Origin of the sequence: Kaistia granuli DSM 23481 (assembly GCF_000380505.1) — a bacterium.
Lineage (GTDB): Bacteria > Pseudomonadota > Alphaproteobacteria > Rhizobiales > Kaistiaceae > Kaistia > Kaistia granuli.
On sequence record NZ_AQYH01000017.1, the window covers coordinates 1 to 98,119 of the forward strand.

Below are 98,119 nucleotides of genomic sequence, written 5' to 3' on the forward strand. Positions count from 1 at the left end.
TGTCGAAGCTATGAAGGTTGTTCATCCGGGCCGGTGCTGAGAGGCTGGGGTTGCGACGCTCCAACGTCTGGCACCGGAGGCCCCGGATGAACGTGCACGAGAATGCGCGACTGACGCCTGTTGGTCGAGCCCTGATGGTCGATCGTATCGAACGTGGCGGCTGGTCGATGGCCAAGGCGGCGGAGGCCTTCGGGGTCTCGCGGCGCACGGTCGGCAAGTGGTTGGATCGGCATCGGCAGGGTGGGGCCCGAAGGTTTCACGACCGGAGTTCGGCGCCTCGTCGATGCCCGAGCAAGACCTCGGCGGAGATCGTCGAGCAAATCCAGTTGCTGCGGCGCCGGCGGATGACGGGGCCGGCCATCGCCAGGGCCCTGGACATGGCCCGCTCGACGGTGGGGTTGATCCTGCGCCGGCTGGGCTTGGGCAAACTATCCGCCCTGGATCCGAAGATCCCGGTGGTCCGTTACGAGCGCGGTGCGCCCGGCGAGATGATTCACCTGGACATCAAGAAGCTGGGCCGGTTCCATGTCGAGGGCCATCGCATCACCAACGACCGCCGCCTGGGCCGATCGAGGAAGGCCGGCTGGGACTTCCTGCATGTCTGCGTCGATGACGCCTCGCGCCTGGCCTACACCGAAATCTTGCCGTCGGAAGGCCAGCAGGACACGACCGCCTTTCTTGAACGCGCCGTCGCCTGGCTCCTCCGCCACGGCGTGACGGTCCAGCGGGTGATGACCGACAACGGCTCGGCCTATCGCTCCAAGCTCTTCGCCAAGGCCCTGCTGGCCGCCGGGGCCAGACACGTCCGCACGCGCCCCTACACGCCGCGCACCAACGGCAAGGCCGAGCGCTTCATCCAGACCAGCCTGCGCGAATGGGCCTACGGCCGCGCCTACACCTGCTCCGAGGAGCGCGCCCGCGCCATCGGCCCATGGACCGACAGCTACAACCGTGAACGACCCCACTCAGCCATCCAAGGTCTCACGCCTTGGCAGCGTGTGAACAACCTGCTTGGAAACGACACCTAGCGCCGCGGCGTGAGTCGGCTCAGGAAGCCGCCGAGATCATCGGTCAGATGGTCGATATGCGCCGCGTTGGCGGCGGTCTCCCAGGCCTCGACGGGAACCGAATCGGTGCCATGCGGCACGACGAGCACGGTTGCCATGCCCAGAGATTTCGGAACTTCCAGATTGCGCGGCAGGTCCTCGAACATCACCGCCGTGAGGGGATCGATGTCGTTCTGGCCGAGAAAGCGGCGATAGGTGTCGGGATGCGGCTTGGGCAGGAAGTCGGCGCGGATGATGTCGAAGATGTCGTCGAAAGGATCGCCGAAGCCGATCCTCGCCAATATCCGCTCGGCATGGCTGCGCGAACCATTGGTCAGGATGAATCGGCGACCGGGCAGGCGCTCGATCGCCGTGACCAGGGCGGGATCCGGCTCGAGCGGCGAATGGTCGATATCATGCACGAAATCGAGGAAGGCGTCCGGAACGATGCCATGCTCGACGATCAGCCCGCGCAACGTCGTGCCGTGGCGCCGATAGAAATCGGCCCGCACGAGCGAGGCTTCTTCGGCGGATATCGACAGGCAACGCTGCAGATAGAGCTGGATGCGGTCGCTGACCTGTCCGAACAGGCCAGTGTGGCTCGAATAGAGCGTGTCGTCGAGGTCGAAGACCCAGGACCGGATGTCGGCGAACCGGTCCGGGACCGGCGCCGCCGACAGCGGCTTCGGGATCGCGTCCGGCATCAGCGCTTGATGAGCGTGCCGGCGCCGCGCTCGGTGAAGAGTTCCAGCAGCACGGCATGCGGCGTCTTGCCGTCGAGGATGACGACACCCTCGACACCGCGATCGAGCGCCTCGATGCAGGTCTCGACCTTCGGGATCATGCCGCCGGAGATCGTGCCGTCGGCGATCATGGCGCGGGCCTCGGCGACGGACAGTTCCTTGATCAGCTGCTTGTTGCGGTCGAGCACGCCCGGAACGTCGGTCAGAAACAGCAGCCGGCTGGCATCGAGCGCGCCGGCGATGGCACCGGCGAAGGTGTCGGCGTTGACGTTGTAGGTCTCGCCATCCTCGCCGGCGCAGACGGGCGCCAGCACGGGGATGATCTCGGACTTGGCCAGCACTTCCAGAACTTCGGTTCGGACCCGCGTCGGCTCGCCCACGAAGCCGAGGTCGACGACCTTCTCTATGTTCGAATCGGGGTCGACGACGGTGCGCGTCAGCCGCCGCACCGTGACCATGTTGCCGTCCTTGCCGGTCAGGCCGATGGCGCGGCCGCCCGCCTCGGTGATCGTCTGCACGATCTCCTTGTTGATCGAGCCGGCGAGCACCATCTCGACGACCTCGACGGTCGCCTTGTCGGTGATCCGCATGCCGGCTGCCCATTCGGACTTGATGCCGAGGCGGTTCAGCATGGCGTTGATCTGCGGGCCGCCGCCATGCACGACGACGGGATTGATGCCGGCGAGCTTCAGCAGCGTGATGTCTTCGGCGAAGGCCTTGCCGAGCTCTTCCGAGCCCATAGCATTGCCGCCGAACTTGACCACGACGGTCTTCTCGTCATAGCGCAGCATGTAGGGCAGCGCAGTGGCGATCAATCGTGCGGTCAGCACGGGGTCGGTGCTGTCCTCTAGCCGCATATCCATCCTCAAATCTCCGCTCCGCTCAAGGCAGCGCTCTATAGCGATTCTGCGATGGCGGAACAATGACGGCGATCGGCTCGCCCGGAGCGAGCGCCCGAGAGCGACGTCAGGTCGCCAGCTGGGCGATCTCGGCGCGCAGCAGATCCATGCCCTCGCCGGTCTCCGAAGAGGTGGCGATGACGACCGGATAGGCGGCCGGCCGTCTGGCGATCGCCGCTTCCGTCGCCGCCTTGACGCGGGCGAGCTCGCCGGTCTTCAGCTTGTCGACCTTGGTGAGGACGATCTGGTACGACACCGCCGTCTCGTCGAGCAGGTCGAGCGTCAGCTTGTCGTTCGCCTTGAGGCCGTGGCGCGAATCGATCAGCACATAGACGCGGCGCAGGCTGACCCGGCCCCGCAGATAGTCCTTGATCAGCCGGTTCCAGGCATCGACCAGCTTCTTCGGCGCCTCGGCATAGCCGTAGCCCGGCATGTCGACGATCGACAGGCCGCTATTGGAGGTGAAGAAGTTCAGCTCCTGCGTCCGGCCCGGCGTGTTCGACGTGCGCGCCAGGCCGATGCGGTTGGTCAGCGCGTTGATCAGCGACGACTTGCCGACATTGGAACGTCCGGAAAACGCGATCTCGGCAACCCCGATCGGCGGCAGGTGCGCGATCGAGGGGACGCTCATCACGAAGTCCCAGGACTTGGCGAAGAAGAGGCGACCCCGTTCGAGGCGGTCGATCTCTTCCGGATCAATTTCGGGCATGGCTGCGCCTTTTTACGAGCCTCAGCTCTTTGCCTTGGTGGGTTCGGACGGCTTGCCGTCGTCCTTCGGCTTCTTCTTGAAGGTCGACATGATGTTGCCGAGCAGGTTCACGTCGACGCCCTGGCGGCGCATGATCACCCACTGCTGAGCGATCGAGAGCGTGTTGTTCCAGGCCCAGTAGATCACCAGGCCGGCCGGGAACGTGCCGAGCATGAAGGTGAAGATCACCGGCATCCAGTTGAAGATCACCTGCTGCGCCGGGTCGGCGGGGGCCGGGTTGAGGCGCATCTGTACCCACATCGTCACGCCCATGATCAGCGGCCAGATGCCGATCATCAGCATGGCCGGCGGCGACCACGGGATCAGGCCGAACAGGTTGAAGATCGAGGTCGGATCCGGCGCCGAAAGGTCGCGGATCCAGCCGAAGAACGGCGCATGCCGCATCTCGATGGTGACGAAGATGACCTTGTAGAGCGAGAAGAAGACCGGGATCTGGATCAGCACCGGCCAGCAGCCGGCGAGCGGATTGATCTTTTCCTTCTTGTAGAGCGCCATCAGCTCCTGCTGCTGCTTCACCTTGTCGTCGGCGAAGCGCTCGCGCAGGGCCGCCATTTCCGGCTGCACCTTCTTCATCGCGCTCATCGACTTGTACGACTTGTTGGCGAGCGGGAAGAACACGGCCTTGACGACGACAGTGACCAGCAGGATGGCGACGCCGAAATTACCGAACAGCCGGTAGAACCAGTCCATCAGATAGAACAGCGGCTTGGTGAAGAAATAGAACATGCCCCAGTCGATCAGCAGGTCGAACCGGTCGATGTTGAGGTTCGTCTGATAGTTCTGGATGACGTTGACCTGCTTGGCGCCGGCGAACATCAGCCCTTCGGCTGTGGCGGTACCTCCAGGGGCGACCGTGATCGGGGCGCTCTTGAAATCGGTCTGATAGAGCTGATTGAGCGGCGTCGTGCCCGGGACGAAGGCGAACGAGGCGTCGAAGGTCTTGCCGGTGCGGGGAATGACGGCGGCGGCCCAGTACTTGTCGGTGATGCCGAGCCAGCCGGTCCCGATGCCCTCGAAGGTTGAAGGGCCGTCGTTGCGCAGAGCCTTGTAGGTGAATTCCTGCAGGCCCTTTTCGCCGAGAACGCCGAGCGGGCCTTCATGCAAGATGTAGTAGCCGGCGACATGTGGCTCGCCCAGGCGCGTGACGCGGCCATAGGGAGCCAGCGTCACGGCGGTGCCCGTCGCGTTGGCGACCTCGTCCTTAACCGTGAACATGAATTCGCGATCGACCGAGATGGTGCGGGTGAAGGTGAGACCAGCGCCATTGTCCCAAGTCAGCGTCACCGGAGTCTCGACCGTCAACTTTGCGTCGGCGGGAGCCGTCCACAGCGTGTCGGGGCCGGGTGCCGAAATGCCGGCAGGCGCCACCCAGCCGAACTCACCGAAGAAGCCGTCCGGCCCGTTCGAGGGGGACAGCAGGATGATGGTCGGGCTGTTCGGGTCGACCGTCTCGCGGAAGCCGTCGAGATGCAAATCGTCGAGGCGGCCGCCCTTCAGGTTGATCGAGCCCGTGACCGACGGCGTATCGATGGGAACGCGCGGCGAGGTGAGCAGGGCTTCGGCACGGGTCAGGATGGCACCTGGCGCCGGCTGGGCCGGGGTGCCCGGCGTCACGGTCGCCCCGGGGGCGGCGGCGTCGGCCGCGGCGTCAGGGCCCGTCTGCTGCTGCGTCTGCGCAACCTGGCGAGTCTGTTCGAGCTTCGGCCCAGCGACGAAATACTGCCATCCGAAGACCACCGCCACAGAGAGGACGACGGCTAGGATCAGATTGCGGTTGTCGGTCATCGTTCACGTCTTTCGGGTGAGGTCGCTTGGCCCGGCTGCCGGGCTGGTTCCTTGCCGCGTTCATGCTGTCGCGGACCGGATGTAGGGCGCTTCAGCGCGTCGAAGCCGGAGATAAGGTCGGACACGAGAAGATCGAAGGGCTGCGACAGAGCGGCGCGGCGGCCGATCAGGACATAGTCCGTGCCGGCGACGGCATGCTCGCCGGTTGCGCGGATCGCCTCGCGCAGACGGCGTCGGATCCGGTTGCGCTCGGGCGAGTTGCCCATCTTCTTCGTAACCGTGTAGCCGATGCGCGCCGCGCGGTCGGGCGACTCGGTGCCCGGATCGCGCTTTTGCAACACAAAACCGCGCCGGGAGGCGCGAGCCCCTCCGGCGACGGCGAGAAATTCGGCGCGTTTCTTGAGACGATCCATGGTCTTCATCTGATCCATGGGAAGCCTTTCCGGGCGCCGGCCGGCTGTCCCTCTGCCGAATTAGGCAGTGAGCTTCTTGCGGCCCTGGGCGCGGCGAGCCGCGATGACCTTGCGGCCGCCGACAGTTGCCATACGGGCGCGGAAGCCGTGGCGGCGGCTGCGAACGAGCTTGCTAGGTTGATACGTGCGCTTCATGCGTCGTCACCGCGCGGGGCGGCCCCTCGAATTCAATGTTTATCGTTCGGATGAGCGAGCCTTCCCGGCGGCGTTAATCCACATGTCCAAGGCCGAGGCCCAGACATGACAGGAAGCGTGCTCTCGTGAGCCCGGCTTATACGGACTAGGTCCACCCAAGTCAACGCGAGTCCGGCAGGTCTCTGAACACGGGACTTGGGACCGGTCGGGCATGGAATGCCACCGCGCGTGTCCCGGTGGCTCGAGGCGGCCTGGCGCCGATCGGCACGGGCCCGTTTGACGGGACGAACGGGCAGGGCGCATCATGCGTTGGTCGTCGGCCATGAGGGAACGCCGATTGAACGATAGCAATGTGACGAGTCTCGACGCGAATAGCGGGCAATCCGGCATCATCGAGCAAGCCGCCGTGCCGGATGTCGTGCCCGCGCGCCCGAGCCGCCACGCCTTCGGCCTATCGCTCAAGCTGATCCTTCTGACGGCCGTCTTCGTCATGGTGAGCGAAGTGGCGGCCTTCATTCCCTCCATTTCCGGATATCGGGTCAGCTTTCTGGAAGAGCGTCTGGCGACGGCCGAGGCGGCGAGCGTCCTGCTCGGCTCCTCGGCGTGGAGCGACGTGCCGCGCACGGTGCAGGACCAATTGCTCGCCTCCGTCGGCGCCACGGCGATCGTGCTGAGGACCGGGGATGTGACGCGCCTGCTGGCAACCGTCGAGATGCCGCCAACGGTCGACGAGGTCGCCGACCTGCGCGAGGCGGACATGATCGGGTCCGCCGCCGCCGCCTTGTCCACCCTGTTCGCCGCAGAGCCACGGACGCTGCGGGTGATCGGGCCGGAAAAGAACGGCCGCAGCCTCGAGCTGGTGATCAGCGACCGGCCCCTGCGGGAGGCAATGCTGAGTTTCGCCACCACCATGCTGGTGATCTCCGCCGTGATCTCGATCCTCACGGCCCTGTTCATCTACATCAGTCTGCAGCGCATGCTGATCCGACCAATGCGGCGCCTGGCCCAAGCCATGGTGCGCTATTCGGAAGACCCGGAGGACAAGGAGCGCATCATCCTGCCAAGCGGCCGGTCGGACGAGATCGGTATCGCCGAGGACAAGCTGGCTGCGATGCAGATTCACCTGACCGAGACGCTGGCGCAGAAGCGCCATCTCGCCGATCTGGGGCTCGCCGTATCGAAGGTCAACCACGATCTGCGCAACCTGCTGGCCTCGGTGCAGCTTTTTTCCGACCGCATCGCGGCGTTGCCGGATCCGGCGGTGCAGCGGTTCGCTCCCAAGCTGATCGCCACCATCGGCCGAGCCATCGACTATTGCCAGACGACGCTGGCCTATGGCCGCGCCCGCGAGCGGGATCCGCAGCGACGGCTGGTTGCCCTGACGCGAATCTCGCACGATGTCGCCGAGGTGCTCGGCCTCGACCAGCATCCGAGCATCCGCTTCGAGAGCCGCATCGAGCCAGGCTTCGAGGTGGATGCCGATCCGGATCAATTGTTCCGTGTCATTCTCAACCTATGCCGCAACGCTGTGCAGGCGCTGGAGAGCGAGTCGGATCCATCTGTCGTGCGCCGGCTGTGGATCGAGGCGTTCCGTGAGGGTTCGGTGGTCACGATCCGCATCTGCGACACCGGGCCTGGCGTTTCGGCCAAGGCGCGCGAGCATCTGTTCCAGGCGTTCCAGGGCGGCGTTCGGTCGGGCGGGACGGGGCTGGGCCTAGCCATCGCAGCCGAGATTATCCGCGCTCATGGCGGCACGATTCTGCTGGTCGACCATGACGGGCCAGGGGCTGCGTTTGAAATCTCTGTGCCGGATCGGCCGATCGCGTTCGATCTCGCGGCGCGAGCCAGGGTCGGCTAGGAGAAAGAAGCAATGTCCACAGGGACCTCGAAATCGAGGCTTGCAATCGGCAGAATGAGGCTGTAGCAATCCCCTCGTCGACGGCCTCAAGGGTCGGCGCGGCTCCCCGGGGTTTTGCCCGAGGCAGTCGAAATCGGCAGGCGCCCGTAGCTCAGCTGGATAGAGCACCAGACTACGAATCTGGGGGTCAGGAGTTCGAATCTCTTCGGGCGCGCCATTTCCTTAAAGAAAATCAACGACTTGCCGAAACGCCCTTGCGGGGCGTTTTTTGACGTTCTGGCTCAGGGGGCCGATATTGCTGAGTGGTAGGGTTGGTGGAATTGCAGGAGGCACCCCGGTGACGGGGCTTAGTCGCTAAGCAGAACCTGAGCCATGGCCCCGGCGCCAAGTCCGTGATCAGCGCTGCCAAACTGTTCGGCGCCACATCGTGACTGATGAACGGCTGCCCTTCTGCGTCAGGCAGTAGGCAGGAGGAGGGTTCATGGTTGAACCAGCCAGGTCGCAGGATCTTGTAGTCGAGATCGGCTGCCTCGATGACGGCTGCAGAGTCTCGGGAGGGTTCCAGAACGCTCCCCTGGCACCTCGCCGCATAGCCATGGAGCTGATGAAGATCAACCGTTTGAGGCGAGCTTCCTTCATGGCGTCCAGGATGGCGCGGGCCTACCGTTCCATGTCGCCTGCCAACTTGGCATAAACGACATCCTGCCCTGCATGGCGCTGGTGAGGCAGGCTTTCATAGAGCATGTCGCTCTCGAAACGCCTGTCGAATGGCTGCGAATTTATGGGCTCCCAAATTATCCATCCCGGTGTCGCCGGGCCGCAGCACTGGGGCGGTTGTTGAAGCCCATAGGCGCGAAGGCACGCGCCGCTGATTTGACCGTCCAGGACGCAAGGGGTGCGGAGTGGGTCGCGGTGCAACGCGCCCAGGAGGTCCGCGGGGCAAAGCCCCCAGCCTTTGCCCTTCGGACCCCGGCCACCCATCCACCGTTGTCGTATGGCCGGCTGGGGTCTGTTCGGCTTCCCTCACTGCATCGGGCGTGCGATGGCGCCGGGGCGGGGCTGGATCGACAGATCCTCGTCCTTCAGGTCCGTCTCGAGACTTTGCAGGATCGGGCAATGGGGGCGGTGATCGCCCAGGCAGGCGTTGACCAGCATGGTGAGCGTGCGGGCCATGTCCTGGAGACCCTTGATCTTCTTTTCCAGTCCGTCGATGTGGCCCTGCGCCAGGCGCTTGACCTCGGCGCTCTGCCGGGTGTCGTCCCGCCACAGGCCGAGGAGATCGCTGATCTCGGCGACGGAAAATCCGAAATCGCGCGCGCGGCGGACGAAGCGCAGCATATGGACGTCGGTGTTCGAATAGTCGCGGTAGCCGGAGGACTTGCGGTCGGCAGCTGGAATGAGCCCGGTCTGCTCGTAGTAGCGGATCATTTTGGCGGACACGCCCGATGCTTTGGATGCCTGTCCAATATTCATCCATGTTCTCCCTGGAATGACGCGGCAGCCGGTCCGGATCGGGACCGGCTGCCGCGGTTTGTCAGTTCGCCACCTTGAACGCGCGCAACCGCAGCGCATTGCCGAGCACGAAGACGCTCGACAGCGCCATGGCGCCCGCCGCGAAGACCGGCGACAGCAGGATGCCGTAGGCCGGATAGAGCAGGCCGGCCGCGACCGGGATCAGCGCCGTGTTGTAGGCAAACGCCCAGAACAGGTTCTGCCGGATGTTGCCGATCGTCGCCTTCGACAGGGCGATCGCGTTCGGAACGCCCTGCAGGCTGCCGGACATCAGGACCACGTCCGCCGCCTCGATGGCGATGTCGGTACCGGTGCCGATGGCGAGACCCACATCCGCCTCGGCCAGCGCCGGGGCGTCGTTGATGCCGTCGCCGACGAAGACGACCTTGCCGTACTTCGCCCGGAGGCGGCGAACCGCGTCGACCTTGCCATCCGGCAGGACTTCCGCGACGACCTCGTCGATCCCCAGCCGGGCCGCGATGGCCTTGGCCGTGCGGGCATTGTCGCCGGTGATCATCGCGACGTTGAGGCCGAGAGCGTGCAGGGCCTTGATGGCCGCGGGCGTCGGGGCCTTGATCGGGTCGGCCACGGCGATGATTGCCGCGAGCCGGCCGTCGATCGCCGCATAGAGGGGCGACTTGCCCTCATTGCCCAGACGCTCGGCAACTCCAGCGAACGCCGCCACGTCATGGCCGAGCTCGACCATGTAGCGGTCTGCCCCGACCTCGACGCGCTTGCCGTCGGCCGTGGCCCTGACGCCGAAGCCCGTCACCGATTCGAAGTCCGACACGGCCGGCAGCGCGGTGCCTTCGGCCACGGCGGCGTCGACGATCGCGCCGGCGATCGGGTGTTCCGACTTGGCCTCGACGGCAGCCACAAGGCCCAGGACGGTCGACCGCTCGAATCCGGCCGCCAGTTCGAGATCGGTCAGGGTCGGCTTGCCCTCGGTCAGCGTACCGGTCTTGTCGAGCGCCACGACCTTGGCGTCCTTCAGCAGCTGCAGCGCTTCGCCCTTGCGGAAGAGCACGCCGAGTTCGGCGCCGCGGCCGGTGCCGACCATGATGGAGGTTGGCGTCGCTAGCCCCATGGCGCACGGGCAGGCGATGATCAGGACGGCGACGGCATTGACCAGCGCGAAGGTGAGCGCCGGCGACGGGCCGAAGGCGAGCCAGGCGGCGAAGGTCAGCGCCGCGACGACGAACACCGCCGGGACGAACCACATGGTCACGCGGTCGACCAGCGCCTGGATCGGCAGCTTGGAGCCCTGGGCTTCCTCGACCATGCGGATGATCTGCGACAGGACCGTATTGCCGCCGACTGCCGTCGCGCGGAACGAGAACGCGCCCTTCTGGTTGACGGTGCCGCCGACGACCTCGCTGCCGACCGACTTGGAAACCGGGATCGGCTCGCCGGTGATCATCGATTCGTCGACATAGCTTGAGCCGTCGATCACCTCGCCATCGACGGGCAGGCGCTCGCCGGGGCGAACCTCGACGATGTCGCCGGAGACGACCGAGCCGATCGGCAGATCGACCGTCTTGCCGTCCCGGCGGACGCGCGCCGTCTTGGCCTGCAGGCCGGCCAGGCGCTTGATCGCTTCCGATGTCCGGCCCTTGGCCCGGGCTTCGAGCAGGCGGCCGAGCAGGATCAGCGTCACGATGACGGCGGCGGCTTCATAATAGACGTTGATCGTTCCAGGCGGCAGGAAGCCGGGTGCGAAGGTCGCGACCAGCGAATAGCCATAGGCAGCCAGCGAACCGACGGCCACCAGCGAGTTCATGTCGGGGGCGAGACGCCAGAGGGCCGGCAGCCCCTTCCTGTAGAAGCGAATGCCCGGAACGAAGAGCACGAGCGTCGTCAGCGCGAACTGGATGTACCAGCTCCACTGCATGCCGATCGTCGAATCGATAAGGCCGTGCACGCCCGGAATGAGGTGCGAACCCATCTCGATGAGAAAGATCGGCGTGGTCAGCACGGCCGCGATGGTGAAGTCGCGGGCCAGTTCGCGGCGTTCCGCTTCCTTCTTCTCGGCGCGCTCGGCGTTCTCGTCCTCGCCGCCTTGGCTGGCCGCCGCGCCGATCACCTGCGCCTCGTAGCCGGCCTCGCCGATCGCCGCGATCAGCGCAGCCGCGTCGGCGGTTCCGTGGATCGTGGCGCGCTCCGTCGCCAGATTGACGACCGCTCCGGTCACGCCGGGAACCGCCTTCAGCGCGCGCTCGACACGGCCGACGCAGGACGCGCAGGTCATGCCCTCGATCGCGATCTCCGCAGGACCGGCCCCGGTCGTGAGCGCCGGCACGGAATAGCCGGCGTCCTCGATCGTCTGGACCAACTCGGCGCGGGCAACGGCCGCGCTGGTGGTTATGCTCGCACGCTCGGTCGCCAAATTGACCGATACGGTCTCGACGCCAGGGACGGCCTTCAGGGCTCTTTCGATCCGGCCGACGCAGGACGCGCAGGTCATGCCCTCGATGGGTAGCGATATCGTGCCGGTCAGGTCTGTTGCTCGAACGGGGGCATTCATTGCCGCCTCCTTCATCGTTCCGAAATTCAAGTTCGGACGGAAGGTGGGGCTTCCAGCCATGGGAAGGTCAAGGGCCGAAAAATGATTTCTGCAGCGCTTGACCTTCCCATGGCTGGAAACCCCAGCTTGAGCGTCATGAGACCCAGATCAAGGAGATTTCTCATGGAACTCAGAATCGAGAACATGACCTGCGGCGGCTGCGCCAAGACCGTCACCAGGGCGATCCAGTCCGTCGATCCCGACGCAGGGATCGAGACCAATCCAGCCGCGCGCCTGGTCCGGGTCGAGACAACGGCGACCTCGGCGGCGCTGCAAAGGGCTCTCGCGGAAGCCGGCTATCCGGCAACCGCGATCGGAACGGGAGCGATGGCATGAGCAAGCCCGTCCCGATTTTCATCACCATCAGACCCGGTCGCGCGATTGCAGGGAGCCGGATGTCATGATGGACGCGATCGCCAACACGTCCAGGAGCCTGCCGGTCGACCTGAACTCGCCGGCTGGCCGGTCGCTGCCTGCCTCGCGGCACTATCGTCGGGCGCGCCAGGATCGCGGCGTCGAAACGCGCACGAAACTGCTGCTGGCCGCGCTCGATGTCTTCGGGCGCTATGGCTTCGAGGGCGCGGCGACGCGAGAGATCGCCAAGCGCGCCGGCGCCAATCTCGCCGCCATCGTCTATCACTTCGGCAGCAAGGACGTGCTGCACCGGGCTGTCGCCGAACATGTCGTCGAGCAGATGGATGCGCGTATCGGCGGCAGCCTCGACCAGGCGGCGGAAGCTCTGGCCGGATCGGTCGACCGCCCGACGGCGCGCCGGCTGCTGCAGCGGATCGTCGACGCTCATATCGATGCCATGCTGGGCGAGGCCGAGGCCGAACTCTGGGGCCGTTTCATCCTGCGCGAGCAGATGGAGCCCTCCGCCTCCTTCGACGTCATCGACGACTTCATGCTGCGGTGTCAGAGCACGACGACGGAGCTGGTGGCGTTCCTTCGGGACCTCGATCCGCAATCGGACGAGGCGATGCTCCGCTCGTTCGCGATTTCCGGTCAGTTCGCCATCTTCTGCGTCTCCCGCCCCATGGTGGAGCAGAAGCTCGGACGCGATTCTCTGCTCGGCGAAGACCACGCAGATATCCGTCGCGTCGTCGCCGAGCACATCGACCTCCTGGTCGGAGAGACCCTGACAAGCCAGCCACGCGATGCGGACAGGCCATGCGGGCCGGCAAAGCAACTCAAGTCATAGTCGACCGGCCCAGCCGTTCGCAGTCAAACGACCGAGAGGAAGACGATCCATGTATCGGCGCACTTTTCTGGCGGGCCTTTCGGGCCTCGCCGTTGCCGGGCCCGTGGCTGCCCAGATGAAGCATGATATGGGCGGGATGAGCGGCGGCCACGGCCAGCACGCCATGCCCGCGACGGACGCCAATCCCGTCCTGCCGGAAGGCCAGCCGCTGAAGGCGCTGCCGCGCCTGTCCAACCGATCGGCCGTGCCCGGCCTGTTCCAGGCGGAGCTGGTGGCCGAGCCAGGCGTCGTGCGGTTCGCCGAAGGGCTCGACACGCCAGTGCTTCTCTATAACGGCAGCACGCCCGTGATCGAGGCCAACGAAGGCGACAAGATCGAGATCCGCTTCCGGAACGGGATTCCGGGCGAGCCTACGACGATCCATTGGCATGGCATGCCGGTGCCCGCCGACCAGGATGGCAATCCGACCGACCCCGTGGCGTCGGGTAGCGAGCGCCTCTATGCGTTCAATCTGCCGGAAGGCAGCGCCGCACCTTACTGGTTTCATCCTCATCCGCACGGATTGACTGCCGAGCAGGTCTATCGCGGCCTCGCCGGCATCTTCCTGGTCAAACCGAAGGACGATCCCATCCCGCCGGAATATGGCGACACGATCCTCCTGCTCAGCGATCTCAGGATCGCCGCGGACGGGACGATGCCGGAAAGCACGATGGCCGATCTCATGAACGGCCGCGTGGGCGATCACGTGCTCGTCAACGGCCAGAAGAACCCCGCCATGGCCGTGGGTCTTGGCGAAAAGCGCCGCCTGCGTCTCTTCAATGCGACGAACGCGCGTTTCCTGAGGCTTCGGTTCGAGAACGCCAGCGTGACCGTCGTCGGAACGGATGGCGGGCTGATTGAAGCGCCCGTCGCCGTCGACGAGCTCCTGCTCACGCCGGCCGAACGGGTTGAGCTGATTGTTTCCTTCGACAAGCCGGGTGCGGCTAGGCTCACCACGCTCGACTATGAGCGCGGCTGGATGGGGCCGGACAAGCCGGCCGAGGCCGGAATGGTACTCTTGACGGCGAACGTAGCCGACCAGGCGGTGGCGGCGATTCCGCCCCTGCCGGCAAGGCTACGCGCCATCGAAACGCTCGGGAATCCGGTTGTCACGCGCCGGTTCGTGCTGACGGAATCGATGGGCGGCATGGATCATGGCGACATGGCGATGAACGGCATGGATCACTCCGGCATGTCCATGTCTTCCAGCGGAATGGACATGAGGTTCCTGATCAATGGCGCCAGCTTCGACATGAACCGCGTCGACGAAGTCTCGAGGGTCGGACAGGTCGAGCTTTGGGAAATCGTCAACGAGGCGGACATGGACCATCCGTTCCATGTGCATGGGACGCAGTTCCAGATTACCGAGCACGAGAAGGACGGGAATATCTCCCCGCCCGCCTATCGCGCGTGGAAGGATACCGTGAACGTCGCGGCCGGCGAGACGGTCCGCATCCTGCTGCGCCAGGATCTGCCGGGACCGCGCATGTATCACTGCCATATCCTCGAGCACGAACAGCTCGGCATGATGGGAACGGTCGACGTTCAGGCCTAGAGTCGGTCCATGAATGAAAAAGCCCGCCGCGAAGAGTTCGCGGCGGGCTTTTCATTGGAGCGGGGAGCGGCAGGGTCCTCTCGTCGATGACGGCATCATGCGACCGCAACCGGCGTCGGCAGTTCCTCGGGAGTGAAGAACACGTCGGCGTGCAGGTCCTCCTGGCGCAGGCCCAGCGCGAGCGCCATCGCCATGGCTGCGTCCACCATCGGCGGCGGGCCGGCGACATAGGCCTTCCATCCGTCGAGGTCGGAAAGATCCTCCGCCACGGCTTGGGTGACGAAGCCGCTCCGATACCGCGCGGACTGCGCCGCGGACAGCACGGGCACGAAGGCGAGATTGGGGTGCTGCCTGCCGAGGGCCTGGAAATGCTCGACGAGATAGAGATCGCGCTCGCTCCGGGCGCCGAAATAGACATGGATCGGCTGCTTCATGCCGAGGGCGAGAGCCGTTTCCACGATGGACTGGATCGGCGCCAGCCCTGAGCCGCCGGCGATGCACAGGATCGGGCCGGCATGATGCTGGCGCAGCGAGGAAGAGCCGAGGGGGAATTCGAGCGTAACCCTGTCACCGAACTTCAACGTGCCGTGCACCTGTTCCGAGGTGAGCCCTCCCGGGACACGGCGGATGTGGAATTCGAGGCCGTCATCGCCGGATCGGTTGGCCATCGAATAGCTGCGGGCGGGAACTCCCTGGAAGCCGACCTGCGCATATTGCCCGGCGGCGAACAGCAACGGAGCCCCGTCCTCGGGCGTGATCCGAACCAATTTGATGTCGTGGGTGAGATCACCAAGGTAGGTCACTCTGCCGTCGAGACGTCGTGGAGGCTGGACCTCCTCGTCGTCGCTGCCGAGCCAAGCGACGGCCGCGTCCGTCTGGGGAAGGGCCCGGCACGCCAGGATCAGGCCGCCGGCCTTTTCCTGGTCGGTGAGGGCGAAGCGCGAATGCGGGAGCAGATTGACCTCGCCCTCGATCAGCCGGGACTTGCAGGAACCGCAACGTCCGGACCGGCAACCATGCGGGTAGGGAATGCCGGCCGCGAGGGCAGCATCCAGAATGGTCTGTCCGCTTTGGACTGCAAGGCTGGTCCGGGCCTGCCGGATATCGACAAATGTGGCGGTCATGCTGCCGGTTCCTTACCGGTCCTGCGCCAGCCGGAGCACCTGGATCAGGCCCGGCTTCTGGCTCTGGAATGTTCCGTAGAAGACTTCGGAACCGACCAGGGTGATGGGCGCCACCCTCACACCCGTGCGCGCCTTGGCCTCCTCGGCGATCCGCGGGTCGGTGAGATCGCGTTCCTCGTAGGCGACACCCAACTGGTCGAGCCAACGCTTGAGCGCATGGCAATCCGGGCAGGTCGGGGTCGTGTACAGGAGAATTTGCGGTGCGCTGGCATCCGTCATGGTGTTGCCTTTCGGTGAGTTCGACATGGTTTCGCTCGCGTCGATCGGCCTGAGAGCGGCCGGCTAGCGGAACCTTGTCGTCACGGTGCGGCTTCCAGCGCTTGCAAGGTCAAGTGCCGTCGTCGCACGGCAGAGGACTTGTGGAGGTGCGACGCAGCCTCGGGGAAATGCGCGCTAGCCGCGACCGGCTTGCGCATTGTGATCCCTCGCTCTTCCGCTAGATTGGGCCCGATAAATCCATATGGACTGCGCCTCGTCCCGAACGCCGACGAGCTTCGTTCCCAGCACAGGTAGTTCGGGCAGATGACGTCTCGCAAACCGACGGCCAAGGTCGAGAAACAAAATGAAGGCGCAGGGCCGGCGCGTGCCGCGGCGCCCGACGCGCTCTTGAGCCATGCCTCGCTGTCGCAGAACGAGATCACGATCTTGGCGGAAACGTTCCGCCTACTCGGTGATCCGTCCCGGCTGCGGATTCTGCTGAGCTGCGTGGCGGGGCCGATATCGGTCGGCGATATTGCCGAGAGGCTGGAGCTGTCGCCGTCCCTCGTCAGCCATCATCTGCGGCTGTTGCGGGGAGCGCGTCTCGTCAGCGGCGTGCGCCAGGCCAAGCAGATCTTCTACGAAATCGCCGACCAGCACGTCAGCCAGGTGCTGCAGGACATGGCGATGCACATCGCGGAAGATCACGCGGACGAGTGAGCCGGCTCGTTTGGCGCGCTTCTTGAGTGAAATTCACCACGTATCCAAAGACGAATTTCCTCGCCTCGAAACAACGGCATTGAAGTAAAGCCGGCGGTTGGTCGCCGCATAGCAAGATGACCGCGCAAAAGACCGCCTTCGACAGAGTTTCGGAGGGGCCTTGACCCTTCCATCGTTGGAAACCCCACCTTCGCGAAAGAATCGACTGTCGCCGCAGGCCACGGGCCTGGAAGGTTTCCCAACGAAGGTAAAAGAGATGAGTAGAAAAGCCGCCACCCTGCTTCTAGCCGGCGTGGCCGTTGCCGGGGGCACGTTTGCCTTCGTCAAAAGCGACGAGGCAGGTTCCTATGCCAGCCGCCTGCTGGCGTTCGTATCGTTGACGGTCGCGCCCGAAGCGGCTGCGCAGTCGAGTGAAATGCCCCTGCCACAGGTTCCGGTCGCCGAGGTCGTCACGCGCGCCGTTGCGCGCTCGGTGGAGTTCACAGGCCATCTCGAGGCGACCAAGGTCATCGAGCTTCGACCGCGTGTTGGCGGCGCCATCGATGCCGTCAGCGTTCCCGAAGGCGGTCTCGTGCGCCCCGGCCAGCTCCTGTTCCAGATCGACCCCAGGCCATTCGAGGTCGCGCTGGATGCCGCCAAGGCCCAGTTGCAGCAGGCGGTGGTTCTCTTCGATCAGGCCGAGATCGATTTCGGGCGTATCGAGACGCTGGCTCCGAATGGCACGGTGTCGCGCAAGACCTATGACGATGCGCGGACCGCGCATCGTCAGCGGCAGGCGCAGATCGAAATCGCGAAGGCGGCCCTGGCCGCCGCCGAGCTTGATCTCTCCTTCACGCGCGTCACCGCGCCGATCGGCGGGCGGGTCGACCGGGTTCTGGTCTCGGAAGGCAATCTGGTCGCCGGCGGCAATGCCGGAGCCGCGACCCTTCTCACCACCATCGTCACGACCGACCCCCTCTATGCCTATTTCGATATCGACGAGGCCACCTATCTCGACTTCGTCGCGCGGGCTCGGGCGGGCGAAAGCGGCAAGGATGCCGGCAGGCTGCCGGTGCAGGTGGGGCTGATGACCGATGCCGGCTTCCCGCATGCCGGCGAATTCGATTTCCTCAGCAACCGCGTCGACCGGAGCACGGGAACGATCCGCGCCCGGGCCATCGTGAGCAACTCGGATGGTCGGCTGGCGCCCGGCCTGTTTGCGCGGGCGAACCTCGTCACCGCCGAGCCGGCCCAGACCGTGCTCATCGACGACCAGGCGATCGGCACCGATCAGGGGCGCCGCTACGTGCTGGTGCTCGGGGCCGGGGACAAGGCCGAATACCGTCCGGTCGAGCTCGGACCGATGGTCGACGGTCTGAGAGTGGTCACGGCCGGCCTCGCTCCGGGTGAGAAGATCATCGTGAAGGGGCTGGTGCGTCCGGGCATGCAGGTGTCTCCACAGCTGATTTCGATGCTTCCGGGCCATTCCGCCGATGGCGGTCGGTCCGCGGCGGCAGCTCAGGAGGCGCGGCGATGAATATTCCGCGCTTCTTCGTCGACCGCCCGATCTTCGCGGTCGTTCTTTCCGTCCTGATGCTGATCGCCGGCGGTCTCACGCTTCTGAAACTGCCGTTGAGCGAGTATCCGCAGGTCACCCCGCCGACCGTTCAGGTAACCGCAAGCTATCCCGGCGCCAATCCCGAGGTGATCGCCGAAACGGTTGCCGCGCCGCTCGAGCAGGCGATCAACGGCGTCGAGAACATGCTCTATATGAGCTCGCAGGCGGCGACCGACGGGCGCATGACGCTGACGGTCGCTTTCCAGCAGGGCACCGATCCGGACATGGCGCAGATCCAGGTGCAGAACCGCGTCTCGCGGGTGCTCCCGCGTCTGCCGCAGGAAGTGCAGCGCATCGGCGTCGTGACGCAGAAGACCTCGCCCGACATCCTGATGGTTGTGCATCTGGTCTCGCCCGATGATCGCTATGATCCCCTCTATCTCTCGAACTTCGCCCTCCTGCAGGTGCGCGACCAGCTGGCGCGTCTGCCCGGCGTCGGAGACGTGCTGGTCTGGGGAGCCGGCGAATATTCGATGCGGATCTGGCTCGATCCGGCCAAGGTGGCGGCGCGCGGCCTGACCGCCTCCGACGTGGTGGCGGCCATTCAGGAGCAGAACGTCCAGGTGGCGGCCGGCTCGGTCGGCCAGCAGCCGGAAGCCTCGGCGGCGCTCCAGGTCACGGTCAACACGCTCGGCCGGCTTTCGAACGAGGAGCAGTTCGGCGAAATCGTCGTCAAGACGGGCGCCGACGGCCAGGTCACCCGTCTGCGGGATGTCGCCCGCATCGAACTCGGTGCTGATTCCTATGCGCTGCGCAGCCTGCTCGACGGCAAGCCGGCGCTGGCGATCCAGATCATCCAGAGCCCCGGCGCCAACGCGCTAGACGTTTCGAGCGCCATTCGCGGCGCCATGGAGGAACTGAAGCAGGGTTTCCCGGAGGGCATCGAATATCGCATCGCCTACGACCCGACCGTCTTCGTCAAGGCTTCCCTGGCGGCCGTGGTGGTCACGCTGCTCGAAGCCATCGCGCTGGTCGTCCTCGTGGTGGTGATCTTCCTTCAGACCTGGCGCGCTTCGATCATCCCGCTGGTCGCGGTGCCGGTCTCGTTGGTCGGCACGTTCGCCCTCATGTACCTGTTCGGCTTTTCGCTGAACACGCTGTCGCTGTTCGGGCTCGTGCTTTCGATCGGCATCGTGGTCGATGACGCCATCGTCGTCGTCGAGAACGTCGAGCGTCACATCGCGCTCGGCGAGACGCCGAAGGAGGCGGCGCGCAAGGCCATGGACGAGGTGACCGGGCCGATCATCGCCATCACCTCGGTCCTGTCGGCGGTGTTCATTCCCTCGGCCTTCCTGTCCGGCCTGCAGGGCGAGTTCTACCGGCAGTTCGCCCTCACGATCGCCATCTCGACCATCCTCTCGGCGATCAATTCGCTTACGCTTTCTCCCGCGCTCGCCGCCGTGCTCCTGAAGCCGCACCATGACAATGTGAAGCGCGACCGGCTGACGATCGTCATCGACACCCTGTTCGGCTGGTTCTTCCGGCGGTTCAACCGCTTCTTCGACAGCGCCTCGAATGCCTATGTCTGGACGGTGCGGCGCGCCGTCCGTTTCAGCGCGATCGTCCTACTCGGCTATGCCGGTCTGGTCGGCATGACATGGATGGGGTTCCAGATGGTGCCCACCGGGTTCGTGCCGGCCCAGGACAAGTATTATCTCGTCGGCATTGCCCAGCTGCCGACCGGCGCGTCGCTGGATCGCACCGAGGCGGTCGTCAAGACGATGTCGGAGATCGCGCTCGCTGAACCGGGCGTGGAAAGCGTCGTTGCCTTTCCGGGCCTTTCGGTCAACGGCATGGTCAATATCCCCAACGCCGCCGTGATGTTCACGATGCTCAAGCCCTTTGACGAGCGCAAGGATCCTTCCCTGTCCGCCTTCGCCATCGCCGGTCGCCTGATGGGCAAATTCAGCCAGATCCCCGATGGCTTCGCCGGCATCTTTCCGCCGCCGCCTGTTCCGGGCCTCGGCTCGACCGGCGGCTTCAAGATCCAGATCGAGGATCGGGCGGGGCTTGGCTTCGAGGCGCTCGCTGAGGCGCAGGGCGCCATCCTGGCCAAGGCGATGCAGACGCCGGAACTGGCGGGCATGCTCGCGAGCTTCCAGGTGAACGCGCCGCAGGTGCAGGTGGATATCGACCGGGTCAAGGCCAAGTCGCAGGGCGTGCCGCTCAACACGATCTTCGAGACGCTGCAGGTCAATCTCGGCTCGCTCTACGCCAACGACTTCAATCGGTTCGGCCGTACCTACCGCGTGATGGTCCAGGCGGATGCGCCGTTCCGCATGCAGCCGGAGGACATCGGCCGGCTGAAGGTGCGCAACGCGGCGGGGGAAATGATCCCGCTGTCGGCCTTGCTGACCATCGAGAACAGCTCGGGGCCGGATCGCGTCATGCACTATAACGGCTTCCCGTCAGCCGATATCAGCGGTAGCCCGGCGGCCGGGTACTCGTTCGGGCAAGCGACCGCGGCGATCGAGCGGATCGCGTCGGAAACCCTGCCGCCCGGCATGGCCTTCGAGTGGACGGAGCTCGCCTATCAGGAGAAGCAAGCCGGCAACACGGCGCTGTACGTCTTCCCGCTGTCGGTACTGCTCGCGTTTCTCATTCTCGCGGCGCAGTACAACAGTTGGTCCCTGCCGTTCGCCGTGTTGCTGATTGCTCCGATGGCGTTGCTTTCGGCGATCGCGGGCGTCTGGTTTACCGGGGGCGACAACAACATCTTCACGCAGATCGGCTTCGTCGTGCTTGTCGGGCTCGCCGCCAAGAATGCGATCCTGATCGTCGAGTTCGCCCGAGCGAAGGAAGAGGAAGGCATCGACCCCCTGAACGCCGTGCTGGAAGCAGCCCGGCTCCGCCTGCGGCCGATCCTGATGACCTCGCTCGCCTTCATCGCCGGCGTCGTCCCGCTTGTGTTGGCGACCGGGGCCGGCGCCGAGATGCGGCATGTCATGGGGATTGCCGTGTTCGCCGGCATGCTCGGCGTCACGCTGTTCGGCCTCGTGCTGACGCCGGTGTTCTACGTCCTGGTGCGCCGCAGGGCGGTCGCCCGTCAGACGCGGCGAGACAGCGCCGCGGCGCTGGAATCGCGCGTTTAGGCCGGGGCTGAAAGCGGGTGCAGTCGGGACGATCCGCCCGACCCGACTGCACCCGGATATGGAACATGGCGCAGAGATTTCCAGTTCGTCCCACCCGTGAGGTTTCGGTGCGGCGCTTCCAACTAGATCCATCCTCGGTTTCTGTATTTCCGGGACTTGACCTTGCAACGATAGGAAACCCCATCTGTCTTGGAGGCAAACAGAAGGAGGCCTCCATGTTTTTCTTCACGGTTCCCAACATGACCTGCGGCGGTTGCGCCAAATCGGTCACCCGGGCGCTGCAGAGCGTCGATGCCGACGCAAGGATCGAGACCGATCCGCCGACGCGTGAAGTCCGCGTCCAGACTTCGGCGAACGAAGCGGCGCTCCGCGCGGTTCTGTCCGAAGCCGGCTATCCGGTCGAGGACAAGACGGCTGCCGCCTGAGGCATTTCGTTCCTGCCAACGCAAGCTGCGCGGTGATGCAGGCGGTGGCAGCGACGGTGCCGCTGGCGATCCAGGCAAACAGGGCAGCCCCCTCCGGCTGCCCTGTTTGTTTATGCCGGCCATTCGGGTCGTCATGATGAATTGACAAATAAACATATGAACAGATATTCAATTGTTAGAAACAAACGATTGGATCCACCATGGCGACCCGCCCGCACTCCCACAGCGACCATCATGGTCACGATCACGCCGAGGGGCACGATCATGACCACTCCCACGTTCCGGTGGTCACCAAGGACAATGAGCGCAAGATCCTCATTTCCTTCCTGATCATCTTCTCGTTCATGTTCGTCGAAGCCGTCGGCGGATATGTCTCCGGCTCGCTCGCCCTGCTTGCCGATGCTGGGCACATGCTGACCGACGCGATTGCGCTCGGCCTCGCCTATGTCGCCTTCCGCATTGGAAGGTGGGCTGCGGACGAGCGACGCAGCTTTGGCTATGCCCGTTTCGAAGTGATCGCGGGGCTCGTCAACGCGCTCACCCTGTTCGGCATCGTCGGGTGGATCTTCTACGAAGCGGTCGGACGGTTCCGCGATCCGCAACCGGTCCTGGCCGGATCGATGTTCGTGGTCGCCCTCATCGGCATGCTCGTGAACCTCTTCGTCCTCTGGTTCCTGACCCGCGGCGATTCCGAACATGTGAACGTCAAGGGAGCGGTGCTGCATGTGATGGGCGATCTGCTCGGCTCGGTCGGCGCGATCGTCGCCGCGGTCGGGATCTGGTACACGGGCTGGACCCCGATCGATCCAATCCTCTCGGTGTTCGTGTCGCTGCTGATCCTGCGCAGCGCCTGGAGCCTTCTCAAGAACGCGCTGCACATCCTGCTGGAAGGCGCTCCCGCCAAGGCCGGTAGTTCCGAGATCTCCGAATATCTTCGGAAGGCCGTTCCGGGCGTCCGGAGCGTCAGCCACGTCCACGTCTGGTCGCTGACTTCCGGCCGCGTGCTAGCAACGCTGCAGGTGCGTCCGATGGACGGGGCCGATGTGCGCCATGTCATCAAGCCGGTCGAGCACGAACTGAAAACGACGTTCGGCATCGAGCACCCGACGATCGGCATCGACTGGGAAGGCGACGCCCGTTGCAGCCTGGAGGAGCCTGGCAATGCAACAGCATCCCACGCAGGTCACTCGCATTGACTGACTGCGATTCGGAAATTCAGAAAAGGTGCAAATCTGAGCGAGATATTGCGACTGTTGACCCAAGACGGTCCGAGGCTCGCGTCTGATATTCCGAGACACGGGAGCTGTCACGATCGCTTATGAACCACCATCCGCGCGGCGATGACTATCGGATCGCCCCGCTTCCATGTCGGACCGCAACTATGTCAGTGAGGTCCTCGCTGGAGCCGTCGTAGGACTGCTGGCGGGGACTTTATCGTGCGACGGACGTTCAGGGGAAGAACGTAGACTCTCGTGCTAGCGCCGGCGGTTGTGCGTGACGAGGGCCTCGGTCTGGCCCTCAAGGTCGCTGGCCAGGAAGTAGATTTCAAAAGGGGAGCGTTTCTTAAGGGGGCTGGTGCCAGCGCTCGATCTTGCTGTGGACCTGGATACGGTTCGCGAGTTCGCCTTCAGTGTCGCTGGAACCAATGCGTTAAGGTCACCGAATTCAAGTACTACGATCGCCCGCGCGACCTGTCTCTCGGGCTGCCGCACTGATTTGACAGCCAAGATTGCCAGCCCGAAACAGCGTTCGGAGTCGGATTTTTGACGGCTTCTGGCTCAGACATTGGGAGATCTGAAGTCGAAGTATCACGATGCCTATCCTGCGGCGCACGAGCGGCGCATTCTGGCTGACCAGTCTATCGCGGCCTCCTGCTGTCTAGGTGGCTCTCGTCCGGATTTCGGAGCATCCGTTTTCTGCCGAAGCTGGGATCAGCTACGGTCAGGCTGAAAATGACAGCCGGATCAGCTGGCTGTTCATCACGGCCTGCTGCCATTCAACGGCTCTGCCGCCGGATAGACGCCCCAGCGCGGAAACGTCGAGCAACGGTGCGTTGTGAGGACACGCGAGCAAGGCGGCCTCGTCATCCCTGGGCATGCGCGCGCCGACCGTGGTCGAGACGCGATGGAGATCACCCAACCCCTCTTCACGCAGCAGGGGGGTGAAGGCCCCTTTGCGCGACAGACGGTTTTCGAAGTCGGGAATGAGATCGAATGGAAAATAGCGCGTGGTGAGGATGAAGGGCACCTCGCCTCCGAGGATCACGGTCGTATGCCGAAGCACGAGGGTGCCTTCCGGCAATTCCAGCTTTTCTGCGACCTCCGCGACGGCGGCCTCGACGAGGCTCTCGATCACGCGCGATGAGCTGTCCACGCCGAGGCGGTCGAGCACGTCGCGGAACCGCGACACGGCATCGATCTCGTAGACGATGCCGTTCTCCATGACATAGCTGCCGCGTCCATTGACGATGCGGATGAGGCCGTCCTGCGACAGGGCCAGATAGGCGCGCCGTACCGTGTTGCGGCTGACGCCGTTGCTGGCCGAAAGCTCATGCTCCGTCGGCAGCCGTTGTCCCGGCGCGTATCGGCGGCTGCGAATGCCGTCCCTGAGCTCGACGTAGAGCGCCTCCCATTGCGACTTCATGCGTGTCCCTGTCCGTTGCTGACGCGCTCGAGGACTAGGGCCGCGGAGCGCAACACTCGACAGCTGTACCTACAGCTGTCATGCGCCTTACACAATCCGGCCCTATCCAGAAGGGGCAACGGAAAAACGGATCGCGGTCCGCACAGCGTCGACAACAACGGCATACCGATTGAACATTCTGTAGCAATCACGCATTCGCCGGGGCCACCCGCCGCCCCGCGAAACCCGCATCACAAATTCAGGCAACGGATCGAAACCGGCAAATCGCGGCCGGTGAGCGACGGCTGCCGCCCCCAAACCGGAGATGAACATGAACCGCAGAAATCTCTTCCGCTCCACCATCGCCGCGGCGGCGCTGCTGGCCATGCCGGCCGCCGCCATGGCCGACGTCAACCGGATCGACGTCTACATCACCGGTGATTCCAACATCATCAATTTCTGGAACAACATCATCAAGCCGGCCTATGAGAAGGCCAATCCGCAATACACGCTCAACGTGGTCAGCGCGCGCAACAACATCGCGCCGATCGTCGACCGCGCCCTTGCCGCGCTCGGCAGCGACGTCGATCCCCAGGTCGACATCTTCGACGAGAACGATCCGAACCTGCCGAAGGGCGCCATCGAGAAGGGCCTCTGGGTCGACTTCACCAAGGCCGGCCTCGCCAATTACGGCAAGCTCAACCCGGTCACGCTCGAAACCGACTATGGCCTGCCGTATCGCGGCACGCAGGTCGTCCTCGCCTACGACACCACCAAGCTGAAGCCGGAAGACGCGCCGAAGACCTGGGCCGAGCTAGTCGCATGGATGAAGGCCAATCCGGGCCAGTTCACCCACAACCGTCCCGACACGGGCGGTTCGGGCGGCAATTTCGTCCGCCGCGCGATCCACGAGGCCAACGGCCGCGATCCGTCGCTCTTCCGCATCGACAACTATGTCGCCGGCGAGAGCGACGAACGGCTCGCCAAGGGCTTCGAACTCCTGAAGGAGATCGCGCCCTATACCTATGGCCCCGGCTCCTACTCCGGCGACAACATGCAGTCGATCCAGCTGCTCGCGCAGGGCGTGGTCACGATGGTGCCGGTCTGGTCCGACATGGCGCTGGACGCCGTCAACAAGGGCGTCCTGCCCGAGACCACCGGCTTCACGCAGCTGACCGATCTCGCCTTCGCCGGCGGCTTCGCCGACATGACCGTTCCGACCAATGCCGGCAACCTCGAGGCGACGATGAAGCTCGCCGACATCGTTCTGTCGCCGGAAGTCCAGACCAAGGTCGTCACCGAGATCGGCGCTTTCCCGGCGATCTCGTGGGAACACCTGCCGCAGGATCTCGCCGCGAAATACGCCGCGATGCAGCCTGCCTCGATCCCGACCTTCCCGGGCGGCCCCTGGGTTTCGGCGATCAGCGACGGCTGGTTCCGCACAGTCGCGCCCCATGTCACGCGCTGAGGCAACAAGACAGGACACGAAGGGGAGGAGGCCGATCGGCCTCCTCCTCGTCGCCGTGCCCGTATTCCTGGTGCTGTCGCTGATCGTCTGGCCGGTGGCGCTGTCGGTGTTCGACACGCTCACCGTCGAGACGCCGTCCGGCGTCACGCTGAGCCTCGATGCCTATCGCTTCTTCTTTTCCGACAGCTTCAGCCTGCGCAATCTCTGGATGACCGTCCAGGTGGCCGCGATCTGCACCGCGCTGCTGCTCGCGATCAGCCTGCCCATCGCCCTCTACCTGCGCTTTTCCACGTCCAGGCTGACCGGATACATCCAGGCGCTGGCGCTGTTCCCGCTGTTCGTGCCTTCGATCCTGCTCGCCTACGCGCTGATCCGCACGCTCGGGCCGAACGGAACCGTCGACATCCTGCTCAGCGCCGTCGGCCTGCCGAAACTGGCGTCTCCCTATCTGACGATCTGGGGTCCGATCATCGGGCTCGTCTGGGACAATCTCCCCCTGACTTTGCTGATCGTGCTGGCCGGTCTCGGCAACGTGTCGCGCGCCTCGATCGACGCCGCGCGCGATGTCGGCGCCAACCGCGTCCAGTTGCTCCGGTACATCATCCTGCCGCGCATCCGCAGTACGCTGCTCGTCGCCGCGTCCTTCGTCATTCTCGGCCTCTTCTCCGCGTTCACGCTGCCCTACCTGCTGGGCCCGGCGGTTCCGGAGATGATGGGACCGTTCATGCGCCGCACGATCATCGATGTCGACGATCCGCTGCAGGCCCGCACGCAGGCCGTCGTCACCTTCCTGATCTGCGCGGCCTTCGCCTATTTCTACGTGCGCTCGATCGCGCGCACCCGCCGGGAGCAATCGTCATGAGCATGCCCGCACTTCGCAGGGCGGGCCCGGCCAGCCTCGGCCTCTCCCGCCTCCGCGCCAACGGGGCCGGGATCACCATTGCCGCCCTGCTTTCGCTCTTCATCCTCACGCCGCTCGTCAACGTCGCGATCTGGGCCTTCACCGAGATATGGCGCTACCCCGCGGTCATTCCGCAGAAGTTCGGCTTCCGCTTCTGGGGCGATGTGCTCTCGCGCGGCGACGTGCACCTGGCGATGACGACCTCGCTGTCTTTGGCGGCGATCGTGACGGCTCTGTCGGCGCTGATCTGCCTGCCCGCCTCCTACGCTTTCGCGCGCATGGACTTTCCCGGTCGCAACCTCTTCTTCATGTCGTTCCTGACCGTCTACGCCTTTCCAAAGTTCGGCCTCTACATCACCATCGCCACGATCTTCCTGGGTCTTGGCCTGATCGGCAATTTCTGGGGCGTGGTGCTGATCCAGCTCGTCTCGACGCTGATGTTCATGGTGTGGATCCCCGTCTCCGCGTTCCAGAACGTCGACCGGCGGCAGGAGGAGGCCGCGCGTGACGCCGGGGCTTCGCCGCTGCGCGTGTTCTGGTCGATCACGCTGCCCCAGGTGCTTCCCGCCATCTCGGCGGCCGTGCTGCTCACCTTCGTCAACACCTTCTACGAGACCGAGGTTGCCTGGCTGATCGGCGCGCCCGAAGTGCGCACCGTGCCGCTGCTGATGGTCCGCTTCATCAACTCCGAGCTGGTGGTCCAGTACGGCGCGGTGCTGTCGCTACTACTGTGGGTGCCGTCCTTCGTCCTGCTCATGCTGGTCCGCCGCTTCCTGGGCGCGCAGGCGCTCGGCCGCGCGCTCGGAGCCTAAAATTCGAGGAGCCTGTTAAATGGCCACACTGGAAATCAAGAATCTGAGCCGGCTCTTCGGCAACACTTGCGCGGTGGACGACCTGTCCCTGACGATCGGCGATGGCGAACTCGTCTGCCTGCTCGGACCGTCGGGTTCCGGCAAATCGACGGTGCTGCGGATGATCGGCGGCTTCGAGGAACCGACCGCGGGGGCGATCCTGATCGACGGACAGGACGTGACGCGCGTGCCGCCGGAGCGGCGGCCGACCGGAATGGTGTTTCAGAGCCATGCGCTGTGGACACATATGAACGTCTTCGCCAACGTCGCCTTCGGCCTGAAGCTGCGTCGTCTCCCGAAGGACGAGATCCGCAGGCGGGTGAACGGGTCCCTCGCGACGGTGGGCCTGGAAGGTTACGGCGAAAGGAAGACGAGCCAGCTGTCGGGCGGGCAGCAGCAGCGCGTGGCGCTGGCGCGCTCGTTGGTTCTGGAACCGAAAATTCTGCTGCTGGATGAGCCGTTCGCCAGCCTTGACCAGCATCTGCGGGAGCGGCTGCGCGAGGAAGTGCGCGAAATCCAGCGTCGGGTCGGGATCACCATGATCTTCGTCACGCACGGGCAGGACGAGGCGCTCGCCATCGCCGACCGGATCGCCGTGATGCGCGACGGCAGACTGGAGCAGCTGAGCCGGCCCGACAGGCTCTACCGCCAGCCGCAGACCGAATTCGTCGCCGGCTTCGTCGGCCAGATGAACTTGCTGCAGGGCGCAATTCGCTCGAATGTGATGTCCGTCGCCGGGATCGACCTGCCGGTCGCGCTCGCCGACGGCCCGGCGACGCTGGCGCTACGGCCGGAGGACATCGCTCTCGAAAAGCGAGGCGACGATGGCGGCGCCGACGTGATGCGCGTCACCGATTTCGGCACGCATCTGTCGATCGAGGTCCGCACCCGGTGCCGGCAGAGGCTCAAGATCATGGCGCCGCCCGGGACAGGCTGGTCCGCCGGCATGCGCGCCACGCTCAGCGCGCGCAAGTTCTCGGTCTACCGCGACGGGAAGCTCTGCTTCATGCCGCAGCCCTGCGACGTGCGGCCCGCCGCCGCTGCCTGACGACAAGACCTTTGCGTCGCCGGCTTGCCGGCGATCCGCCCCCGACCATCTGAATGTCGACCCCTCCCAGGGCATCGCCCCTTTCGCGGCCCATACCGATCGGACTTTCCGCAATGCCTCTTCTTTCCGCCACCGAGCCGACACTGCATCCGGGCGCGATCTCGCACAATTCGACCTATGGCGCCTATTGCGAGATCGGACAGGGCTCGCGCATCCTCAACTCGGATTTCGGCGCCTACGCCTATTGCGACCAGTACGCCGACATCGCCAACACCACCGTCGGGAAATTCGCCAACATCGCCGCCATGACGCGGATCGGCCCGACGGACCACCCGTTCACCCATGCGGCCCAGCACCATTTCCTCTACCGCTCCGCCAGCTATTGGGAGGACGTCGCGGACGATGCCGATTTCTTCGCCGCCCGCGCCGCCCGCCGCACGGTGCTGGGGCCGGACTGCTGGATCGGGCATGGTGCGATCATCAAGCCGGACGTGGCGGTCGGCGCGGGGGCGATCGTCGCGGCGGGCGCGGTCGTCACCAAGGACGTTGCCCCGTTCGCGATCGTGGGCGGCGTCAGCGCGACGCTGATCCGATATCGATTCGAACCGGATGTGATCGATCGATTGCTGGCGCTTTGCTGGTGGGACTGGAGCCACGACAAGCTGCGTGAGGTGCTGCCAGACTTCCGAGCCATGCCGGTTGAGACGTTTCTCGACAAATACCATTCCGTAGCGACAAGCTGACATCGTATCGGGGGCCTGCACCTTGCAGATCGCATGAGTCCGAGGACGAATAGACGGCACTTCGTGGCTGACGCTGCCAGCGGATCCAGGTGGACACGCTCGGAAAGCGGAATGGTGGGTCTGGCCGCCGCTGGACCGCGGTTCCCTCGGTCCGATCTTCAGATCCTCAACCTTCGCCCGCTTCCGCCATTTCGAAACCGTCTTCGGATTGATGCCATGCTTCCGGCTCGGCTGCGCGAGTGAAGCTTGCGATCGCTGTATTGCTGCCCTGACGGCGTGCGTGGTTGTGGCGCTGCCGTGACGAACTTGTCCGATAGCGCCTCCTTCCAATCCTTCGAGTGGGCGGTCTGCTTGATGGTTTTCTGGGAGCTCGTGCCGCTGGGTGGTATATCGAACGCGGCGCAGACCTTTCGGTAGCCGCATGCAGCACCTTCCGAGCCGTCTCGCTGGCCGCCTCAGATCAGAACGTGATCCCGAGATTGGCCTTGAAGCCATGTTGCTGCGCCTCGGATGCCACCTGGCCGCTATAGAACAGGCCCAGCGTCGCCGATGACGAAAGGGCGAGATCGAGGCCGGCTTCGATCAGGGCGCTGTCTTTGGCGATCGGCACGCCGGCTATGGTGAAAGCGTCGGACCCGGCGAAGGCCAAAGTCGACAGCGGCACCGTGTCGCCGAACGCGTGTTGCCAGCCGAGTGCACCACGCACGGTAGCGTTCATTGTTCCGAGCGTGAAAACAGTCGATGCCCGCAGTCCAAGCGAAGTAAACGTGGTGCTGGAGGACTGGTCCTCCGCCGACAGCCCCGCGGCACCGCCCAGCTCGGTGAATCCGTCGGTGTTCAGGTTCACATAGGCGAGATTGGCGAATGGCTCATACGACGCCTGCGCGGTGTCGATCCGGTAGCCGAGCTCACCAAAGGCCTGCACCGTGCCCGCATCGTAGTCGGCCTTGAGCGGGTCGGCGAAACCGGGGAAGGCGACCGAGCGGCTGGTGTCGAGGTCGTGCCATGTATAGGCAAGGCCGGAACGGAATCCGAGCGCGCCCCACTGCGTGCCCGCATAGACTCCGAGACTGTAGTTGTCGCTCGAACCCGAGGCGTTGCGATCGTCGGCGTCGAAGCTGGTGCGGCTGTAGCCGGCGATCGCGCCAAGTCGCCAGTTGTCGAAGGCGGCCGTGTCAGCGCCCACCAGGAAGCCGCCGGTCGAACGATCGAGACGCGCGGCATTGCCGTCGCCATCCGTGTGCCCCCAGGCGCCAAAGCCCTGACCCCAAACCGAGAATGCGTCCGTTGTTGAAGGCTTGAGCACCGGCCCGCCTTCCGCATAGGCCATGACCGGCGCGGGCGAAGCTCCGACGCCGTCGAAGGCGGCGCGGATACGGTCGTAGACCGCATCCCGCAGGAAGTGGCTGTCCTCGATCAGCGCCGTCATGGCCGAAGCATGGATCTCGCCGGACAGGCCGTCGAAGGCGGCGCGCGCCTGGGCGTCGGAAAGGTTGAGAATGGCGTTGTAGACGGGATTGCCGAAGCCGAGGCTGTCAACACCGCTTCCGGTGGCGATCTGGTTGCGGGTGACGCCTACACTGGAGAAGCTGATGTCGTTGCGGAGCAGACTGAGATAGGCACTGGTCTGATCGTAGCTCAGCAGCGGATTGAGGAAAGCCAGGTTCGAGGTGACCCCGGTAAAGGCGTCGCCGTTGGCGAGGCCGCCTGTCGCGGTAAGGATGGTGTAGGTTGTGAGCGGGGCATAGTTGCCGGCGCCTGCCAACACCTGAACGGTGCCGCCATTGATGGTCGCCGTTCCGGTCGCGGCAATCTTGCCGGCCTGGCCATCGGCATCGGCCGCGACGATGAAGGTCGAACCCGCATTGAACGAAATGTTGCCCGCCACCTGGAGCGTTCCGGTGGAGCTCCTCGGTGCAATCGTGCCGGAGACCGTCGTTGTTCCGACCGTACCCTGGCCAGAAAGCGTTGCGCCGGTGGCGATCGTTAGCGAGGACGAGGCAATCGAGCTGCCGGCCGCCATATCGAGTGTGCCAGACTTGACCTGGGTGGAGCCGTTGAAGCTGCTTATGCCGCTGACGGTCCAGATGCCGGAGCCGGTCTTCTCGAGAGAAGCGAAATTCTGGTACTGGGTGCCAAGGGTCGCGACGTCAAAGCTCGAATCCACCGTCCCGCTCAGCGCCAGCACATCGGTGCCGTTCGCGACCGCGACGACATTGCCGGTGATGCTGGACCCGGCCTGCAATTCCAGGCGGTTTTCGCCACCGGTGAATGTGATTGCGTTAGCTTGACCGCCAAAGAAGGTATTTGTACCAGCAATCGTGCCAGAGTTGATGATGGCGAGATCGGCGCCTATGACGCCACTGCCGCCCCGGCCTCTCGTCGCGGCGCCGTTGCTCCCAGCCGCACCGCCGCTGCCGAATCCGCCCGCTGCACCTGGCCAGCCGCCGCTGGCGCTGTTGCCACCGTCCCCTCCTTGAATAACGCCGGAATTGGTTATCGTTCCGCCGCCCGACAGCAGGATCGCCGCTCCGCCGCTGCCAAGTCCGGAGGCCGCGCCGCCCGCGACGAGGCCCGCGGCGTCGATGGTGAGGATTGTGTGACTTCCGCTCGCTAAGCCGGCGCCGCCACTGCCATCGTCGCTGCCCGCGCCACCGCTGATGGTGCCAGCATTCACCGTGATGTTGCCCCCGTCGAGAAGGATCAACCCGCCACCGCCACCGCCGCCTTTCCCGCTGCTGATACCGTCACCGGCTCCACCAGCTCCACCGGTGATGCTGCCATTCTCATTCACGATCACGAGGGCGGCTCCGGAAATCCGAAGACCGGCGCCGCCGCCGCCGCCGCCGCCGCCTGCGTAACGGCCACCATCTCCGCCTTGGCCGCCGGTCACAGCGGCATTCACGTGGATCTCGCTTGCGCCGGTAATCTGGAGGGCATCGCCACCGCCGCCACCGCCGCCGCCGCTAAAGCCGAGGCCGCCGCCGCCGTCGCCGCCGTGACCACCGACCACAGTGGCACCCACCCGGACTTCATCGGCACCCCAAATCTGGGCGCTCCCGCCGCCACCACCGCCACCGCCACCGCCACCACCACCAGAGGTATAACCTGCACCACCACCGCCGCTCGCCACGGGAGTGGTGATGTCTTGGGGCGGAGACGTATTCGTGCCGGCGATCCCGCCCGGATTGCCTGCCGAACTTGAGCTACCAGATTGACCCGCCGTGCCGCCCATGCCGCCGGTAAGGCTGTCCGAGCCACCGCCTTGTCCGCCTGTCGCCGACTGTGCCATGGCCGATCCGCTGGAACCTGCGATCGCAACCAGTCCGACAAGAGCAGCTCCGCCCAACAAGGCAGTCAATCGCCGCCGTATCGGTTCGTTACGATCATCCCGAAAGCACTTCGTCCGCGCCCAATCCGACGAGCTCGGTCTGGGCGTGTGCCAGAACACATCCATCGAAGGAGGGGGCTGTCCGGATGCAACCGAGGGGCAACGGGGCTCGCACATTGGATTAAGTCCCTTCGGAATCGATAGGTCACCCTCGCCCACAACGTGACGTTGCGCAAGCAACATTCTAGCGTTGCGGTGGTGAAGGGAAGAAGAGGTCTGGCGGTTCCAGTTCGCCCAGCAGGAGATCGCCAAACTGGCCCAGACGGCGTGGGAGTTCCCGCCGATGCAGAAGGGCGCCCACGCTGGCACCCTTGTTCCTTGCCACTCCGCGGCGCGGGCAGGAGCCCAAATCGCGCCTGGTCAGCCGACTTTGTGGGTCCGGCGGTGCCGCGCCGGTCGGTCCGGCCCTGAGCGTCGCCCGGGGCCCGCGACCCGGGATCGCACTTCACCGGGCGATTTCGGCGGATTTCCTGCGGGATGGAGCGTTCAGACGCTTGCGGCCGCCTTCAGGCTTCTGTCCTATTGGGCGCGACATCCGCCCATTCAAGGCGGAGTGGGGGAATCATGACACTTGCAGCGACACTGATCCTGGTTGGCCGCGTCATTCTCGGCCTGTTTTTTGTCATCGCCGGCATTCGCAACTTTATGAATTTCGCCAAGGCGAGCGCATCCGAGACCAATTACGGCTTCAAGCTGCCGGTGTCGGTAGCCGCCTTCGGCTTCGTCTCGCAGCTGGTCGGCGGCCTCTCCGTCGCGCTCGGCATCTGGCCGGCCTGGGGCGCGGCCCTGCTGATCCTCTTCCTGATCGGCGCCACGACGCTCTTCCATAATTTCCTGCTGTTCCAGGGCGAGGCGCGCAAGCCGCACCTCTATTTCACCCTCGTGAACTGCGCACTGGCCGGCTACTGCCTGATGGTGATCGGGCTTTCCCTCTGAGACGCGCGCTCCTGCGTTCGCCGCGGCGCTTGCCGACCGCATCCATGCCCTGAATGTCGGCGTCTCCAGCTCAGTGGGAAACGGAGCTGGAGAAGACGTTGACGATGATGACGCCGGTGATGATGAAGCCGAGGCCGATCAGGGCGGCCGTGTCCAGCGTCTGGCGAAACAGGAAATATCCGATCGCCGAGATCAGCACGATGCCGAGGCCGCTCCAGATCGCATAGGCGATGCCAACTGGCATGGTGCGCAGCGCGATGGTCAGGCAATAGAAGGCCGCCGCGTAGCAAAGCGCCATGCCGATCGTCGGCAGCGGTCGGGTGAACTGCTGCGATTGCTGCAGCAGCGTGGTGCCAACGACCTCGAGCCCGATGGCGATGCCGAGGGAGGCGTAGGTTGCAAGGGCCGGGTTCATGGCCTGTCACTCTTCACGGTCATGTCGATCAGGGTTTGGCGCAGCGCGTGGCGGTCCATGCGCAGCGTCGCGTCGACTTCGGTCAGGTCGGCCAGCCAGACACCGTCGGCCGCATAGCGGACAATCTCCAGCGCCGGATCCGAATCGGTGTCGGCATGCCGCAGCAGGCGATTGCGCAACCATTCCGACCAGAGCTTGCGGAGATTGGCGTCCGTCATCATTGAAATCGACAGCGCGCCCCAGGGGCTCGGGGTTTTCGAGCCGATCAGCCGGAGCGCCGATTCGACATAGGCCCGGGTGAAGCGGCCATGCGCGACGGAATCGTCGGCGAGCAGCGCGTCGATCTCGCTGTCGAGCGCGTCGAGAAGGTCGACGAAGACCCCTTCGATCAGGATCTCCTTGCTCGGAAAGTGGTGGAACAATCCACCCTTCGTGACATTGGCCGCATCGGCGACGGCCTGGATCGTCAAGGCGGACAGGCCCATCTCGACGGCGAGACCGGCCGCGCAGTCCAGGAGGGTCCGGCGTACCTGTTCGGGCTGCTTCTTGCGGGCGTAGGCATTGGTCATTTCGTAAAGATACCAAATGGTCGGTATCTTTGGAAGTCGTCTGGTTCTGATTGTTTGCCGGCCGCCGTGGCAAGACGGTCGGCGCTGCGCGAGCGAAAAAAAAGACCCCGGCCAGGGTGAGCTGGCCGGGGTCTGTCGGTCACGGCGCTGGAAGGCGCCAGGCGGCCCGCATGGGCTAGTCGTTCAGTTCCGTGTCCGGCATCGAGACGAAGATCAGCACGGCGATGATGGTGATGAAGAAGCGGAACGCCGATTCGATGCCGTTCCAGGTCTGCGACATCCACATGCCGAACCACTCGCCGCCGACCGACAGGAATGCCACCTGCCAGACGAGGAAACCGAAGGCCAAGCCGCCGATCGCCCACTTCTTCGAGCGGTTGAAGGCGCGGGCATCGGCGCCGAGGCGGCCGAGCATGGCGAAAGTGCCGATCCAGCACAGGATGGCGGTCAGTGTCTCGGCTGCGATGATCGCGATATAGAAGACGTGGTGCAGCGTCGGGTTGCTGATTGCGCGGTAATGGATCGTCGCGTTCGGGAAGATGGTGTCCATCAACAGCACGTGCTGCACGAACTCGAAATTGGAGCCGTAGTCCGTGATGTTGCCGAATGCCACCAAGGTGGCAAAGAAGGCGATGGAAGCGACGAGCGCTGTTTTGCTGAGGCGGGTGATTTGCATCGGGAATAATCCTCTTGATAGCCAGCCACCAGAAAAGCACGAAATCTTCTACGGACAAGTAAATGCCGTTCCGTCAAGCCTTGTTAGGCCATGACGTCGTCGTTCGGCGCAGGCGTTGCCTCGGCGCTTGGGGAAGCGCTACCGGTATCCGGTCGCATCGGCGGGCTTGCCCGTTTCCTCGACCTCGACCAGGTAGCGGTAGGCATCCGGCTGGGAGCCGTCGAGGTCGGTGAAGCCATAGACCTCCGCCAAACCGCCGCTGGAGAGCGACTGGCCGTTCCAGCGGGCACGGTCGGGATCGGCGGCGAGGGCGGCGACAGCGCGGCCGACGAAGCGCGGCGTTTCCGAGATGACGAAATGCGGCACATTCGCGATGGCCTCGCGCCAATTGTCCTCGCGCACGCCGAAATGTTCCAGCATCATCTCCGAGCGCAGCCAGCCGGGTGTCAGCGATAGGGCCGTCGCTTGGTGCGGGGCGAGATCCTTGGCATGCGCCCAGGCCATGCGGTTCACGGCGGTCTTGGCAAGATCGTAGAAGGGCGACAGGCGATAATGCGTGGCGTTGTAGTCCGCCGTGCCGTCCGTCACCTCGACCAACAGTCCGCCGGGATTCTCGATCAGCAGCGGCAGGGCGAAATGCGCGGTGATCAGATGGGTGTCGATGCCGAGGCGAAGCAGGCGCAGGCCGTTGGCGAGATCGTGCTCCCAGACCGGCTTGTTCCATTCGAACAGCTTCTCGCCGCCCCAGATGTCGTTGACCAGGATGTCGAGCCGCCCTGCGTCGCGGCGAATCCGTTCGACCAGGGCGCGGACCTCGTCCGGAACGAGATGGTCCGTCGGTACGGCGATGCCCGCGCCGCCGAGTGATGTCACCAGCTCCGCCGTTTCCTCGATCGTCTCGGGGCGCTGGTATTCGGAGGGCCGCTCCCGCGTCGACCGGCCGGTGACATAGACGGTGGCGCCCGCCGCGCCGAGTTCCGCCGCGATGCCGCGTCCGGCGCCCCGCGTCGCCCCGGCGACAAGAGCCACTTTTCCGTGCAGCGTCATGGCATTCTCCCGGTCTTGCCAGCCCATTCGGTCTGGCAAATCTGAGTTCAGTAATTTATAAATGATCATTCGTTTATAAAAGAGAGTCAAGATGGCCCGTCGCAAGACCCTTCCGGACGAGGCGGTACTTGAAGCCGCGCTGGCGCTGATCCACGAGCGCGGTCCCGAGGCGCTGACCTTCGAGAACCTGTCCCGTGCCTGCGGGCTCTCCGGCTCGACGCTGGTCCAGCGCTTCGGCAGCAAGGCGGCGCTGAAGCAGGCGGCGCTGCTGCAGGCATGGGACGGTCTCGACGCGAGAACGGCCGGCCTCGCCGCCGCCGTGCCGAAATCGCCGGCCGGGGCGATCGCCCTGCTGGTCGGACTGTCCGACTATGGCGACATCGAAGCCTATGCCGAGGGGCTGCTGGTGCTGCGGGAGGATCTGCGCGATCCGCTGCTGCGGGCCCGTGGGGCGCGCTGGAAGCTAGCGATTGCCGAGGCGCTCGACGCCTGCTTCGCCGATACGCCGCACGCGCCGAAGGACATCGGCCTGCTGCTGGCCTCGCATTGGCAAGGTTCGCTGGTCTGGTGGAGCTTTGATCCACAGGGCGCGGTGGCGGATCACGTCCGGCATGGCCTGGTTGGCCTGGTGGCGGTTCTGCTGGCGAAGGAGCCCTCTGCCTGACCGAAAGTCCTGCGCGAAATCGTGGCGCGTCGAGCGCGGCGATGGCAGGGTGGCGACCGCGAAGCGCTGCCGCGATTCCGGTCGTCGTCGGCGAATGGGAACGGTGGGGGCAGGCGACCTGAATTCGGCCGCCCGCCCGCCGATAGACGAGTACAGGGAGCGAGACGAATGGCGGAATTGGCGGGCAAGGTGGCGATCGTCACCGGCGGGGCGACGGGCATCGGCTTCGGCGGCGCGCAGGCGCTGGCGGCGGACGGCGCGACGATCGTGCTGTTCGGCCTCGACAGGGGCGCGCTGGACAAGGCTGTCGCGACGCTGGCGGCGTCGGGCACGACCGCGCATGGCGTCGTCGGCGACGTCTCGAGCGACGCGTCGGTTTCCGCGCTGGTGGCGGAGACGGTGGCGAAGTTCGGCCGCATCGACATCATCGTCAACAGCGCCGCGATCCAGCCCTACGGCACGGTCGAGACGATGTCGGAGGCCGATTGGGATCGCGTGCTCGCTGTCAATCTGAAGGGCACCTATCTGACCGCCCACCACGCCATTCCGGTGATGCGGAAGAACGGCGGTGGCGCGATCGTCAACATCGCGTCGGTGCAGGGCATCGCCTGCCAGACCAATGTCGCCGCCTATGTCGCCTCGAAGGGCGGCCTGCTGGCGCTGACCCGCGCCATGGCGCTCGACCATGCCAAGGACGGCATCCGCGTCAATGCCGTCTGCCCCGGCTCGATCGATACGCCGATGCTGCGTTTCGCGGCGAGCGAGAATCTCGACGGCAAGACCGAGGACGAAGTGATCGCCTCCTGGGGCGCGGCGCATCCGATTGGCCGCGTCGGCCGGATCGAGGATGTCGGGGCGATGATCGCCTTCCTCGCCGGCCCGCGCGCCGCCTTCTGCACGGGCGGCGAATACAAGGTCGATGGCGGTCTGCTGGCCAAGATCGGCGTCGTCCTTCCGGATTGAAGCTGGACCATTCAGCCAAGGAAAAGGCCCCGGCGAAGATCGCCGGGGCCTTTTTTGCTTCCGCCGGGTGGGTCCGTCGCCTATTCGGCGTCGGCGCGCAGCAGGCTCATGCCCTCATCCGTCAGCACATAGCCGGCGACGCGCGTCTTGACGAGGCCGAGCTCGATCAGCTTCTGCACGGCCTTGCCGTTGAGGCCGACATAGGGGCCGGGACGCGAGACGCGGGCGAGCGTCTTCAGCTCGATTTGGGAAAGGTCGGTCTTGGAAACGGCCATGGCGCTGATCCTTTTGATGTTTGGCCGCGGACAATAGCGATAATTCCGGTCAAGGCCAGCGCCGCGCGCGTGTACGGTCCAATGAAACGGCAGATTGCCCGCTCCCGCAAGCGGGAGGGGCCGAAAGGTCCGGCGGCGGATTACTCCGCCGCTTCGAGCAGGCCGCGCTTCTTCAAAAGCGCGGAGGGTTCCGGGTCGCGGCCGCGGAAGGCGCGATAGGCCTCGTCCGGCTTGCGGCGGTTGCCGGCGGCATAGACGAAATCCCGCAGCTTGGCGGCGACGGCGGGCGCGAAGATGTCGCCCGCCTCCTCGAAGGCGCCGAAGCCGTCGGCGTCGAGCACTTCAGACCAGAGATAGGAATAATAGGCCGAGGAATAGCCGTCGCCCGCGAAGACATGCTGGAAGTGCGGCGGCCGGTGCCGCATCACCATCGCTTCCGGCATGCCGATCTCGCCGAGGATCTTCGTCTCGAAGGCGTTGGCGTCGAGGCCCTCGGTCGAGGTCAGCAGGTGGAATTCAAGGTCCACGAGCGCCGACGAGACATATTCTACGGTGGCGAAGCCTTGGTTGAAGGTCCGGCTCGCCATCAGCCGGTCGAGCAGCGCCTTCGGCATCGGTTCGCCGGTCTTGTAGTGCAGCGCGAAGCGTTCCAGCACGTCCGTTTGCTCGAACCAGTGCTCGTAGAGCTGCGACGGGAACTCGACGAAGTCGCGCGCCACATTGGTGCCGGCGAGCAGCGGGTAGGTGACGTCGGACAGCAGGCCGTGCAGGCCGTGGCCGAACTCGTGGAACAGCGTCCGCGCGTCGTCATAAGAGAGCAGCGTCGGCTGGCCGTCGGCCGCCTTGGCGAAGTTCATCACATTGACGATGACGGGGCGGATATCGCCATTGAGCCGCTCCTGGCCGCGATATTCGCTCATCCACGCGCCGGAGCGCTTCGAGGACCGGGCGAAATAATCGCCGAGGAACAGGCCGACCGGTTTGCCTTCCCGGTCCTTCACTTCGAAGACGCGGACATCCGGATGGTAGACCGGTACGTCAAAGCGCTCGACGAAGGTGACGCCGAACAGCCTTGTTGCCGTGTCGAAGGCGGCCTCGATGATCTTGTCGAGCTGCAGATACGGCTTCAGCTGGCTTTCATCGAGATCGAACTCGGCCTTGCGGCGCTTCTCGGAATAGAAGCGCCAGTCCCAGGCGGCAATGTCGAAATTGCCGCCCTCGCTGCGAGCTAGTTCCTGCAACGCGTCGCGCTCGGCCAGCGCCTGGGCGCGAGCCGGCGTCCAGACGGAACGCAGCAGCTCCATCGCCGCCTCGGGCGTCTTCGCCATCGAATCGTCGAGGCGATAATGCGCGAAAGTCTCGAAGCCGAGCAACTTCGCCCGTTCGGCGCGCAACGCCACGGTCTCGGCAATGATGGCGCGGTTGTCGGTCTTGCCGGCCTCGCCGCGCGCGATCCAGGCGGCGAACGCCTTCTCGCGCAGGTCGCGCCGGGCCGAGAACTGCAGGAACGGCTCGATCGACGAACGCGACAGCGTGATCACGTGCTTGCCGTCGAGACCACGATCCCTGGCCGCCTGGGCCGCCGCGTCGCGCAAGAAGTCCGGCAGGCCGGCGAGATCGTCCTCGCCTTCCAGCGTCAGGCTCCAGCTCTTCTCGTCGGCGAGCACGTTCTGGCCGAAATTGGTGCCGAGTGTCGCGAGCCGCTCGGCAATGGCGCCGATCCGGGTCTTCGCTTCCGGCGACAGGCCGGCGCCGGCGCGGACGAAGGCGGTGTGATAGCGATCGAGCACCCGGGCCTGTTCGGCGTCGAGGCCGGAATCGCCCACCTTGACCAGCGTGTCGATGCGCTCGAACAGCTTGGCGTTCTGGTAGATCGCATTGCTGTGGCGGGCCAGCACCGGGGCGAGATCGAGCTCGATCGTCTCCAGCTCGTCATTGGTATGGGCGCCGGTCAGGTTGAAGAAGACGCTGGCGACGCGGTCGAGCAGACGACCGGCCCGCTCCATGGCGGCGATCGTGTTGTCGAAGCTGGGCGCTTCTGGATTGTCGGCGATTTCAGCGATCTCGGCATTGTGCGCGGAGATCGCCGCCTCGAAGGCGGGGCTGTAATGCGCGGGTTCGATCGATGCGAAGGGCGGGACGGCGAAAGGGGTGTTCCAGGGCGCGAGAAGCGGATTGTCGGCAGTCATGCGGGCCTCTGTGAGAATGAGCTGACGCCAGACATGGAGGGTTTGGCGACGCGGTTCAAGCTTAATGCCGGCCGCATTCCTCTCTATAGGAGAGAGACCAACCCCTGTCCGATTCGAGTTTCGCCATGTCCGCCTCCCTCCCGCCCCGTCCCCGCATGCTCGTCATTGGCGACGTGATGACCGATGTCATCGTGCGGCCGGACGGCCCGCTGGTGGTCGGCTCCGACCGGCGCGCCAAGATCGGCCTCTATCCGGGCGGTTCCGGCTGCAACCAGGCGGCCTGGCTGGCGCATCTCGGCATTCCCGTGGCCTTCGCCGGTCGCGTCGGACGCCGCGATCTCGGCGAGCAGGAGCAGGCCTTGCGCGACGCCGGCGTCGTGCCGGTTCTTGCCGCCGACGATACGCGCGCGACCGGCATGCTGATCGTCCTGCTCTCCGAGGGCGGCGAGCGCAGCTTCCTGACCGATCGCGGCGCCAATGACGGCCTCTGCGACCATGATCTGCCGTTCTCTATGCTGAACCAGCTCGATCTCGTGCATGTCTCCGGCTATGCGCTGTTCACGCCGGGCCCGCGCGCCGCGGTGATGTCGCTGATGGCGGTGGCGCGGGCGCGCGGCATCACGGTGACGGTCGATCCCGCTTCGGTCGGGTTCCTGGAGGAGGTCGGCCCGTCGAATTTCCTCGGCTGGACCAGCGATGCGTCGATCATCTTCCCGAATGCCGAGGAGGCCGCCTGCCTGACCGGCACGCGCAACGAGGCCGAGCAGATCCGTTTCCTGACCGCGCGCTACGACCTCGCGGTCATCAAGCGCGGCGCGGCTGGCGCAGAGGCGGCCAACCAGTCGATCCGGCTGAAGGCACCGGCTCCGCAGGTGAAGGTCGTCGACACGACCGGCGCCGGCGATGCCTTTCTCGCCGGCTTCCTGGCCGCGCGGCTGGCCGGCAAGCCGCTCGACATCTGCCTCAACCGCGGCGTCGCGGCGGGGGCGGCGGCGACCACGGTGCTTGGCGGGCGTCCGACCGAGAGCCTGCCGCTGCCGCTTGCCTGGGGCGATCTCTAGTCTCAGCCTCGCACGCGGCTCGTCGCGCCGTCGGCGAGCGCGACCTCGATGACGCTGAGGCCGCGCTCGGTGAGCCTTGACGGAAACATCTCCGGCAGGCGCGCTTCATGAGGCGGCACAACCCGGCCAGGATCGTCGCCGGCCGCCTTCACGATGGCATCCAGCGCGAACACCATGTTGGTCTGGCTGCCGATGCCCATGCCGACCGGCCGGTAGAACGGATCCGCCGGCTCGCCTCCATTGAGATTTTCCATCCGGTAGACGAGGTCGCCGGTGATGACGAAGCTGTCTTCGCTTGTGCGCTGGCCGTCATTGCGGATGACGACGAATTGCGAACCGGGCGTATGCGTATCGGCGGCGAGGCGCAGGTCAATGCCGGGAAACACATCCTCCATGTCGCCATTCACGGCGACGAGACGGCCGTCGCGCGCCAGCTCGACGCAGCGGATGATGTCGGCCGGGTCGGTCGTACGCATCAGCCAGCGGAAGCGCCGGTCGAGCGACATCGCCCAGATCCAGCGCGAAAGCTCGGCCTCCTGGATGTAGAATTTCGCATTGAGGAACAGCGCGAGGCCACCCATGTGGTCGAAATGGGCGTGGGTGATGATGACGTGGTCGATGTCCCCAGGCGTCATCCCGATTTCGGCCAGCACGTCGCGTGGCGCGGCGAAATTCACGACGCCGGAGCGATCGGCGAGAAACTTGCCATGGGCGGCGTCGTCATGGCCGCAATCGATCAGGATGGTGTGCTCGTCGCTCTTCAGCAGCGTGTAGGCATAGGGAAGCTTGCAGGTTCCCTTGTTGTGCTCGCCATAGACCAGCGCGCTCAGCGGCATTTCGGGGATGTAGGCGTATTCCAGCACCCAGATCGAATAGATGGACATGGGCCCTCCCGGCCGCGCTTCAGGTTGTGACGAGGCGTGGTGTATGCAGCGCGCAGCAGGCTCCGGTGAGATCGATCCGATCGAAGCCGGGGAGCGCGCGGGACGCGGCGCCGAGTTCTGCCCAGGCGGCGGCGACCAGCCGTGTTGGATCTGTGACGCCATCGCGACCGAGGGGCGCGGCGCGGATCCTCGCCAGCGCGTCCGTCAGCCGCGCGGCCGCGGCCAGGAGATGCTCGTGATGATGGCGTGTCCGGGATGAGTGCGGCGCGAGGCGCAGCGTGGCGTCGCGGGCGCTATCGAGCAGGTCCGCCGCGACGGCGAGCATTGGATGATGGGGGCCGGCCGAGCGCGCGCCGCTGGCGGAAAGCAGAAGCAGGCCGGCGAGTTGCGCCGTGACGGCGCGCAGATCCTCGAAGCAGGGACCCGCCGCCTCGATATAGGCGCGCGTGGCGTCGTCCGGCCCTGCGGGCGCATCGCATTGCGGTTGGTGCGGAGTGGCGACGGAGCGCATGCCCTTTCCCCTGGGGCCAGCGCCCGCGTCTACTCGGCGTCGGCAGCGTAGCTTCACCCGAACGCAGGGGCAGGCTCAAGCGGAGATCCGCGCCGCTCCACCGCTTCCTTTATGGAAAGCGGTGAGCGGACGCAGCGGGTATCATTCGCCGTAGGGGACCCAGATGTTCTTGACCTGGGTGGCGCGGCGCAGGAATTCGCGGCCCTGCGCCGAGGGTTCGGGCCAGCGGCGCGGGATGCCCTGGTTGGCCCAGACCGGCTTCAGATTGCCGGACGAGGCCTTCTCCACCATGGCGCTGCCGGCCTTCGAGCCGAAATACCAGAGCGCCGCGACGTCGTCGTGCTCGGCCAGAGTCTTGGCCAGCACGTCGCGTTCGCCGGTGACGATGTTGACCACGCCGGCCGGAACATCCGACGTATCAAGGACTTGATAGAAATCCGTCACCACCAGCGGATGGCTGGAGGAGGGGACGACGACGACCCGGTTGCCCATTGATATCGCCGGCATCACCAGCGACACGAAACCCAACAGCGGCGCCTCGTCCGGGCAGAGAATGCCCATGGTTCCAAAGGGTTCGTTCATGGCGAGGGTGACGTGGCGCGACTTGGTCGCATGCACGGCGCCGTCGTACTTGTCGGCCTGCGCCGCGTACCAGAAGGTCCGCCGGATCGAAACCGCCACCTCTTCCGCCGCCGCCTTGGCCGATACGCCGGTCATCGCGACGATCCGCGCCTCGAACTCCTTGGCGCGGGAGGAGAGATTTTCCGCAACGTAATAAAGCACTTGCGCGCGGTTATGCGCCGTCGCGCCGCCCCAGCTTCCGGCCTTGCCGGCCGCCTCGACGGCGTTGCGGATGTCCTTGCGGTTGCCGAGCCCGGCCTGGCCGACGGGACGGCCCTTCGGGTCGAGCACCGAATAGGAATAGCCGGAATCCGGCCGCGCCTGCTTGCCGCCGACATAGAGTTTTGCCGTCCGGTCGATCGACGGCAGGCCCGAGATTTCCTCGTCGGCGACCGGCAGCGCCGACAGCTTGGCGGCGACTTTCTCGTCTGCCTTCAACGGCTTGTCGGAGACCGGCTTCAGATATTCGGCCATGCCCTCGCGCCCGCCCTCGCGGCCAAAGCCACTTTCACGATAGCCGCCGAAGCCGGCGGCAGCGTCGAACATGTTGGTGCCGTTGATCCACACCACGCCGGCCTTCAGCTTGGCGGCGACGTCGAGCGACAGGTTGATGTTCTCCGACCAGACCGAGGCCGCGAGGCCGTAGCGGCTGTTGTTGGCGAGCGCCACCGCCTCGTCCGGCGTGCGGAAGGTCATGCCGGCGAGCACCGGTCCGAAGATCTCGACCTCGGCGATGGTGGAGGCCGGGGCGACATTGGTGAACAGCGACGGCGGGAAGAAACAGCCCTTCTTTGGTAACCCCTCGTTAACCTGGAAGAGCGTCGCGCCCTCCGCCTCGCCCTTGGCCACAAGCTCGCGGATGCGCTTCAGCTGGACCGGGTCGACGATGGCGCCCATGTCGACCGATTTGTCGAGCGGATCGCCGACGCGAAGGTTGGCCATCCGGGCGCGGAGCTTGGCGTAGACCTGTTCGGCGACGCCCTCCTGCACGAGCAGCCGGGAGCCGGCGCAGCAGACCTGGCCCTGGTTGAACCAGATCGCATCAACCACGCCCTCGACCGCGCCGTCGATGTCGGCGTCCTCGAAGACGATGAAGGGCGACTTGCCGCCGAGCTCGAGCGACAGCTTCTTGCCCGTGCCGGCCGTCTTCTCGCGGATGATGCGGCCGACCTCGGTCGAGCCGGTGAAGGCGATCTTGTCGACATCAGCATGCTCGACGATGGCGTTGCCGGTGATGCCGTCGCCGGTGACGATGTTGACGACGCCGGCCGGCAGGCCGACCTCGCGGCAGATCTCCGCGAAGGCGAGGGCGGTGAGCGGCGTGTACTCAGCCGGCTTCAGCACGACCGTGTTGCCGGCGGCGAGCGCCGGGGCGATCTTCCAGGCGAGCATCAGCAGCGGGAAGTTCCACGGGATGATCTGGCCGCAGACGCCGACGGGGCCTTCGCCGGGGAACTCGCTCTCGATCAGTTCGGCCCAGCCGGCGTGATGGTAGAAGTGCCTGGCGACGAGGGGAATGTCGATGTCGCGCGTCTCGCGGATCGGCTTGCCATTGTCCATCGTCTCCAGCACGGAGAGGAAGCGCTCGCGCTTCTGGATGTGGCGGGCGATGGCGTAGAGGTAGACGGCGCGGTCATGGCCGGAGAGGGCCGACCACGACTTGAACGCCTTGCGCGCCGCCTTGACGGCCTTGTCGACGTCGGCGGCGCTGCCCTGGGCGACCTGCGCGAGCTCGGTCTCATAGGCCGGGTTGAACACGGCGAAGCGCTGGCCTTCCGAGGGCGCGACGAACTTGCCGTCGATGAAATGGTCGAAGCCGTTCTTGTGCTGGTCCAGCCAGCCGACGACGTGCTCGTTCACTTCGGGGGCGGGGCCGTAATCCATGCTGACGAGAATGTCCTTGACGAGTGCCATGATCGATCTCCTCAGGCGAGGGCGTGACGGATGGTGGACGAATAGCGGCCGGTGACGAAGTGCTCGATCTGCCGTTCGATGTCGGCGAGCAGGGAACTGGCGCCGATGCGGAACAGGTCGGGCTCAAGCCAGCGGTTGCCGAGCTCTTCCTTCATGAGGATCAGCCACGACATCGCATCCTTGGCGGTCCTGAGGCCGCCGGCCGGCTTGAAACCGATCTTGAAGCCGGTCGCCGCCTCGTAGTCGCGGATGGCGCGGCACATCACGAGGCTGACCGGCAGCGTCGCGTTGACGTCTTCCTTGCCGGTCGAGGTCTTGATGAAGTCGGCGCCGGCCTGCATGGCGACCATCGAGGCCTTGTAGACATTGCGCAGCGTCTTCAGGTCGCCGGTGGCGAGGATCGCCTTCAGATGCGCCTCGCCGCAGGCTTCCCGCATGGCGGCGACCTCGTCATAGAGAGCCTGCCAGTCGGCATTCAGCACATGGGCGCGGGTGATGACGATGTCGATCTCGTGCGCGCCCTCGCCGACGGCGTAGTGGATCTCCTCCAGCCGCTGCTTCAGCGGCGTCAGGCCTGCCGGGAAGCCGGTGGCGACCGAGGCGACGGGAATGCCGGAGCCTTCGAGCGCCTTGACCGCCGGGGCGACCATGGTCGGGTAGACGCAGACGGCGCCGACAACAGGCGGGTTGTCCGAAAGGCCGAGCGCCTCGACCAGATCCTCGCGGAACGGCCGGCGCGCCTTCATGCAGAGCCGGTGCACGCGGCCCGGCGTATCGTCGCCGGCCAGCGTCGTCAGGTCCATCAGCGTCACGGCCTTCACCAGCCAGGCTGCCTGGTATTCCTTCTTCACCGTCCGCCTTGTCGGAAGCGTCGCGGCGCGACGCTCGGCGGCGGAGGTATTGACCTGCGCGCCCTCGAACCAATCGGTCCTGAGCGGCGTGCCGTCATTGCGCGTGAGGGCATTGGAGAGCTTCGGAGCCTTGCGCTCCGTGGAGCCGTCAGCCGGCATGGGTTTTCTCCCGGGCTTCGGAAAGGGCGTGTTCGGAAAGGGCATGAAGTGCGGTCGCCTCGTCGGTGACGAGGACGTTGACATAGCGGGCGTTCAGGGCGGCGAGGACGACGGCGTGCTTGGACTTGCCGGCAGCGACGCCGATTGCATGGGTCTTGTCGCGCAGCTTCTCGGGCGCGAGGCCGATCGTGCGGGCGTCGAGTGCCGGATCGGCGATGGCGCCGTCGGCGTTGATGAAGCGGCCGAGCAGGTCGCCGACGGCGTGCTTCTCGGCGAGGCCGTCGACGTCGCGGTCGGTCAGATAGCCGGATTCGATGTGGACGGAGCCGGCCATGCCGCCGAGCCCGAAGCAGGCGACGGGCGCTTCCTCCGCGAGCGCCAGCACATCTGCGATGACCGGGTCAGCCTCGAGCACGCTGCGCGTCTCGGCGCGGCCGACGATCGCCGGCACCGGCAAGAGCGTCGCCGTGCCGTTGCCGCTCTCGGCGAAGCGCTCGGCGACGGTGTTGGTCGCGAGCCGCGCCGATCGTGAATTGGTCGCGCCGTTCATCAGGACGATCCGCACGCCGTCGTTCCAGCCCGGCGGCAGCCAATGCGCGACGGCCGCCATGGTTCGGCCCCAGGATACGCCGATCAGGCCGGGCCGGGGGCTGAGCGAGGCGAGATATTGCCCGGCTGCCTGGGCGACGGCGTCCTGCGCCAGCGCGCCGTCGCCGAGCGCCGGCACGACGATGGCCTCGCGCAGGCCATAGGACTTCTGGAGCTGGGCTTCGAGGGAGGGCAGGCGCTGGGCGCGGGGAACGATGGCAATGCGGACGATCCCGCTGTCGCGAGCGTCGCGCAACAGCCTCGCGACCTGCCAGCGCGTCAGGCCGACCTCCGAGGCGATCTCGCTCTGGGTCCGTTCCAGGTCGTAGTAGAGCTTCGCGACCTGCACCATCAGGTGCTCGCGTTGCTCGTCGCTGGCCGGGCGGACTGGATTGGCGGCGATTGGCATGATTTCACATATGTGAGGATCAATCACTTATGTGAAGACGTAGGCCGGCGGCCCGCCAATGTCAATGCGGTCGCCGCCGGCCGTCCTCTCAAGCGCCGCGCGAAACCGCTGGCCCTGTTCGCTGCCGATAGATCCGCTTGATGGCCTTCGCTGGTCCCAGTCGGAGCAGGTGCCAGAGACAGGTGGCGCGGATCGAGGCCGGGAGGCCCGCGTGAAGGAGGTGATAGGCCAGCACGTCCTGCAATTGGGCGCGATCGCGTCGGGTGAACAGCCGCGTCGCGGCGGCCAGGTCCGCGAAAGCGGCCGGCCATTCGCTCGCCGTCACGCTCTTGCCGGATTGCAGGCGGTCCAGGGCGCGGTAGCGGAGGATTTCGGCCCGGAACGGGCCTCGTTCCGCCTCTTCCTGATGCCAGTCCAGCCGGCCGACCAGGGATGCGGCGGGGTCGAGCCCGGTCGCCCGTCGCATCGCTGCGGATCGGCGTGCGAGGTCCGCCGCGAAATTCTGGTGGAGCGCCCGGGTGTGCGAGACCGAGCCCGGCCAGACCCGATAGGAGATCAGCGCCTGCGGCAGGTTGGCGACCTGCCCCACCTCGGCGAGCCGCAGCCACAGATCGTAATCCTCCGCCGCATCGAACGCGTCTCGAAAGCCGCCGACGCGATAGAATGCCGAGCGGCGGAACATCATGGCCGAGGCGATGAAGGGGTTCTCGCGAGCCAGGCGCTTGACCAGGATGTCATGCTGCTGCGGCCGATTCATGGGCTCGATCGGATTTCCGTCGGGATCGATGGCCATGCCGTTGCTGCCGAGCAGCACGAGATCCGGCTCTGCCTCGAAGCGCTGGAATTGCAGGGCGAGCCGGTCCGGGTGGGCGATGTCGTCGGCGTCGAGGCAGGCGACCAGCGGCTGCTGCGAGGTGGCAATGCCATTCTGGCGCGCCGGGACAATGCCGAGCGGCGCCTGCCGCAGGACCCGGATGGTCGGGTTGCGGGCGGCCGCCTCGGCCAGAATTTCGGGTGTGGCGTCGGTCGAGCCGTCATCGACCACGATGATCTCGGCCGCCTTTGCCGTCTGGGCCTCCAGGCTTGCCAGCGCCTCCGTGATGTAGGGAACGCCGTTGCGGACCGGCATGATGATGGAAATGGGGAGGGTCTGCATGCAGCGCCTGCTGAGGATGGGTACGTCACGTCCGGCCCCGGTGGATGAGCGGGGGCCGTGCAGGGGCCCGAAGGCCCCTGCGTTCGAGGCTCAGGCGCGGGCGGCTGCGCCCTCGACGATCGTGCGGAAGTAGAGGTCGAGGAAGCGCTCGGTGTCGACGGCAGTGCAGATCGTGTGATCGGGTAGGCCATCCCACGGCGTCGGCGGGAAGCTGCGCGTCGTCGGCTTCTGGATCGTCTGGCCGATCGCGATGCCTTCGGTCACCACCTTGATCGGGCCGGTGCGGGTCTCGAACAGGCTCGGATCGAGCAGATAGGCGACGGCGGAGGAATCGTGCACGAAGATGCCGTCGATCCCGGTCGCCTTGCGGTAGAAGTCCTCGTAGAAGCGCGAGATGTCCCAGAAGAACTGGCCGGCCTTGCCCGCCTTTTCGCGCAACTCCTGCATGTAGGCCGTCGTCATCACGCATTCCTGGGTGACGTCGAGGCCGACGACGACGATCGGCCACTGGGCGGCGAACATCTCGTCGGCGGCGTGCGGGTCGCCGATGATGTTGGCCTCGGCGACCGGCGTCACATTGCCGGAATGGCCGGAATAGCCGAAGGCCCCGCCCATGATGACGACCTGCTTGACCAGGGCCGCGATGCCGGGGTCCTCGCGCAGCGCCAGCGCCAGATTGGTCATGCGGCCGACGGCGACGAGGGTGATTTCGCCCGGATGCTTGCGGACCATCTCGATGATGAAGCGGTGCGCCGGCAGTTCGTGCTCGGCGGCGGTGATCGTGTCGGGGATGGGTACGTCGCCGAGGCCGTTATGGCCGTGGACGTAGTGCGGTTCCTCGGTCAGCGGCAGGACGAGCGGCTTGGCAGCGCCGCGGGCGACCGGGGCCTCAATCTCGAAAAGCTCTTTCAGATACAGCGCATTGCGGGTGGTCGTGTCGATCGAGGCATTGCCGAGCACGGTGGTGATGCCGACCAGGTCGACCGACGGCGCATATTCGAGAAACAGCAGCGCCATGGCGTCGTCGATGCCGGGATCGGTGTCGTAGATGACCTTCATGGGGGCGGGGGCGGCTGGGCTGGGCATTCTAGGGTCCTGATGATTCCGGTCTGAACTTCGTCTGGCGGCAGGATCGACCATATCGCCATGGCCGAACAGGGGCGACGACGGTTCCTGGCGCGAATTCGTCCATATCCTCCGGCGTTTCTCATGTCCGCCATCGTCCATTCGAACGATATGATCAAGTCGATCAATGCTGCCGGAACGGAATTGGCAGCTTGAATGGTCAATCCGGTTGTCGATAATGGCGGGAACCTCAGGAAAAATGATCAATATGATCAAGTCGCAGCGTGAAAACCGGATCCTCGAGATCCTTGCCCAGGCGGGCGAGGAGGTCTCCGTGCTGGAAATCGCGCAGCGCATCGGCCGCGTCTCCGGCGTGACGATACGTCGGGACATCGTCCGGCTGGCGGAGGAGGGGCGGCTCGAGCGCACGCATGGCGGCGCGCTGCTGCCGGCGGCCTCCGCGGCAGCCGAGACACCGCTGCCGCGTGAAAACGCGCTGCAGGACGAGGTCGAGGGGGTCGACGCGATCGTGCTGCCGCCGATCGGCGGGCGCGGCGCCGATACGCTGCGCATGCTGGCGAAGCGCCGGCGCATCCCGTTCCTGGCCGAATCCTCGCCGCAGGAAGGCGGCGTCTATCTCGGTCCCGACAATTTCACTGCCGGCCGTGAGCTCGGCCGGGCGGCGGGCAAGATGCTCTCCGGCGCGATGGCCGAGGCGCGCGTGCTGCTGGTCTCGCTCGAGACGCTGCCGAACACGCGGGCCCGCTGCGACGGCTTCGTCAAGGGGTTCGGCGAGACGTTCCGCGGCACGGTCCGGCCCTGGCGCGTCGACGGTCAGGGCAGCTTCCGCATCGCGCTCAGGGCCAGCCTCGACGCCTTCGCCGCCTATCCCGACATCAACGTCATCTTCGGCGTCAACGATCATTCCGTGCTGGCGGCGATCGAGGCTTCCGACCGGGCCGGGGTCGCCGATGTCAGCGCGTTTTCGGTCGGCGGCGAGGGCGGCGCGCTGTTCGATGCGCTGGCCGCCCGCGGCAAGCTGAAGGCGACCGCTGCGCTGTTTCCGGAGATCGTTGGCATCCGCGCCGTCGAGACGCTGGCGGGCGCGCTGCATGGCAGCGCGATGCCGGACGAGATCCGCACGCCGCATGTCGTCGTCACGCCGGAGTCGCTCGACCGCTATTATCGCAAGGCCGGCAATGGCTGGGTGCTGGCGCCGGAAGCCGAGGCGTCGATCCTCGGCGCCACCGAGCGGCCGGCCTTCGTCCGCTCCGTCGGGCCGCGCCGCGCCATCGGCTTCGTGCCGCATTATCCGGCGCATGACTGGTATCGCAACATGGCGCGCGCCATGCGGGAGCGGGCCGAGGCGCTCGGCTTCGAGCTGAAGGTCGCGGCGCCGCAATCCGGCATCGCCCGCGAGATCGCCGCCATCCGCCGGCTGATCGCCAGGAGCGCCGCCCGCCTGGTGCGGCCGGGCGACACCATCCTGATCAACAGCGGCGTGCTGTCGACGCTGCTCGCCGACGAACTGATGAGCCGCGACGGGATCACCGTCGTCACCAACGCCGTCGACGTGATGGAGCGGCTGTCCGGCCGGCCGGGCCTGAAGCTGATCATGACCAGCGGCGAATACCAGGCTCGAGATCGCTGCCTGGTCGGGCCGAGCCTCGGCGCGCTGTTCGAGACGATGCGGGTCGACCGCGCCTTTCTCTCGGTCGACGGCATCTCGCCACATTTCGGCCCGTCGGCCACGGACGAGCGGCTGGCGCTCGCCGCCAAGCGCTTCGTCGACGCCTCGCGCGAGGTGGTGGTGATGGCCGACCATTCGCTGGTCGGCGTCGAGGCCAGCCACCGCATCGCCGGCCTCGGCGCCGTCGACGATCTGATCACGGATTCCGCCTCGCTGCCAGCGGATCGGCTCGCATTCGCCTCGCTCGGCATGCGCATCACGCTCGCCGACGAAGAGCCCGAGGAGATGGCGGCGCCCCGGTCCGATCGGCCGGCCGGGGACAGGAAGACGGCCTAGCCAGCCGGACGGACTGCATAAGCAATTTTGAAAAGTGACTGGGAGGATACCATGAAGAAACTGCTTCTCGCCGCGACGATGCTCGCGGGACTGACGCCTGCGGCCTCTGCGCAGGAGACGATCACGCTGAAGTTCTGGGACAACCAGCAGACCGAATCCGGTCTGAGCCAGTACCAGCAGGAGGCGGTCAAGCGCTTCGAGGCCGAGAATCCCGGCATCAAGATCGAAGTCACGACCATCCCCTATCCGGAGTTCCAGCAGCGCCTGTTGACGGCCGTGCAGGGCGGCAACGCGCCTGATGTCTCGACCGTCGACCAGATCTGGCAGGCCGCCTTCGCCGAGGCCGGCGCGATCGCCGAGCTCGATGCGCAGGCCAAGGCCGCCGGCGTCTCGCCCGACGCCTTCTTCAAGGGCGCCTGGGATTCGGCCAACTACAACGGCAAGCTCTACGGCATCCCGTTCAATGTCGACGTCTGGCAGTTCTCCTTCCTGAACAACGCGCTGTTCAAGGAAGCCGGCATCGACCCCGCCTCGATCACCACCTGGGAAGGCCTGAAGGCCGCCGCCGAGAAGCTGACCGACCCTGCCAAGGGCAAGTATGGCGTCGGCCTGTTCGGCCATAAGGGCGAAGACACCGTCGTCGTCATGGACAGCTTCATCTTCTCGAATGGCGGCAAGGTGCTGGACGAAAACGGCAAGTGCGCGCTGACCGGCAAGGAATCGGTCGAGGCGCTCGAATATCTGCAGTCGCTGGTGCCGTTCGCGCCGAAGGGCATCCTGAACGCCTCGTCGGGCGACATGCGCGAACTGTTCCTGAACGGCTCGCTCGGCGTCGAGTTCTGGCCGGCGCTGGAGCAGCCGACCCTGCAGAAGTCGAAGATCGATTGGGACTTCGAGAACGGCACCGCGCCGGCGGGCAAGACCCCGGTCGGCGCCTATGGCGGCTGGAACCTCGTCGTCTACAAGTCGTCGCCGCATCAGGAAGCCGCCTGGAAGTTCATCCAGTTCCTGACCAAGGAAGACGTCAACGGCGCGGTCGTCGATCTCGTCCCGGCCAACGTGAAGGCGGCCAAGACCTTCCTCGAGGCGAACCGCAAGGGCGCCGACAAGATCATGACGCATCTCGGCAACGCCCAGCCGCGTCCGCTCTCGGCCCGCTACCTCGAAGTCTCCGACATCCAGGTGACGCTGGCGCAGGACGTCTATTCCGGCGCCAACCCGGCCGAGGCCGCTGCCAAGGCCTGCGCCGCCATTGACGGCCTGAACTGAGGCAATGCCTTGCCGGGCGGACATCGCGTCCGTCCGGTTCTCCGCTTCGTCATCCCCGCGAAAGCGGGGATTCATCAAGGCCAGAGACAACTCAGGCTGCATGGATCCCGGGTAAAGCCCGGGATGACGCCATACCGGCGCCCGCCACGCCCATACCGAAAAGAACCAAATTCATGTTGAAACGCGATCGCTGGCTCACCTGGATCTTCGTGACGCCGGCCGTCCTGCTGGTCGCGGTGCTGATGTACTATCCGATGATCGGAACGGTCATCGAGAGCCTCTACTCGACCTCCTTCATCAATCCGACGCCGAAATTCGTCGGCCTCGCCGTCTACCAGAAGATCTTCGGCAGCGCCGATTTCGCCCAGATCGTCTGGAATTCCTGCGTCTGGACGCTGGCCGTCGTGGTGCTGCAGAACGGCTTCGGCTTTCTCTGCGCGCTGCTCCTGAACCAGAAGCTGCCCGGTCAGGGGCTGATGCGGTCGCTGATCCTCTTGCCCTGGGTGCTGCCCGGCGTTGTCGCCGCCATCCTGTGGCGTTTCATGTACGACCCGCAGCTCGGCCTCATCAATTCCTTCCTGATCTCAGCCGGCTTCGGCGATCAGGGCCTCGCCTGGCTCGCCGATAGCTCGACCGCCATGGCGGCCGTCGTCGTCGCCGCCGTCTGGAAGGGCTTTCCGTTCTCGACCGTCGTCTTCCTCGCCGCCCTGCAGAATGTCGAGGCCGAGCAGATGGAGGCGGCGAAGATGGACGGCGCCGGCTCGCTCCGTCGCCTGTGGCACATCGTGCTGCCGTCGATGAAGGAAGTGATCGCCATCAACTTCGTGCTGACCACCATCCTGACCTTCAATTATTTCGACATGATCTGGGTGCTGACGCGCGGCGGGCCCCAGAACTCCACGCATATCTTCCCGACCAAGATCTACGAGCTCGGCTTCGGCCAGTTCCGCTTCGGCGAGGCGGCCGGCTACGGCGTCGTTTCGATCGTCGTGCTGGCGCTGCTGATCACGCTCTATTTCCTGGTCCAGCGTACCGGCCGAAAGGCTCAAGCATGACCCCGTCCAAATCCTCTCGCTTCCTCCTGATGGCACTGCAGCTCGGCCTCTGCGTCATCATCCTGCTGCCCTTCTTCTGGATGGTGTCGGTGTCGCTGAAGCCGGCCGCCGAGCCCTTCGCCATTCCGGCCCGGCTCTGGCCGGAGAACCCGACCTTCGAGAACTACCTGACGGCGTTCCGCCCGGAATTCCGCACCTATTTCCTGAACTCGGTCGTCGTCTCGCTCTCGACCGTCGTGATCACCGTGACGCTGGCGCTGTTCGCCGCCTATTCGTTCACGCGGACGCAGATGCGGCTGCTGTCGCTCCTGATGGTGCTCGTCATCGTGGCGCAGATGTTCCCGGCCAGCGCCATCATCATCCCGATCTACAAGATGATGAAGGCGGCCGACCTCCTGAACACCTACACCTCGCTGATCCTTGCCTATGTGACGGTGACGCTGCCGGTGGCGATCTGGATGCTGCGCGGCTTCCTGGCGCGGTTGCCGGTGGCGTTGGAGGAGGCGGCCGCGATCGACGGCGCTGGTCCGTTCAAGATCTTTTTCCTGATCATCCTGCCGCTCTGCAAGCCAGGCATCGTCGCCACCGCCGTCTTCGTTCTGATCGTCACCTGGCAGGAGTTCCTGTTCGCGCTCTCCTTCACCTCGACCAAGGAGATGCGGACCCTTCCCGTTGGCATGAACGACTTCATCGGCCAGTACGGCATCCGCTACGGCGAGCTGATGGCGAGTTCGGTGCTGATCTCGGTTCCCGTCATCGCCGTCTTCTTCCTCCTGCAACGCCAGTTCGTGGCCGGCCTCACCGCCGGCGCCGTGAAAGGCTGATCGATGTCCGAACCGCTCGTTCTCCGCGACGACCTCGAACCCGGCATTGTCCGGCTCACCTTCAACCGGCCCGACAAGCTGAACGCGCTGTCGACGCCATTGATGCAGGAATTCGAGGCGCATCTGGACGCCATCGCCGCCGATCCGGCCGTGCGGGTGGTCATCCTCGCAGGCGCCGGCGAGAAGGCCTTCGTCGCCGGCGCCGACATCGCCGAATATCGCGGCAACCGGCGGGCCGAGTTCATCGCCTACCAGCTCGAGAGCCGACGCGTGTTCGACAAGCTCGAAGCGCTTGCCAAGCCGACGATCGCGGCGATCCGCGGCTATGCGCTCGGCGGCGGCTTCGAGATCGCGCTCTGCTGCGACGTGATCGTCTGCGCGACCAGCGCGCGCCTCGGCCTGCCCGAGGGCCTGCTTGGCCTGTCGCCGGGCGGCGGCGGCACGCAGCGCCTGACCCGCGCCGTCGGCCGAATCGTCGCCTCCGACATGATGCTCGCCGCGCGCCGCATCACCGGCGAGCGCGCCCACCAGCTCGGCCTCGCCGTCGAATGCGTCGCCGACGACGCACTGATGGAAATGGCGGAAAGCCGCGCCCGCGCCATGCTGAAGGTAGCGCCGCTGGCGCAGGCCGAGATGAAGCGGCTGATCCGCCAGGGCCCCGACGCGGCGCTGCCGGTGGCGCAGGGCTTCGAGCAGGAAGTGCTGTTCCGCCTCTACGGCACGGCGGACGGCCAGGAGGGCATCGACGCCTTCCTCGACAAACGTGATCCGGTCTTCAAGGGAATATGACGATGCGTGGAACCGAACTTTTGGGACGGGTGGCCGTCGTCACCGGCGGCGCCATGGGCATCGGCCGCGCTTCCGCCGAGGCGCTGGCGCGGGAAAGCGCCGCCGTGGTGGTGGCCGACATCGACGAGGAGGCGGGCGCCGCGACGGCGGCGGGCCTCCGGGCCTCCGGCGCGGAGGCGATCTTCGTGCGCACCGACGTCGCGGTGATGGCCGACATGCAGGCGATGGCGGCCAGGGCGGTCGAGGCCTTCGGCGGCATCGACATCCTCGTCAACAATGCGGCCCGCGCCATCGGCGGCGTCGTCGACGAGATCGACGAGGAGAGCTGGAATACCGTCATCACCACCAATCTCTCCAGTGTCTGGCGTGGCATGCGCGTTTGCGTTCCCGAGATGCGCAAGCGCGGCAAGGGCGCCGTCGTCAACATGTCGTCGGTGCAGTCGCTCGCCGGCTTCAAGGGCTGGGCTGCCTATGCCGCGGCGAAGGGCGGCATCAACGCGCTGACGCAGCAGGCTGCGATCGACCTCGCGCCGCACGGCATCCGCGTCAACGCGGTGGCGCCCGGCACGATCATGACGCCCTTGAACGAGAAGATTTTCGCCACCCATCCCGATCCGCAGGGGCTGATCGCCAGCTGGAACAATGCCCATCCGCTCGGCCGCTTTGGAGAAGCACCGGAAGTTGGCGAAGCGGTCTTGTTCCTGGCCAGCGATCGGGCTTCCTTCATCACGGGAGAAATCCTGCGCGTCGATGGCGGCCTCGTCGTCCGGGGCGAATGACGCGCGGCAATCATCACGGGAAGGAAGCGGAATGAGCGACAGCGATTTTCATACGATCGAGGCCAAGGGCGTCAAGGCGACCCTCGACCTCCGGGGCGGCCATGTCCGCGTCTTCGCGACGGAGCAGGGCGGCCGCACGATCGAGCCCCTGCACTCGGCCCCTTGGTTGAACGACAAGACGATCGTCGACGATGAGACGATCGATGCCAATCTGCGCTTACTCTCCGGCGACTTCTTCTGCGCGCCGTTCTCGACCAATGACATCGACCCGGTGACGCTGCATGGCTGGCCGGCCAATTCGCCCTGGACGCTGTTGGGCGTCGAGGCGCATCCAGAAGGCGGCCAGACGGCGCGCTACGAGCTGGTCAAGCGCGTGCAGGGTGCGACGCTCGTCAAGGAGCTGACCGTCCGCGACGGCCATCCCTTCCTCTATGAGCGCCACATCTTCTCCGGTGGCGAGGGTGATCTGCCGGTCGCCAATCACGCCATGACCCGCTTCGACGGCGGCGGCCGGCTCTCCTTCTCGCCGAAGCTGTTTGGCACGACGCCGGAAACCGCGATCGAATCCGATCCGGCCAAGGGCCGCTCGCTGCTCGCCTATCCCGCCCGTTTCACCGATCTGACCAAGGCGCCGCGCGCCGATGGCGGCACCGCCGATCTCACCACCTATCCGTTCGGCTCGAAGCACGAGGACTTCCTGTCGCTGGTCGAGGATCCGGCCAATCCATTCGGCTGGGCGGCCGCTGTCCGACCGGACAAGCGCGACATCTTCCTGACGCTGAAGAACCCGGCCGATTTCCCCATCACCATGATGTGGTTCTCGAATGGCGGCCGCGACTATACGCCGTGGAACGGCCGCCATATCGGCGTGCTCGGCCTCGAGGAAGGCCGCACCTATGCCGGCTACGGCCACAAGGCGTCGATCGCCCCGAACCCGTGGTCGGAGCAGGGCATTCCGACCTCGCTCCACCTCGATCCGTCCGGTGATGTCGAGGTCCGCAATGTCATCGGCGGCGTCGCGCTGCCCGAGGGCTGGACCCGCGTTGCCTCCGTCGAGGCGGGGGCTGGGGAACTCGTTCTCGTCGACGAGGCCGGCGGCAGCGTCACGGTTCCCTATGACGCGAAATTCCTGACGCGGGGCGCATGATGACTGGCGCGGCGATGCATCACGGCTTCACCACCGGCGGACCGACGGTCCTGCCGGCGGAGCGGGCGACCGTCCTGTTCGACGGTATCTTCTCGTCGCCGCGCCTGCAGCATCCCGAAGGTGTCGCGGTCGGTCCGGACGGCTGGGTCTGGGCCGGCAGCGAGAACGGTCAGATTCTGCGCATCGCGCCGGACGGGTCCGAGATCGAGGAGGTCGCCTCGACGGGTGGCTTCCTGCTCGGGCTCGCCTTTGACGGCGACCGGGCGCTCTTTGCCTGCGATTCCCGCTATCACGCGGTGTTTCGCCTCGATCTCGCCGACCGGTCGCTGGCGCGCTTCACCGCGCCCGGCATCCAGGTGCCGAACTACGCCGTCGTCGATCGCGCGCGCGGCCGGCTCTATGTCTCCGATACGCGGGCGCCGACCGATCCCGGCCCGTCGATCTGGTCGTATGATCTTGCAAGCGGCGCCGGCGCCGTCTGGCATGGCGGGCCATTCGACCATGCCAACGGCATGGCGCTTTCTCCGGAGGGTGACGCGCTGTTCCTGTGCGAAACCTTTGCACGGCGCGTCACGCGGATCGCGATCGAGGCGGATGGTTCGGCCGGCGCGGCGACGACATGGTGCGGCGATCTGCCGGGCCTTCCGGACGGGCTCGCCTTCGACGACAAGGGCGCGCTGTTCGTGAGCTGCTACGAGCCGTCGCGCGTGCTCCGGATTCCGGCCGGCGGCGGCGCTGCGGAAATCTATATCGAGGACGCAACCGCGCATGTCCTCGCCCATCCGACCAACATCGCCTTCGACGGCGCCACGCTCTACACGGCCAATCTCGGCCGCTGGCACGTCACGAAGATCGAGACCGACACCACCGGAACGCCGCTCTGGCGGCAGACCCGGGGCGAATCCGACTAACCAACCAAGGCCAGCCGCCGACGCGGCCGGCCAAACGACGAGTGTGAGGAACCGACCATGACCGCCGCCAAGGCCCTCCAGGACGTCACCGTCCTGGATCTGAGCCATCTCCTGCAGGGCCCCTTCGCCACCCAGCTGCTCGCCGACATGGGTGCGAATGTCATCAAGGTCGAGCGGCCGGGGCAGGGCGACCTGTTCCGCACGCTGACCTTCAACAACCGCTGGGTCGGCGGCACCGAGAGCCCGAATTTCCTCGCCTGGAACCGCAACAAGCGTTCGCTGGCGCTCGATCTGAAGGCGCCCGAGGCGAAGGAGATCCTCTACAAGATCGCCGAGACGGCCGATGTCGTGGTGCAGAATTTCCGCCCCGGCGTGCTGGAGCGGCTCGGCTTCGGCTATGCCGATTTCGCCAAAATTAATCCGCGCATCATCTATTGCTCCGGGTCCGGCTATGGCGACAGCGGCCCGTACCTGTCCCGCCCCGGCCAGGACATGCTGATCCAGGGCCTGACCGGCATCGCCGCCGCCACCGGCCGTGGCGACGGCCCGCCGGTGCCGGTCGGCTCGGGCTTCTCCGACCAGGTCGGCGCCATGAACATGGTCTATGGCATCCTGTCGGCGCTCTACTGGCGCGAGCGCTCTGGCGAGGGCCAGGAGATCAAGGTCGACCTGCTCTCGGCCATGCTCGCGCATCAGGGCCAGGAAATGCTGATGGCGATGAACTTCCAGCAGGATTTCGTGCGGCCGAATTCCGGCATCGGCCATCCCGGCATGGACGCGCCCTTTGGTGTCTATCCGACCTCGGACGGCTGGGTGACGGTGGCGATGAGCCCGTTCAAGCGCTTCGTCGGTGTGCTCGGCGACGACAGCCTGCTCGTCTACGACAATCCGAAGGACCTGTTCGACAAGCGCGACGAGATCTGGGAGAAGCTCGCGGCGCTCACCAAGGGCTGGACGACGGCCGACCTGATGCAGGCTTTGCTCGCCGTCGACATCTGGTGCGGCGAGGTGAAGACGCATCTGCAAGCCGAGCAGGACCCGCAGGTAAAGCATATCGGCGCGATCACCAGCTACGAGCACCCGACCGCCGGCACCGTCAAGGTGGTGGCGCCGGCCGTGAAGATGTCGAAGACGCCGTCCGAGATCGAGCGCCCGGCGCCGCGCATCGGCGAACATTCGCGCGAGATCCTGAAGGAATTCGGTTTTGACGCGGCAACGGTGGATGGTTTCATCGCCAAGGGCTCCGTCGCCGAAGTGAAATAGGCCGGCCACCCGTCCAAACAGGAAAGCCCCGCGGCCGGCTGGCCGCGGGGCTTTTGGTTGTCCAGGCCGCCGGGAGGCGGCGCTACTTCAGCGCGCCGGCGGTCAGGCCACTGACGATCTTGCGCTGCAAGAGCATGAACACGATGACGATCGGCGTCACATAGATCACGGCATAGGTCATGATGCCGTTCCAGTCGGTGGTGTTCGGGCCCATGAAGTTCATCAGGCCGACAGTCGCCGTCTGCAGGTCCTCCTGCGAGATCATCGTGCGCGAATAGACATATTCGCCGAACGACTGCAGGAAGATCAGCACCGAGGTGACGAGGATGCCGTTGCGCGCCAGCGGCACGATGATGCGGAGGAAGGCGGTCAGGCGCGACGCGCCGTCGACCCGCGCCGCTTCCTCGAGCTCCTTCGGGATCTGCAGGAACGAGGTCCGGCAAAGCACGATGTAGAGCGGCAGCACCTTGGCCGTCTGGGCCAGGATGACGGCGAAGCGCGGCGTCGCGATCAGGCCGATCTGGTTGAACAGCACGAAGATCGGCGTCGCCATCAGCGACGGCGGCAGCACCTGCATCATCAGGATCAGGAACAGCACGACATCCATCCAGACGCCGCGCACGCGGGCCAGCGCATAGGCGCAGCCCGTGCCGATCAGCGCGGCGATCACCGTGGTGCCCGCCGCCACCACCAGCGAGTTCCACAGATAGACGTCCATCTTCTTGTCGACGAACACCTGGATGAAGTTGAACTGCGGATCGGTCGGCCAGAAGGTCGGTGGGTAGGTGAAGGTCTCCGACGACGGCTTGAAGGCGGTCAGATACATCCAGTAGAGCGGGAACAGGTAGATCGCCAGGAAGCCGAGCGCGATGGCGAAGAGAACGTAGCGTTTCATGGGGTTCTCCTCAGGCCCGGTATTCTTGACGCGTCGAGCGCACATAGAGGAAGGCGACGACGATGACGAAGCCGAGCATCAGCACCGAGACGGCGCTGCCGGTGGCGATGTCGTAGTTCTGGAACGAGAGCTGCCAGGACCAGTATTGCGCGACATTCGACGAATTGGCCGGACCGCCCTGGGTCAGCGAGGCGAACAGGTCGAACTGCTGCAGCGTGAAGATAATGCCGAGGCAGACGACGGCGCCGATGGTCGAGCGCATCATCGGCAGCGTCATGTGCCAGAAGCGGCCCCACGGGCCGGCGCCATCAAGGGCCGCCGCCTCGTACATGTCCTTCGGAATGCCGGCGAGGCCGACCGAAAGCAGAATCATGTTGAACGGGATGCCGAGCCAGACATTGGCGATGATGACGGAATAGAGCGAGATCGCCGGCGTCGACAGCCAGAAGATCTTGTCGTCGATCAGGCCGGAGGAGATCAGCAGGTAGTTGAGCACGCCGAAGTCACCGGCAAACACCCACTTCCAGATCGCGCCGGCGACCAGCGCCGGGATGATCCAGGCCGCCAGGAACAGGCCGCGCAGATAGCTCGCGCCGAAGAAGTCCTGCTGGAAGAACAGCGCCAGCCCGAAGCCGATGGCGAGCTGGAAGACGATGCACAGGATCACGAAGATCGCCGTATTGGCCATGATCGACCAGAATTCCGGCGCCGCGAACAGGGTGCGGTAGTTGGCCAGCCCGACAAAGGGCCGGATCAGGTCGCCGAGCGAGAACATGTCCACTTCCTGGAAGGACATGGCGATGTTGTAGATCAGCGGAAACGCCGAGAAGACGAAGAGATAGGCCAGAGCGAGGCTGGCCAGCGCGGCGTCGAAGCCGCGTCCGTCGCGGAGGCTGCGCAGAAGCGCCGACATGGGCGGTCTCCTTAGTGGGCTTTGGGGTTCGCCGCTGAAAATCAGCCGTCATCCCGGGCCGGAGCCGGGGATGACGGCATTGGCTGGCGCGAACGCCTACTTCTTGACGATGCCGTCGATCGTCGACTGCGCGGTGGTCAGCGCGGTCTTGGCGTCTGCCTGGTGCGTCAGCGCCTGCTGGATGGCGGTCGAGATCGCCTTGGAGATCTTGGCCCAATCCGGCGACGGACCGCGGGCGCGGGCATACTTCATCGATTCCGCGAACACGGCGTACTGCGCCGGCCACTTCGGATCCTTGGCCTCGACCGGATAGGAGGGCACGAAGCCGAACTCGTTCCAGACGCGCGGCATCTGCGAGTACATGTATTCGAGATACATGAACGCCTCTTTCGGATGCTGCGACTTGGCGAAGATCACATTGTTGCCTTCGCCGAGCGCCGAGGCGCGGGTATCGCCCTGCTTCTCGATCGGCAGCAGTGCGACGCGGTAGTCGAACTTGGCGTCCTTCGACATGCGGGGCAGCTCCCACGGGCCGGAAATGCCCATGGCGGCGTTCTGCGCGTTGAAGGTGGCCATCGAATCGTACTGGCCGCGGATCAGCGTGTCGGGCGAAGCGAGCTTCTCGTCGATGATCTTCTGCCAGACTTCCAGCGCGCGCACGGCGCCGTCATCGGCGATGTGGTCGAAATCGGCGCCGGTCGACTGCGCCCAGGGCAGGAACTGGAAGGTGCCTTCCTCGTTCGAATTGGCCGAGAAGGCCAGGCCGTAGACGTTCTTCGCCGGGTCGGTCAGCTTCTTCGCCGTCTCGTAGAGCTCCTGCCAGGTCTGCGGCGGCTTGTCCGGATCCAGGCCGGCGGCCTTGAACATGTCGGCGTTGTAGTAGAGCGCGATGGTGTTGGAACCGCGCGGCAGGCCGTAGATCTTGCCGTCCCAGGTGACGGTCGAGAGCGGGCCCGGGAAGATCTTCGAGGTATCGACGATCTCTGATTCGGCAATGTAGGGCGTCAGGTCGAGCAGCGCGCCCTTGGCCGACAGGAACGGCGTGTTGGGATTGTCGACATAGGCGACGTCGGGAGTCGTGCCGGTGGCGACGGCGCGCATCACGTCATTGGCCCAGTCGGCGAACTCGACGCGCTTGATGTTGATCTTGATGTCGGGGTGGAGCTTCATGAACTCGTCCGCCATCACGTAGTTGTAGCCGGGGTCGGCCTGGCGATCGATGGTCCAGACATTGAGCTCGACCGGCTCCGCCGATGCGGCGGCCGTCAGCGCCAGAACGCCCGCGGCGCCCAGCCAGTATTTCGCAAAATTCGCCATCGTTTTCCTCCATGGTGGCGAGCAATCGAACCCACGCTCCTCCCGCGTGGCGGGGCAATCGCCCCGGCGGTCCCCGCCGGAACCCGGCGGGGTAGTCTCGTCCGGTCAGTGAGGGATCAGGCCGGATTGGGGATGAAGGCCATGCCGCCGCGAGCTTCCTTCAGGAAGTTGAGCGACTTGACCTGGCCAGTCATCTCGAGCGCGTTGCGGTAGACCGGATCATGCCAGCCCTCGATGTCGATCGTGCCGGTATAGCCGGAGAGGCGAAGCTCGCTGATGATCCGCGTCCAGTCGCTGTCGCCGAAGCCAGGCGAGCGCATCTGCACGAAGGGATGCTTGCCGAAGATGCCGCTCTCGCGGATGACGTCCCAGCGGATCGTCGCGTCCTTGCCGTGCACGTGGAAGATCTTCGGCGCCCATTTTCGGATCTGCGGGATCGGGTCGATCAGATAGACCATCTGATGGCACGGCTCCCATTCGAGGCCGATATTGTCGTCCGGCGTCTCGTTGAAGATCAGCTCCCAGGCGTCGGGATTGTGGGCGATGTTCCAGTCACCGGTCGCCCAGTTGCCGTCCATGGCGCAATTCTCGAAGGCGAGACGCACACCCTTGTCGCTCGCGCGCTTGGCGAGCTCGCTCCACACTTCCTTGTAGCGCGGCAGGCTCTCCTCGATCGACTTGCCGCGAATGCGGCCGGTGAAGCCGGCGATCGTCTTGGCGCCGAACAGGTGGGCGTTGTCGATCAGCGTCTTCCAGCCTTCGAGCGTCTCGCGGTCGATGTCGGTGGTCTCGAGCGGGTTGCCGAACATGCCGAGCGTATCGATTTTCACGTCGGCGTCGCCGATCGCTTCCTTCAACTCGGCCGCCAGCTTCGGAATATCCTTGCCGCCGAGGGTCTGCCAGAAGAACGGCTCGATGGATTCGAAGCCGAGCGGCAGGATCTGCTTCACGTAGGCGGCCGGATCGGGGAGGTTCCCCTTGATCATCGTGCCGATGCGGATGTCGAGGACGGGATTGGTGGTCACGGCGTCTTTCCTTCAGATCGAAATGTCGATGCGACGTCCGGTTTCGGCGCTCTCGATCGCACCGAAGACCATGGCGAGGCTCTTGATGTTCTGGTGGCCGACCGTTTCCGGCTCCGGCCCGCCGCGGGTCGCGGCGATGAAGTCCTGCATGACCCCGAGGTGGCCACCCGTCCGGTCGGACGTTCCGAGGGGAGGAATCTCGGTGGCGGCCACCTCAGAGAACAGGCCGGAGATCGGCTTGCCATTTCCTTGGCCTGCGATCTCGGCGCGAATGTCCTGATGCCCGTCCCAGACGAGCGTTCCCTTGGTGCCGATGATGCGCCAGGCCGATTCCCAGCTCGTCATCAGCCCGTCGGCGCACCAGCTGCCGCGGTAGTTGAAGATCACGCCGTCGCCGAGCTCGAAGATCGCCGCGGCCGAGGAGCCCTGCTTGTACCAGGAGTTCCTGGGGTTCCATTCGCGGCAATAGACGGCTTCCGGCGCGGTGCCCGACATGAAGCGGGCGGCGTCGAAGGTGTGGATCGCCATGTCGAGCAGCAGCACATGGTCCATCTGCTCGCGAAAGCCGCCGAAATGCGGGGCGAGGAAGAAATCGCAATGGATCGAGGTGACGTCGCCGATGGCGCCGTTCTCGATGGCGTGGCGGATGCGGCGCACGCCTTCGAGATAGCGGCGGTTCTGCACGACGACATGCAGCTTGCCGGCCGCCTTGGCGCGGGCGATCAGGTCGCGCGCCTGGTCGAGCGTCTCGGCCATCGGCTTCTCGGACAGTACATGGCAGCCGGCGGCGAGCGCCGTCGAGACGATGTGGTGTCGGGCGGTGGGGATGACGACGTCGAAGACGAGGTCCGGCTTCGCCTCGGCGATCAGCTGCTCGATGCTCGTCGCGATGACGATGTCGCCGAGCTCGAACTCGGCCGCGCGGGCACGGGCCGCGTCGGGGTTGATGTCGGCGAGGCCGACGATTTTCAGATCATCGATGGTCTTGGCGGCTTCGAGCCAGGCACGGCTCATCGCTCCGCAACCGATCAAGACGGCGCGCTGCATTCCAATGCTCCTCCCACGGCCCATGTCCTCATTCGTTGCACCGCAAACGTTTACGGTGCGATGCAACAGGGCCGTAAACGTTTACGATGACACCGTATTGAGGTACGCTTGTCAAGATCCCGATTGCTGGACCGCCGGAGTCCGCACTCGCGGAGGTGGTGCACGCGGCGTCACAAATGATGTACGCAAGGCGGGTCGCTACGGCGGCTGGGGAAGGGGAGGCAGACTGGTGAGCATCAAGGCTCTGGCGCAGCACCTGAATATCTCGATCGGCACGGTATCGCGCGCGCTGAACGGTCGTGCCGACGTCAATCCGGAGACGCGCAAGCGTGTGCTCGCGGCGGCCGAGGCGCTCGGCTATGTGCCGAACCAGTCCGGCCGCAGCCTGCGCCAGGGCACGACCAATGTCATCGGTTTCACCATCGAGACCAATATCGAGACCAAGTCGCAGGGCGACACCTTCTTCATGAGCGTGTTCGACGGCGTGCAGACCGTCTTCGCCCGCCACCAGCTCGACCTCGTCGTGCTGCCATGCTCCTCGGAGGATGACCCGTTCGACCATGTCCGCCGCGTCGTCTCGCGCCAGTTCGTCGATGGTCTGTTCATCTCGGCGACGCAGCGCGTCGATCCGCGCATCGATTTCCTGATCGAGCGCGGCATTCCCTTCGTGACGCTCGGGCGCAGCCAGTCCGGCGGCGAGCATTCCTGGATCGACATGGATTTCGAGGGGGTCGCGGCGGGCGCCGTCGCCCGGCTGGTGGCGCGCGGCCATCGCCGCATCGCGCTCGCCAACACGGCAAGCGGCATCAATCTGAGCTACATCTTCGAGGATTCGTACCGTCGCGCACTGGCCGAGCACGGCATCGACTATGATCCGGACATCGTGATGCGGGGCGAGATCACCGAGCGTGGCGGCTACGCCATCTGCGACCGGCTGCTCGCCCTGCCGGATCGCCCGACGGCGGTCGTGCTCGTCAACGAGAGCCTGGCGATCGGCATCTATCGTCGCCTGCACGACGCGGGGCTGATGCCCGGCCGCGACATGGCGATCATCGGGCTCCGGCAGAGCCCGCAGGCGCGATTCCTGTCGCCGACGCTGACCTGCCACCGGCTGTCGCTGCATGATGTCGGCGTCGAGCTGGCGCAGTCGCTGCTCGCCACCATGCCGGCCTATCGCGACCACTATCCGCAGGGCGTCACGCAGAAGATCTGGCCGATGGAGCTGGTGCCGGGCGAGAGCGATCCGCCGCTCGGCGGCTGAGCCGGCATCCGGCCCGCCTTGCCAGGGGCGAGTCCCTGCCCTAGAACAAAGCATGAACTTTGTTGGGAAGACGGCCGATGAACCTGCGTGAAAAGCTCACGATCCTGGCCGACGCGGCCAAATATGACGCCTCCTGCGCCTCGAGCGGCTCCGACCGCAAGCATGCCGCGCCCGGCCCGGACGGCAAGGGTGGCATCGGTTCGACCGAAGGCATGGGCATCTGCCATTCCTACGCGCCGGATGGGCGCTGCATCTCGCTGCTCAAGATCCTCCTCACCAATGCCTGCAGCTTCGACTGCCTCTATTGCGTCAACCGCGCCTCGTCCAACGTGCCGCGCGCCCGCTTCACCGTGGCGGAAGTGGTCAAGCTGACGCTCGACTTCTATCGGCGCAACTATATCGAGGGATTGTTCCTCTCCTCCGGCATCCTGCGCGATCCCGACTACACGATGGAGCAGGTAGTGGCGGTGGCGCGCTCGCTCCGGGTCGAGCACGGCTTTCGCGGCTACATCCATCTGAAGACCATTCCGGAGGCGAGCGAGGCGCTGATCACCGAGGCGGGGCTCCATGCCGACCGCCTGTCGATCAATATCGAGCTGCCGACCGAGACGGCGCTCAAGGCGCTGGCGCCGGAAAAGAGCGTCCCCTCGATCCGCCGCACCATGGGGCGGCTGCGGCTCAAGCTCGACGAGGCGAAGTCGGAGCAGCACCTGAAGCATGCGCCGCGCTTCGCGCCGGCCGGGCAGAGCACGCAGATGATCGTCGGCGCCGACGCGGCGACCGACCGCTCGATCCTCGACCTCTCCGCCAATCTCTACGGCTCCTATGGCTTGAAGCGGGTCTACTACTCCGCCTTCAGCCCGATCCCGGATGCGAGCCGCAAGCTGCCGCCGGCCGCGCCGCCGCTGCTGCGGGAGCACCGGCTCTACCAGGCCGACTGGCTGCTGCGCTTCTACGGCTTCTCGGCCGACGAGATCGGCGGCGCGTCGGGCATGCTCGATCTCGACATCGACCCGAAGCTCGCCTGGGCGCTGGGTCATCGCGACCGCTTCCCCGTCGATCTGAACCGGGCCGGCCGCGAGACGATGCTGCGGGTGCCGGGCCTGGGCGCGAAAACGGTCGACCGGCTGATCGTGGCGCGCCGGCATCGCACGCTGCGGCGCGAGGATCTCGGCCGGCTGCGCCTGCCGCTCGGCAAGATCCTGCCCTTCGTCGAACTGGGGGACCACCGGCCGACGCGCCTCCTCGATTCCGACCGCCTCGCGGCGATGCTGCGCCCGCGCCCGGCGCAGATCGAGCTGCCGTTCTAGCCATGCACCGGGTCGCGCTCGCAGGGCCGGCGGATTTCAGCGGTTGGCGCGACGCGGCGCGCCGCCTGGCACGGCAGGGCGTCGATCCTGCCGACGTCGCCTGGATGGTCGACGGCGAGGCTGATCTCTTCGGCGCGCTCGATCCGCCGATCGCCACCCTGCCGGAGGGCCCCGCCTTCGCGGTGCCGCGCGGCTTTCTCGAATTGGCCGAGACGGCGATCCTGCATGTCGATCCCGAGCGTTTCGCGCTGCTCTACAGGATGCTTTGCCGACTCAAGACCGATCACGACGCGCTGGAAGACCGTGTCGATCCGCTGGTGACTCGGCTCGGCCGGCTCGCCAAGGCGGTCTATCGCGACATCCACAAGATGCACGCCTTCGTCCGTTTCCGCTCCGTCGCGACCGAGGCTGGCGAATGCTTCGTCGCCTGGTTCGAGCCGGAGCACCATATCGTCGAGGCCGCGGCGCCCTTCTTCGTCCGCCGGTTCGCGTCGATGCGCTGGTCGATCCTGACGCCGGAGCGCTGCGCGCATTGGGACGGCTCCGTGCTGCGCTTTTCCGACGGCGTCGATCGGGGCGCGGCGCCGGATGAGGACAAGCTCGAGGCGCTCTGGTGCGATTATTACGCGGCGATCTTCAATCCGGCGCGACTGAAGCCGCAGGCGATGCGCTCGGAGATGCCGAAGAAATACTGGCGCAACCTGCCCGAGGCCTCGCTCATTGATTCCTTGATCCGGTCTGCGGCGACGAGGAGCGCCGAAATGGTCCAGCATGCCCCATCCGCGCCGAACAGAAGCCCGCAGCGCGGCCGCGCCGCCCCGGCGCCGACCGCGCCTGCCGGTTCGCTGGAGGCGCTGCGCCTCGAGGCGGCAGACTGTCGGCGGTGCCCGCTCTTTGCCGATGCGACGCAGACGGTGTTCGGCGAGGGGCCGGCGGATGCGGCGATCGTCTTCGTCGGCGAGCAGCCGGGCGACCAGGAAGATCTGGCCGGGCGGCCGTTTGTCGGACCCGCGGGCCAGGTTTTCGACGTGGCGCTGCAGGAGGCCGGCATCGATCGCGGCGCTGTCTATGTCACCAATGCGGTCAAGCACTTCAAATTCGTGCCGCGCGGCAGAAGGCGCCTCCACCAGAAGCCGAACATGGGGGAGATCAAGGCCTGCCGCTGGTGGCTGGAGCAGGAGCTGGTACTGCTCCGGCCCCGCCTCGTCGTCGCGCTCGGCGTCACGGCGTTGACCGGGCTGCGCGGCACGGCGGCCCCGCTTGCCTCGGTCCGGGGACAGGCGCTCACGCTGGCGGACGGCACGCCGCTGATCGCGACCGTGCATCCGTCCTTCCTGCTGCGCCTGCCGGACGAAAAGGAGAAAGCGCGCGAAGCCGCACGCTTTCTCGAGGATCTCAGGCGCGTCGCCGCCCTGGCGAAGGCCGCCTGACTACCAGCAGGTATAGCCGCCGTCGGCCGAGACGATCGAGCCGGTCATCAGGCTCGCCGCGTCGCTGGCGAGGAAGTGCACGACCGAGGCGATCTCGTCGGTCTCGCCCATGCGGCCCATCGGCGTGCCGCCGACCCAGGCGTCCCACATCTTCGGATCGTCCTTCACGAAGGCGGTCAGCGGCGTGTTGATATAGGTCGGCGCCACGGCATTGACGCGGACCCCGCGCGAGCCCCATTCGGCCGCGAGCGACTTGGTCAGGTGGTGCACGCCGGCCTTCGAGGCGTTGTAGAAGGCCTGCTCCTGCGGCTTGTTGACGATGAAGCCCGACATCGAGCCGATATTGACGATCGAGCCGCTGCCGGCCTTGAGCATGTAATTGCCGAAGGCGCGGCAGCACCAGAATGTGCCGTTCAGATTGACGTCGATGACGTTGAGCCAATGCTCGTCTGTCACCGTCTCGGCCGGCGTCATGCTGCGGGCGATGCCGGCATTGTTGACGAGGATGTCGATCTTGCCATGCTTGGCGACGACGTCGTCGGCGACCTGGTTGACGCGGGCCGAGTCCGTCACGTCCATGACGACGACGTCGACGTCGTAGCCCTTCGCCTTCAGGCTGGCCTGGCCGGCCTTCGCCACCGTCTCGTCGCGATCGGCGATGATCACCTTGGCGCCGGCCTCGGCGAGCGCCTCGACCGTGGCGAGGCCGATCGACTGGGCGCCGCCGGTGACCAGCGCTACCTTGCCGTCGAGACGCAGTTTTTCGAGATACATGAACTTCCTCCAGAGTGGGCGCTTCTCCCCTGATGCCCAAGCTAGAGAAGGAACGCGGCTCCGTCACGAGCGAAGCCGCGTCATCCCGCAAGATTTGTATTCGTTCGCAACGATCGCCCTATGGGGCCGGCGTGACCGGCTTGTCGGTTTCGGTCTTGCCGGGGGCGTCCCCCGGGGGATGGGCTGGATCGCGCGGCTCGGCCTGGTTTTCCGGCGTGTCGCCCTGGATGTCGGGCGGCCGCCGCGTGTTGCCGAAGCTGCTGTTGCCGCCGGGTTTGTCCTTGTCATAAGGCGTCGACATGCTGCGTCTCCTCGGGGTTTCGTGTCGAGGAAAACCCGCTGCTCCCGATCCGGTTCCGTGCGGCGGCGTCATGGGGGTCAATCGACGAGAATCAGGAACGGCACAGGGTGGTGGGGCGCCTGCTTGTCGAGCCTGGCGAGCCGCGCGAGGTTGGAGACGACTGAGCGCTGCAAATGGCGCGCAAGCGCCTGCTGCGCTTCCGCAAGCTGGCCGGCCACGAGATGGTCGAACACCGCAAGATGCTCGCCGAGCATGATCTCGATCTCGTCGGTATCGCGATGGCGCTGGAACGTCTCGTGCATGGCGATCAGCGGCAGCTGGCTGCGCCGGATCGCATGGCGCAGCTGGCGGTTCCCACAGCTCAGCACCGTATCGACATGCAGGTCCTGCTCGAGCTGTTCAAGATTGGCGGCGGTGCGGCGGCCGGACTGGACGCGGCGAATGCGCTCCTGCCTGGCATGGAGATCGGACTGACTGAGCCGTGCCATCGCCTGCTCCAGGGCGATCGGCTCCAGCAGCCAGCGCAGCTCGAAATGCTCGCGCATCAGTTCCGGCGTCAACGGCCCGGCATACCAGCGCTGGTTCTTGTCCTGAATGACGAGGCCGGTTCGGTCGAGCGCGGTCAGAACCTCGTGCGCCACCGTGCGGCTGACGCGATAATGCTCGGCCAGCAGGCTCTCGTTCAGCTGGAAGCGGCCATAGGGCAGGCAGCCGGCGACGATGTGCTCGACCTCCGGATAGATCGTCGCCCGCCGGTTGCGCGTCTTCGGTTCCAGCATGAGCGTGTCGGGCAGCGTCAGGCCGGCCTCGACCAGATCGCGCCGTAGCGGTTCGGCGTCGATGTCGTCGCCGATCATCAGGCCGCGGCCACCGAAACGGGTGACGAGGCCCTCGTCCTCCAGCCGCTTCAGCGCGGCGCCGGCCGGAATCCGGCTCGACTGGAAGGCACGCGCCAGCGCCGTCTCGCCGACGACGAGGCCGCCGGGCAGGACGCCGTCGACGATGTGGCGCCGCAGGACGCGGTAGATCACCTCGTACAGAGGCAATCCCGCATCCCCCGGCTCGTCGGTCCTAGCCATGCGCCGTCGCGGCGGCGGCATGCCCGGCCTCGGCGCCGGCATGGATGAAGCCCATGATCTCGCGACTCATCGGTTCGTAGCGACGCGAGTTCTCGATCGTGCCGGTGAGGGCGAAGTCGCTCATCACCAGGATGCGGTCGGCCAGCGTGATCATCTCCGGCATGTCGCTGGAGATCAGAAGCACCGAGACGCCCTCGCGTGTGATCTCGCCGATCAGCTCGTGGATCGCCGTCTTGGTCTTGATGTCGATGCCGACCGTCGGCTCGTCGATGATCAGGATCTCGACGCCGGCCGCCAGCCATTTGGCGATCGACACCTTCTGCTGGTTGCCGCCCGAGAGCTTGCCGACCGCCTGTTCGATCGACGGCGTCTTCACCTCGAGCTTGGCGACCAGCGGCTCGGCGACACGGCGCTCGGCGGCGCGGCCGATCAGGCCGAGCTTCGAGGCGATGCGGCGCCAGACCGAGATCGCGATGTTGGAGCGGATCGGATGGGTGAGGATCAGCCCCTCGGCCTTGCGGTCCTCCGAGATGTAGCCGAGCTTGTGGCGGCGGATCGCCGTCGGCACGTCGGGGATCGTCACCACCTGGCCGTTCAGCCGCAACTCGCCCGAAACCACCTTGCCGTCGCCGATCAGCGCGCGGGCGAGTTCGGTGCGGCCGGCGCCGACCAGGCCGTACAGGCCGAGAATCTCGCCCTTGTGCAGCTGGAAGCTGATGCTCTTGTGGCCGAAGGAGGTGGCGAGGTTCTTCGCCTCCATCACGGTCTTCGAGCGGTCGACGTCGCGCGTCCCCATTTCGGCGACGCGCTCCTCGCGTCCGATCATCGCCGAGACGATCTTGCCGCGGTCCATGCGGCTGATCGGCTCGCCCGCGGCGGCGATGCGGCCGTCGCGCAGCACCGTGACGCGGTCGGAGATCGCCATCACTTCTTCGAGCTTGTGGGAGACGAAGACGATCGCCTTGCCCTCGTCGCGAAGCCGCCGGACGACGGCGAACAAGGCGTCGGCCTCATGGCCGGTGATCGAGGCGGTCGGCTCGTCGAGCAGCAGCACCTGCGCTTCCAGCGACAGTGCCTTGGCGATCTCGACGATCTGCATCTGCGCCACCGAGAGATGGCGGACCTCGGTGCGAGTGTCGATCGACGGGTCGATCATGTCGAGGAATTTTCGCGCCTCGGCATGCACCTTGTCGAAGTCGATCACGCCGTTCCGCGTCGGCGGACGCTCGATCATGATGTTCTCGCCGACGGTGAAGCGCGGGATCAGGTTGCGCTCCTGGTGCACGGCCGAGATGCCGGCGGCGATGGCGTCGCGCGGCGAGTGGAAGTCGACCGGCCTGCCGTCGACGAGCAGCCGGCCGCGATCCGGCCGGTAGAGACCGGTGATGATCTTGATCAGCGTCGACTTGCCGGCGCCGTTCTCGCCCATCAGCGCGTGGGTTTCGCCGGGCAGGATCTCGAACGAGACATTGTCGAGCGCGGTGACGCCGGGAAAATCCTTGCCGATGCCTTCGATGGTCAGACGCATGATCAGGCACCTCCGGCGCGGACGGCGCGCAGCCGGTTCAGGCCGACGGCGGCGAGGATCAGGGCGCCGAGCAGGAACTGCACCCAGTAGGGATCGACCTTGGCCAGCACCATGCCGTTCTGGATGATGACGATCAGCACCACGGCGAGCGCAGTGGCGGCGACCGAGATGTGGCCGCCCGTCAGCGCGGCGCCGCCGATGATCGGGGCGGCAAACGACATCAGCAGCCAGTCGACGCCGATCGACGGCTGGGCCGAGCCGAGCTGGGCGACGGCGAGGATGGCAGCGGCGCCGGCGAGGAGGCCGGACAGCGTATGCGCCATGACGATGACGCGGTCGCGCGGGATGCCGGAGAGCTCGGCCGCGTGAGGATTGCCGCCGACGGCGAGAAGCTGGCGGCCGGGCACGGTGCGGGCGAGGAAGAAGGCGAGCGCCAGCGCTATCAGCACGGGCGGCAGCAGCAGGTAGGGCAGGGCATAGAGGCGGCCCGTGCCGAAAGCGACGAAGCCGGCGGGCAGGTTGTAGAACGGGATCGACTCGGTGATGCCGAGATTGATGCCGGTGAAGGCGGACGCCGTCGCCAGCGTGATGATGAATCCGTTGATGCCAGTGCGGACCGTCAGCAGGCCGTTGATCAGGCCGCCGGCGGCGCCGATGGCGAGGCCGGCGAGAACAGCGACGGGAACCGGGAAGCCCCATTTCTCCATCATGCCGCCGACGGCGATGGCGACGAGGCCGCCGAGCGCACCGACCGACAGGTTCATGTGGCCGACGGCGAGCGTCAGCATCTGAGCAAAGGCGACGATCAGCACGACGCAGAACGAGCGCAGCATCACATAGAGATTGAACTCGGTCAGGAACGCCGGCGACATCGACGCCAGCACGACGAGGCCGACGAGGATGGCGACGGCGAGCGCCGACCATTCATTGGCGAGAAAACGTTGGCCGAGGGTCATGTTGTTGGTCATGCGCTGCGTCCTGAAGTTTGGCGCGGGTTCTTGCGGCCAAGGCTGCGGCGTTCGGCATAGACGCCGCGATAGCGGTCGACCATGACGGCGAAGAGCAGGATCAGGCCGAGGAAGAGCTGCAGCCAGAAATTGCCGACCTGCATGACGAGCAGGCCCGAACGCAGCGTCGTGACGAGCAGCGCTCCTAGGATGGTGCCGACCACCGACACGAAGCCGCCGGCGAGCAGAGTGCCGCCGAGGACGGGCGCCAGGAACGAGGGCAGAAGCCAGTCCTGGCCGATCGACGGCATGGCGGCGCCAAGGCGGAATACCAGCATCAGTCCGGCCGAGGCGGCGAGCGCGCCGGAGAGCGTATGCGCGATGATGATGGCGCGGCCGACCGGCACTCCGGAGAGCTCGGCGGCGCGCGGGTTGGCGCCGGCGGCGAGGATCTCGCGACCGAGCGCGGTGAAGCGGAACAGCACGATCAGCGCGGCGCCGAGGCCGAGCGCCACGAACAGCAGCGGCGACAGGAAGCCCCAGCGCATGCGGCCGAAGGCGGCGATCTCGGGCGGCAGCGCGTTGAAGGTCTGCGCCTTGGAAAGGATCAGCATGCCGCCGAGGAACAGGCTGGCGCTGGCCAAAGTGATGATGAAGGAATTGACTCCCGAGCGGACGATGACGAAGCCGTTCAGCCAGCCGAGAAAGGCGCCGAGCAGCAGCGCCAGCGCCATGGCGACGGGGATCGGCAGGCCGATCGTCTGCATCAGATAGCCCGACGCCATCACGGCGCAGACACCGATCGAGCCGATGGCGAGGTTCATGCCGCCGGTCGCCAGCACGACCATGGTCGAGAAGCCGATGACGATGTCGACGGCGAGCGAGCGCGACAGGGCGAACAGGTTGAACGACGAGACGAAGCCGGGGGCAAGGCTCGTGAACAGGACCCAGAACAGCACGATGATGACGGCGAGGCCGATCAGGTTCGACTGTTCCGCCAGCCAGGACGGCCGTGCGCGGGATTGGGAAGAGACGGATAGGGTCATGGTGAAGCCATGTGTGAGGCGAACCGGTTGGCAAGGCGCCATTCGCGGAAGATCTGGCCTTCACCTCCCCCTGAGGGAGAGGTCGGACCGAAGGTCCGGGTGAGGGTTTTCGGTCTCACCGGAAGTTTCCTAAACCCTCACCCGCCGGCTTCGCCGTCGACCTCTCCCTCAGGGAGAGGTGAAGGGTATCGTGCCGGGCAGGGTAGAAGGCCGGGCGGGATTGCATATCCGCCCGGCCGATCCGCGATACCGCTTACTTGCAGTCGAGGTACTTGTCCTTGAAGGACGCCTGGATCTCGGTCGTGATCTTCTTCAGGTCGTCCTTGTAGGTCGCCGCGTTGGCGTTCGAGATCAGCAGCGTGCCCGAATCGATGAAGCGCTCGGTCTGCGGCGTTTTCACGAAGGGAGCCTCGGCCTTGACCGTGCAGGTGCCGCTGGCGAGCAGGTCGAGCACATAGGCGCCGACATAGCCCTGGCCATAGGGGTTCTGCGCCATCGTGCCGGCTGCGAAGCCGTCCTTGATGGCGTCGAGGACGATCTGGTCGTCATCGATGCCGACCAGCTTGATGCGCTTGTCGCCGAGATTGCGCAGCGACTTGGCGGCGACCACCGACGGGATGTAGGCGGTCGAGATCAGGCCGTCGATCTCGTCCTTCTGGGCGCCGAGCAGGGCGTTGATCTTCTGGTCGGCGGCTTCCTGCGCATCGGTATCGGTGATGTGCTGGACGACCGTCACCGCGCCGTTCGTCTCGGAAGCTGCCTTCTCGACGGCATCCATGCGCAGCTTGGTGTTCGGGTCGACGAGCAGGCCGGCCAGATGGACGATCTTGCCCTTGCCGCCGAGCGCCTCGATCAGCGCCTTGGTGCCGAGATAGGCCGAGTTGTAGACGTCGGTGCCGAAGCAGAACGACACCTTGGTCGGGTCCTGCGCGCAGCCGGCGAGCGCCAGCGACGGGATGTTGTTGGCGGAGAGCTCCTCGACCGTCGAGTTAATGCCGACAGCGTCGCCCGGGAAGATGCCGAACGCATTGTAGCCCTGGGTCACCAGGCTCTCGACCAGCTCGGTCTGCAGGTTGAGCTTCCATTCCGACGGAACCTTGAAGTCGACGGCGGCGATGCCGAAGTCCTTCGCCGCGTCCTTGCCGGCCTGTTCCCAGGGCGCGAAATAGGGATGCGGGCCGCCCGGAATGAGCGCGATCTTGTTGTCGGAAGCATAGGCCGAACCGGCGGCCAGACCCATCAGGGCGGCAGCGAGCATCGGCAGGGCGCGCGAGCGCGCGCCACGGTGGCGGTTATTCATGATGTCCTCCCTCGGCGACAGACGGGGCTGCTCCACCAGCCCGCGTTCGCGGGGAGGATGTAAGCACGATCGCATATCGCGTGCAATATGCGATGCGTCGGGAATGCGAGATCGTTCGCGGCGGCGACCACGACGCGAACAGGCCCCGCCCCCGGGGTTCGAGGCGAGGCCTGGATTTGGATAGGTCAGTCAGGTCAGTCAGATATTCGGTGGAGCGTCCGCGCGCATGGGGGCGGGCGCGCGGACGCTCGAGGACTTATTCCGCCTGCGGAGCGGCGTCGTCCTCCGGCATGTCCGGCGCCGCCGGAGCGGCGTCGGGAGCTGCCTGGTCGCCGGCCCGATCCGGGCCAGGGCCACGATCACGGCCGGGACCGCGCATCGGCGGACCGAAGCGCAGATCGGCATCGGCGAGCTTCTGCAGCTGTTCCGGCGTCAGCTTCGCCTTCAGCCCGTCGATCGCCTTCTGCAGATCGGCGGCCTTGGCGGCGCGCTCGGTCGAGCGGCGGATCAGCCGCTCCTCGCGGGCGAACGGCGCCTTGTCGGCCTCGGCCGCCGCTGCGTCCGGGCGGGCCGGCGGCTGGAACATGGCGAGGAGGGCGTTGGTATAGCCGCGCCAGGCATCCTTCTGGTCGGGGCGGATGTCGATCAGCGTTTCGGCCGCGTTCAGGTTATTGGCGAGCCACATCTGCATGCGTTCGCCGCGCGGGCCGTGCGGGCCATGGCCGCGCATGTCGCGGCCGTGGTGGCGGCCGCCGCGGCCTTCCTGGTTGCCGGCATGCCTGCCGCCATGCGGTCCGCGCTTCATTTCGCCCTTGTCGCCACCCTTCGACGCTTCGGCGACGGTGTCGGTCTTGGCGGCGAAAGCGGCCGGAGCGACGGCGATGGCGGAGGCGCCGGCGAGAGTGACGATGGCGAGAGCTGCGAGAGTACGCTTCATGGAAAATCTCCAATTGCTACGCTGGACACGAACCGAAGCTAGGGAACGGCCGTTTCCCCGATAGGTCGTTTCGTTTCCCAGCATGTCCGCCTTCAACGATTCTGTTGCGAAATGTTTCCGCCGGCACGTTTGAGACGCTCGGTTACGAAAAACCTGCCCCCTGTCATCTAGGACGGGGTAGAGCTTTTTCACCGGGGCACGCGACGCGGGCACGGGTAGCCGGAGAAACGAGTTAGCCGATACGATGTCCAATCCGCCGCATATCCTCGTCGTCGATGACGATCTCGAAATCCGCAAGCTGCTCGGCCGCTATCTCGACGGTCAGGGCCTGCGCGTCTCGCTCGCCGCCGACAAGCGCGAGCTCGAGGAAAAGCTGGCGACGCAGCAGATCGACCTGATCGTGCTGGACGTCATGCTGCCGGACGGTTCGGGTCTCGACATCTGCCGCCAGCTGCGCGATCGCCGGCCCCAGATACCCGTCATCCTGCTGACGGCCCTGAAGGAAGACGTCGACCGCATCATCGGGCTGGAGATCGGCGCCGACGACTATCTCGGCAAGCCGTTCAATCCGCGCGAGCTGCTCGCCCGCATCCGCGCCGTGCTCCGCCGCACGACAGATGTGAACGAGGCGCCGGCCGCGATCGCCCGCTATCGGTTCGCCGGCTTCGTCGCGTCGCCGGAAACGCGGGCCCTGGCCGATCCCGACGGCGTCGACATCGTGCTGACCGGGGCGGAGTTCGACCTGCTCCGCGTGTTCCTCGACCGGCCGGGCCGGGTGCTGTCGCGCGAGCAGCTGCTCGATCTGACGCAGGGCCGCGAGGCCGACCCGCTCGACCGGTCGATCGACGTGCTGATGAGCCGGCTTCGCCGCAAGCTCGGCGATGACGGCAAGTTCCAGATCTTCAAGACGGTCCGCAACGGCGGCTACCAGCTCGCCGTCAAGGTCGAGACGGAGGGCGAGGCGTGAACTCGCTGCGCCTGAAGATCGCGCTGCTCGTTGTCGTGGCCATTGTCGCCGTCGTCGGCCTGGCGACCCTCGTCGCCGTCAGCGTGATCGGCCGGCCCGGGCCGGAGCGCGCGCTCGGGCCCGCCGCCATCCAGATCGACCTGATCGCGCGGCTGGTCGAGCGCCATCCGGAGGATTTCCAGGAAGGCCTGGTCGAGCGCGGCTCGATGCGCGGCAAGGATCTCGGCATTCGTCTGCGGCCGAAGCCGGCGCGCGGGCCGGTGCATGAGGGGCTGACGGAATCGCTGCGCGGGATGCTCGAGCATATCGGCCATCCGCGCGACGTCGTCGTCACCGAGCCGCGCCATCGCGGTCCGACCATGGTCTCCATCCCGATCGCCGATCTCGGCTATATCGCCGTGCCGCTTTCGAACACGCCGCCGACCCGCGCCGGCTGGCCGATCCTGATCGGCTGGATGCTGGCGATCATCCTGGGCGCTGCCGGCATCGCGCTGGTCATCGCCAACCGGCTGACCAAGCCGTTGCAGATGATCGAGGCGGCGATCGCCTCGGTCGGCGCCGATGGCGTGCTGCCGGTCCTGCCGGAAACCGGCTCGGCCGAGATGCGGGCGACGGCGGGGGCGCTGAACCGGCTATCGGCCCGGCTCAAAAACGCCATGGAGAGCCGGATGCGCCTGGTCGCGGCGGCCGGCCACGATTTGCGCACGCCAATGACGCGGATGCGGCTTCGCGCCGAATTTCTCGACGAGGACGAGCGGCAGAACTGGCTGAACGATCTCGAGGAACTCGACCGCATCGCCGACAGCGCCATCCGCCTTGTCCGCGAGGAAGTGGATGAGGGCGAACGCGAACCGCTCCGGCTCGACGAGCTGGTGCGGCGGCTGACGACCGAGCTGGCGGCGCAGGGCCGCGACATCGCCGCCGGCCGGCTCGAGCCCGTCCAGGTCGCGGCGGCGCCGCTGGCGCTGACGCGGGCGCTGCGCAATCTGATGATCAACGCCGCCACCCATGGCGGCGGCGGCGTCGTCACGCTCGGAAGCGACGACGGCATGGCCGTGATCCGCATCGCCGACCAGGGGCCGGGGATTCCCGAGGCGATGATCGAACGCGCCTTCGAGCCGTTCTTCCGTGTCGATCCCGCCCGCCGCCAGTCGGTACCCGGCGCCGGCCTCGGCCTCGCCATCGCCAAGGAGATCATCGAGCGGCTCGGCGGCCGGATCGTCATGCGCAACGGCGTGGATGGCGGCCTCGTGCAGGAGATCGCCCTGCCGCTGGCGGCGGCGCCGGCGGAGAGCGTCGCGAGCTGAAGCGGCTCTATGCGAAGCGACGGACAAGCTGTTGCCTGAGCTTCACGAGGCTGTGCTACCGTCCCGGCGAAACCACGCCTGAACGGACAAAGAACGTGACCCTTTCGATCGAACAACGCTCTGCCCGCCTCGCCCTCGCCAGGGAGGTGGCCCGCGAGGCCGGCGCGCTGGCGCTCAGCTATTTCGAGCGGCTCGCCACCCTCGCCGTCGAATTCAAGCAGGGCGGCCAGGACGTCGTCAGCATCGCCGATCGCGAGGTCGAGGTGCTAATCCGGGCCCGCATCGCGGAAAAATTCCCCGAGGACGGCGTGCTCGGCGAGGAGGATGGCCTGGTCGAGGGCCAGTCCGGCGTGCTCTGGGTCGTCGATCCGATCGATGGCACCAGCCCGTTCCTCAACGGCCTGTCGCATTGGTGCATCTCGATTGCCGTCGCCGTCGAGGGCGAGGCCGAGATCGGCGTCATCTACGCCCCAGTCAGCGACGAGTTCTTCTCCGCCGCCAAGGGCATGGGCGCCTTCCTGAACGACGCGCCGATCGCGGTCGCACCAGCCCGTTCGATCGAGGATGGCCTGCTGGGCTTCGGTAGCAACCACCGCATCCCGCCCGCCGATGTCGGTCGCTTCATAACCGTGCTGCTGGACGCCGGCGGCATGTTCTACCGCAACGGCTCCGGCGCGCTGATGCTTGCCTATGTCGCCTGCGGCCGGCTCGTCGGCTACTACGAGCAGCACATCAATTCCTGGGATTGCCTGGCTGGTCTCTGCCTGATCCGCGAAGCCGGCGGCTGGCACAATGATTTCCTCGCCGGCGAGGGCATGCTGAAGGGTAACCGCATCGCCGGCGGCGCGCCGCAGATGAAGGCCGGGCTGATCGCGCTCCTGGAGCGCGCCGGCGCCTCGACCGAGACGATCGCCTGAGGCGGGCGCGCGGTCAGCCTCTCGCGCGAGCGGATAGGACCGGCCCAGGCCGGCTCGCTCGTCGTCGTAAGCTCGCCGTCATCCCGGACGCAGCGAAGCGGAGATCCGGGATCCATTCAGCCGGGTTGCCGGCAGTTTGAAGGATCCTCGTTCTTCCCGCGAACCCGGCTGAATGGATCCCGGGTCAAGCCCGGGATGACGCCGGCGCATTGCGGCGCCGGCGGTGCCAAATATGGGTGCAGAGGCGCTGCTACACCCCCGGTCCCGACGCTTCGCGCAGGTAGCGGACCGGGCGTTCCGGCGCCAGCGCCAGGGCCGCGCGGACGATTGCCTGCGCGTCGATGCCGTGGTGGCGGTAGAGATCGGCGATGGTGCCGGTCTGGCCGAAATGCTCGACGCCGAGCGAACGGGTGCGGTGGCCGCCGACCGAGCCGAGCCAGCCCAAAGTCGCCGGATGACCGTCGAGAACCGTCACCAGCGAACAATGATGCGGCAGGTCGGCGAAAAGCCGTTCGACATGCGACTGCGCATGGACGAGGCCGCGCTCGCGCGCTCGTCCGGCCGCCGTCCAGCCGGCATTCAGCCGGTCGGCCGAGGTGATGGCGAGCAGGCCGATGTCGCGCCGGTCCTCGGCGAGCAGCCCCGTCGCCTCGATCGCCTCGGGCGCCACGGCGCCGGTATAGGCGATGACGATCTCGGCATTCGGGCCGGGCTTCCGCAGCCAATAGGCGCCGTCGACGATGGCGCGCGACAGCTCGTCGTCGATGGTGCGGGTCGGCTGCTCGAGCGGCCGCGTCGACAAGCGCAGATAGATCGAACCGCCGGTCTGGTCGCGCAACCAGGTGCGCTCGTCCGGATCGCCGTCGCCGTTCCTCTGGATATAGTCGAAGCCGAAGCGGAGGATGGTGGCGAGCTCGTCGACGAAGGCAGGCTCGAAGGCGGCGAGGCCGTCCTGCGCCATGCCGATCAGCGGCGTGCCGATCGACTGGTGCGCGCCGCCTTCCGGCGCCAGCGTGATGCCGGACGGTGTGGCGACGAGGATGAAGCGCGCATCCTGGTAGCAGGCATAGTTGAGCGCGTCAGCGCCGCGATAGATGAAAGGGTCGTAGAGCGTGCCGACCGGCAGCAGGCGTTCGCCATTGATCGAATGGCTGAGGCCGAGCGCCGACAGCATCAGGAACAGGTTCATCTCGGCGATGCCGAGCTCCAGATGCTGGCCCGACGGCGAGAATTCCCAGTTGAAGGTCGAGGGAATCCGCTCCGACTTGAAGGTGTCTGCCATGCTTTCGAGCGCGAACAGGCCGCGCCGGTTCACCCACGGGCCGAGGTTCGTCGAGACGGTGACATCGGGCGAGGTGGTGACGATGCGGTTGGCAAAATCGGAATCCTCGCGCGAGATCTCGTTCAGGATCTGGCCGAAGCCGGCCTGGGTCGAGAGCTCCCTGCCGCCGACGCCCGGCGCCGGCAGCACGGCCGGCACGTCGATATGCGGCGCGGCCTCGGCCTTCTCGCGCTTGTTGAACGGCACGGTGTCGAGGAAAGCCTGCAGCTTGGCGGGCGCTGCCGAAAGGCCCTCGAAATTCTCCCACTCATGGCCGGGACGGACGTTCATCGCGGTGCGGAACGCGTCCATCTGGGTCGGGTTCATCAGCCCGGCGTGATTGTCCTTGTGGCCGGCGATCGGCAGGCCGAAGCCCTTGATCGTATAGGCGATGAAGCAGGTCGGCCGGTCGTGCTCGCCGGCCTTGGCGAAGGCGTCGAGCAACGTCGGCAGATCATGGCCGGCGAGGTTGGTCATCAGCTTCGCGAGGTCGGCGTCGGAGCGCGCCTCGATCAGCTTGGTGACCGGGCCCTGGTCGCCGATCTCGTCGAGCAGCCGCTTGCGCCAGGACGCGCCGCCCTGGAAGCAGAGCGCCGAATAGAGCTGGTTCGGGCAATTGTCGATCCAGTCGCGCAGGCGTTCGCCGCCCGGCTCCTGGAAGGCCGCTTCCAGCAGCACGCCGTACTTGAGAACGACCACATCCCAGCCAAAGTTCTGGAAGATCGCCTCGAAACGCTGCCACAGTCCCTCGCGCACGACGGCGTCGAGGCTCTGGCGGTTGTAGTCGACGATCCACCAGGTGTTCCTGAGGCCGTGCTTCCAGCCCTCGAGCAGGGCCTCGAAGATGTTGCCCTCGTCCATCTCGGCGTCGCCGACCAGCGCGATCATCCGGCCTTCCGGCCGATCCGCGTGGCTCCAGCCCTTGGCGCGGACATAGTCCTGCACCAGCGAGGAAAACAGCGTCTGTGCGACGCCGAGGCCGACCGAGCCGGTCGAGAAGTCGACACCGTCAATGTCCTTGGTGCGCGAGGGGTAGCTTTGGGCCCCCTTGTAGCCGCGGAAGTTTTCGAGCTTCTCGCGGGTCTGGCGGCCGAGCAGATACTGGATGGCATGGAAGATCGGGCTTGCATGCGGCTTGACCGCGACGCGGTCCTGCGGCCGCAGCACGTCGAGATAGAGCGCCGTCATGATCGTCGCCAGCGAGGCGGACGAGGCCTGGTGGCCGCCGACCTTCAACCCTTCCGCATTGTCGCGCAAATGGTTGGCGTTGTGGATGGTCCACGCCGCCAGCCAGAGGATCTTCTTCTCCAACTCGGCCAGGATGGCGAGCCGGTCCTGGGACGGAGAGGTGGGGCTGGGCGCGTTCGACATGGACGATCCTCCATCGATCCGAAATCCAAGCATGAACCGGGCGCGACGCCCGGTCCAGCCGTTCTGTGCCGCGCGCACCGGGGGGCCAGGCGCGGCAATCTTCACTTCGCGGCTCAGCCGATGCGCGATCCGGTCGTGGTATCGAACAGGTGGATCCGCTCGACCGGGAACGAGACGCTGACCGTATCGCCGCGCGCGGCGAGGCCACGCTCGAGCGAGAACGCCTTGACGTCACTGCCGAAGGCGTTGGCGTGCAGGATGGTGCCGAAGCCGGTCGGCTCGACCAGGTCGATCTGGGCCGGAATGCTCTCCGGCTCGTTCTTACCGACGACGACATGCTCGGGCCGGATGCCGAGCGTCACCCTGGCGCCGTCGGCCGTCGAGGCGGGCCCGGCGAGCGCGACGGTCACGCCCTGGCCGAGTTCGACGCGCGGCGCGCCGTCGGTGGCGCGATAGGTGCCCTCGAACATGTTCATGGCCGGCGACCCCATGAAGCCGGCGACGAACAGGTTGGCCGGCCGGTCATAGAGATCGAGCGGGCTGCCGACCTGCTGCACGATGCCGGCATTCATGGCGACGATGCGGTCGGCCAGCGTCATCGCCTCGATCTGGTCGTGCGTGACATAGATCGAGGTGGCGCCGAGATCCTGGTGCAGCTTCTTGATCTCGCCGCGCATGTGCTCCCGCAACCGCGCGTCGAGGTTCGAGAGCGGCTCGTCGAACAGGAAGGCCTTGGGCGAGCGCACGATGGCGCGGCCCATGGCGACGCGTTGGCGCTGGCCGCCGGAGAGCGCCTTGGGGCGGCGCTCCATCAGCGGCGTCAGGCTCAGCTTTTCGGCGGCGCCGGAGATCGCCGAGGCGATCTTTTCCTTGGCGGTCTTCCGGAGCCGCAGGCTGTAGCTCATGTTGCCGGCGACGGTCATGTGCGGATAGAGCGCGTAGGACTGGAACACCATGGCGATGTCGCGGTCCTTGGGATCGAGCTCGTTGACGCGCTTGCCGCCGATCTTGATCTCGCCGGCGGAGATGTCCTCCAGGCCGGCGATCATCCGCAGCAGGGTCGATTTTCCGCAACCGGACGGGCCGACCAGCACGACGAATTCGCCGTCCTGGATGGTCAGGTCGACGCCGTGCAGGATCTTGACGGAGCCGTAGGCCTTGCGGACGTCTTTGATGTCGATGGATGCCATTGCGATGCTCCCTCAGCCCTTGACCGCGCCGGCCGTCAGGCCTTGCACGAGGTAGCGCTGGATAAAGAAGAAGAAGAGACAGGCGGGGATCAGGGCGAGCACGCCCGCAGCCATCATCTGTCCGAAATCGACCGAGAACTTCGAGACGAAGCTGAGCAGCCCGACCGGGAAGGTGCTGGCATCGACGCCGGAGATCAACATCAGCGCGAACAGCAGTTCGCTCCACGCCGCCGTGAACACGAAACCGAGCGTCGCTGCCATGCCCGGCAGCGTCAGCGGCAGGATGATCTGCCTGAACGCCATGAAGCGCGTGGCGCCGTCGATCATCGCGGCTTCTTCCAGGTCCTTCGGGATGCCGTCGAAGAAGGACTGCATCAGGAAGGTCGCGAACGGCACGTTGAAGGCGACGTAGACGAGCACCAGGCCGGAGAGGCTGTTGGTCAGCCCGAGCGGCGACAGGATCTTGAAGATCGGCGCGATCAGCATCACCAGCGGGAACATCTGGGTCAGGAGCATCAGCCCGACGATCCAGAACTTGCCGCGGAACGAGAAGCGCGACATGGCGTAGCCGCCGAGCGACGACAGGATGGTGACGATGACGGCGGTCGACAGCGACACGATCATCGAGTTGCGGAAGAACAGCGGGAAATCGCTGTGCCGGATCACGAAGTCGAAATGGTCGAACACCGCCCGTGACGGCCACAGCCGAACGCCCTCGGAATAGAGCAGGTCGTTCGGCGTGACCGAGATCTTCAGCACCCAGAACAGCGGGAACAGGGCGAACGCCACGTAACAGAGGATGGCGGCGCGGTGGGCGATCGTGGCGACGATGCGCTTGTTGCTTCTCATGTCTCAGCGCTCCCTGAGCAGCGTCTGGCGCAACAGCACGATCAGCATCGAATAGACGAGCAGCAGCGCGAGCAGCACCATCGCAATCGCCGAGGCGTAGCCGAAATCGAGCCTGCGGAAGGCCGTGGTGAAGATGTAGCTGGCGACGATCTGCGTCCGGTCGGCCGGGCCGCCATTGGTCATCACGACGATCAGATCGGCGAAATTGGCGATCCAGACGGTGCGCAGCATGACGGTGATGGCAATGGTCGGCGCCAGGAAGGGCAGGGTGATCGAGCGGAAGCGCTGGAAGGGGGTGGCGCCGTCGATGGCGGCCGCTTCGTAGAGATCGCGTGGGATCGACTGCAGCGCCGCCAGCAGCGTGATGGCGAAGAACGGGATGCCCCACCAGACATTGGCGATGATCGGGCCCCACATGGCGTGGTCGGGGCTCGACAGCAGGTTGTCGGGCGCGTCCATCAGGCCGAGGCCGAACAGCCAGTGCGGGATCGGGCCGACGATCGGGTTGAACAGCATCGCCCAGTTCAGGCCGGACAGGAAACTCGGCACCGCCCAGGGCAGGAAGCAGAGCGCCTGCGCCAGGCCGCGGCCGCGGAACGGCTTGTCGAGCAGCAGTGCCAGGATCAGGCCGAGGCAGAACTGCAGCGCCACCGAATAGCCGGTCCAGTAGACGGTGTTTTTCAGCGCCTGCCAGAAGGTCTTGTCCTTGGCGAGCGCGCGGAAATGGTCGAGGCCGATGAAGCCGCCCGAGAACGGGTCGAGCAGCGTGATGTCGCGGAAGGCGTAGGAGATGCCGATCACCAGCGGCACCAGCATGACCGTGACGATCAGGATCAGGGCCGGGGCGGAATAGAGATAGGGCTCGCTCGCCGAGGCGAGGCGCCGCAAGAACGGTCGTCGGTCGCGCCCATAGGGGGCGGCGTTCACGGCCTCTGTCATCGAAAGTCGATCCCTTTGGTCTCTTCGCACCCTGCCGGAGCCTCTCTTTCGCGGAGGTCGCAGTCGCGGAATTCTGTTTCGGCAGAGGGGCCGGGCGCGGGATGGTCTGCTCCGCGATCTGGTCTGCCGGGATCCGGCCCTCCGCGAAGAAGGGCCGGACTGGCGGTCGCGCCGGCTGGCCGTGGCTCAGCCGGCGCGACACGGCCTCACTTGGTGGCGAGGAACTTCTGCTGGCTCTTGGTCAGGTAGTCCGCCCATTCCTGGCCGAGTTCCTGCGGCGTGATCTCGCCGAGCAGCGCCTGCTGGCTGGTCTTGATCACGAGCGAGTCCTTGAAGAAGGCGAACTCGGGCAGGTAGGTCGGCATGACGGTCGGGACGACGTCCTTGTCGGACAGCTCGGCGAACCAGCCCTTGAACTGCTCGCTGGCGTAGAACGGGTCGGTCTCGGCCGACTTGCGAGCCGGCAAGGCGCCTGTCTTCTTGTTCCAGGCGATGTTGCCTTCCTTGCCTTCAAGGGTAGCGAGCAGCTTCCAGGCGGCGTCCTTGTTCTCGCTCGTCGAGAACATCGACCAGCCGGCATAACCGATGGTCGGGAAGGTCTTGCCGTTCTCGCCCTTCGGCATGGTCATGATGCCGTAGTCTTCCGGCTTCATCCGCTCGGCGATGGCGATCAGCGCGTCCGGATCCTGGTCGAGCATCGCGCAGGTGCCGGAATAGAAGCCGGCGACGATCTCGTTGAAGCCCCAGTTGACGCTGTCCTTCGGCGCATAGCCCTTCTTGTACAGGTCGGTGAAGAAGGTGAGGCCCTTGACCCAGCCGGCGTCGGCGAAGGTCGAGGTGCCGTCTTCCTTGAAGAAGGCGTTGTCGCCGTTGGCGGTGGCGCCGAACATGACCCAGCCGTTCAGGCCGCCGGGGCCACCGCGCATGCAGTAGCCCGACTTGCCCGGAAGTGCCGAAACCTTCTTGGCGGCTTCCTCGAATTCGGCCAGCGTCTTCGGCACCTCGGTGACGCCGGCTTCCTTGAACAGGTTCTTGTTGTAGAACATCGCGCGCAGATAGAAGCCGTAGGGCAGCATGTAGGCGGTGTTCTTGACCGAGCGGCCGAGCTCGAGCGCGCGGTCGTTCAGGTCGGAAGCCTCGTCCCACTTGGCCAGATAGGGTTCGAGGTCCTCCAGCATGCCGCGATTGGCATAGAGCGACAGCCAGGTGTCCGGCATCTCCATCACGTCAGGCGTCTCGCCGGCGGCGACCATGGTCGCGAACTTTTCGAAGGCCTGGCCCCAGGGCAGCGAGATGATCTCGACAGTGGTGCCGGGATTGGCCTCCTCGAAGGTCTTGACGATGCCCTTCAGCGTCTCGGTGCGTTCCGGGCTGGTGATCACTTCGACCAGCTTCAGCTTGGTGTCGGCGAGCGCCGATCCGGCGAGCAGCGCCGTCATGACGGCGGCTGCGGCGATCTTCCTGAACATGGTGGTTCTCCCTCTTGTTGATTGCAGCGGTGTTTACGGACGCCGGGCGGATTCGATCGCCGCGGCGAGATCGTTCCAGAGCGCGTCGGCCCCCTCGAGACCGACATGCAGGCGGACCATGTTGGCGTCGATGCCGAAATCGATCGCCGAATTGGGGCCTGCCGCCTGTACCCGCACGACCTGGGCGGGCACGACGAGACTTTCATGGCCGCCCCAGCTGACGCCGAGCTTGAACAGCCGAAGCTTGTCGGCGAAGGCGGGGATGTCGACCACGCCGTCGCGGAATGTGAACGAGAACAGGCCGGACGTGCCGGACAGGCTGGGCGGCAGGGCGTTGCCGAGGCCGGGATGCGACACGGAGGCGACCGCGTCATGGTCGGCGAGGCGGCGCGCCACATGCAGCGCGGCGGCCTCGTGCGCCTTCATGCGGATCGGCAGCGTGCGCAGGCCGCGCACCAAGAGCCAGGCATCGAAGGGCGACAGCTTGCCGCCGAGATAGGGCAGCGTGCCGGAGCGGATCTTGCCGATCAGTTCCTTCGAGCCGACGACGACGCCGGCGACGACGTCGCTGTGGCCGCCGAGATATTTCGAGGCCGAATGGAGCACCAGGTCGACGCCGAGCTTGATCGGCTGCTGGAACACCGGCGAGGCCCAGCTGTTGTCGATCGCCGTGATGACGCCGTGGCTTCTGGCGAGAGCCGCCAGCGCCTGGATGTCGTGCGTCTCCATCGTCCAGCTGGTCGGGCTCTCCATGTAGAACAGCGCCGCCCCTGGCAGCGCCGCCGCCACGGCGGCCTCGTCGAGCCCGTCGACATAGGTGACGCTGACGCCGTAGCGCGACAGCAGCGTCTCGAACAGGCGATAGGCGTCGGGATAGACATGGCGCACGCAGACGATGCGGTCACCGGGCTTCACGAAGGTGATCACCGTCGAGGAGATCGCCGCCATGCCGCTGCCGAAGGCGAGGCCGTCCTCGGCGCCTTCCATGCCGGCCACCTTCTCCTCGAAGATGCGCACGGTCGGGTTCAGGCCGCGGCTGTAGACTGGGCGGACCTTGTTGCCCTTGTAGGTCTCTTCCATCTCGGCATAGGACGAGAAGGTGAAGAGCGAGGTCTGCACGATCGGCGGCACGACCGCGTCGTAGGCATTGCCCTCGTCATGCGCGGCGAGGAGGGAGGCGTGCTCGAAGGACGCGACGCTGTCGTTCATTTCATTGCCTTGTCGGATTGGTGGGCGATGTCCTGCGACATCTCCCGGATGTCTTCCTCGACGATCTGGAGGATCGCGAGGGTTTCATTGCGGGCCCGCTGCGGGTCCTGCGCCGCGATGGCGTCGAACAGGGTGCGGTGGAACGGGAAGGACCGACCGGCGAAATCGGGCCGGTCGAACGGCTTCGACCAGAAGCGCTCGAACGCCTCGCGCATCTGCTCCAGCAATTGCCCGAACATCGGATTGTGCGAGGCGTCGTAGACGGCGAGGTGGAAGGCGAGGTCGTATTTGCCGGAGGTGCCTTCGGCGAGGTGCACCGTCTCCATCTCGTCGAGCCGCGCCTCGATGATCTCAAGATCGGCGCTGGTGCGGCGGAGCGCTGCCAGCGCCCCTGCCTCCGCCTCGAGCCCGCGCCGGATGTCGAGCGTCGCCAGCAGGCCCTCGCGCAGGTCGCTCGCATCGATCTGCAGCGGCATGTGGATGGTGTCGGGCGAGATGCCGCGCAGCAGATAGGTGCCGCTGCCCTTGCGCGACTCGACGACGCCGAGTGCCTGGAACTGGCGGATCACCTCGCGCACCGTCGACCGACCGACGGCGAGCGACTGCATCAGCTCGCGCTCGGTCGGCAGGCGCTCGCCCGGCCTGAGGCCGGACTGCGAGATGAAATCGGCGAGTGCCTTCATCACCGTGCCGGCGCGGTCGGAGGCGGGAAGGGGGGAAAGGCCGGGAAAAGACGGGGGATCGCCCGCGCCGGTGGCGCCGCGATGCCGTGTGTCTGACGATGAAGTCGCCTTGATCACGCTGTGTCCCCGGTCCGTCTGTGACGAAATTGGTCTGACATCTGATCATTTCTACAGACGGGGCTTTTCGTCAAGAGCCAGACTTTCGGCAGTCGGGTGACGTTTTGGGCACCATGCCGCTTCCGCAGCGGCACATATCGGCAAAACAGCGCGATGGCGCCGCTATTGGCCGGGGCCGTGACCTGCTAGCTTCGTTGCGCGCATTGTGCGCCGGGCGGGCGAGCGATCATGAATGACAAGCCGGCACTTCAGATCACGCCGACGCGGTTCGAGATGGAGGTCGACGGCCATGCCGCCTTCATCCTCTATCGGCTGCAGGGCGACGTCATCGAACTCGTCCATACGGAAGTGCCGTCGGAGCTCGCCGGTCGCGGCATCGGCACCAAGCTGGTCCGCGCCGTGCTGGAAAGGCTGCGCGACCGTGGCGCCCGGATCCACCCGCTCTGCCCCTTCGTGCACGCCTATATCGCTCGCCACGGCGAATATGCCGATCTCGTCACCGACTGAGCTTCGATCCCAGCCAACGGAGGCTATGGATGCCTGCCTATGACGCCATCATCATCGGCACCGGCCAGGCCGGCCCGCCGCTAGCCGGCCGGCTTGCCGCCGCCGGCCAGAAGGTTGCCATCATCGAGCGCAACCTGATCGGCGGCACCTGCGTCAACACCGGCTGCACGCCGACCAAGACGCTCGTCGCCAGCGCCAAGACGGCGCAGATGGCGCGGCGGGCCGCCGAATATGGCGTCGTTCTCGAAGGATCGGTCGGCATCGACATGCGGAAGGTCAAGGCGCGGGCCGACGCCGTCTCCGGCGCCTCGCGCGACGGCGTGACGTCCTGGCTCGCCGGCATGGAGAACTGCACCCTCTATCGCGGTCATGCCCGCTTCCTCGACCGCAAGCGGGTCCAGGTCGGCGACGACGTGCTGACGGCGGAGCGGATCTTCATCAATGTCGGCGGCCGCGCCGCTTTGCCGGATATTCCCGGCCTCGCCGACACGCCGCATCTGACCAACAGCACGATCATGGATCTCGATACCGTACCGGATCATCTCCTGATCATCGGCGGCAGCTATGTCGGGCTGGAATTCGCGCAGATCTATCGCCGCTTCGGCGCCAGGGTGACGGTGTTCGAGACCAGCCCGCGCCTGATCCGCCGCGAGGACGAGGACATCTCGCGCGCGGTGGCGGGAATTCTGGCGGCGGAAGGGATCGACATCGTCGTCGGCGCCACCAACCTGTCGGTCGGGCGGGCGACCAACGGCGCCGCGGCGGGTGGCATGATCGCGCTCAGCCATGACGGTCCGAACGGCCTGCGTACCGTGTCCGGCTCGCATCTGCTCGTCGCTACCGGCCGACGTCCCAACACGGACGATCTCGACGCCGAGAAGGCCGGCGTCGCGCTCGACGCGCATGGCTACATCATCGTCGACGACGCGCTCAAGACCAAAGCCGACGGCATCTGGGCGATGGGCGACTGCAACGGCCGCGGCGCCTTCACCCATACCTCCTACAATGATTTCGAGATCGTCGCCGCCAACCTGCTCGACAAGGATTCCCGCCGCGTCAGCGACCGCATTCCGGTCTATGCGCTCTATATCGACCCGCCGCTCGGTCGCGTCGGCATGACCGAGGCGGAGGCGGTCCAGACCGGCAAGCGCATCCTCGTTTCCACGCGGCCGATGACGCGGGTCAGCCGGGCGATCGAGAAAGGCGAGACGCAGGGTTTCATGAAGATCGTCGCCGACGCCGACAGCGGCGAGATCCTCGGCGCGGCGCTGCTCGGTACGGGCTGCGACGAGGCCGTGCACTCGCTGATCGACGTGATGTATGCCCGCCGGCCGTTCGATCAGGTCCGCCGCGGCGTCCACATCCATCCGACGGTTTCGGAGCTTCTTCCCACCATGCTGGGCGATTTTCAGCCCGTTTCACCGTGATGTCGCCGCACTTACCTGCATGCTCGCTGGTTGTGCATCCCGCCTCTTGCCGACGGGCGGTGGTGGCGCGAGCGGCCGTGTATGGTAAATGTTAAGGATAGTCTCATAGAGACAGGAGCGTGATTGGCCGATGTAGCGTTCCGGCGATGTGTATGGGTGTTGTGCCGTTGAAAGTCCCTGTCCTCCAACCGCGCGGCATCCGCACTCGGCGCCGGTTCCGTCAGACCGTCGCATCGGCGATGGTCATCGTGATGGCGGGCTCGACGGCCACCTATGCACAGGATGGCGGTTTCCTCAGCGGCTTTCGCTCGCTCTTCGGCAAGGAAAAGGTCGAACCAGTCGCCGACGCGGTTCCCTATAAGCCGACCGTCAACGTTCCAGACGCACCGCGTTCGCTGCGCAAGGCGATCACCGCCGCCTCCACCCTGCAGTCGATGCGGAAGTCGCCGCCCTCCGGCGCCGCCGGCTTGCTGCGCCGGGCGCGCGCCGACATCGACCAGATCACCGCGGCGCTCTATTCCAACGGCTATTATGGCGGGTCCATCCGCATCACGATCGCCGGCCGGGATCTCGACGCGCCGGACATCCTGCAGGCGATCGAGGCCGCGCGGCCGGCCGGCCCCGTTCCGGTGCAGATCGACGTCACCACCGGGCCCCTGTTCCATTTCGGCAGCATCACGCTGGTCGACGAGCGCAACCGGCCCCTGCCGATGGCGCCGACCTTGCGCGAACTCGGGATCGAGCCGGGCTCCGACGCCAAGTCGACGACCATCCTCGATGCCGAGGGCAAGATCGCCGATTACTTCCGCAAGGAAGGCCACGCCTTTGCCAAGGTGGTCGACAAGGACGTCGTCGCGGACCATGCGTCGAACCTCGTCAACGTCACCTATGTCGTCAGCACGGGACCGGCGGTCGCCTTCGGCCAGGTCACCGTCGCCGGCACCGAAAAGGTGCGCCCGTCCTTCGTCGAGGAGCGGGTCCGCATCATTCCGGGCGAGATGTTCTCGCCGCAGCGTCTCGCCGATACGCGCAAGTCGCTGCTGCGCTACGAGATATTCTCCGGCGTCCGCATCCGCGAGGGCGATAAGCTGGACGCCGACGGCCGCTTGCCGGTCGAGGTCGAGGTGACCGAACGCAAGCCGCGCTATGTCGGCTTCGGCGCCAAGTATTCCTCCACCGACGGCTCGTCGATCAACGCCTTCTGGGGCCATCGCAACCTGTTCGGCGGCGCCGAGACGCTGCGCCTCGACGGCCAGGTCTCGTGGTTCGGCAGCAAGTCCAGCGCCGTGCCGGATGCCAATCCGCTCGGCTACCGCTTCGCCGCCACCTTCGGCAAGCCCGGCATCTGGACGCCGATCGACGATCTCGTCGCCCAGGCGGCGGTGCTGCGCGAGGTCACCGACGCCTATGTCCGCGAGGCGGCGACCTTCACGGCCGGCGTCCGGCGCAACTATTCCGACCAGTTCTCCGTGCAGGTCGGCCTCGATCTCGAACAGTCACATGTCCAGGACGCCACCGGCTCGCGCGACGACACCATCGTCGGCGTCCCGATCGACGTCGCCTACGACACCACCGACAACCCGCTCGATCCGTCCTCCGGCATTCGCGCCTCGGGCACTTTCGAGCCCTTCGCCTATCTCGGCCAGGCGAGCGCCGGACCGATGATGTTCAAGGGCTCGCTCTCCACCTACAAGGCACTGGACGAGGAGAAGCGCTACATCCTCGCCGGCCGCGTCTCGGCCGGCACCATCTTCGGCGCCGATCTGCTCGACGTGCCGCCGCAGCGGCGCTTCTATGTCGGCGGCGGCGGTTCGCTGCGCGGCTATGATTATCAGTCGGTCAGCCCGCGCAACGCGCAGGGCGACATCATCGGCGGCCTGAGCTACGTGACCGCCTCGGCTGAGGCGCGCATCAAGGTGACGGATACGATCGGCATCGTGCCGTTCTTCGATATCGGCGGCGCCTCAGAGGGCTCGGTTCCCGACCTCGATGACCTGCGCTATGCCGCCGGCCTCGGTCTGCGCTATTATACCGGCATCGGCCCCGTCCGGCTCGACGTCGCCATCCCGCTCGATCCCGAGCCCGACGATGCCGGCTACGGCATCTATATCAGCCTTGGACAGTCGTTCTGATGCCTCGCGCCCTCAAGATCCTGCGCTGGTTCGGCGTCGGTTTCATTGCCGTCCTGATCGCGCTCGTTGGCCTGTTCGGCTTCCTGCAGACGGGCCCCGGCCTGCGCATGCTCGCCAGCGTCGGCAGCAAGCTCGCCAGCAGCGACGGGCTGACGGTGCAGATCGAGGGTATTTCCGGCTTCGTTCCCTCCAACCTGTCGATCGCCCGCATCGACGTGGCCGACGCCACCGGCCCGTTCGCTTCGGTCGAGAACCTGCATCTCGCCTGGCATCCGCTGTCGCTCCTTTCCGGCAAGGTGGCGATTACCGATCTGTCGGCTGACCGGGTTGCGGTGTCGCGGCAGCCTGTCCTGCCGGCCGCGCCGGCCGATAGCAGCTCTTCCGGCGGCATTCCTTTCATCCGCGTCGCGCTCGACCGGCTCGACATTGCCAAGATCGACATCGGCGAGCCGGTGCTCGGCATGGCGGCCGTGCTCAACCTGCAGGCGTCGGCCCGGCTGGTCGATCCGGCCGAGGGGCTGGCGCTCGACTTCGCGGTGGTCCGCGAGGACGCGCCCGGCGAGATCAAGGGCCGCGTCCGCTATGCGCCGGGCAATGGTGCCGGCAGCGACTCGCTCTATCTCGATGTCACCGCCAGCGAACCGGCCGGCGGCCTGGTCGCCCGTCTCGCGCAGATCGAGGGGCTTCCGGCGCTCGCGCTTTCGATCAAGGGCAATGCGCCGCTCAACAATTGGGACGGCCGTATCGCGCTCGATGCCGGTAGCGCCGGCCAGCTTTCCGGCACCGCCGCCGTCAAGGAGGTCGAGACCGGCCGCCGTGTCATGCTCGATCTCGGCGGCGACATTGCCGGCCTGGTTCCCGCCTCGATCCGCCCGCTCTTCACCGACCGGACGACGCTGATCGGCTCGGCCATCGTCGAGCCCGAGGGCCGCGTCGCCATCGAAGGGCTGAACGCCACCGCGTCCGGCTTCGGCCTGGCGCTGGTAGGCAGCCTCGACACCAAGGCCAAGACCGCCGATGTCAGGCTCGACCTGGTCGGCGGCGACCCCTCGCATTTCGCCGCCTTCGCGCCTGGCGTCACCTGGGCCAACTGGCGTCTCAACGCCGCCGCCAACGGCGCTTTCGCGGCGCCGACCGTCGACGCGACGCTGACGGCAAAGGCGCTCGCCGCCTTCGGCTATGACGCGGCCGACCTCAGCATCGTCGCCAAGACGACGCCGGCCGGCAACGGCGGGCTCGATTTCACCGTCGACGGCACGGCATCCGGCCTGTCCGCCGCCGATCCCAAGGTTGCCGCCGCGCTCGGTCCGTCCGCGCGGCTGCAGGCGGCGGGTTCAGTCGGCGATGCCGGCGCCGTCCTGACCTCGGCCAAGGTGGCGCTGGAGCCGCTCGACCTCACCTTTGCCGGCACCGCCGCAGCCAAGGACGTGAAGGGCGAGCTGCGTCTCGAGCGGCTCAACCTCGCCGCGTTCTCCGGTTTTGCCGGCCGCCCGCTGACCGGCAGCGCCGTGCTCGCCGCCCGGATCGACGCCGATCCGTCGGTCCGCCGCATCGCGGTCGCTCTCGATGGCTCATCGCGGGACATCACCACCGGCATCGCTCAGGTCGACGATTTCTTCAGCGGCGAGAGCCGGATCCAGGGCTCGGTCTCGCTGGCCGAGGACGGTCGCATCGCCGTCAACGGCCTGACGCTGGCCGCCAAGGGGCTCGACGTCGCGGTCGATGGCGGCATCGAGAAATCCGCCGCCGATCTCGCCGCCCGCATCAAGCTCGCCGATCTGAAGCAGCTCGATCCGCGCGTTTCCGGCGCCGCCAATGCCGATCTGCGTTTCACCGGCGGCCTCGAGGCGCTCGGCCTCACCGGCAAGGTGTCGATCCCAGCCGGCGTCGCCATGGACCAGAAGATCGAGAACCTGGCGCTCACCGTTGACCTGACCGACTTGACCGGCCTGCCGGGAGGCACGGTCGCGCTCGACGGCAAGCTCGCCGGCAAGCCGGCCAAGGGCGGGGCAAAGCTGACCACGCTCGCCGATGGCGGTCGCCGTCTCGACAATCTCGATCTCGCCATTGGCGGGGTCAATGCCAAGGGTGCGGCGAGCCTTGCCGCCTCCGGCCTCGTCGACGGCAAGGTCACCATCGCCGCCTCCAACCTCGCCGATCTCTCGGGCCTGGTCCTGACCGAGCTCGCCGGCCGGCTCGACGCCACCATTGTGCTCGACGCGCCGAACGGCGCGCAGCGCGTCGCCGTCGACGGCTCGGCCGCCGGGCTGCGCGTTGCCGGCAACCGCGTCGACAAGGCCGACATCAACGCCCGCATCGCCGATCTGACCGGCACGCCGGTGATCGACGGCAAGGTGGTGCTCTCCGGCGTCGTCGCCGGCGGCCAGACCATCGAGAAGGCGACCGTGACGGCGAAGAGTGCCGGTACCGCCACAGACGTCACGCTGGACACCGCCTTGCTCGGCGCCAGCATCAACGCCAAGGCGCGGATTTCGCCGGCCGGCGAGGCGACCGATGTCCGCCTCGACACGCTGAAGCTTTCCCGCGCCGGCACCAATGTGACGCTCGCTTCGCCCGCGAACATTGTGATCGCCAAGGGAGGCGTCACCATCGACAAGCTGGCGCTGGTGACCGGCGACGGCCGGACCACGATCAGCGGCCGCGCCGGCGAGACGCTCGACCTCGATGTCGACCTGCGCAATCTGCCCTTGTCGCTGGCCTCGCTCGCCTCGCCGACGCTCGACATGAAGGGCACGCTGAGCGGAACCGCGCGCGTCACCGGCTCGGCCTCGGCACCAGCCGGCGACTACGACCTCCGGATCGCCAAGCTCACCAATGGCGATATCGCCAAGGCCGGCCTCGGACCGTTCGACATCACCGCCAAGGGCAAGCTCGGCGGCGGGCGCGTCGGCGTCGAGGCGACGATCAAGGCGCCCTCGGTGTCCGGCCTGACGATCAATGGCTCGGTGCCGATCGCCGGCGGCGACATGGACCTGAAGATCAAGGGCGGCATCGATCTCGCCATCGCCAACACCGCGCTCGCCACGTCCGGCGGCAATGTCCGCGGCAAGGCCGTGATCGACGCGGCTCTGGGCGGGCCGACCTCGGCTCCGCGCGCCTCGGGCACGGTGCGGATCTCGGGCGCCAGCTACAATGATTCGCTGAATGGCATCGCACTCTCCAACATCGAGGCGGTGCTGACCGGCACCGACCGCACCATCCAGGTCACGTCGTTCTCGGCGCAGACCGTCCAGGGCGGCCGCATCGTCGGCAAGGGCAATGTCGGTCTCGACCCGGCCCAGGGCTTCCCGGCCGCCATCGAAGTCACGCTGCAGAAGGCGACGCTGGTCAACAGCGACATGATGCGGCTCGTCGCCGACGGCAAGATCAACGTCCAGGGACCGGTCGCGACGCGGCCGAAGATCGTCGGCCAGATCAACGTCCGCAGCCTCGACATCAACATCGCCGACGTGCCGTCGGGCGGGCTCGACCCGCTCGCCGTCCGCCACGTCAATACCGGCAAGCAGCCGGCGGGGAAGGCCGGCATGCGGGCCCAGGCGCAGGCCCGCGCCGCCGCGACCGCCAAGAAGAAGACTCAGCCGGCGAGCCCCTTCGTGGCCGATCTCGACCTCCGCGTCTCGGCCCCGAACGGCGTGTTTGTGCGTGGCATGGGCATGGATGCCGAGTTTGGCGGCGACCTGACGCTGCGCGGCACCACCGCCGACATGGTGACGCTGGGCGGCTTCGAGTTGAGGCGCGGCCGGTTCAACGTCGTTGGCCGCCAGCTCGATTTCACCCAGGGCAAGATCACCTTCAATGGCAGCCTCGACCCGGAGCTCGACTTCAAGGCTGATACCACCGGCGGCGACGTCGTCGCCAGCATCATCATCACCGGCAATGCGTCGTCGCCGGAGGTGAGCTTCGCCTCGACGCCGACCTTGCCGCAGGACGAGGTGATCGCCCGGCTGCTGTTCGGGCGCGCGATCAGCACGCTGACGCCCGGCCAGGCGCTGCAGGTGGCACAGACGGTGGCGCAGTTCTCGGGCCGCGGGACAGGCGTGCTCGATTCGGTTCGGCGTTCGCTCGGCGTCGATTCGCTGTCGATCGGCACCGACGCTTCCGGCAAGGGCGGCCAGCTCGGCATCGGCAAGCGGCTGAACGACAAGGTCTATATCGGCGTGCAGCAGGGTACGTCGCCGGATTCGAGCAAGGTCACGGTCGATGTCGACCTGACGCGCAATATCCGCATCCAGGGCGCGGCCGGCGCCGATGGCTCCAACGAGGTCGGCATCGGCGCGCAGTGGGATTATTGACGGCGGGTTGCTCCGCCGCCGTCACCCCATCCATTCCCTCCGCCGCTTTCCCGGGCTCGATCCGGGATCCATGCAGCGGAGGTATCGGGAAGCTCGCGCTGCCAAGGCTCCAACTGAATGGGTCCCGGGTTAAGCCCGGGATTGTCTGTTTGGAATTTGCTAGATGGTTTGGGCCGGTTGCGGGTTTCGAAACGGCCATCCCGAAACCCGCGTCCATGGCCGAGACCGTCCCGGGATCGGGCGCCTGCCCGTCGTCATCTGGGTCCGGCGGTGGACCGGCTTCGCTTGCTTGTTGACTTGATGGGGCCGCGTTCCCGCGAGCCCGCAGACAATCCGAAGCCAGGACAAACCATGCCATCACCCAGCCCAGCCGTCGAGACGGTGCCGCGCATCCTCGGCATCGACGTCGCCAAGGAAACGGTCGTCCTGCACGACAGCACCTCCGGCCAAACCCTTG

Annotated in this window: 84 protein-coding genes, 1 tRNA gene and 1 pseudogene; 39 read left to right on the plus strand and 47 right to left on the minus strand. The window is 66.2% G+C overall.

The window, feature by feature from the left end; all coding sequences use genetic code 11:
* Positions 1-86: 86 nt before the first annotated feature.
* On the plus strand, positions 87-1,028 hold the full coding sequence (locus tag G342_RS0119330) for an IS481 family transposase (protein ID WP_026304620.1): 942 nt from the start codon (positions 87-89) through the stop codon (positions 1,026-1,028).
* Here the strand turns inward: G342_RS0119330 and G342_RS0119335 are convergent.
* The 6 genes from G342_RS0119335 to rpmH all read right to left on the minus strand — a co-directional run bounded on the left by G342_RS0119335 (position 1,025) and on the right by rpmH (position 5,850).
* Complete coding sequence (locus G342_RS0119335; RefSeq protein ID WP_018184820.1) at positions 1,025-1,750, minus strand: pyrimidine 5'-nucleotidase; 726 nt, start codon at positions 1,748-1,750, stop codon at positions 1,025-1,027. The two genes, G342_RS0119330 and G342_RS0119335, sit on opposite strands and share 4 nt — an antisense overlap.
* Entirely contained in the window at positions 1,750-2,652 is a 903-nt protein-coding gene (argB, locus tag G342_RS0119340; protein ID WP_018184821.1) for an acetylglutamate kinase, read from the minus strand. The genes G342_RS0119335 and argB overlap by 1 nt, the downstream gene beginning before the upstream one ends.
* 103 nt (positions 2,653-2,755) lie before the next feature.
* Positions 2,756-3,397 (minus strand): ribosome biogenesis GTP-binding protein YihA/YsxC, encoded by a 642-nt coding sequence (yihA, locus tag G342_RS0119345; protein WP_018184822.1) that lies wholly within the window; start codon positions 3,395-3,397, stop codon positions 2,756-2,758.
* 21 nt (positions 3,398-3,418) lie between these two features.
* Positions 3,419-5,242: a membrane protein insertase YidC gene (gene yidC / locus G342_RS0119350; RefSeq protein ID WP_018184823.1), complete on the minus strand. Its 1,824-nt coding sequence runs from the start codon at positions 5,240-5,242 to the stop codon at positions 3,419-3,421.
* On the minus strand, positions 5,239-5,673 hold the full coding sequence (gene rnpA / locus G342_RS0119355; protein ID WP_018184824.1) for a ribonuclease P protein component: 435 nt from the start codon (positions 5,671-5,673) through the stop codon (positions 5,239-5,241). The genes yidC and rnpA overlap by 4 nt, the downstream gene beginning before the upstream one ends.
* A 42-nt stretch (positions 5,674-5,715) precedes the next feature.
* A complete protein-coding gene (gene rpmH / locus G342_RS0119360; RefSeq protein WP_018184825.1) occupies positions 5,716-5,850 on the minus strand; it encodes a 50S ribosomal protein L34 in 135 nt (44 codons plus the stop codon).
* 337 nt (positions 5,851-6,187) lie between these two features.
* On the opposite strand from rpmH, the gene G342_RS0119365 reads away from it, so the two are divergent.
* Both G342_RS0119365 and G342_RS0119370 read left to right on the plus strand, forming a co-directional pair.
* Positions 6,188-7,708, plus strand: a complete 1,521-nt coding sequence (locus tag G342_RS0119365; protein ID WP_018184826.1) for a sensor histidine kinase — start codon at positions 6,188-6,190, stop codon at positions 7,706-7,708.
* Positions 7,709-7,848: 140 nt separating this feature from the next.
* Positions 7,849-7,925: transfer RNA gene (locus tag G342_RS0119370), tRNA-Arg, on the plus strand.
* Positions 7,926-7,940: 15 nt separating this feature from the next.
* On the opposite strand, the gene G342_RS26670 is transcribed toward G342_RS0119370, so the two are convergent.
* The 3 genes from G342_RS26670 to G342_RS0119385 form a co-directional block, all read right to left on the minus strand.
* Complete coding sequence (locus G342_RS26670; RefSeq protein ID WP_425402249.1) at positions 7,941-8,273, minus strand: Rossmann-fold NAD(P)-binding domain-containing protein; 333 nt, start codon at positions 8,271-8,273, stop codon at positions 7,941-7,943.
* Positions 8,274-8,731: 458 nt separating this feature from the next.
* On the minus strand, positions 8,732-9,181 hold the full coding sequence (gene cueR / locus G342_RS0119380; protein WP_018184828.1) for a Cu(I)-responsive transcriptional regulator: 450 nt from the start codon (positions 9,179-9,181) through the stop codon (positions 8,732-8,734).
* Between the two features lie 61 nt (positions 9,182-9,242).
* On the minus strand, positions 9,243-11,744 hold the full coding sequence (locus G342_RS0119385) for a heavy metal translocating P-type ATPase (protein ID WP_026304624.1): 2,502 nt from the start codon (positions 11,742-11,744) through the stop codon (positions 9,243-9,245).
* 162 nt (positions 11,745-11,906) lie between these two features.
* On the opposite strand from G342_RS0119385, the gene G342_RS0119390 reads away from it, so the two are divergent.
* The 3 genes from G342_RS0119390 to G342_RS0119400 all read left to right on the plus strand — a co-directional run bounded on the left by G342_RS0119390 (position 11,907) and on the right by G342_RS0119400 (position 14,578).
* On the plus strand, positions 11,907-12,119 hold the full coding sequence (locus G342_RS0119390; RefSeq protein ID WP_018184830.1) for a heavy-metal-associated domain-containing protein: 213 nt from the start codon (positions 11,907-11,909) through the stop codon (positions 12,117-12,119).
* A 64-nt stretch (positions 12,120-12,183) separates the two neighbouring features.
* Entirely contained in the window at positions 12,184-12,984 is an 801-nt protein-coding gene (locus tag G342_RS0119395; RefSeq protein ID WP_018184831.1) for a CerR family C-terminal domain-containing protein, read from the plus strand.
* 49 nt (positions 12,985-13,033) lie between these two features.
* On the plus strand, positions 13,034-14,578 hold the full coding sequence (locus G342_RS0119400) for a multicopper oxidase family protein (RefSeq protein ID WP_018184832.1): 1,545 nt from the start codon (positions 13,034-13,036) through the stop codon (positions 14,576-14,578).
* Positions 14,579-14,673: 95 nt separating this feature from the next.
* Here G342_RS0119400 and G342_RS0119405 read toward each other — a convergent pair whose 3' ends face one another.
* Positions 14,674-15,702: a 2Fe-2S iron-sulfur cluster-binding protein gene (locus G342_RS0119405; protein WP_018184833.1), complete on the minus strand. Its 1,029-nt coding sequence runs from the start codon at positions 15,700-15,702 to the stop codon at positions 14,674-14,676.
* Between the two features lie 12 nt (positions 15,703-15,714).
* Positions 15,715-16,008, minus strand: a complete 294-nt coding sequence (locus tag G342_RS0119410) for a glutaredoxin family protein (RefSeq protein WP_425402246.1) — start codon at positions 16,006-16,008, stop codon at positions 15,715-15,717.
* A 276-nt stretch (positions 16,009-16,284) separates the two neighbouring features.
* Here G342_RS0119410 and G342_RS0119420 point away from each other — a divergent pair, with 276 nt between their 5' ends.
* The 5 genes from G342_RS0119420 (at position 16,285) to G342_RS0119440 (ending at position 22,990) form a co-directional block, all read left to right on the plus strand.
* Positions 16,285-16,680, plus strand: coding sequence for an ArsR/SmtB family transcription factor (locus tag G342_RS0119420; RefSeq protein ID WP_018184835.1), 396 nt, complete (start codon positions 16,285-16,287; stop codon positions 16,678-16,680).
* Positions 16,681-16,840: 160 nt separating this feature from the next.
* The gene (locus G342_RS0119425; RefSeq protein ID WP_425402247.1) at positions 16,841-18,196 is read left to right on the plus strand and encodes an efflux RND transporter periplasmic adaptor subunit; all 1,356 of its coding nucleotides are present in this window, start codon (positions 16,841-16,843) and stop codon (positions 18,194-18,196) included.
* On the plus strand, positions 18,193-21,369 hold the full coding sequence (locus G342_RS0119430; protein ID WP_018184837.1) for an efflux RND transporter permease subunit: 3,177 nt from the start codon (positions 18,193-18,195) through the stop codon (positions 21,367-21,369). Before G342_RS0119425 ends, G342_RS0119430 begins: the two co-directional genes overlap by 4 nt.
* A 215-nt stretch (positions 21,370-21,584) precedes the next feature.
* Positions 21,585-21,794: a heavy-metal-associated domain-containing protein gene (locus G342_RS0119435; RefSeq protein ID WP_018184838.1), complete on the plus strand. Its 210-nt coding sequence runs from the start codon at positions 21,585-21,587 to the stop codon at positions 21,792-21,794.
* A gap of 200 nt (positions 21,795-21,994) precedes the next feature.
* Positions 21,995-22,990 carry a cation diffusion facilitator family transporter gene (locus G342_RS0119440; RefSeq protein ID WP_026304626.1) on the plus strand — a complete coding sequence of 332 codons (996 nt, stop codon included), beginning with the start codon at positions 21,995-21,997 and terminating at the stop codon, positions 22,988-22,990.
* Positions 22,991-23,735: 745 nt separating this feature from the next.
* On the opposite strand, the gene G342_RS0119445 is transcribed toward G342_RS0119440, so the two are convergent.
* The gene (locus G342_RS0119445; RefSeq protein ID WP_018184840.1) at positions 23,736-24,437 is read right to left on the minus strand and encodes a GntR family transcriptional regulator; all 702 of its coding nucleotides are present in this window, start codon (positions 24,435-24,437) and stop codon (positions 23,736-23,738) included.
* 310 nt (positions 24,438-24,747) lie between these two features.
* On the opposite strand from G342_RS0119445, the gene G342_RS0119450 reads away from it, so the two are divergent.
* From G342_RS0119450 to G342_RS0119470, 5 genes are all read left to right on the plus strand, one after another.
* Positions 24,748-25,884 (plus strand): extracellular solute-binding protein, encoded by a 1,137-nt coding sequence (locus tag G342_RS0119450; protein ID WP_026304627.1) that lies wholly within the window; start codon positions 24,748-24,750, stop codon positions 25,882-25,884.
* A complete protein-coding gene (locus G342_RS0119455; protein ID WP_026304628.1) occupies positions 25,871-26,746 on the plus strand; it encodes an ABC transporter permease in 876 nt (291 codons plus the stop codon). Before G342_RS0119450 ends, G342_RS0119455 begins: the two co-directional genes overlap by 14 nt.
* Positions 26,743-27,597: an ABC transporter permease gene (locus tag G342_RS0119460; RefSeq protein WP_018184843.1), complete on the plus strand. Its 855-nt coding sequence runs from the start codon at positions 26,743-26,745 to the stop codon at positions 27,595-27,597. The genes G342_RS0119455 and G342_RS0119460 overlap by 4 nt, the downstream gene beginning before the upstream one ends.
* Before the next feature lie 19 nt (positions 27,598-27,616).
* Entirely contained in the window at positions 27,617-28,684 is a 1,068-nt protein-coding gene (locus tag G342_RS0119465) for an ABC transporter ATP-binding protein (RefSeq protein WP_018184844.1), read from the plus strand.
* Positions 28,685-28,797: 113 nt separating this feature from the next.
* On the plus strand, positions 28,798-29,427 hold the full coding sequence (locus G342_RS0119470) for an LbetaH domain-containing protein (RefSeq protein ID WP_018184845.1): 630 nt from the start codon (positions 28,798-28,800) through the stop codon (positions 29,425-29,427).
* 129 nt (positions 29,428-29,556) lie between these two features.
* Here the strand turns inward: G342_RS0119470 and G342_RS26505 are convergent.
* A pseudogene (locus G342_RS26505) lies at positions 29,557-29,742 on the minus strand (transposase); the annotation flags it as partial.
* A 145-nt stretch (positions 29,743-29,887) separates the two neighbouring features.
* Positions 29,888-32,719: an autotransporter outer membrane beta-barrel domain-containing protein gene (locus tag G342_RS26585; RefSeq protein WP_198010837.1), complete on the minus strand. Its 2,832-nt coding sequence runs from the start codon at positions 32,717-32,719 to the stop codon at positions 29,888-29,890.
* 663 nt (positions 32,720-33,382) lie between these two features.
* Here G342_RS26585 and G342_RS24715 point away from each other — a divergent pair.
* Positions 33,383-33,754: a DoxX family protein gene (locus tag G342_RS24715; RefSeq protein ID WP_018184847.1), complete on the plus strand. Its 372-nt coding sequence runs from the start codon at positions 33,383-33,385 to the stop codon at positions 33,752-33,754.
* Positions 33,755-33,824: 70 nt separating this feature from the next.
* On the opposite strand, the gene G342_RS0119490 is transcribed toward G342_RS24715, so the two are convergent.
* The 4 genes from G342_RS0119490 to G342_RS0119505 form a co-directional block, all read right to left on the minus strand.
* Positions 33,825-34,169 (minus strand): DMT family transporter, encoded by a 345-nt coding sequence (locus tag G342_RS0119490; protein ID WP_018184848.1) that lies wholly within the window; start codon positions 34,167-34,169, stop codon positions 33,825-33,827.
* Positions 34,166-34,738, minus strand: coding sequence for a TetR/AcrR family transcriptional regulator (locus tag G342_RS0119495; RefSeq protein WP_018184849.1), 573 nt, complete (start codon positions 34,736-34,738; stop codon positions 34,166-34,168). Before G342_RS0119495 ends, G342_RS0119490 begins: the two co-directional genes overlap by 4 nt.
* 175 nt (positions 34,739-34,913) lie before the next feature.
* Entirely contained in the window at positions 34,914-35,414 is a 501-nt protein-coding gene (locus tag G342_RS0119500) for a DUF2165 family protein (RefSeq protein ID WP_018184850.1), read from the minus strand.
* 138 nt (positions 35,415-35,552) lie between these two features.
* Entirely contained in the window at positions 35,553-36,461 is a 909-nt protein-coding gene (locus tag G342_RS0119505) for an SDR family oxidoreductase (RefSeq protein ID WP_026304630.1), read from the minus strand.
* Positions 36,462-36,552: 91 nt separating this feature from the next.
* On the opposite strand from G342_RS0119505, the gene G342_RS0119510 reads away from it, so the two are divergent.
* Both G342_RS0119510 and G342_RS0119515 read left to right on the plus strand, forming a co-directional pair.
* A complete protein-coding gene (locus tag G342_RS0119510; RefSeq protein WP_018184852.1) occupies positions 36,553-37,125 on the plus strand; it encodes a TetR/AcrR family transcriptional regulator in 573 nt (190 codons plus the stop codon).
* A gap of 168 nt (positions 37,126-37,293) precedes the next feature.
* Positions 37,294-38,088, plus strand: a complete 795-nt coding sequence (locus G342_RS0119515; protein WP_018184853.1) for an SDR family NAD(P)-dependent oxidoreductase — start codon at positions 37,294-37,296, stop codon at positions 38,086-38,088.
* An 80-nt stretch (positions 38,089-38,168) separates the two neighbouring features.
* On the opposite strand, the gene G342_RS0119520 is transcribed toward G342_RS0119515, so the two are convergent.
* Together G342_RS0119520 and G342_RS0119525 are read right to left on the minus strand one after the other, a co-directional pair.
* Positions 38,169-38,363: a hypothetical protein gene (locus G342_RS0119520; RefSeq protein WP_018184854.1), complete on the minus strand. Its 195-nt coding sequence runs from the start codon at positions 38,361-38,363 to the stop codon at positions 38,169-38,171.
* A 140-nt stretch (positions 38,364-38,503) separates the two neighbouring features.
* Positions 38,504-40,552: a M3 family metallopeptidase gene (locus G342_RS0119525; RefSeq protein WP_018184855.1), complete on the minus strand. Its 2,049-nt coding sequence runs from the start codon at positions 40,550-40,552 to the stop codon at positions 38,504-38,506.
* Positions 40,553-40,677: 125 nt separating this feature from the next.
* On the opposite strand from G342_RS0119525, the gene G342_RS24720 reads away from it, so the two are divergent.
* A complete protein-coding gene (locus G342_RS24720; protein ID WP_018184856.1) occupies positions 40,678-41,613 on the plus strand; it encodes a carbohydrate kinase family protein in 936 nt (311 codons plus the stop codon).
* Between the two features lie 2 nt (positions 41,614-41,615).
* Here G342_RS24720 and G342_RS0119535 read toward each other — a convergent pair whose 3' ends face one another.
* The 7 genes from G342_RS0119535 to G342_RS0119565 all read right to left on the minus strand — a co-directional run bounded on the left by G342_RS0119535 (position 41,616) and on the right by G342_RS0119565 (position 49,792).
* Positions 41,616-42,497 (minus strand): N-acyl homoserine lactonase family protein, encoded by an 882-nt coding sequence (locus tag G342_RS0119535; RefSeq protein WP_018184857.1) that lies wholly within the window; start codon positions 42,495-42,497, stop codon positions 41,616-41,618.
* Positions 42,498-42,516: 19 nt separating this feature from the next.
* A complete protein-coding gene (locus G342_RS0119540) occupies positions 42,517-43,008 on the minus strand; it encodes a hypothetical protein (RefSeq protein WP_018184858.1) in 492 nt (163 codons plus the stop codon).
* 141 nt (positions 43,009-43,149) lie between these two features.
* Positions 43,150-45,543 carry an aldehyde dehydrogenase family protein gene (locus G342_RS0119545; protein WP_018184859.1) on the minus strand — a complete coding sequence of 798 codons (2,394 nt, stop codon included), beginning with the start codon at positions 45,541-45,543 and terminating at the stop codon, positions 43,150-43,152.
* A gap of 11 nt (positions 45,544-45,554) precedes the next feature.
* Positions 45,555-46,553, minus strand: a complete 999-nt coding sequence (gene deoC, locus G342_RS0119550; protein ID WP_018184860.1) for a deoxyribose-phosphate aldolase — start codon at positions 46,551-46,553, stop codon at positions 45,555-45,557.
* Positions 46,543-47,550: a sugar-binding transcriptional regulator gene (locus G342_RS0119555; protein WP_018184861.1), complete on the minus strand. Its 1,008-nt coding sequence runs from the start codon at positions 47,548-47,550 to the stop codon at positions 46,543-46,545. The genes deoC and G342_RS0119555 overlap by 11 nt, the downstream gene beginning before the upstream one ends.
* An 88-nt stretch (positions 47,551-47,638) precedes the next feature.
* On the minus strand, positions 47,639-48,706 hold the full coding sequence (locus G342_RS0119560; RefSeq protein ID WP_018184862.1) for a glycosyltransferase family 2 protein: 1,068 nt from the start codon (positions 48,704-48,706) through the stop codon (positions 47,639-47,641).
* Positions 48,707-48,796: 90 nt separating this feature from the next.
* Entirely contained in the window at positions 48,797-49,792 is a 996-nt protein-coding gene (locus G342_RS0119565) for a nucleoside hydrolase (protein WP_245557308.1), read from the minus strand.
* A gap of 238 nt (positions 49,793-50,030) precedes the next feature.
* On the opposite strand from G342_RS0119565, the gene G342_RS0119570 reads away from it, so the two are divergent.
* The 9 genes from G342_RS0119570 (at position 50,031) to G342_RS0119610 (ending at position 59,834) form a co-directional block, all read left to right on the plus strand.
* A complete protein-coding gene (locus G342_RS0119570) occupies positions 50,031-51,797 on the plus strand; it encodes a substrate-binding domain-containing protein (protein WP_018184864.1) in 1,767 nt (588 codons plus the stop codon).
* Between the two features lie 51 nt (positions 51,798-51,848).
* A complete protein-coding gene (locus G342_RS0119575; RefSeq protein ID WP_018184865.1) occupies positions 51,849-53,066 on the plus strand; it encodes an ABC transporter substrate-binding protein in 1,218 nt (405 codons plus the stop codon).
* Between the two features lie 173 nt (positions 53,067-53,239).
* Positions 53,240-54,121, plus strand: a complete 882-nt coding sequence (locus tag G342_RS0119580) for a carbohydrate ABC transporter permease (protein WP_018184866.1) — start codon at positions 53,240-53,242, stop codon at positions 54,119-54,121.
* Positions 54,118-54,945 (plus strand): carbohydrate ABC transporter permease, encoded by an 828-nt coding sequence (locus G342_RS0119585; RefSeq protein ID WP_018184867.1) that lies wholly within the window; start codon positions 54,118-54,120, stop codon positions 54,943-54,945. Before G342_RS0119580 ends, G342_RS0119585 begins: the two co-directional genes overlap by 4 nt.
* A gap of 3 nt (positions 54,946-54,948) precedes the next feature.
* Positions 54,949-55,734: an enoyl-CoA hydratase/isomerase family protein gene (locus G342_RS0119590; protein ID WP_018184868.1), complete on the plus strand. Its 786-nt coding sequence runs from the start codon at positions 54,949-54,951 to the stop codon at positions 55,732-55,734.
* Positions 55,735-55,736: 2 nt separating this feature from the next.
* Positions 55,737-56,513, plus strand: coding sequence for an SDR family NAD(P)-dependent oxidoreductase (locus tag G342_RS0119595; protein ID WP_040879174.1), 777 nt, complete (start codon positions 55,737-55,739; stop codon positions 56,511-56,513).
* 31 nt (positions 56,514-56,544) lie between these two features.
* Positions 56,545-57,660: a hypothetical protein gene (locus tag G342_RS0119600; protein ID WP_018184870.1), complete on the plus strand. Its 1,116-nt coding sequence runs from the start codon at positions 56,545-56,547 to the stop codon at positions 57,658-57,660.
* Positions 57,657-58,571 (plus strand): SMP-30/gluconolactonase/LRE family protein, encoded by a 915-nt coding sequence (locus G342_RS24725; RefSeq protein ID WP_018184871.1) that lies wholly within the window; start codon positions 57,657-57,659, stop codon positions 58,569-58,571. The genes G342_RS0119600 and G342_RS24725 overlap by 4 nt, the downstream gene beginning before the upstream one ends.
* A gap of 57 nt (positions 58,572-58,628) precedes the next feature.
* Positions 58,629-59,834 carry a CaiB/BaiF CoA transferase family protein gene (locus G342_RS0119610; protein ID WP_018184872.1) on the plus strand — a complete coding sequence of 402 codons (1,206 nt, stop codon included), beginning with the start codon at positions 58,629-58,631 and terminating at the stop codon, positions 59,832-59,834.
* Between the two features lie 82 nt (positions 59,835-59,916).
* On the opposite strand, the gene G342_RS0119615 is transcribed toward G342_RS0119610, so the two are convergent.
* From G342_RS0119615 to G342_RS0119635, 5 genes are all read right to left on the minus strand, one after another.
* On the minus strand, positions 59,917-60,729 hold the full coding sequence (locus G342_RS0119615) for a carbohydrate ABC transporter permease (protein WP_018184873.1): 813 nt from the start codon (positions 60,727-60,729) through the stop codon (positions 59,917-59,919).
* Between the two features lie 10 nt (positions 60,730-60,739).
* A complete protein-coding gene (locus tag G342_RS0119620; protein ID WP_018184874.1) occupies positions 60,740-61,642 on the minus strand; it encodes a carbohydrate ABC transporter permease in 903 nt (300 codons plus the stop codon).
* Positions 61,643-61,738: 96 nt separating this feature from the next.
* The gene (locus G342_RS0119625; protein WP_018184875.1) at positions 61,739-62,959 is read right to left on the minus strand and encodes an ABC transporter substrate-binding protein; all 1,221 of its coding nucleotides are present in this window, start codon (positions 62,957-62,959) and stop codon (positions 61,739-61,741) included.
* A gap of 116 nt (positions 62,960-63,075) precedes the next feature.
* Complete coding sequence (locus tag G342_RS0119630) at positions 63,076-63,945, minus strand: sugar phosphate isomerase/epimerase family protein (RefSeq protein ID WP_051094379.1); 870 nt, start codon at positions 63,943-63,945, stop codon at positions 63,076-63,078.
* A gap of 51 nt (positions 63,946-63,996) precedes the next feature.
* Positions 63,997-65,031, minus strand: coding sequence for a Gfo/Idh/MocA family protein (locus tag G342_RS0119635; protein WP_018184877.1), 1,035 nt, complete (start codon positions 65,029-65,031; stop codon positions 63,997-63,999).
* Positions 65,032-65,257: 226 nt separating this feature from the next.
* Between G342_RS0119635 and G342_RS0119640 the strand changes: the two genes are divergently transcribed.
* The 3 genes from G342_RS0119640 to G342_RS0119650 all read left to right on the plus strand — a co-directional run bounded on the left by G342_RS0119640 (position 65,258) and on the right by G342_RS0119650 (position 69,032).
* Positions 65,258-66,292, plus strand: coding sequence for a substrate-binding domain-containing protein (locus G342_RS0119640; protein WP_156831032.1), 1,035 nt, complete (start codon positions 65,258-65,260; stop codon positions 66,290-66,292).
* Between the two features lie 77 nt (positions 66,293-66,369).
* Positions 66,370-67,602: a putative DNA modification/repair radical SAM protein gene (locus G342_RS0119645; protein ID WP_018184879.1), complete on the plus strand. Its 1,233-nt coding sequence runs from the start codon at positions 66,370-66,372 to the stop codon at positions 67,600-67,602.
* Between the two features lie 2 nt (positions 67,603-67,604).
* Positions 67,605-69,032, plus strand: a complete 1,428-nt coding sequence (locus G342_RS0119650) for a UdgX family uracil-DNA binding protein (protein ID WP_018184880.1) — start codon at positions 67,605-67,607, stop codon at positions 69,030-69,032.
* Here the strand turns inward: G342_RS0119650 and G342_RS0119655 are convergent, their stop codons facing one another.
* From G342_RS0119655 to G342_RS25440, 8 genes are all read right to left on the minus strand, one after another.
* The gene (locus tag G342_RS0119655; RefSeq protein ID WP_018184881.1) at positions 69,033-69,806 is read right to left on the minus strand and encodes an SDR family NAD(P)-dependent oxidoreductase; all 774 of its coding nucleotides are present in this window, start codon (positions 69,804-69,806) and stop codon (positions 69,033-69,035) included. It lies immediately after the preceding gene.
* Positions 69,807-69,924: 118 nt separating this feature from the next.
* Complete coding sequence (locus tag G342_RS0119660; protein WP_018184882.1) at positions 69,925-70,107, minus strand: hypothetical protein; 183 nt, start codon at positions 70,105-70,107, stop codon at positions 69,925-69,927.
* A gap of 77 nt (positions 70,108-70,184) precedes the next feature.
* Entirely contained in the window at positions 70,185-71,186 is a 1,002-nt protein-coding gene (locus G342_RS24730; RefSeq protein WP_210162357.1) for a GntR family transcriptional regulator, read from the minus strand.
* Positions 71,179-72,714 (minus strand): sugar ABC transporter ATP-binding protein, encoded by a 1,536-nt coding sequence (locus G342_RS0119670; protein ID WP_018184884.1) that lies wholly within the window; start codon positions 72,712-72,714, stop codon positions 71,179-71,181. The genes G342_RS24730 and G342_RS0119670 overlap by 8 nt, the downstream gene beginning before the upstream one ends.
* Before the next feature lie 2 nt (positions 72,715-72,716).
* Positions 72,717-73,682 carry an ABC transporter permease gene (locus G342_RS0119675; RefSeq protein ID WP_018184885.1) on the minus strand — a complete coding sequence of 322 codons (966 nt, stop codon included), beginning with the start codon at positions 73,680-73,682 and terminating at the stop codon, positions 72,717-72,719.
* Positions 73,679-74,707, minus strand: a complete 1,029-nt coding sequence (locus G342_RS0119680; protein WP_018184886.1) for an ABC transporter permease — start codon at positions 74,705-74,707, stop codon at positions 73,679-73,681. Before G342_RS0119680 ends, G342_RS0119675 begins: the two co-directional genes overlap by 4 nt.
* A 253-nt stretch (positions 74,708-74,960) precedes the next feature.
* Entirely contained in the window at positions 74,961-76,007 is a 1,047-nt protein-coding gene (locus G342_RS0119685) for a substrate-binding domain-containing protein (RefSeq protein ID WP_018184887.1), read from the minus strand.
* A gap of 256 nt (positions 76,008-76,263) precedes the next feature.
* A complete protein-coding gene (locus G342_RS25440; protein ID WP_018184888.1) occupies positions 76,264-76,944 on the minus strand; it encodes a hypothetical protein in 681 nt (226 codons plus the stop codon).
* A 244-nt stretch (positions 76,945-77,188) separates the two neighbouring features.
* Here G342_RS25440 and G342_RS0119695 point away from each other — a divergent pair, with 244 nt between their 5' ends.
* From G342_RS0119695 to G342_RS24740, 3 genes are all read left to right on the plus strand, one after another.
* Positions 77,189-77,911 carry a response regulator gene (locus tag G342_RS0119695; RefSeq protein WP_018184889.1) on the plus strand — a complete coding sequence of 241 codons (723 nt, stop codon included), beginning with the start codon at positions 77,189-77,191 and terminating at the stop codon, positions 77,909-77,911.
* Positions 77,908-79,218, plus strand: a complete 1,311-nt coding sequence (locus tag G342_RS0119700; RefSeq protein ID WP_018184890.1) for an ATP-binding protein — start codon at positions 77,908-77,910, stop codon at positions 79,216-79,218. The genes G342_RS0119695 and G342_RS0119700 overlap by 4 nt, the downstream gene beginning before the upstream one ends.
* Before the next feature lie 95 nt (positions 79,219-79,313).
* Positions 79,314-80,135 carry an inositol monophosphatase family protein gene (locus G342_RS24740; RefSeq protein WP_156831030.1) on the plus strand — a complete coding sequence of 274 codons (822 nt, stop codon included), beginning with the start codon at positions 79,314-79,316 and terminating at the stop codon, positions 80,133-80,135.
* A 250-nt stretch (positions 80,136-80,385) separates the two neighbouring features.
* Here the strand turns inward: G342_RS24740 and G342_RS0119710 are convergent, their stop codons facing one another.
* The 7 genes from G342_RS0119710 to G342_RS0119740 form a co-directional block, all read right to left on the minus strand.
* Complete coding sequence (locus G342_RS0119710) at positions 80,386-82,827, minus strand: transketolase-like TK C-terminal-containing protein (RefSeq protein WP_018184892.1); 2,442 nt, start codon at positions 82,825-82,827, stop codon at positions 80,386-80,388.
* A 113-nt stretch (positions 82,828-82,940) separates the two neighbouring features.
* Positions 82,941-84,017, minus strand: a complete 1,077-nt coding sequence (locus G342_RS0119715) for an ABC transporter ATP-binding protein (RefSeq protein WP_018184893.1) — start codon at positions 84,015-84,017, stop codon at positions 82,941-82,943.
* Between the two features lie 12 nt (positions 84,018-84,029).
* The gene (locus G342_RS0119720; protein WP_018184894.1) at positions 84,030-84,866 is read right to left on the minus strand and encodes a carbohydrate ABC transporter permease; all 837 of its coding nucleotides are present in this window, start codon (positions 84,864-84,866) and stop codon (positions 84,030-84,032) included.
* 3 nt (positions 84,867-84,869) lie between these two features.
* Complete coding sequence (locus G342_RS0119725) at positions 84,870-85,805, minus strand: carbohydrate ABC transporter permease (RefSeq protein ID WP_018184895.1); 936 nt, start codon at positions 85,803-85,805, stop codon at positions 84,870-84,872.
* Between the two features lie 206 nt (positions 85,806-86,011).
* A complete protein-coding gene (locus G342_RS0119730) occupies positions 86,012-87,274 on the minus strand; it encodes an ABC transporter substrate-binding protein (protein ID WP_018184896.1) in 1,263 nt (420 codons plus the stop codon).
* Between the two features lie 33 nt (positions 87,275-87,307).
* Positions 87,308-88,483: a PLP-dependent transferase gene (locus tag G342_RS0119735; RefSeq protein ID WP_018184897.1), complete on the minus strand. Its 1,176-nt coding sequence runs from the start codon at positions 88,481-88,483 to the stop codon at positions 87,308-87,310.
* Positions 88,480-89,166, minus strand: coding sequence for a FadR/GntR family transcriptional regulator (locus G342_RS0119740; protein WP_018184898.1), 687 nt, complete (start codon positions 89,164-89,166; stop codon positions 88,480-88,482). The genes G342_RS0119735 and G342_RS0119740 overlap by 4 nt, the downstream gene beginning before the upstream one ends.
* A gap of 345 nt (positions 89,167-89,511) precedes the next feature.
* Between G342_RS0119740 and G342_RS0119745 the strand changes: the two genes are divergently transcribed.
* The 4 genes from G342_RS0119745 (at position 89,512) to G342_RS0119760 (ending at position 97,662) form a co-directional block, all read left to right on the plus strand.
* Positions 89,512-89,790 carry a GNAT family N-acetyltransferase gene (locus tag G342_RS0119745; protein WP_018184899.1) on the plus strand — a complete coding sequence of 93 codons (279 nt, stop codon included), beginning with the start codon at positions 89,512-89,514 and terminating at the stop codon, positions 89,788-89,790.
* 29 nt (positions 89,791-89,819) lie between these two features.
* The gene (locus tag G342_RS0119750; protein WP_018184900.1) at positions 89,820-91,217 is read left to right on the plus strand and encodes an FAD-containing oxidoreductase; all 1,398 of its coding nucleotides are present in this window, start codon (positions 89,820-89,822) and stop codon (positions 91,215-91,217) included.
* Between the two features lie 251 nt (positions 91,218-91,468).
* A complete protein-coding gene (locus G342_RS0119755) occupies positions 91,469-93,349 on the plus strand; it encodes an autotransporter assembly complex protein TamA (RefSeq protein ID WP_245557309.1) in 1,881 nt (626 codons plus the stop codon).
* A complete protein-coding gene (locus tag G342_RS0119760) occupies positions 93,349-97,662 on the plus strand; it encodes a translocation/assembly module TamB domain-containing protein (protein WP_018184902.1) in 4,314 nt (1,437 codons plus the stop codon). Before G342_RS0119755 ends, G342_RS0119760 begins: the two co-directional genes overlap by 1 nt.
* Positions 97,663-98,119 lie beyond the last annotated feature (457 nt).

What these genes read in the sequence shown, in the direction of transcription:
- G342_RS0119565 (WP_245557308.1), bottom strand. Translation starts at nt 49,792, where the DNA reads ATGCCCAGCCCAGCCGCCCCCGCCCCCATGAAGGTCATCTACGACACC.
- G342_RS0119655 (WP_018184881.1), bottom strand. Translation starts at nt 69,806, where the DNA reads ATGTATCTCGAAAAACTGCGTCTCGACGGCAAGGTAGCGCTGGTCACC.
- G342_RS0119600 (WP_018184870.1), top strand. Translation starts at nt 56,545, where the DNA reads ATGAGCGACAGCGATTTTCATACGATCGAGGCCAAGGGCGTCAAGGCG.
- G342_RS0119580 (WP_018184866.1), top strand. Translation starts at nt 53,240, where the DNA reads ATGTTGAAACGCGATCGCTGGCTCACCTGGATCTTCGTGACGCCGGCC.
- G342_RS0119390 (WP_018184830.1), top strand. Translation starts at nt 11,907, where the DNA reads ATGGAACTCAGAATCGAGAACATGACCTGCGGCGGCTGCGCCAAGACC.
- G342_RS0119505 (WP_026304630.1), bottom strand. Translation starts at nt 36,461, where the DNA reads ATGACGCTGCACGGAAAAGTGGCTCTTGTCGCCGGGGCGACGCGGGGC.
- G342_RS0119570 (WP_018184864.1), top strand. Translation starts at nt 50,031, where the DNA reads ATGATCAATATGATCAAGTCGCAGCGTGAAAACCGGATCCTCGAGATC.
- G342_RS0119445 (WP_018184840.1), bottom strand. Translation starts at nt 24,437, where the DNA reads ATGAAGTCGCAATGGGAGGCGCTCTACGTCGAGCTCAGGGACGGCATT.
- G342_RS0119500 (WP_018184850.1), bottom strand. Translation starts at nt 35,414, where the DNA reads ATGCAAATCACCCGCCTCAGCAAAACAGCGCTCGTCGCTTCCATCGCC.
- rpmH (WP_018184825.1), bottom strand. Translation starts at nt 5,850, where the DNA reads ATGAAGCGCACGTATCAACCTAGCAAGCTCGTTCGCAGCCGCCGCCAC.
- G342_RS0119615 (WP_018184873.1), bottom strand. Translation starts at nt 60,729, where the DNA reads ATGAAACGCTACGTTCTCTTCGCCATCGCGCTCGGCTTCCTGGCGATC.
- G342_RS24720 (WP_018184856.1), top strand. Translation starts at nt 40,678, where the DNA reads ATGTCCGCCTCCCTCCCGCCCCGTCCCCGCATGCTCGTCATTGGCGAC.
- G342_RS0119730 (WP_018184896.1), bottom strand. Translation starts at nt 87,274, where the DNA reads ATGTTCAGGAAGATCGCCGCAGCCGCCGTCATGACGGCGCTGCTCGCC.
- G342_RS0119595 (WP_040879174.1), top strand. Translation starts at nt 55,737, where the DNA reads ATGCGTGGAACCGAACTTTTGGGACGGGTGGCCGTCGTCACCGGCGGC.
- yihA (WP_018184822.1), bottom strand. Translation starts at nt 3,397, where the DNA reads ATGCCCGAAATTGATCCGGAAGAGATCGACCGCCTCGAACGGGGTCGC.
- G342_RS0119455 (WP_026304628.1), top strand. Translation starts at nt 25,871, where the DNA reads ATGTCACGCGCTGAGGCAACAAGACAGGACACGAAGGGGAGGAGGCCG.
- G342_RS0119560 (WP_018184862.1), bottom strand. Translation starts at nt 48,706, where the DNA reads ATGCAGACCCTCCCCATTTCCATCATCATGCCGGTCCGCAACGGCGTT.
- G342_RS0119430 (WP_018184837.1), top strand. Translation starts at nt 18,193, where the DNA reads ATGAATATTCCGCGCTTCTTCGTCGACCGCCCGATCTTCGCGGTCGTT.
- argB (WP_018184821.1), bottom strand. Translation starts at nt 2,652, where the DNA reads ATGGATATGCGGCTAGAGGACAGCACCGACCCCGTGCTGACCGCACGA.
- G342_RS0119740 (WP_018184898.1), bottom strand. Translation starts at nt 89,166, where the DNA reads ATGAAGGCACTCGCCGATTTCATCTCGCAGTCCGGCCTCAGGCCGGGC.
- G342_RS0119435 (WP_018184838.1), top strand. Translation starts at nt 21,585, where the DNA reads ATGTTTTTCTTCACGGTTCCCAACATGACCTGCGGCGGTTGCGCCAAA.
- G342_RS0119400 (WP_018184832.1), top strand. Translation starts at nt 13,034, where the DNA reads ATGTATCGGCGCACTTTTCTGGCGGGCCTTTCGGGCCTCGCCGTTGCC.
- G342_RS0119750 (WP_018184900.1), top strand. Translation starts at nt 89,820, where the DNA reads ATGCCTGCCTATGACGCCATCATCATCGGCACCGGCCAGGCCGGCCCG.
- G342_RS0119695 (WP_018184889.1), top strand. Translation starts at nt 77,189, where the DNA reads ATGTCCAATCCGCCGCATATCCTCGTCGTCGATGACGATCTCGAAATC.
- G342_RS0119460 (WP_018184843.1), top strand. Translation starts at nt 26,743, where the DNA reads ATGAGCATGCCCGCACTTCGCAGGGCGGGCCCGGCCAGCCTCGGCCTC.
- G342_RS0119520 (WP_018184854.1), bottom strand. Translation starts at nt 38,363, where the DNA reads ATGGCCGTTTCCAAGACCGACCTTTCCCAAATCGAGCTGAAGACGCTC.
- G342_RS0119515 (WP_018184853.1), top strand. Translation starts at nt 37,294, where the DNA reads ATGGCGGAATTGGCGGGCAAGGTGGCGATCGTCACCGGCGGGGCGACG.
- G342_RS0119420 (WP_018184835.1), top strand. Translation starts at nt 16,285, where the DNA reads ATGACGTCTCGCAAACCGACGGCCAAGGTCGAGAAACAAAATGAAGGC.
- G342_RS0119650 (WP_018184880.1), top strand. Translation starts at nt 67,605, where the DNA reads ATGCACCGGGTCGCGCTCGCAGGGCCGGCGGATTTCAGCGGTTGGCGC.
- G342_RS0119680 (WP_018184886.1), bottom strand. Translation starts at nt 74,707, where the DNA reads ATGACCCTATCCGTCTCTTCCCAATCCCGCGCACGGCCGTCCTGGCTG.
- G342_RS0119395 (WP_018184831.1), top strand. Translation starts at nt 12,184, where the DNA reads ATGATGGACGCGATCGCCAACACGTCCAGGAGCCTGCCGGTCGACCTG.
- G342_RS0119735 (WP_018184897.1), bottom strand. Translation starts at nt 88,483, where the DNA reads ATGAACGACAGCGTCGCGTCCTTCGAGCACGCCTCCCTCCTCGCCGCG.
- G342_RS0119440 (WP_026304626.1), top strand. Translation starts at nt 21,995, where the DNA reads ATGGCGACCCGCCCGCACTCCCACAGCGACCATCATGGTCACGATCAC.
- G342_RS0119335 (WP_018184820.1), bottom strand. Translation starts at nt 1,750, where the DNA reads ATGCCGGACGCGATCCCGAAGCCGCTGTCGGCGGCGCCGGTCCCGGAC.
- G342_RS24730 (WP_210162357.1), bottom strand. Translation starts at nt 71,186, where the DNA reads ATGGCTAGGACCGACGAGCCGGGGGATGCGGGATTGCCTCTGTACGAG.
- G342_RS0119675 (WP_018184885.1), bottom strand. Translation starts at nt 73,682, where the DNA reads ATGACCAACAACATGACCCTCGGCCAACGTTTTCTCGCCAATGAATGG.
- G342_RS0119405 (WP_018184833.1), bottom strand. Translation starts at nt 15,702, where the DNA reads ATGACCGCCACATTTGTCGATATCCGGCAGGCCCGGACCAGCCTTGCA.
- G342_RS0119720 (WP_018184894.1), bottom strand. Translation starts at nt 84,866, where the DNA reads ATGAGAAGCAACAAGCGCATCGTCGCCACGATCGCCCACCGCGCCGCC.
- G342_RS0119685 (WP_018184887.1), bottom strand. Translation starts at nt 76,007, where the DNA reads ATGAATAACCGCCACCGTGGCGCGCGCTCGCGCGCCCTGCCGATGCTC.
- G342_RS0119660 (WP_018184882.1), bottom strand. Translation starts at nt 70,107, where the DNA reads ATGTCGACGCCTTATGACAAGGACAAACCCGGCGGCAACAGCAGCTTC.
- G342_RS0119540 (WP_018184858.1), bottom strand. Translation starts at nt 43,008, where the DNA reads ATGCGCTCCGTCGCCACTCCGCACCAACCGCAATGCGATGCGCCCGCA.
- G342_RS0119625 (WP_018184875.1), bottom strand. Translation starts at nt 62,959, where the DNA reads ATGGCGAATTTTGCGAAATACTGGCTGGGCGCCGCGGGCGTTCTGGCG.
- G342_RS0119410 (WP_425402246.1), bottom strand. Translation starts at nt 16,008, where the DNA reads ATGTCGAACTCACCGAAAGGCAACACCATGACGGATGCCAGCGCACCG.
- G342_RS0119715 (WP_018184893.1), bottom strand. Translation starts at nt 84,017, where the DNA reads ATGGCATCCATCGACATCAAAGACGTCCGCAAGGCCTACGGCTCCGTC.
- G342_RS25440 (WP_018184888.1), bottom strand. Translation starts at nt 76,944, where the DNA reads ATGAAGCGTACTCTCGCAGCTCTCGCCATCGTCACTCTCGCCGGCGCC.
- G342_RS0119385 (WP_026304624.1), bottom strand. Translation starts at nt 11,744, where the DNA reads ATGAATGCCCCCGTTCGAGCAACAGACCTGACCGGCACGATATCGCTA.
- G342_RS0119545 (WP_018184859.1), bottom strand. Translation starts at nt 45,543, where the DNA reads ATGGCACTCGTCAAGGACATTCTCGTCAGCATGGATTACGGCCCCGCC.
- G342_RS0119490 (WP_018184848.1), bottom strand. Translation starts at nt 34,169, where the DNA reads ATGAACCCGGCCCTTGCAACCTACGCCTCCCTCGGCATCGCCATCGGG.
- G342_RS26585 (WP_198010837.1), bottom strand. Translation starts at nt 32,719, where the DNA reads ATGGCACAGTCGGCGACAGGCGGACAAGGCGGTGGCTCGGACAGCCTT.
- G342_RS0119630 (WP_051094379.1), bottom strand. Translation starts at nt 63,945, where the DNA reads ATGATCAAGGGGAACCTCCCCGATCCGGCCGCCTACGTGAAGCAGATC.
- cueR (WP_018184828.1), bottom strand. Translation starts at nt 9,181, where the DNA reads ATGAATATTGGACAGGCATCCAAAGCATCGGGCGTGTCCGCCAAAATG.
- G342_RS0119555 (WP_018184861.1), bottom strand. Translation starts at nt 47,550, where the DNA reads ATGCCAATCGCCGCCAATCCAGTCCGCCCGGCCAGCGACGAGCAACGC.
- G342_RS24715 (WP_018184847.1), top strand. Translation starts at nt 33,383, where the DNA reads ATGACACTTGCAGCGACACTGATCCTGGTTGGCCGCGTCATTCTCGGC.
- yidC (WP_018184823.1), bottom strand. Translation starts at nt 5,242, where the DNA reads ATGACCGACAACCGCAATCTGATCCTAGCCGTCGTCCTCTCTGTGGCG.
- G342_RS0119725 (WP_018184895.1), bottom strand. Translation starts at nt 85,805, where the DNA reads ATGACAGAGGCCGTGAACGCCGCCCCCTATGGGCGCGACCGACGACCG.
- G342_RS0119510 (WP_018184852.1), top strand. Translation starts at nt 36,553, where the DNA reads ATGGCCCGTCGCAAGACCCTTCCGGACGAGGCGGTACTTGAAGCCGCG.
- G342_RS0119745 (WP_018184899.1), top strand. Translation starts at nt 89,512, where the DNA reads ATGAATGACAAGCCGGCACTTCAGATCACGCCGACGCGGTTCGAGATG.
- G342_RS0119760 (WP_018184902.1), top strand. Translation starts at nt 93,349, where the DNA reads ATGCCTCGCGCCCTCAAGATCCTGCGCTGGTTCGGCGTCGGTTTCATT.
- G342_RS0119535 (WP_018184857.1), bottom strand. Translation starts at nt 42,497, where the DNA reads ATGTCCATCTATTCGATCTGGGTGCTGGAATACGCCTACATCCCCGAA.
- G342_RS0119620 (WP_018184874.1), bottom strand. Translation starts at nt 61,642, where the DNA reads ATGTCGGCGCTTCTGCGCAGCCTCCGCGACGGACGCGGCTTCGACGCC.
- G342_RS24725 (WP_018184871.1), top strand. Translation starts at nt 57,657, where the DNA reads ATGATGACTGGCGCGGCGATGCATCACGGCTTCACCACCGGCGGACCG.
- deoC (WP_018184860.1), bottom strand. Translation starts at nt 46,553, where the DNA reads ATGCCGGCTGACGGCTCCACGGAGCGCAAGGCTCCGAAGCTCTCCAAT.
- G342_RS0119585 (WP_018184867.1), top strand. Translation starts at nt 54,118, where the DNA reads ATGACCCCGTCCAAATCCTCTCGCTTCCTCCTGATGGCACTGCAGCTC.
- G342_RS0119575 (WP_018184865.1), top strand. Translation starts at nt 51,849, where the DNA reads ATGAAGAAACTGCTTCTCGCCGCGACGATGCTCGCGGGACTGACGCCT.
- G342_RS0119465 (WP_018184844.1), top strand. Translation starts at nt 27,617, where the DNA reads ATGGCCACACTGGAAATCAAGAATCTGAGCCGGCTCTTCGGCAACACT.
- G342_RS0119610 (WP_018184872.1), top strand. Translation starts at nt 58,629, where the DNA reads ATGACCGCCGCCAAGGCCCTCCAGGACGTCACCGTCCTGGATCTGAGC.
- G342_RS0119670 (WP_018184884.1), bottom strand. Translation starts at nt 72,714, where the DNA reads ATGCGTCTGACCATCGAAGGCATCGGCAAGGATTTTCCCGGCGTCACC.
- rnpA (WP_018184824.1), bottom strand. Translation starts at nt 5,673, where the DNA reads ATGGATCAGATGAAGACCATGGATCGTCTCAAGAAACGCGCCGAATTT.
- G342_RS0119755 (WP_245557309.1), top strand. Translation starts at nt 91,469, where the DNA reads ATGGCGGGCTCGACGGCCACCTATGCACAGGATGGCGGTTTCCTCAGC.
- G342_RS0119710 (WP_018184892.1), bottom strand. Translation starts at nt 82,827, where the DNA reads ATGTCGAACGCGCCCAGCCCCACCTCTCCGTCCCAGGACCGGCTCGCC.
- G342_RS0119645 (WP_018184879.1), top strand. Translation starts at nt 66,370, where the DNA reads ATGAACCTGCGTGAAAAGCTCACGATCCTGGCCGACGCGGCCAAATAT.
- G342_RS0119635 (WP_018184877.1), bottom strand. Translation starts at nt 65,031, where the DNA reads ATGCAGCGCGCCGTCTTGATCGGTTGCGGAGCGATGAGCCGTGCCTGG.
- G342_RS0119590 (WP_018184868.1), top strand. Translation starts at nt 54,949, where the DNA reads ATGTCCGAACCGCTCGTTCTCCGCGACGACCTCGAACCCGGCATTGTC.
- G342_RS0119450 (WP_026304627.1), top strand. Translation starts at nt 24,748, where the DNA reads ATGAACCGCAGAAATCTCTTCCGCTCCACCATCGCCGCGGCGGCGCTG.
- G342_RS0119470 (WP_018184845.1), top strand. Translation starts at nt 28,798, where the DNA reads ATGCCTCTTCTTTCCGCCACCGAGCCGACACTGCATCCGGGCGCGATC.
- G342_RS0119525 (WP_018184855.1), bottom strand. Translation starts at nt 40,552, where the DNA reads ATGACTGCCGACAATCCGCTTCTCGCGCCCTGGAACACCCCTTTCGCC.
- G342_RS0119495 (WP_018184849.1), bottom strand. Translation starts at nt 34,738, where the DNA reads ATGACCAATGCCTACGCCCGCAAGAAGCAGCCCGAACAGGTACGCCGG.
- G342_RS0119330 (WP_026304620.1), top strand. Translation starts at nt 87, where the DNA reads ATGAACGTGCACGAGAATGCGCGACTGACGCCTGTTGGTCGAGCCCTG.